Raw genomic sequence first — 111,988 nt, 5'->3', positions numbered from 1 at the left:
ACCACCGAAATGGGCAAGCCGGTCAAGGCGGCCCGTGCGGAGGCCGCCAAATGCGCCAAGGCGATGCGCTGGTACGCGGCCAACGCCGAGCGCCTCCTCGCCGACGAACACCCCGAGGATGCCGACGTCAAGGATTCCGGGGCATCGCGGGCCCATGTGCACTACCGCCCGCTGGGCGTCGTCCTCGCGGTGATGCCGTGGAACTTCCCGCTCTGGCAGGTCATGCGCTTTGCCGCGCCCGCCCTCATGGCGGGCAACACCGGGCTGCTCAAGCACGCCTCGAACGTGCCGCAGACCGCCCTGTACCTCGAGGACCTGTTCACCAGGGCCGGATTCCCCGCCGGCTGTTTCCAGACACTGCTCGTCGGTTCGGGTGCCGTCGAGGCGATCCTGCGCGACCCCCGGGTCGCGGCGGCGACCCTCACCGGCAGCGAACCGGCCGGCCGGGCGGTCGCCTCCGTCGCGGGTGACGAGGTGAAGAAGACCGTGCTGGAACTGGGCGGCAGCGACCCGTTCATCGTCCTGCCGTCGGCGGACATCCGGAAGGCCGCCGATACCGCGGTCACCGCTCGCGTACAGAACAACGGGCAGTCCTGCATCGCGGCGAAGCGCTTCATCGTCCATGCCGACGTCTACGACGAGTTCGCCGAGCGGTTCACCGCCGGGATGCGTGCCCTGGCGGTCGGAGACCCGCTGGAGGAGTCCACCGATGTGGGACCGCTCGCCAGCGAACAGGGCCGCGCCGACCTGGAGGAGCTCGTGGACGACGCCGTACGTGTGGGCGCCACCGTACTGTGCGGCGGTGGCCGGCCCGAGGGGTTGGGCGGTGGCCTCGACCGGGGCTGGTTCTACTCCCCGACCGTTCTGGCCGGGATCACTCCCGGCATGCGCATCCACCGGGAGGAGACCTTCGGTCCGGTGGCGACGCTCTACCGGGTCGCGGACGTGGACGAGGCCGTGGATCTCGCCAACGACACCCCCTTCGGGCTCAGCTCCAACGTCTGGACGAGCGACCCGGGGGAGACGAGCCGCTGTGTGCGCGACCTGGAGGCGGGCGGTGTCTTCTTCAACGGCATGACCGCGTCGCATCCCGCACTGCCGTTCGGCGGAGTGAAGCGCTCCGGCTACGGGCGGGAGCTGGCCGGGCACGGTATCCGTGAGTTCTGCAACGTCACGACCGTCTGGTACGGCCCCGAGCCGGATGCCCGTTAGGGGGCGGTCATAACTGGTGGCAGCACCCCGGCCCGCTGAGAGGCGGGCCGGCCGGGGTGCGTCGGCCCGACAGGTGGTGTGCTCGGCGCCGGGCTGTCTGCGCGGAGGCTCGTGTGCTCGGCGCACCGTTGTGCGGACGAAGGGCGAGACCGCGCCGCTGCCGATGATCCGGAGCGCGTTCTCGCCCTTGGTGCCGAGCTGCATTCGCAGGCTGAAGCCGTTGCTGCCGGTGGTCCTCGTCGTGGCGGGGAAGGGACCCAGCGGGTGCCCTGCTTCTGCCGGAGGGCGACCGGGGTGCCGGAGTGGATGTCCTGGGCGGAACCGTGGATGCGGAACTCCTGCCAGGTGCCGACGCTGTCCCCGCACCGCCGCCGTCAGAAACGCAGAATTGCCGAGATCCGGCCGTGGTCGGCGAGGGAGTCGTCCGCGACGAACGCCACCTCGCAGCCGCTGTCCAGTGCCGCCTCGATGAGCTCGTCGACGATGTCCTCGCGGACCTGGCCGTCCGCCGTCCGGGCCACCGTCGCGTCCACCGGCTCCAGGTGCTCGTCCGTGACCCTGACCGTCTGCTGGAAGTGCTCCTCCACCGCGACCAGTCCGGCGCGGCCCTCCCGGACCGCGGCCCACACCTCGTCGAGGCCGCCGGCGAAGGAGCGGCTGCCGCGAGCGTTGTCGAGCCTGCCCTGGATCTCGGAGGCGGCCTGCTTCCGCCGGTCCTCGAGTGCGGGGCGCAGATCCTTGAACAGCTCGGCCGCGGTCGTCTCCGCGGTCGTCCCCTTGGCGACCCTGCCGACCGCCGACTTGGAGCCCTCGCCGACCCCGTCGAGCAGTGCGAGTGCGGGGGCGAGGCCGACCAGGAAGAGCGGCCGCGGGTCCGCCGCGAGCACCCCGCGCAGCTTCTCGTCGACGGAGCGCAGGAAGTTGCGCGCATCCTCGCTGCTGTAGGTGCTCGGGGTGTCGCCGATCCGTTCCTCGCGCTGGGGGTTGGGTGCCTCGTGCGGAGCCGTGAGAGGGAATCCGCCGGTTTGCTCGGTGCGCAGGTCGTCGTTCGTGCCGGACCACAGCGTGGCGTGCTCGGCGGAGACGGCGAGTACCCAGAACAGCTGGGCCCGGGCCTTTGCCGCGACCAGGTTGCGGGTGAGGTAGGTGTCGCTCAGGACCACCCGTTCGGGTGCGGTGCGCGGCAGTTGCCAGATCTGGTACTCGTCGGCGTCGGCGAGGATGACCAGACCCTCCAGGGCGCGACGCTGGTCCACCTCGCCGACTGCTCGCTCGAGCTGGGCCTTCACGGCGGACCTGGCCTCGCGGGTCACCTGGGGGTCGCCCTCCAGCCGGTTGCCCGCCTCGGCCACCAGATTGCGCAGCCGCACGGAGTCCTGGGCGTTCTCGGGCGCCCGGCGGTGGGTCGGCATCGTCAGGGACAGGGCCGGATAGGGCCTGGTCGCTCTCAGTTCCTGCAGCAGACCGGCGGTCAGGGCGTCCGTATCCATCGTTCCCTCCCGGAGGGTTCGGGGTGCTGGTGCCCGCCCCCACAGTGAGGTGCGGGTCGTTCGACCGGTGCGGGGTCGTTCGGCGAGTCAATTAATACCTTTTGATCCTAATATGAGCGAGTTATTCCGTTTCTCTCCGGAGGTATGCGATGTCCACGCTCACCGTGTGGAAGTTCCAGTCGGCCGAGGGCGCCGAGAACGTGGAGACGGCCCTGAAGTCCCTCCAGAAGGAAGGGCTGCTCAAGATCCTGGACGCCGCCGTCGTGACATGGCCGGCCGAGAGCTCGAAGCCGAAGACGAAGCAGCTGATCAACCTCGTCGGCGCGGGTGCGCTGAGCGGCACCTTCTGGGGGATGCTGTTCGGGCTCATCTTCCTGATGCCGCTGCTCGGCGCAGCCATCGGAGCCGCCGCCGGGGCGCTCGGCGGGAAGCTCGCCGATGTCGGCATCGACGACGACTTCATCGCCGAGGTCAAGCAGAAGGTGACCCCCGGGACTTCCGCGCTCTTCCTGCTCACCATGAACGAGGTGCCCAGCCGGATCGGCGAGTCGCTCCCGGGGGGCGGCGCCGAGCTGCTGCACAGCAACCTCGACACCGAGCGCGAGGCCAAGCTCCGCCAGATCTTCGGTGACGACGCGGAATGACCTACGGGAGGCCGGTCTTCTCCGCCCGGACGGATCCGGGATGACCGCGTCCGACGCCGTCACGGACGCCCTGCGCGAGCTGCACGCCCGGTTCGTCGGCGTGCGCGGTGGAGAACGTGCTGACTACATTCCGCAGCTGACGAGAGCTGACCCGGATGACTTCGGGCTGGCGCTCGTCAGCATGGACGGCCACTGCTACAGCGCAGGGGAGGCGGACGTTCCCTTCACCATGCAGTCGGTCTCCAAACCGTTCGTCTACGCGCTCGCTCTGTCCTCGCTCGGCCTCGAGGAGGTGGGCCGGTGGGTGGGCGCGGAACCCAGCGGCGAGGCCTTCAACGCCATCAGCCTGGAACCCCGTACCGGGCGGCCGGCCAACGCCATGGTCAACGCCGGAGCCATCGTCACCACCGCGCTGGTGCCCGGCACCCCGGACGCCCCCGCCTTCGACCGCATCCTGATCTGTCTCAGCCGGTTCGCCGGACGCCGACTGGACGTCGACGAGGAGGTGTACGTCTCCGAGGCCGAGACCGGGGACCGCAACCGGGCGCTCGCCTATCTGATCCGCAGCACGGGCACCCTGCGCGTCGACCCCGTGGCCGCTGTGGACACGTACTTCCGGCAGTGCGCGGTGCGGGTCACCGCCGTAGACCTCGCCGTGATGGCCGCCACGCTCGCGCACGGCGGCGTCAACCCGATCACCAGCGAATGCGTCGTCTCCCCAGCGGTCGCTGCGCAGGTCCTTGCGGTCATGGCCACCTGCGGGATGTACAACGCCTCCGGCGACTGGCTGCTGCGGGTCGGGCTGCCGGCCAAGAGCGGCGTGTCGGGCGGGCTGATCGCCGCAGGCCCGGCACGCTTCGGCCTCGCCACCTACAGCCCGCTGCTGGACGCGGCCGGTACCTCGGTACGCGGACATGCCGCGCTCGGCGCCCTGTCGGAGCGGCTCGGGCTCCACCTCATGAGGAACCCGGCGCTCCCCGGGTCCACCGTCACGCTGGCCACCACCGCCGATGTGCTGCCCTCGGCCCCCGCAAGCGGGCGCGAGCGTGCCCTGCACGAACGGGTCGGGATCGTCGCGGCGCAGGGCGCCCTCGACTTCACCGCCGCGGAGCGTGTGCTCTTCGCCCTGGACGAGTCGGGTCCGGAACAGACCGGTTCCGTCGTGCTCGATCTGTGCGAAGTGACCGGTGCCGACACCGTGGCCCTCACCCTGCTCCACGCCGGTCTGGCCCGTCTGGTCGAGGACGGGCGGCGCGCTGCCGTGGTCGACCCGGGCAACCGGCTGGGCCCGCCCGACCTCGTCCGGGAGCGGACCGGCCAGGACCTGCCGCGCTACGGCACCCGCGAGGAGGCCGTCGAACGCTGCGCACAGGCCCTGGCCGGCCCCGGCTGAGCTCCTACCAGATGGCCTCGACCCATTCAGGGTGGTCGATGAACGGGTTCCGGTTGTGCTGGTACGCGTCGAATATGACGTCGTTGCGGTGCTGCTCGAAGCTGTCCGGCGGGTCCTCCTGACTCCACTGCTTGAGCACGGAGAGCCGTCCGATGTTCGGGGCCGAGCCGTTGCTCACGCTGTCGTTCGGCTCGAGGTCGGCGAAGGCGTCGTCACCTTCGTACCGCACGGCCATGTAGAGGATCATCCGGGCGACGTCCCCCTTGATCGCGTCGCGCGGTTCGAAGGAGTCGCCGTCGGTGTAGTTGCCGGGCGCTCCCGACACGGCGCTGCCTCCGTTGTCGAAGTCCTTGTTGCCGCGGATGGAGTTGACCTGGACGTCCTCAGGACGCAGGTGGTGGATGTCGGTGCCGGGCCCCGTCGCCGTGCCGAAGTCGCCGTGCGACTTGGCCCAGACGTGCTCGCGGTTCCAGTCGCCGGTGCTGCCCCCGTTGTCGCTCTTGGACTGGGAGCGGCCGGTGTAGAGGAGGATGACGTTGGAGGAGTTGGACGGGTCCTCGTCGGTGGCTTTGAGCGCGTCCCAGACCTGGCTGTAGGAGAGCTTGGTCTGGTCGCTGATGATGGTGTGCAGAGAGCTCTTGAGCGCGGCGCCGGTCTTGCCGAGGGCGTCCTGGTAGTAGGTGTCGTCGAGGGCGGTGAGCGACGCCGGGGCGGCTGTCACGTCCTTGGGGGTTGCGGCGGGTGCGGTGGCCGCGACGCCGGTGATCGCGGCGATCGCGGCAGCTGTTGCCAACAGTGGACGCGCGTAGAAACGGCGACGACTGGACATGTGGGGTGTCCTCTCCGAAGCTGCGGGAACCGCGCCGCCGCCATGAGGGCAGGCGGAGAAGCGGTGCCACGGCGGCCATGTGATGTCTGGTCAGCCGGGAGCCTTCCACACGTACCGTGCCGGTCGTGTGAACGTTGCGTATTCATCATGTGCAAGTCAAGTGACGTTGTGCTGTCCCGGCCGGCCCGGCATCGGATGCGGCGACGCCGCCCCGGCGCGAGAATTACCGCAAGGACGAGGAGGCGGTATGAGCGAAGAGTCCGAATCCGTATCCGTACCCGTGCCGGAGGTCCGGGGGGTGACCCCCGACCGTCTGCTGCACACCGGTGGGAGCGATCAGCCCGCGGCGGAGGATCTGGTGCTCGCCTCCGGGCGGGATCTGACCCCCGAGACCCTGCAATGGGCGCAGCGCAGGCTGGCCGAGGAGGGCCGGTCGGCCATCGACAAGCAGCTTCCGTAGGATCCCCGGGCGGGGAGCGTGCGGGGTGCTTCCCGCCACTCGGTTAGCCTGAACGCAATATGAATCGTTTGACTACGTCACAGGGTGGACTCGATCTCGCCCGATTCCCCGAGGACCCGCGCGATCCGTTCCGAGCCTGGGACGCCGCCGACGAGTATCTGCTGCGCAGGCTGGAGGGCCCGGAGGGAGACGAACCGGTCGATCTGACCGGCGAGGTCGCCGTGGTCGGCGACCGCTGGGGCGCTCTCGCGACCGCGCTGGCCGGACACCGTCCCGTGCAGATCACCGACTCGTACCTTGCCCAGCGGGCGACCCTGGCCAATCTGGCACGCAACGGTGCCGCACCCGACTCCGTACGGATGCTGTCGGCGCGCGACACCCCGCCGGAGCGTATCGATGTCCTGCTCGTCCGGGTGCCGAAGAGTCTCGCGCTCCTCGAGGACCAGCTGCGCAGACTCGCGCCCGCCGTCCACGCCGGCACTGTCGTCATCGCCACCGGCATGGTCAAGGAGATCCACACCTCCACCCTCAAACTGTTCGAGCGGATCATCGGACCGACCCGCACGTCGCTCGCGGTGAAGAAGGCCCGGCTCATCTTCTGCACGCCGGATCCGGCGCTGCCCCGGACCCCCAGCCCCTGGCCGTACCACTACGACCTGCCCGACGACGTCGGCGCGGTCTCCGGCCTGACCGTCACCAATCACGCCGGGATCTTCTGTGCCGAGCGCCTGGACATCGGCACCCGCTTCTTCCTGAAGCATCTGCCCGGACGTACGGGCCCGGACCATGTCGTCGATCTCGGCTGCGGGAACGGTGTCGTGGGTACGTCCGCCGCGCTCGCCAACCCCGACGCGTCCGTCACCTTCATCGATGAGTCGTACCAAGCGGTCGCCTCCGCCGAGGCGACCTTCCGGGCCAACACGGGAGCGGACGCCAAGGCGGACTTCCTGGTCGGCGACGGGCTGGCGGACGTGCCCCCGGGAAGCGTGGACCTCGTCCTCACCAACCCGCCGTTCCACTCCCACCAGGCGGTCACGGACGCGACGGCCCGCACCATGTTCCACGGAGCGCGTGCCGCGCTGCGCCCGGGCGGCGAGCTGTGGGTCGTCGGCAACCGGCATCTCGGCTACCACACCCAGCTGCGCCGGACGTTCGGCAACTGCTCCACGGTGGCCGGCGATCCGAAGTTCGTGGTCCTGCGGGCCGTCAAACGCTGAGTGCCTCAGGACAACGCTGAGCGCCTCAGGACAGGTCGTCACGGCCCAGCCAGGACGGCACCTCGGGTACGTCGGCGTCCCAGGGGCGCGGCGGTCCGGGCTCGGGTGCAGGCTCCGGGGCGCGGCGCTCCGGAGCGGGTGCCGGGTCCGGTACCGCTTCGGGGTCCGGCTCGTCCCGGGTCTCCGGGGCGGCGCTGTCAAACAACTGCTCGACCACTGTGAAGCGGCAGTGGAGGGCTGCCAGACGCCCTCCACGACCAGGAGGAAACCGTCCGCCTCCCGGTAGAGCGCACGGCTCCTCGGATCGGCCGGATGGACGGGCTCGAACCGCTCGGCCCGCTGCCGGAGCACGGCGAGCGCCTCCGCACGGGTTCCCTCCACGTGATCCATCACCCCGGCCGACCACATCCGCCCCTGCCGGCCGTACCCGAGGTTCTGCTCCACGACCAGTCCCCATCTCGCCATGGCTCCGCACCCCTCCCCGGAACGTGCGCAGTTGCGGTATGCATGTATGGGGTGCCGGGGCGTCATACTACGTTTCACGACTATCCGAGGACGCTCGCACCCCGGCACGACGAACCCGGCCGCCAGGCCTCCCCGTTCCACCGCCGAGGGGAAGGTACGAGCCGATGAGCGACGCAGACCCGGGCCTGTTCGGTCCCTCTTCCGTGACCTGGCAGATGCACGGGGACCCCATGATGTGGGTCGCCGGCGTACGCGCCCTCTACTTCCAGGCGCTGCACCCGCGCGCCGTACGCGGCGTCATGCAGAATTCCGACTTCCGCAAGGACGCCTGGGGGCGCCTGATGCGCACCGCCGACTTCGTCGGCACCCTCACCTACGACACCATTCCGGCCGCGGAGAGGTACGGCGCCCGGGTCCGTAAGATCCACCGCCTGCTGAAGGCCGTCGACCCGGCGACCGGCGAGAGCTACGGCATCGACGAACCCGGACTTCTGCTCTGGGTGCACTGCGCCGAGGTCGACTCCTACCTCCAGGTGCAGCGCCGCTCCGGTTTCCCGCTCACCGACGCCCAGGCCGACCGGTACATCGACGAACAGCGCGAGAGCGCCCGCCTCGTCGGCCTCGACGCCTCCGGCGTCCCTGCCACGACCGCCGCACTCGCCGCCTACTTCGAGCGTGTCCGCCCCGAACTCGCCGCCGGTCCTGAAGCGCTGGACGTCGACGACTTCCTGCGCAACCCGCCGGTCCACGCCCTGCTGACCCCGGCGCGTGCACTTCTGTGGCGGCGCGTGGCGGCACTCGCCTACGACTCCCTGCCCCCCTACGCCCACGAGCTGTACGGCAGGCCGGCGCCGCCCCCAGAAGCCGTCGACCGTCGCCTGCGCACCACCGGCACCTCCCTGCGCTGCATCCCCGCACGCCTCCGCTGGTGCCTGCCACCCGGACACATGGTGAAGGCGATGGCACGACTCGGCCCCGGCAGCCGCCCTGCCCCGTACAAACTCCGCAGACAGGCCGCCATACTGGACGGGCCGGGGAGGGCGCAGCAGTAGGCGACGCGACGGGGGCGACAGCAGGCGATGGCGGACACCAGGCTGATCCAGAGCCGGTACCGGCTGCTCGATCTGATCGGGCGCGGCGGCATGGGCGAGGTGTGGCGTGCCCGCGACGAATCCCTGGGCCGCCAGGTGGCAGTCAAGTGCCTCAAACCGATGGGGCCCCAGCACGACCCGTCCTTCACCCGCATCCTGCGCGAACGCTTCCGCCGCGAGGCACGGGTCGCCGCGGCGCTCCAGCACCGAGGTGTCACCGTCGTCCACGACTTCGGTGAGTGGGAGGGCGTCCTCTACCTCGTCATGGAGCTCCTGGAGGGACGCAACCTGAGCCAGCTCCTCGACGACAACAAACAGCACCCGCTGCCGGTGCCCGACGTCGTCGACATCGCGGAACAGGTCGCCGACGCCCTCGGCTACACCCACCAGCAGGGCATCGTGCACCGCGACCTCAAGCCCGCCAACATCATGCGTCTCGCCGACGGTACGGTGAAGATCTGCGACTTCGGCATCGCCCGGCTCGGCCACGACATCGGCTTCACCTCACGCCTCACCGGTACCGGCATCGCCATGGGCACACCGCACTACATGTCACCCGAGCAGATCAGCGGCGGTGAGGTCGACCACCGCAGCGATCTCTACTCGCTGGGCTGTGTGCTGTACGAGATCGCCACGGGCGTACCGCCGTTCGACCTGGACGACGCCTGGGCGGTCCTCGTCGGACATCGGGACACCCAGCCCGAACCCCTGCGCACCCACCGTGCCGAACTTCCCGGGTTCTTCGAGCGGGTCGTCCTGGACCTGCTGGCGAAGACTCCCGAGGAGCGGCCCGTCGACGCCGGCGACCTGCGCAGGCGCATCGCGCTCGGACGCACCGGCGAGCAGATGCAGGGACAGGACACCGGGAGGGTCCGGCTCGCCCCGCCCGCCCCCGTCCTGCACCCCGCTCACCGGCCCGCGGGCCGCGGACAGGGACTGCCTTCCTGGACCCGCAACATGACCACCGGTCACAAGGCGACCGGCGCAATACCGCCGGGAACAGCGCCCATCGACCCCTCCATGGGCCTGACCGGTTCCTGGACGACCGGAACCGACCTGCGGGTTCTCCCCGGCAGTCTTCCCGCGGCCAGGCCCGATCGGCCCACCCCGTCGCCGGAGCTGCTCGCCACCCTTGCCAGCCGGCACAGCGCGGGCCTCAACCTGGGGCGCCTCGGCCACTGGGAGGAGGCGGGCGAGGTGCACCGCGCGGTCGCCGCCGAACGCGAGCACGCGCTCGGCCCCGACCACCCCGACACCCTCTCCAGCCGGTACGAGGTCGGATTCACCCTCAGCCGTACCGGTCGTGCCACGGATGCTCTGCGTGAATTCGGCCGGGTTGCCGACGGACGTGAACGCACCCTGGGGCCCGACCACCCGGAGACCCTTGCGGCCCGGCAGGAGACGGCGTACGTCCTGGGCCAGCTCGGCCGGCACTTCGAAGCCCATCAGGTGTACGCGGCGGTGCTCGCCTCCCGGGAGCGTTCGATGGGCCCGGACCACCCGGACACCCTGCGCTGCCGCCACAACCTGGCCTTCAACCTCAGCAGGCTGGGCCGCCTGGAGGACTCGTACCGCATGGCCCGCGACGTGGCGAACGCCCGTAGCCGCCTCCTCGGCGCGGCCCACCCGGACACCCTGGTCACGCTGTACGAAGTGGCGTACACACTCGGTCAGCTGGGCCGGTGGCCGGAGGCACTGCAGACCTACCGCGATGTCGCGCAGGCCCGTGCCGTGGCGCTCGGTGCCGACCACCCGGACACCCTTTCCGCCCGCTACGAGGTCGGTATCAGCCTCGGCAGACTGGGCCGCAGCGCCGAGGCGCTCGAGCTGTACCGCGCACTGGTCGACGACCGAACCAGGGTCGACGGAGCCGCCGACGCGGAGACCCTGCGCGCCCGGCACGGACTCGGCGTCAACCTGGGGCGGATGGCGCGCTGGGAGGAGGCACTCGTCGAATCGCGTGAGGTGTGCGCGATCCGGGAACGCACTCTGGGCCCCGACCACCCCGACACGCTCGTCAGCCGCCGGGAGGTCGCCGTCGGCCTGGGCTGGCTCGGCCGATGGGCCGACGCCCTCACGGACTACCGGATGGTGGCCGAGGCCCGTGAACGCGTCCTCGGCGCCGACCACCCCGACGCGCTCGCCAGCCGCAACGACGAGGCGCACTGCCTGGAACAGCTCGGGCGCAGCACCGAAGCGGTGGACCTGTACCGGCGGGTCGCGGCCCTGCGCCAGCAGCGCGCGGTACCGCCGCACTGAGCGGGCGTCAGGTGCTCCGCCAGCGGTCCAGGTAGCGGAGCAGCGCGATCTCGGCCCGTGATGCAGCAGTTCGCCACGCGGTGGTGGTGAAGGGCGGCGAGGGAAGGACGTTGTGTCGCGTCCCCGGCCCCTCGTGCAGGCCGGAGCGGTCGCGCGCGGTCCGGACCCGCGTACCGCAGGCGGACCTACCAGGGTCCGGCACCGGCTCCCCCAGGTACTCCTCGTCGGTCATCACCGGGATCTCGACGTCCGTGCCGTTGCCGCTGTCCACGACCGGCCCCGCCGGCCGGTTGACGGCTGCACCCCTGCCGGCCCCTCCGGCCCCGGGACGCCGACACTTTCCGGCCCTCTGGCCAGGGATGATCGTTCCGTGTTACGAAGGGTCCATGCCCACAGACCAGACGCAGACACCCGGCACACCCGCGCACGACAGCTACGACACGGTGATCGTCGGCGGCGGCCACAACGGTCTGGTCGCCGCTGCTTACCTCGCCCGTGCCGGGCAGTCCGTCCTCGTCCTGGAGCGCCTCGGCAGCACCGGGGGAGCGGCTGTATCGACCCGCCCCTTCGACGGGATCGACGCCAGGCTCTCCCGCTACTCGTACCTCGTCTCGCTGCTCCCGCAGAAGATCGTCCGCGATCTCGGCCTCGACTTCGCCGTCCGCAAGCGCACGGTTTCCTCGTACACCCCGGCCGTGCGCGGCGGGCGGGCCACCGGACTGCTCGTCGGCGGCGACAGCACCCGGGCGTCCTTCGCGGAACTCACCGGCGACGACCGCGAGTACGACGCCTGGCAGCGCTTCTACGCGACGATGCAGCGGGTCGCCGAGCGTGTCTTCCCGACGCTCACGGAGCCTCTGCCGACCCGCGACGGACTGCGGGCGCGGATCGACGACGCGGACGCCTGGCGCACGCTGTTCGAGGAGCCCATCGGGGTCGCCGTCGAGGAGCGGTTCACCGACGACCTCGTACGCGGCGTCGTGCTGACGGATGCCCTGATCGGCACCTTCGCCGACGCCCACGACCCGTCCCTGCTCCAGAACCGCTGCTTCCTCTACCACGTGATCGGCGGCGGCACCGGCGACTGGGACGTCCCGGTCGGTGGCATGGGCGCGCTCACCGATGCCCTGGCCGGAGCGGCCCGCGCGGCGGGCGCCGAGATCCGGGTGCTGCACGAGGCCACCCGTATCGAGACCGACGGGACCCACGCCGAGGTCACCGTCCGCTCGCCCGCCGGAGAACGGGTCCTAGGCGCCCGCCGGGTCCTGGTCAACGCATCGCCGCAGGCGCTGGCGGCTCTCCTCGGTGACGAGCCGCCGGCCCCGGCCGAGGGGGCGCAACTGAAGGTGAACATGCTGCTCACGCGGCTGCCGAAGCTGCGTGACCACTCCGTCGACCCGCACCGGGCGTTCGCCGGAACGTTCCATATCGCCGAGGGCTACGGGCAACTGGCCGACGCCTACCGCGACGCGGCGGCGGGACGGCTGCCCGCCGCCCCGCCGTCCGAGATCTACTGCCACTCGCTGACCGACCCGTCGATCCTGGGCCCCGACCTCGCGGCCCGCGGCTACCAGACCCTCACCCTCTTCGGGCTCCACACCCCCGCCCGGCTCTTCACCGCGGACAACGAGGCGACGCGCGCGGCCCTGCTCAAGGCGACCCTCGCGGAACTCGACGCCCATCTGGAGGAGCCGATCACCGACTGTCTGGCCCTCGACGGCAACGGTGAGCCGTGCATCGAGGCGAAGACGCCGCTCGACCTGGAGGAGGACCTGAGGCTGCCCGGCGGCCACATCTTCCACCGGGACCTGTCCTTCCCGTACGCCACCGAGGGCACCGGCCGCTGGGGCGTCGAGACTGCACACGCCAACGTCCTGCTGTGCGGGGCGGGCGCGGTGCGCGGCGGCGGGGTCAGCGGGGTCCCCGGCCACAACGCCGCGATGGCGGCGCTGGGCCGGTGACGAACTGCCGGTGCCGTCAGTGGTCCCCGCTCACCGTCGCCTGACCGAACACGCCGCGCAGGGCGGCGAGCTTGCGCGGCAGGTCGTACTCCGCGCCTCCCTCGTGGCCGTTGTACGGGAACACCTCGATCTCGGCCGGACCGGCGTACGCGTGGTAGGCGGCGAACACGGTCGAGGACGGGCAGATCCGGTCCATCAGTCCCACCGAGAACCACGCCGGCGCGGTCGCCCGCGCCGCGAAGTTGACCCCGTCGAAGTACGACAGGGTCTCCATCGCCTCCTCGACGCGGAACCGGTGCCCGGACAGCCAGCGGGCGATCTCCGCGTACGGTCCCGCGTCCGTGATCTGCGACCCGCGCCGGAAGTGGCACAGGAACGGCACATCGGCGACCGCCGCCGCCACGTCCTCGCGCAGCCCGGCCACGGCGAGGGCGAGGCCGCCGCCCTGGCTCCCGCCGAGGACCGCGACGCGGGAGGGGTCCACGGACTCGTGGGCCCTCACCGCGTCGACGGCCCGTACCGCGTCGGTGATGAGCCGCCGGTAGTAGTGGCGGCCGGGATCCTCGATGCCACGGGTGAGGAACCCGGGGGAGGACGATCCGTGCCCGTCCGGGCCGAAGTCCGGGGTGTCCGAGGTGTTCTTGCCGCCGCCGCCCTGGCCCCGGTTGTCCATGACGAGGTGGGCGTAGCCGAGCGCGCTCCAGGTCAGCCAGGAGTACGGGATGCCGCGGCCACCGTTGTAGCCGATGTACTGCACCACGGCCGGCAGTGGTCCCGAGCGGACGCGCGGCAGCATCAGCCAGGCCTTCACCGGCTGGCCGCCCCAGCCGCTGAACGTCACGTCGAACACGTCCACGGTCGTGAATCCCGCGTCGTACGGCACGAACGTGACGTCCAGGCCGTGCCGGGCCGTCTCGGTGAGCGTCTTCTCCCAGAAGGCGTCGAAGTCGGCCGGTTCCTCCGGCTGCGGCCGGTACTCGCGCAACCGCTCCAGGGGCATGTCGAACAGCAACGGTCTAGCTCCTCTTCAGGGTGAGGTTGAGGGTTGCGCCGTGCCGGTTCGCCGTGTCGGCGCTGATCCGGATGCCCCGGCCGGTAGAGGTGGCGCGTACGCCCGGGTCCGCTGCGACGACCGTCAGGCCGCGCCGGGCCAGGTCCACGACCACCGAGGACCGCAGCTGCGTCGGATCCGAGAGCGCCACCGTTACCGTCCGGCCGTCCGCCCGCACCAGCACCGAGGCGGGTCCGTCGGCAGTCAGTTCCTGCGCCGTGCCCGCGGCCCAGAAGTTCGCGGCGAGCAGACCGTCCGCGCGACGGCGTACGGCGTGTACCGCCGTCGAGTCGGAGACGAGCTCCACCGGGGGCGCCGCCGCCCACTGCCTGGTGCGGGAGGCGGAGGCGGCCGGGGCCTGCAGCCAGAAGTAGCCCGCGCCGGCCGGAGCCGCCCCGTGGTCCTGCCACAGCGTCAGATACGGGCGGGTCACGGGAGTGTCCGTGCCGTACTTGAGGTTGATCTCCCGCCAGGTCGCGGTGCGTTCCTCACGCAGGCCGCGCAGCGTGGCGGGCTTCGGAAAGACGTAGCCTCCGGTCCCTTCGGCATGCAGCCAGCGCACCCCGTCGAGCTGCGCCGACCAGCCGGCGTCGGTCGGGGCGGCCTTTCCGTTGACGAGGAGCGCGGCGTGCGGGTCCCGCAGCTTGCGGTTCTCCACGACGGTTTCCACCGGCCCCGCATCCGCCGTGATGCCGGAGCCGACGCACGCGATCACGTCATCCAGACAGAACCAGCTCTTGAGACCGTGCAGCGAACTTCCGTACGCCCGCAGTTCCATGCCGTAGGCGCCGAGCGTCGTCCCCGGCAGCGCGGTGCCGCCCGCCCAGTCCGCCGCGCTCGTCGTGCGCTGCCCCGCCGCGTCCGCCGGCCGGCCCGCGACGACCGTGGTGCCCGGCAGCCGGGCAGGGTCGACGGTGGGCCAGTAGTCCTCGCTGTAGTGCCCGAGGTCGTCGGTGTACAGCAGCACCATGCCGTCGGAGAGATGCCAGCTGTGCAGATTCTCGTTCTGGATCGACTCGTAGTTGTAGATCCGGCTCGAGTACGCCGAGATGCCCAGCGCGAACGACGGCCTGTGGTGGGCCGCCTTGTCCATCCTCGGGTGCTGCTTGTGTGCGACCAGTGGGCCGCGCGCGGGGACGGGCGAGTCGAGGATCCGACGGGCGGCGACGAGGGAGGCCAGATCGGTGGCGGTGAGGAAGTCCCGGTAGGTGTCCTCGGCGATCCACTGCTTGACCAGCGCGGTGAACCGGTCGGCCGTCTCGCCCGGGAAGCTCGGGATCAGCCGGAGCACCGCCTCGATGACAGTCTGCGCCGAGGCGTGGCCCTGCTTGCTGGGACGCGCGATCTCCCGGCCGCACACCGACGCCATCACATCGCCCCGGGCCAGCAGGGGGTCGAAGCCGTCGTCGACCCAGCCGCGAACGTTGTCGAGCTCGGGGTCGGTGACCGTCCAGTCGGTGCCCGCGAGCAGGTTCAGCAGCCGGGAGAGGTTGTTGAGCAGCTCCTTGCCGTAGCCGCCGTTGTACGGGTGCTCGTAGTGCTGGAGGAACGAGCCGTCCGAGTAGAAGCCCTCACCCGTGCCCGCGGAGCCGTCCGCGCGGTCGTTGAAGGCCAGGACGCTGTTGGCACCTGAACCCTCGACGTCCGAAAGAGCGTCGCGGACCCGGGCGAGGGCGTCCCCGTCGTTCCGCAGGACGGCGTTGACCGCGACGACGGTGGAGATCCACACCCGGTTCGCACCGGTCGCGATCTGCCGGTCCGCCCGCCATAGGTTCGGATCGGGTGTGTAGTGCCGCACGGCCTCGGTGATCCGGGTGAGACGCTCCGTGCCGAGCACGTCGTACAACAGCACGGACGCGTCGTTGAGCGCGAGCGCCGAGCCGATCTCCCAGTCCCAGTCGTTGTCGAACCGGGTGTGCTCGGGGCCGTAACGGTGTGTCAGCATCCAGTCGATGCCGGAGAGCAGCAGGTCTCCGAGGGCCGCGTCCCCGTACTGCGGGGTGCCGGGCACCGCCCACGCGGTGGCGATCGTGGCGAGACGTTTGAACGACGTGGTGACGTGGTTGGAGAGCGTGGTGCTGGTCAGGTCGGCGAACAGGCCGTCGGCGCGGGCCGGGTCCAGACCCTGTGCGGCCGTGGTCGCAGCCCGGCCGGTCCGGGCGACGGCCGCCGCGATCTGCTGGTCCGTCAGGTCGAGACCGGTGCCCCCGGTGAGCAGGGTGTGCCAGCGGGCGCGCAGTGCGGCCGCGTCGCCGGCAGCCGCGTGCGCGGCCCCGGAGGTAAGGGTGAGGGGAAGGGTGACGGCTGCGCCGAGCGCCGCCGCTCCGGCCAGGACGGTGCGTCGTGTGGTGCCTCTGCCGGTGCCTGGATTCATGGTTCGGGCCCTCACAGGAGGTGTCGGCGGCCGACGGCCGCGGCGAGCGCGGCGTGACCGGAAGGATTGGGGTGCAGGCCGTCGCCGCTGTCGAACGCGGGCAGCAGGCGCGACGGCTGTGCGGGATCGTGCAGCGCGCTGTCGAAGTCGGCGACCGCGTCGAACAGTCGGCCGGTGCGCACCGCGCGGTTGATCTGCTGCCGGACCGCGTCGAGCTGCGGCGTCCAGCGGGTCCACCCCTCGAACGGGGTGATGGTCGAGCCGACGATCCGCAGCCCCGAGTTCCGGGCCCGCAGCACCAGCTGGCGGTAGCCGGCCAGGACGAGCGCGGGGTCCGTCTGGGCGGGCGGCTGCTGGAGGTCGTTGATGCCGAGATGGACGAGTACGGTGCGCAGCCCGGGCAGTGGGAGGACGTCGCGGTCGAACCGTGCCTGCCCGCCGGGCCCGAACCGGGCGTCGTCCAGCAGCAGCCGGTTGCCGCTGATGCCGAGGTTGGCGACGGCCGATCCGGGGAGCCGTCGGGCCAGCTGGTCCGGCCAGCGCAGGTCCGCGTCGTCGGGTGTGCCGACGCCCTCCGCGATGGAGTCGCCGAGCACGGCGACGACGGGACCGTGGGCGCCGGTCACTTCGACGCCGGTCAGCAGGAACACGGAGGTGGTGCGCACCCCGTCGACGGTGTGCGAGGCATGCGTGTTGCGGTGGAAGGACAGCGGCCCGGTGGGGCCGGGCAGCCGGGTCTCCACCGTCAGTCGCGAGGCCGCCGGGACGCGCAGCCCGTCGACCGGATCACTGGTCAGGGAGGCGCCTGCGGCCAGCCAGGCCTGCCGCCTCCCGCCGAACGTCACCGTGCGCCCGCCGGCCGTTGCCGGACCGATCAGAACCGGTACTGCTCCGAAGGCGTTCCCGTACCGCAGACGCACCTGCCCACCGGCCGACAGCCGCAGGACGGCCGTGAACACACCGTCGGTGAGCCCGCGGGCGGCCACGGTATCGGTCTCGGTCGGCGCGGTCTGCGCCGTCGCCCAGGACGTGGCCCAGCGCGATCCTCCGACGCCGCTGTCACTGTCCCGGGCAGCCGGTGCGGCCTGGGCTCCTGGCGCGGCGACCGCCACCGCGGCCACTCCCGCGGCCGCCGCCGTCAGTACCCCGCGTCTCGCGGGCCCCCGGCCGGTCACTGCGGGCACGCACCGGTCGGCTCGTACGCGCTCGCGTAGGTGCCGACCGCGTTGCCGCCGGTGTTGCCGCTCATGGTGTTGGTGCACACCGGGCCCTGCGGGGTGCGCATGAACTTGATGCCGCCGCCCGCGTTGCCGGTGACGGTGTTGCCGTACACGCTCGTGTCGATGCCGTCGGTCGCGGTGTCACCACCGAGCCGGATACCGGCCCCGACGTTGTCGTGCACGGTGTTGTAGCGGAAGATGTTGCCGCTGCCGCGTGCGTCGAGACCGCCGGAGCTGGAGTCCTTCTGGCCGCTGCAGTCGTTGTACTCGACGTAGTTGATGGTCGAGTTCTCCTTCACATCGACGCACTCGTTGCCCTGGGTGGCGATGGTGTTGTGATGGATGCGGTTGTTCCTGCTGATGTCCGCCGCGGCGTCCGGGGCGCCGTTCGCGCCCTGCTGCTCGGGGGCCGTGCCGAGGTAGATGCCTTCGCCGTTCTTGCCGCCCCCGCCGAACCTGAAGTCGGCGACTCCGCAGTTGGTGATCGTGTTGTCGTTCACCTCCGCGCCGGTGACGAGATAGCGCAGCCGCAGGCATTCGTCGGCGGCGTTCCTGAGCGTCATTCCGGTGATGTGCAGGGCGCCCACCCCGTTGCCCGGAGTCGTGCTCATGACATAAATAAGCTTCAGGCGGTAGCCGCCCACCTCGGTGGACGAGCCGTGCAGCCCGTCGACGGTGAAGCCGCTCAGCGTCGTCGAGTCGTGCTGCACCTGGATGATCCGGGTGTCGCCCGCCCCCTTCACCACGGCGCTCGACGGGCCGGTGAGCGTGACGCCGGGGCGCTTGGTCACCGCGTCCTGCCGGTACGTGCCCGCCGCGAGGTTCACCACCGCGCCCGTGGGGGCCAGGTCGAGTGCCTTCTGGATCGTGGCGAGCGGCGCCCCCGCCGACGTACCGGCGTTGGCGTCGCTGCCGGACGGCGAGACGTAGTACGCCGTCGCCGCCTCGGCGGCCGCGGCCGGCGCCGGGAGGAGAAGCGAGGTGCCTGCGGCGAGCGCGGCGGCCAGAGTGGTGCGCAGTGCATGGCTCATGAGGTGTGCCTCCTGGGATCAGCGAAGGACAGAGCGAGCAGTACGGGGATGCTGGGGCCCAGCAGCAGCGGGCCGAGCGGTACGACGAGGGAGAGCAGTACGGCGGAGATCACCGCGCCGAGCAGTGCGGTGCCCCGGGCCGGAGACCCGAAGCCGAGCGCCAGCGCCCCGGCCGACCAGGTGCGGACCGAGCCCTGCGGAGTCCGTCCGGCCTCGGCGGCGAGTGCGATGTGATGGATGACGAGCGCGGCGGCGATGCCTGCCTGCGCGGCGAGGACGACGAAGGTCCAGGGCTCCGAACGGGACAGCAGGTACACGATGTTCGTGCCGAGGACGACCGCCGCCGCCGTCGACAGCAATCCGTGCCGCCACAGCGCGCTCCAGTAACGGGGGAACGCGGCGAACGCGTTGACGAACACGCGGCTGTCCCCTTCCGCACGCCACAACTGCAACGCGTGCCCCATGGCCGCGAGTGCGGGCAGCCAGGTCACGACACCCAGGGACAGCACGGTGCACGCGGCCCCGGCGACGGCCGGGTACGCGATGAACTCCAGACGCCGCAACAGTGTCGGCCAGCCGGACGAGAGGGTTGCCTGCATGATCAGCCGACCTTTCCTGTGTACGGCTCCGGCACATCGAGGAGCACGTGCCCGTCCAGCTCCAGACGCGTGCACCGCACGACACACGGCGCAGCGTCGGCGCAGATCAGCACGGCGGCGGCGTCGGCGCTCACCCGTGAGGTACGGATCCGTCGGGCGACGGGAGACAGAAGGACGGTCTCCCCGGCCTCCGTGAACGTGACGCCCCGCCCGTCGAGGCACGCGATCTGCTCGTCGGCCGATGCCCCTTTGGGCGTGATGGCGGTGAGGAAGAGACCGTCCGACGACCGCGGGGCCGTCGAACGCAGTGTGTGCAGTGTCCGCGTGAGACGCAGCTCAGGCGTACTGGACGTCGGATTGGCCTCCACCTCGGTGACCTCGCAGGTGACCGAGGCGTCGTGGGGCGCGAACTGCCGCACGAGGGCGGTGGCCGCGCCCGACCTGATCAGCCGGCTGCCGTCCGGCTGCGGCTCGGTCGGGCGGTCGGTCTGCAGCAGGAACGTCCACCGGCGCTCCTCCTCCGCCTCGGCCAGGTCGAGCAGCACGAGCCGCCCCGACGGGGTGAACACCAAGGTGCGGTCCAGGCGCCGGACGCCGAGCGACGGGTCGTACATCGCGGCAATCTCCGCCGTGGCGTGCGCCCAGCCGGCCTCGGTGTCCACCAGCACATCGCGCTGCCTGGCTTGTCGCTCGTACGGAATGTCCTGGTAGACGTGGTAGCGGCCCTCGTCCGCGTACCCCTGTCCGTCCACCAGCAGCAGATTGTGGTGCGCCGCCCGCTTGCGGTTGCTGTAGCCCTCGTCCACGGCGAGGAACGCCCCTTGCGAGATCAGCACGAAGGACCCCGAATCCGGGTGATGGTGCCCCTGGTTCAGGGTCTCCCAGCCCAGCTCGGCCCGGTGCTTCGCCGAGGTCTCCCATGCGGTGCGGCCACCGCCCGGACTCGCCTTGAACGACACCAGCGTGGCGTCGTCGTCCCATCCGGTGCGGGCCGCGAGCAGGCCGAGATCAGGGAAGTACGCACGGGTCTCGGTGGGCCGGGCAGCCGTTACGGACGGGTCGTACCAGAGGTACTCCAGGGAGGCCTCCGGCAGGATTCCCGGCCGCACCCCGCTCTCCGCCGCCTCCTGCCACAGCAGTTCGCCCGAGGCCAGATCGCCCATCCACTGGGCCTCCGCGATGCCGTACTGGGCGGCGAGCCGGTAGTACAGCCCCGCGCTGTGGCCGCTGCGCCGGTCGTGGCAGTCGCCGTGATCGACGTTGAACGCGAAACCGGGCGCCGTCTGATGGAGCCGGTAGCGGAATGTGTTCGCGAGGAATCCGCCGCGCTCCCACCAGTCGACACCCTCCGCCTCCTTCAGGAGATCCAGATGGATCGCCAGGAAAGGCACCCCGTAGCGCCAGTACACGACGCCTTCGGCATGGGAACCGTCGGCCGGCAGCAGGTCCAGGACCGTGCCGAGGTTGTCCTTGGCGCGTTCGGTCCACTCCTCCTTGCCCAGGACGTAGCCGGCGGTCGCCAGGCCCGCGTAGCAGATCCAGTTGTGGTTCTGCCAGTACGACGACGACCACCAGCGGCCCTCGCTCGCCACCGCGAACTCGTACATCCGGCGGCCCTGCAGCAGCAGCTTGTACCGCAGCAGCGCCCTTACACCGTCCGGCAGTTCGTCGCCCACCCACCGGTAGGCGAGCGACAGATGATGCAGCAGCCAGCCCGCATCCAGGTCGTGGTCCGGCATATGGGCCCGGCCCCAGTGCGGCAGCCGCACCGCCGCCTCGATCCAGCGCCGGCTCTCCTCCAGATGCGCGCTGTCGCCGGTGGTGCGGTACGCCAGAGCCGGGTTGGAGGCGGCGGGGCCCAGCCAGGTGATGCTGGCCAGGGGATGGGTGCGGGGCGGGGTGAGGCCGCGATGACGCGCGGCCTCCTCCCGCAGCCGGACCTCCTGCGCGGGGCGCGGGCCCGGCGGCGGCGTGGCGGAGAGCAGCAAGGCTCAGCCCTCCGTCCGGAAGCGCGCGGTGGAGCCGTCCGCCAGTTCCACCGTCAGCTCCTCGCCGTCGAGTCGCACATCGGTCACTGCAGGACCCGCGGATGCCGCCTGGTACACCGAGGCGAAAGTGACCTGCTGCGCCTCGGCGGTGAAGTCGACCCGGGTGCGCATGCGCTGCGGATCGTCGGCAGGACCGGGGCCCGGCCGGGTCACGGGACGAACCGGCACCCCAGCGGTGTGGGTGTGCCAGCCGTGCAGGGTCTCGTCGCCGTACCAGGTGGTGCGCACGGGACCGGCAGCCTGCAGCTGGATGTCGAGCGCCGTTCCCGGGCGCAGCTGGGCCGTGACCCGGTGCGCCTCCCGGCCCGTCACCGTCAGCAGATCCACCAGGTAGCAGCCGCCGACCGCCACCCGCCGTACCGCGCGCACCCCTTCGTACGCGCTGGTGACCTCGGCCGTCACCGAGGCGGTGTCCGAATCCAGGAGCACCCCGGTGCACTCCGCCTGCTCTTCGCCGTCCACCCGGAACGCCGGATGGGCCTCGGTCGACGCGTACAGATCACGGAACTCGGCGTGCGCGTAAGGCACCTGGCCGGGGTCCGGCTGCCACGGGGTGGTTTCCCCGTACAGGTACAGCGACAGCTTGTCGCGATGTCCGTGCGAGCCGCCGTGCGGGCCGAAGTCCAGCAGCGTGTGGATGCCCGCCGCTCGTACCACTCCGTAACCCGCCGACGGGAACACGGTGACCGCACCGGGCGCCGCCCGGCGGGGGAGCGGTGGTCCGGCGAACCAGCCGCCGAGCTCCCGGTCCAGCCCGTCGTCGTGGTCGCCGAGCTCGGCCCGTGCCCGTACCGCCACCGCTCCCAGCGCCTCGGACGGCACCAACTGTTGTGCGAGCGCAGCCAGTTCGAGCCACTCCAGAGCCAGTGGGCGGCGCAGATACGGGCCGTCGTGCAGTGCGGGAAGAATGCCGCCGTCCGTCGCGATCGCTGCCAGCACGTCCGTCATCCCGGCCAGCACGCCCACCACATCGGACGGGATCGCCGCCGGATCGGTGGAGCGCAGTGCCAGCAGGGCCGCACGCAGGACGAACCCGTGGTAGTAAGTGCTGCCCTCCCACTCCCAGCCGTCCCCGGCGACCGCCACCCGCAGATGTGCGTACAGCCCGTGGTCGCCCTCCAGCCACTCCTTCGCACCGTCCCACTCCCGGCCGCGGACCGCAGCGGCCGCCCGGCTCGTGGCGACGCCTGCCGCGTTCAGCCACGCGGTGTAGTTGGACGCGAGGTGTCCCTGACCGGTCAGCACGTCGCGGGCGTCGAGCGCCGCCTGCGCCAGGTCGTCGAGCAACGGCAGGACCGCCGCCAGCTCCTCGGCGCCCGTCCCGGCGAGCGTGCTCACGGTGTGCCCGATGGTGACGGCCCAGATGGCGTCGGTCAGCGCCTGGTGGAAGAGCCGGCCGCGCAGCATCCACGTCTGCGCCTCGCCGTGCCGCTCCGTGGCGAGACCGGCGTACACGGCGGAGTATTCGACGAGCCGCGCCACCGCCTCTGTCCGCTCGCCGCGATGCGCGAGCACCCGCAGATGCCGCGCCCACGCCTGGTGCGACAGCACCAGCCAGGCGCCGCGCACCGCCTCCGTGTCCACCCGGCAGCCGTGCGCGCAGCGCGCGCCGTCCTCGGGGAAGACCCCGCCGAGGAGATCACCGTGGTCGAGTTCCACCCCGTGCGCCGGGCAGACGTACGCGTGCCACCATCCGCCCCGCTCCCGGGCGATCCGCCTCAACGCGGCCACACGCCACCGTCGATGTCCACCGTGGAGGCGGTGAGGAAACCCGAGGCGGGCGAGGCCAGGTGGACGACGGCGTGGGCGACGTCCTCCGGCGTGCCGGCCCGGCCGACCGGGATGCCGGCCTCCATCGCACGCTGGGCCTCGGGAGCGGTGAACGTCTCGTGGAAGGCGGTGCCCTTGATGAAGCCGGGTGCGACGGTGTTGACCGTGATGCCCGTACCCGCGAGCTCCTTCGCCAGGCCCTTGGTGAAGCCGCGGATGCCTGCCTTGGCGGCCGCGTAGGCGACCGAGCCGGGGCCGCCGCCGTTGTGCGCGGCCAGGGACGACATCGTGATGACACGCCCGGCAGGGGACTGCGTCAGATACGGCAGCGCTGCCCGCACCGTGCGGAACGTCGACGTCAGATTGACGGAGATGACCTGGTCGAAGTGGTCGTCCGACATGTCCGCGATCTTCTCGCGGCCGATCAGATGTCCCGCGTTGCAGACCAGGACGTCCAGACCGCCGAGGAATCCGGCGGCCTCCTCGACCAGCGTGTCCACCTCGCCGCTCAGGGTCGCGTCGGCCTTGAACGCCTTGGCCCTGCGGCCCAGCGCCTCGATCTCGGAGACCGTCCTCGCGGCCTCCTCGGCGGAGGAGTGGTAGTGGACGGCGACGTCGGCGCCGGCCTCCGCCAGGGCGACGGCGATGGCACGGCCGATGCCGTGGCCCGCTCCCGTCACCAGTGCGCGGGAGCCGTTGAGTTCAGCAGACATGGGTGGAGCCCTTTCGGTGACCGGCCCACGAGGGGCCGGAACCGGTCACTTGAGACCGGCGGTTGCGAAGCCCTGAACGAAGTAGCGCTGGCCGATGAGGAAGAGGACGACCATGGGAAGGGTGGCGAGCGTGGTGCCGGCCATCAGGAAGTGCCACTGGGTGCCGTTCTCCGTCTTGAAGACGGAGAGTCCGACCTGGATCACCCGCATGCTGTCCGTGTGGGTCACCAGCAGCGGCCAGAGGAAGTTGTTCCACGAGGACTCGAAGGTCAGCAGCGCCACCGTGATGAAAGCGGGCTTGACCTGTGGGCTCATGATCCGGGTGTAGATCCGGAACTCGCCGAGCCCGTCGAGCCGGGCCGCCTCCTCCAGCTCCACCGGCAGGTCCAGGTAGAACTGCCGGAAGAGGAAGACCGCGAACGGCGTGACGGCCCCCGGGATGATGAGCGCCCACCAGCTGTCCAGCCAGCCGCTGCCGCCCTGGCCGAGGATGTCGTTCCCGCCGGCCAGCGGCATGAAGCGGACGATCAGGAACTCGGGCAGCACCTTGGTGTACGTGGGGATCATGAGGGCCGCGATGAAGAGATAGAAGATCATCTCGCTGCCGCGGAACCTGATGCGCGCCAGGGCGTATCCCGCCATCGACGCGATCAGCACGTTGAGCACGGTGTGGCTGGTCGCGATGAGGAGACTGTTGCGGGCGTACGTGGCGAACGGCGCGGCCTTCAGCGCGTCGGCGTAGTTCCCGAACTTCCAGTGCTCCGGAAGCAGTCCGGCATCCTGCGACGCGATCTCCACGGGCGTCTTGAGTGAGGTGAGCACCATCCAGACGAACGGCACCACCATCAACAGGGAGACCAGGGACAGCGTCACGTAGAGCGCGATCCGGCTGCCGGAGATCGGCTTCTTCTCGGCCACGACCCTCGGAGCGGGTGCCGGCTTCTGCAGCTCAGCTGTGGCCACGACTGCCTCCCATGATCCGCTTGTTGACCAGGGTGAAGCCCATCAGCAGGACGAAGAGCACCAGTGACTGTGCGCTGGCGTAGCCGACACGGAATTCCCTGAAGGCGGACTTGTAGATCTCGTACGTCATCATCGTGGTGCTGTTGGCGGGGCCGCCGTCGGTCAGGATGTAGATCTGGTCGAAGGACTGGAAAGCGGTGATCATCGAGGTGATCAGCACGAAGAACGTCGCCGGCTTCAGCAGCGGCAGCGTGATCGAGAAGAACTGCCGGACCTTGGACGCCCCGTCCACCGACGCCGCCTCGTACAGCTCCTTCGGCAGGGACTGCAGCGCGGCGAGATAGATGAGCATCTTCATGCCGATGCCCTGCCAGATACCCACCAGGATCACCGAGGGCATCGCCCATGTCGTCGAGGAGAGCCAGGCGGGCCCTTCGATGCCAAGGAACGACAGCAGGGCGTTGAGCAGTCCGTTTCCGGGGTTGTAGATCCACAGCCAGACCAGGGCGATCGCGACGGTCGCGGTGACTTGGGGCAGGAACACAGCGGTACGGAAGATGCCGCGTGCCTTGAGACCGGTATGCAGAGCCAGTGCCACCAGCAGGCCGAGCGCCATGCCGAAGGGCACCGTGAAGAACGTGTAGACAAGCGTGTTGCCGATGGACTTGATGAAGACCGCGTCGTCCAGCATGTCCCGGAAGTTGCCCAGACCCACGAACTCCGGCGCCGTCAGCACGTCGTACTTCGTGAAGGCCAGGGCCACCGAGACCACGACCGGAAGACCGATCCACAGCGACGCGTGCAGCAGCGCCGGCGCCACCATGAGCATGCCCGCACGGCGCCGACGGCGTCCCGGGCCTGTGGGGACCCGGCCGGAACGTTTCGTCCTCGGTGTCTCGGGAGAGGAAGGCGGCCGCGCCGGCCGCGCCTTCACTACGGATGTTGGTGGCACAGTGTCGGGTCCTTACATCCGGCCGATGGCGGCCTCGGCGAGACGGCCGAGCTCCGCGATGGCGTCCTTCGCGGACTGACCGCCCACGATCGCGGGCTCCAGCGTCGGCTTGATCTTTTCGCGGATCTCCATCCAGGCCGCGGTGCCGCCCTCCGAGACGGCGTGCTCCAGGTTCTGCAGGGAGAGATCGACGAACTCGTTCTCCTTGACGTACCCGGACTCGTTGAGATCCCGGAGACCGGGTACCGAGCCACGCTGCTTCGCCGCACCGAGGATCGAGTCGGGTGTCGCGAGGTACTCGACGAGGGCACGGGCCGCGGCCGGGTGCTTGGAACGCGCGGACTGGGTGACGAGCGTGCCGCCCTGGAGCATCGCCGGCCTGCGGTTGGCCAGGACGAACGAGCCGAGCTTGTCGCCCTCGATGAGCTCCGGGTTCTGCTCCTTGGCCTGCACCCACAGGGCGCTCGTCGACATCATCATCGACGCCCTGCCCGTCTGTACGTTGGACGGGGCGCCGGTATCCGTCTTCTTCGCGTAGTCCGCCGAGCCGTCCTTGACCAGGTCCTTGAAGAACTGCAGGGCCTCGACGCCGCGCGCATCGGTGAACAGCACCTTCTTGCCGTCCGAGCTGAACAACTGGCCGCCGTTGGCGAAGAGGAAGGTCTCCCAGCACTGGCGCAGCTCGATGGAGAACGGGTCGAATCCGACGCGGCCGGCCTTCGTCAACTGCTTCGCGACGGCGCGCAGCTCCGCCCAGTTGGCCGGGGTCTTCTTGATCCCGGCCGCCGCGAAGTGGTCCTTGCGGTACACGACGATGCGGGTGTCGAGGACGACGGGGAGCGCGTAGAGCTTGCCGTCGTAGCGCGACGGTTCCAGCACGCGCTTCTCGTAGTCGTGTGCGGTGGCGAGCGCCTCCGGAAGCTCGGCGATCGCCTTCTTCGCGGCGAACGGAGGGATCCAGCCGACGCCCATCATCAGCACGTCGGGCAACAGCCCGCCCGCGAGACCGGTGGTGATCTTCTCGTTGAGCTGGGTGTACGTGGTGTAGTCCACGTTCACCTTGACGTCCGGATACTTCTTCCGGAACCCGCCGAGGATCTCCTGCTCCAGCAGGATCTTGCCTTTCGCACCTTCGTAGATCGGGGTGAGCAGCGTGATCTCGCCCTCGGCGGGGCCGTCGGCCGAACCGGCAGCCGTGGAGCCGCCGCCACAGCCGGCGAGGGCGGCAGCGGCGGTACCCGCGCCGATGGCAGCGAGCACAGATCGTCTGTTGAGTTCCATGGGACACCCCTTTTGAGGTGGAGTCAGTGGATCGATCCAGCGACTACTCCCCGGACATGGCTGGGAAGTACTGGTAAATCGATGCACTGATGCTAAGAACGTCTCGAGAGTGGCGTCAACAGCTGATGCGCAAGAATTTTCAGGGATGTTAACGGGTGTACCGGTGGAGCTCGTTCAGTAAATCGGTACACTAAGCGCAGCAGTGCGTTCCGAACCGGAGGTGGCATGAGCGGGGTAACGATCCATCAGGTCGCGGAGGCAGCAGGAGTCTCCGCGAGCACGGTCTCCAACGTTCTCAACGGACGTACGGACCGTATGCAGGCGGCCACCCTGGCTCGTGTGGAGCAGGTGATAGAGCAGCTCAGCTACCGGCCCAACCGGGCGGCACGCATGCTGCGCACCGGCCGTATCAAGGTCATCGGCCTGATCGTGCCCTCGGTCGCCAACCCCTTCTGGGGGGCGCTCGCGAGAGAGCTGGAGGCCATCGCGCTGGCCGAGGGCTACCACGTACTGCTGTGCAACAGTGAGCGTGATCCCGCCCGTGAGCTCAAGTACGGGGAGGAGTTGCTCGCCGACGGGGTCAGCGGGGTGGTCCTGTGCTCCTCCCTGCCCTCGCTCGACCACGTTGCCCCGCTGCTCAGCAGGGGACTGAAGATGGTCGCCTTCGACCGCACCGCGCAGGCGGGCGATCCGGCGTCGCTGTCCAGCATCAGTGTGGACAACGCCATGGGCGCCGAGCTCGCCACCCGCCATCTGATCGAACTGGGCCACCGAAGACTGGCGTTCGTCTCCGGGTCGGTCAACAGCGTCAACCGCCGCGAGCGACTGCGCGGCTTCCGGGCCGCGCTCGAATCCGCGGGCCTCGACCCGGCAGACGCGATCGTGTGGCCCGGCGCGGACACCACCGAATTCGGGGACAAGGACGCCGCCGAGCTGGGCCGGAACGCGGCCCGGGAACTGCTGTCGCGGCCCTGCCCGCCCACCGGCTTCGTCGCGATCAACGACATGTGTGCGATCGGCATCTGCCGTGGCGCCAAGGATGCCGGGCTCCGCGCGGGGCGGGACGTCTCGGTGGTCGGGTTCGACGACATCCTGCTCGCCGATCTCTTCGAACCACCGCTGACCACGGTCCGCCAGCCGCTTCCGGAGATGGCGGCCGAGACCTTCCAGCAGCTGCGGGCCCGGATCGACTCGGCCCCGGCCGCCGGACGGTCGCTGCTGATCAGGCCCCGGCTGGTGATACGGGAATCGACGGCACCGGCGCCGGCGACGCCCACTGTGCCGGCACCGTCCACCGCTCCCGCCCTCGCCGAGGCCCAGGTGTATTGATCAAGTAGCGGCGACGGCGAACCGCCCCGCCAGGTCTCGGGACCGGGCGGGGCGGTGATGAGGAACGGGACGGGTGGGTGCGGGTTTCACGCGCCCCGTTCCGGCCGGTGGCCGACTCCGGTCAGGAGGCGGTGCAGGAACCGACTGTGGGCGCAGAGGTGTTGCCGTTCGTCGCGACGGTGAACCCGAAGCTCGTCGAGGCACCCGCGGCGAGGTTCCCGTTGTTGCTCGGCTTCACGGTCATGACGTTTCCGCTCGTGTCCCAGGTGGGCGAGCCGTTCCAGGTGGCGTTGACCTTCTGCGGCGAGGCCACGGTCACCGGCACCGACCACGTACTGATGGCCGAACTGCCGGCCTTGATGGTCACCTGTCCGTTGTACCCGCCGTTCCACGTGGCGGTCTGGGTGTATGTGGCGGTGCAGCTGCCGGAGCCGCCACCACCGTCGTCGCCACCGGTGGATCCGCCGAGCGCGGCGAGCACCGCGTCGTACGCCGGCTTCTTGTTGTAGCTGCCGTCGAACAGGAGCGGGGTACCGCTGCTGCGCCACGAGTACTTGTCCGTGACACCCCAGACGGTGATACCGGTGCAGCGCGACACGGCCAGGCAGGCGTTCACCACCTTGGTGTAGTTGGCTGCCTGGGCCGAGCCGGAGCCCTCGATGTCCAGCTCGGTGATCTGCACGTCGACGCCGAGGGCGGCGAAGCGCTGAAGGTTGGCCTGGAAGTCGCTGGGTACGGGGGAATTAGGGTTGAAATGCGACTGGAAGCCCACGCAGTCGATCGGCACACCGCGCGCTTTGAAGTCCTTGACCATGTCGTAGACCGCGTTGCTCTTCGCGTTCTGGCCGTCGGTGTTGTAGTCGTTGTAACAGAGCTTGGCATTGGCGTCCACCGTGCGGGCGGTGCGGAACGCCTCCTCGATGAAGCCGCTGCCGAGCTTGTCCTGGAACGGCGAGCTGCGCCGCGCCCCGCTGCTGCCGTCCTGGTAGGCCTCGTTCACCACGTCCCAGGAGTGGATCTTGCCCTTGTAGTGCGTCATCACCTGGGTGATGTGGTTGTTCATCGCTGTACGCAGATCGGCGGTGCCGAGGCCCCCGACCCAGCTCGGAAGCTGGGAGTGCCACACGAGTGTGTGGCCGCGGACCTTCATGCCCTTGCTCTGGGCGTGGCTGACGATCTGGTCGGCGTTCGAGAAGTTGAACGAGTTGCGGGTGCTTTCGAGCGCATCCCACTTCATCTCGTTCTCGGGCGTCACCGAGTCGAACTGGGCATCCAGCGTGGACGCGTACTGCGCCTCGCTGAGATGATTGGCGGCCACCGCGGTGCCGAAGTACCGGCCCTTCGCTGCCGCGGCGTTGCCGAGCGTGCCGACCGCCTCGGCCGTACCGGCGAGCGATACCACGCCTGCCGCGGCGAGGACGCCCGCAGTGATGAGCGAGACCGCCCGTCTGGCACGGGCCGGCAGGTGTGGACGGGCGGGAGTGTCGCCTGGGGAATTCTTGGCCATCACGTTTTCCAGCCTCTTCTTCCGGTTGCCGGGCGGATCGAACAGGGCGCCCGGACAAGGTGGTTCGGACACTTCGAGGTGCTGTGCAGCCGTCGTGGGTGCGCCCGGTGGGTGCACCCACGGCGGGAAGGCGAGCGTTGGAACTGGGGCGCGAAGGAGAGTATGCGCTCAACGTGACGGGCCGTCAACGCTACATTTCCGAAATATTTCCGAGCGAATAGCCGCTCATTTGATAGCGGGTGGTGATGCGACCTGCACAGACGGTGTGACTCCGGTGCGTATCGGATCTCATCCGACACGGGCTCTCGTAATCACGCTCGAGCATTACGAAAGACGTTCATGGATGGTTACGAAAGTTTCGACACCCCAATGACGGAGCGCGGACCGCCCCTCCGGGCGGCCCGCGCTCGCTGTTCGTTTCTCTCGCGCCGTAGCGCGCACTCAACCGCTGCTGAGGGAAAGCCCGATCATGACGCCCGCCGATACGGATACCCTGCCGGGCGTCAGGTCGCCCTCGCCGCCGCCGCTCTGCTGGCTGTGGCCGCGGTAGTTCTGCATCTGCTCGGAGTCCACATCCTTGATGTGGATGACGGGCCCGAGCCGCACACCGGCCGCCTCGGCATACAGGGCGGCCTTCTCCCGTGCCGCGGCCACGGCCGCGGTACGCGCCCGGGCGCGCAGCTCCTTCTTCGTGCTCACATCGAACTCGACGCCCTTGACCTGGTTGGCACCCGCGTCGACGACATCGATGAGAACGGTCTCCAGGATGTCCAGTTCCCGCAGCTCGATCACGAACGAGGCGGTGCACTCGTAGCCGAGGAACTTGCGCTCGTTGCCGTAACTCCACTGGGAGGACAGGTTGAGCCGTGATGTCGACACGGCGGCCGCGGGCACTCCGTGCCCGCGCAGGACCTCCCGAATGCGGTTCACACCGCTGCGGGTCGCGGCGAACGCCTCACCCGGCTTGTTCCTGGTCTGCTCGATCGCGACGCGGAGGCGTGCCAGGTCGGGTGCGGCGTCCACGCTCGCCGCCCCGAACACCGACACGCCCCACGGGGCATCTATGGACTGGGTTCCGTTCATGCCGTCATCCAACCAGCCCCAGCGCTCAGTCGGCGGAAGGAGCCCAGCCCGTCGCCTCTATGCGGCCGGAGTCGCCGGGCCTGTCCCCGTCGAAGAGCGTGCGGCTGCCGTCCCGGACGTGTACGCCGTCGACGTACGCACCGCGCCCGACGTACAACTGGTCGGTGGTGTAGCGCCATCGAAGCAGGACCTCCGTGCCGCGCCAGGCGGCCAGGTCCGCCTCGAGACGATGCCAGACCCGGCCCGACCAGCCGGACACCGAGCCCTCCGGGTGCGGCTGGGGCTGCGGGGGCCGCGCTCCGTGCGCCGGTACGGTCGTGAACGGCACGGGCTGCCACGTCGCCCCGGAATCCGACGACGCCTCCAGGCGCAGGGAGTCCGAGGCCGGTTCGGTGTCCCACCAGAGCGCACAGCTCAGCACCGCGTGCGCGGACGCCGTACGCAGCGCGGGCAGCGTGAGCGTGGCAGTCGAGGCGCTCTCCATGCCGGAGAACCAGGCGGTACGGCCATGTGCGGGACGGACCGGCACGGCGCGCGCCATCCGATTGGCCGCGGCGACCCGTGGCGCACTGCCCGAGCGCCAACTGCGCACGGGGTGCACCGAGTTGCCGAGGACGATCAGGAACGAGTCCGTCGTCGGATCGAGGACCAGGCTGGTGCCGGTGAACCCGGTGTGGCCCGCGGTGCGCGGCGTGGCCATCGCACCCATGTACCAGTGCTGGTAGAGCTCGAAGCCCAGACCGTGCTCATCGCCCGGGAACGAGGTGTTGAAGTCGGTGAAGAGCAGCTCCACCGAGTCCTCGGACAGGATCCGGGACCTGCCGTAGACACCCCCGTTGAGCAGCGTACGGGCCAGGACCGCCAGATCCCAGGCACAGGAGAAGACCCCGGCGTGCCCGGCGACCCCGTCCAGGCTGTAGGCGTTCTCGTCGTGGACCTCGCCCCAGACCAGCCCGCGCTCCAGACCCGACCAGGGCAGCCTGGCGTCCTCGGTGGCGGCGATCTTAGGCTTCCAGGAGGCGGGCGGGTTGTAGCGAGTGCGCTGCATCCCGAGCGGAGCGGTGATCTCCTCGCGGAGCAGCACATCCTGGGCGCGGCCGGTGATCTTCTCCAGGACCAGCTGCAGCGAGATCAGATTGAGGTCGGAGTAGAGGTACTTCGTGCCGGGAGCGGAGGCCGGCACTTCGTTCCACAGCAGCTGGAGCTTTCCCTCCCGGGTCGGCTCCTTGAAGAGGGGGATCCAGGCCCGGAAACCGGACGTGTGTGTGAGGAGCTGACGGATCGTGACGTCCTGCTTGCCGCCACCGGCGAAGTCCGGCAGATACGAGGCGACCGTTGCCTCCAGCTCCAGCGGACCCCGCTCGATCTGCTGCACGGCCAGGATCGAGGTGAACAGCTTCGACACCGAGGCCAGATCGAAGACCGTGTCCTCGGCCATCGCGATCTGCTGTTCCGCGGGGAACTCCACCCCGGTGTCGGTCTTCTCGTCGTACGCCGCGTAGCGCACCGCCTTGCCGATGGGCCGGTGCAGGGCCACGGTGCCGCCACGCCCGGCGAGCAGCACGGCCCCCGCATACCAGGGATGCTTGGGGGAGTCGGCGAGGTACGTTTCCGCGTCGGCGACGAGCCGGTCGAGCGGCTCGGACAACAGCCCGGCGCGCGCAGCCGAACCGCGGCGCAGTGTGGGTCTGCCCTGCCCCGGCCTCATATCCGTACCAGCTCCCGGCTGTGTGCCCCGCGCTCCGTCCCCGCGCCCGGCGGCCACCGCTGCTCCCGCGAAGGGCATCGGTGCGAGCGCGAGGGCTCCGCCCAGTGCCAGTATCCCGCCGCCCAGCCTCCGACGGCTCATTCCCCTGCCCGACACGTCCCCAGCCATCCGGAACCCCTTCCCCTGATATGGAAAGCACTTGCGCGAAAGTAACTTTCGAAATCTCGTCCGAGCGTGAAACTTCCTGCCGAAGCAGAGATTACTGTCACGCCTGCCGTCCCGTACGCCTCTGACGGACAGAAGAATCTGACGTGACATCAGGAATTCTGGGTGTACGGATGGTGATGCATTGGCGATCGCGAAGCCTGCGGCCCCTGCGTCCTGCCCGCACGCTGCGCCGTCCCACCGAGCGCCCCGGTGCCACCTCTGGCAGCCTGTGGCCATGAACGCGAGCGCAACGGTCCGGGCCCTGGTCACCCAGTGGACCGTTGCGGTACCGGTGATCGCGTCGGTCGCGCTGGTGCTCAGCTGGGGCCGCGAACTACCCCCGACCGCCGTAGCCGTGGTCGCCCTGTGCCTCGCGGGCGCGGTGCTCGCCGCCGTCCACCACGCGGAGGTGATCGCGCACCGGGTCGGTGACCCCTACGGCTCGCTCATCCTGGCCGTCGCCGTGACCGTCATCGAAGTGGCCCTGGTCGTCACTCTCATGGTCGACGGCGGGCCCGAGGCTTCGTCCCTCGCCCGCGACACGGTCTTCGCCGCCGTCATGATCACCTGCAACGGTATCGTCGGCCTCTCCCTCCTGGTCGGGGCCGTCCGTACCCGGGTGGCCGTCTTCAACGCCGAAGGCACCGGCGCCGCGCTGGCGACCGTGGCGACACTGGCCACCCTGAGCATGGTCCTGCCCACGTTCACGATCGGAAAGCCCGGCCCCGAATTCTCCTCCGCCCAGCTCGGCTTCGCCGCCGTCGCCTCGCTCCTGCTCTACGGACTGTTCGTCGCCGTACAGACCGTTCGGCACCGCGAGTACTTCCTGCCGCTCACCCAGGACGGCCGGCCACGCACGGACCTGGACGACCCCGCGCTGCTGCCCGGGCGGGGCGCAACCGTGCTCAGCGTGGTCATGCTGCTGGTGGCGCTCGTCGCGGTCGTCGGCGATGCCAAGGCCGTATCACCGACCGTCGAGTCGGGTGTCGAGGCCGCCGGGATGCCGCAATCGGTGGTGGGCGTCGTCATCGCGTTGCTGGTTCTTCTGCCGGAGACCCTCGCCGCCGTACGGGCGGCGCGGCGCGAGCGGGTGCAGACCAGCCTCAATCTGGCCCTGGGCTCGGCGATGGCCAGCATCGGCCTCACCATCCCGGCCATCGCACTCGCCTCGATCTGGCTGGAGGGACCGCTCCACCTCGGTCTCGGCGCCACCCACATGGTGCTGCTCGCCCTGACCGTCGTCGTGGGCGCACTCACCGTCGTACCGGGGCGCGCCACGCTGCTTCAGGGCGGGGTACACCTCATCATCTTCGCCGCGTTCGTCTTCCTGGCGATCAGCCCCTGACGCGTCCTGCTGATGCGTCAGGGGCTGAGACGAAGGCCCTAGCGCCCCTCGTGGACCCGCACCACCCGCAACGCAGGTGAGCGTGCGATGTCCTTCTCGCAGAACCGCGACGTCACCCAGCGCTCGCCCGAGTACAGCCGGGTCTGGTCGCTGAAGTGCGCTGACGCGGGGTTCGACGACTGGGAGTACGTGAGCAGGGTCCGGGCCACCGGACACGGACTGCCGTCCCAGCCGACCACCTGGATGTAGCTGGAGCCGGCCGATACCTCGGTGTAGCCGCCGCCGGCGGCATTCCACACGGATTCGGTCTTGTTCCAGACGCCGAGCGACTCCGTGCCGCCGCCGACCGGGATGCGCTTCCCGTTGCGTACGACGAACTGATGACGGCCCAGCGGTGCGTCCAGCGGGATTCCCGCCCCCCGTAGCTCCGCCACCGCATCGGCCAGCGCCGCGGCGACACCGGGCGTCGAGGCGTTCAGGGTGTTCGGGGTCCTGACCGGATCGGCAGCGGAGAACGGCACCTTCCACAGCCTGTCGGCGGGGACCGCCGCAGTTGCCTTGCGCCAGAAGCGGTCGAAGAGCAGGGCGCCCGCGCTGCCGGTGTCCATGGTCCGGTCCCAGCGCTCCAGCACGCCGCACGCCGCCGACACGTCGACGGGCGAACCATCGGTGCCGGCCGCTGTGCCCCCCGGCAGCGCCGAGCAGGCACGCGCCAGGTCACCGGCCGCCAAGTCACCGGCGGGAGCCCGGTTCGCGAACTGCTGACGCTGCAGATCACCGACGGTCAGCCGGCCCATCTCCGCCATCGAGGACACGTCCTCGAGCGCACCGCGGGTACGCATGGAGCGCGGTGTGCCGACCGTGCCGAAGACACGCTCGTAGCCGGTCAGCGGGCTGTCCGCATGGGTCAGCCAGGCACTGTCGTTGGAGTTTTCCACGTACGGGGCGTCCTTGAGCACCGGCATCCTGCCCGGCCCGAAGATGCCCGGCTGGAGTGCGTCCGGGTCCGATCCGAGCGTGCACTCGCTCCTCGACCCGTCGAGCACGGCAAGTCCCGAGGAGGGGTAGGTGGCCTTTCCCAGGGCGGTGGAGCAGCGCTGGGCCAGGTCGTCGGTGATCCTCGGCAGCACCTGGGACTGGGAGAAGAAGGAGTGTCCCCTGGAGTCGGCGGCGACGGTGTTCACCCACGGCAGACCCTGGGTGCGGCGCAGCGCCGACTCGATGTCCGCCGTACTGCGCGCCCTGCTGAAACCGAGCGAGGTGTCCGAGGCGCGCAGGTTCGAGGCGTTGGGATCGTTCAGCGCGTACGCGGTCGTCGCCGTCCAGGGCAGGGGCAGCCCCGCCCCGAGTGAGGTGACCACGGGGCCGTAGCGGGTCCACCACTGGCTGCGGGTCACCGGGGCGGCGCCCTTCACCGGCACCGTGACCGTCCGCTTCGTCATCCGCACGCTCCGGCCGTCCACCAGGTAGGCGGTCGGATCGGCGGGATCGAGCGTCAGCTGATGCAGATTGAGCGTGACGCCCGTGGCGACGGTGTGGCTCCAGGCGATGTTCCTGTTGTGCCCGATCGACATCGTCGTCGAGCCGAGCAGGGAGCCGCCCGCCACATCCAGCTCGCCCGGAATGGTCTGCTGGGACTGCCAGAACCGGCGCCCGCCCTGCCACGGGTAGTGCGGGTTGCCGATGAGCAGCCCGCGCCCGCCGGCCGTCGTGGAGCCGTTGAAGGCCACGGCGTTGGAACCCATGTCGGCGTTCTGCGTGGACAGCAGCTGCTGCGCGGCACCGGCGGCCTCCTCGGGCGACACACCCGGGACGGCCGGGACCGAGGACGGCGGTTGCGCTGCCGTGATGCCGTCGATGCCACGGCCCTGTCCGCCGAGCACCGAGATCGCGAATCCCCGCACGGCCACGTCCAGCGCGGTGACGGGCCGCACCCAGGAGGCGCCCCGGCAGGCCGGATCCGTGATCCGGTTCTGCTTGATCCACGCGTTGTACCCGGCGGCCCAGCCGCGCATGGTCTCCTTGACGTCGTGGCTCGGACCGGTCGGCGCCGGGACCTTCAGGAGCTTCTGGACGGTGCCGCTCCCGCGTACCCCGCGGAAGTACAGATCACTGGAGAGATTCTTCGTCGCCGAGGACAACGAGCCGTCCGGGGCGGCATCCTGGCCGAAGTGCGCCGACCGCTCGCCGCGCACCGTGACGAATCCGTCGGCCAGTACGCACACCTGGTCGGCGGCCTGCGCCCAGCCGTTGCCGAAGCCCAGGTCCGCATAGTCCTTCGCCACGATGTGCGGGATGCCGTATTCGGTGTAGCGGATGACGGCGGACAGCCCGCCGCCCGAAGGACGGTGATCGGGCGAGGTCCGGGCCGCGGCATCGGGCAGCGACGCCGCGGCGGTGAACAGTGCGAGTCCGGACACCGCGAGAAGTCTCAGACGGTTACGGAGGGGCAAGGGTCCTCCCAACTGTGCGGGTGGGAAAAGCGGTTGCCAGGGAGTCCCGGGCAGCCAAGCGTCACTCAGTCAGCCCACCCGTGCACCTGTCAACCGTCTGGTCGGTATCCGGGCTCTTGACCCTCGGCGGCCGGCCGCCCAGGATCACGCCATGACAGGTGTACGCAGCAGCACAGTCGACGGTGTCGTGGCGCGCAGCGCCCGGCGCTCCCCCGAGCACATCGCCGTCCGCTACGCCGGGCGGTCCTGGACCTACGCCGCCCTCGACGCGTCCGTCAGCACGGCCGCGGCAGTCCTGACCGGCGCGCACGGACTGCGTCCCGGTGACCGGGTCGCCTCCTTCGCCCACAACTCCGATGTCTACCTGATCGCCTATCTGGCCTGCGCCCGGGCAGGGCTGGTCCATGTGCCGGTCAATCAGAACCTCACCGGTGACGACCTGACGTACATCCTCGAACAGTCCGGCAGCTCCCTCGTCCTCACCGATCCCGACCTGGCCCCGCGCATCCCCGACGGACACGCCGTACGCGCACTGCGCGACGCACCGGACTCGCTCCTCGGTGAACTGGACACCCCGCGCCCCTTCACCCCTGAACGCGCGCCCGGCGCCGACGACCTGGTCCAGCTGCTGTACACCTCAGGTACCACGGACCGGCCCAAGGGCGCGATGATGACGCACGGCGCCCTGGTCCACGAGTACGTCAGCGCTGTCACCGCGCTCGACCTGCGCGCCACCGACCGGCCCGTGCACTCGCTGCCGCTCTACCACTCCGCGCAGATGCACGTGTTCCTGCTGCCGTATCTCGCGGTGGGCGCCGAGAACACCATTCTCGATGGCCCGGACGCGGGACGGATCTTCGACCTCATCGAGGCAGGGCAGGCGGACAGCCTGTTCGCCCCGCCCACCGTCTGGATCGGGCTCGCCAACCACCCGGACTTCGGCGTGCGGGAGCTCGGTGCCCTGCGCAAGGCGTACTACGGCGCCTCGATCATGCCGGTACCCGTCCTCGAGCGCTTGCGCGAGCGGCTCCCCGGGCTGGCCTTCTACAACTGCTTCGGGCAGAGCGAGATCGGCCCGCTCGCCACCGTGCTCGGCCCCGACGAGCACGAGGGCCGGATGGAATCGTGCGGGCGGCCCGTGCTCTTCGTCGAGGCGAAGGTGGTCGACGAGCACGGCAAGGAGGTACCCGACGGTACGGCGGGCGAAGTGGTCTACCGCTCCCCGCAGCTGTGCCAGGGCTACTGGGACAAGCCGGAGGAGAGCGCCGAGGCGTTCCGTGACGGCTGGTTCCACTCCGGCGACCTCGCGGTCCGCGACGCGCAGGGCTACTTCACGGTCGTCGACAGGGTGAAGGACGTCATCAACTCCGGAGGCGTGCTCATCGCCTCGCGACAGGTGGAGGATGCCCTCTACACCCATCCCTCAGTGGCCGAGACGGCCGTCGTGGGGCTGCCCGACGAGCGTTGGATCGAGGCCGTCACCGCGATCGTCGTACTGCGTGGCGAGGCCACGGAGCCCGAACTGATCGCGTACGCCCGCGAGAAGCTCCCCCACTTCAAGGCCCCGAAGAAGGTCCTCTTCGTGGACGGGCTGCCGCGCAACGCCAGCGGGAAGATCCTCAAGAGGGAGCTGAGGGACCGGTTTTCCGGCACGGGACCCTGAGGCCGGGGGAGTAGGCGCCGCCGCTTTTCGGGGCGATCGGTCACCGGCCGCGCTTAGCCCGTTCGCCGTCCGCACGTCGGTTCCTCCGCCGTTCCTGCCTTCGCATCGGTGACCTGCGCAAACGATCACGCAGGGGCGGCGTCCTACGCCTGCCCGGGTGACGTATACGGCGACATGTCATGTTGCGGATGTGACGGACTGTCGGTTGCCTCGGGAGGGGAGCACAGCAGAGGCGCCGCGCAGCCAGGCCGGACCCTGCTCCCGTAGGAGGATCCTCATGCGCAACACACGCGTCGGTGCCGGTATCTGTCTGATCGTCGCTGCCCTCGGACTCTCGGCCCCGGCCGCGGTTGCCGCCCTCGGCCCCGCCGCGGAGCCGAGCATTCGCATCAGCCCACGCAGGGCGACGCCCGGCTCCGAGGTCACGGTCAGTACCAGGTCCTGCGGCAAGGAGACCTACGGCAAGGGCACATCGGAGGCCGGAGGGGCGTTTCACCTCTTCGCGGGTAAGCGCGAGGGCACGCTCGTCGGTGTGTTCAAGATCCCGGAGGGAACCGAACCCGGCACGGACACCGTGACCGTGAAGTGTCCGCCACGGATCTTGATCACGGATACGTACAAGATCACCCACCGCGCCCCCAGCGGCGGTGTCGATGCCGGCTTCGGGGCCCCCACGGACAAGGGCACCCAGCTCGCCGCAGGAAGTGTGCTGCTGGCCGGAGCGCTTGGCGGAGGTGTGGTCAGGATGCGCCGCCGAATGAGCGTCGGCGTCTGACGGCGCTTCGGCCCCGACCGTGTTCCGGCCCTGACCGCGGGCCCCCGGATGCCGTACCGGCCCGGGCGCCCGCGGGCTCCCCCAGCAACCCACCCGCTGCGAAGCAGAGGCACACGAGATGGAAACCGGGCGCAGGTCCAGCACGTCACCGCAGTCGTTCCCCGCGGTCAAGCATCTTGTCTGGGCCCTGGTCGCGGGCACCGCGCTCGTGATGAGCGGAACGCGTGACGACGAACCGCCGCAGCCGTCGACCGCCCAGGCCATCGTGGCTCCCGCACCCCGCCGCAGCGCTCCGGCGGCGCCGGCCGTCTCCCCTCCCGCGCGGCCGGCGATCTCCCAGGCCTACACGGCCCCGGTAGGTGTCACCCGCGCAACGCCTGCCTACGTGAGCCCCGCCCCCGTACCACCGGAGCTCGCACCCCGGCCACCCGTACGTCCGGCCCCCCTGCGCCCCGTGCCGGCCACGCCCGCCGCGGCGACTCGCGCCCCCGCGACTCCCGCCCCGGCGCCGCCCGTTCCCAGCCGCACCGCCCCGGCCGCGCTGCCCGCCGTCGACCCGCTCCCGCCGTCGGATCCGATCCGGCTGCGGATCCCCGACGCCGGCGTGGACGCCCCGATGGCCCGGCTGGCCCTCGACGCGGCGGGGGCACTGCAGCCTCCGCCGGACGACAACCCCTTCCTTGCCGGCTGGTACGCCGACGGCACCGTTCCCGGCTCCGTGGGCACCGCCGTCACCGCCGGGCATGTGGACACCCGTGTCGGACCTGGTGTCTTCAACCGTCTGGGATCCGTCCGCAGGGGCGCCGCGATCGAGATCATCCGGGCGGACCTGCGCACCGCCGTGTTCACGGTCTATGCAGTCGAGTCCTACGACAAGAAGAGCTTCCCGGACAAGAAGGTCTACGGCCCGTCCGCCCGGCCCGAACTCCGGGTGATCACCTGTGGCGGGGTCTACACCAAGAAGTCGGGGTACCGGAGCAACGTCGTGGTCTTCGCCGCCCTGACGGCGACCCGCTGACCGGTCGGGCCCGCTGACCGGTCGGGCCCGCCGACCGGTCGGGTCCGTGCCTCAGGTGGCGTCCCTGAGGTCGATGATCCGCTTGATCTTTCCGACCGATCGCTCGAGTGTCTCCGGATCGACGATCTCGACCCCGACCGTCACACCGACCCCGTCCTTCACGGCCGCCGCGATCGACTGCGCAGCGGCGGTACGTTCGTCCGTCGTCGCACCGGCGCGCGCCTCGGCGCGTACCGTCAGCGCGTCCAGGCGGCCCTCGCGGGTCAGCCGCAACTGGAAGTGCGGCGCCACCCCCGGTGTCCGCAGCACGATCTCTTCGATCTGTGTCGGAAAGAGGTTCACCCCGCGCAGGATCACCATGTCGTCGCTGCGCCCGGTGACCTTCTCCATCCGGCGGAAGACCCGCGCCGTACCGGGGAGCAGCCGCGTCAGATCACGGGTCCGGTAACGGATCACCGGCATGGCCTCTTTGGTGAGCGAGGTGAAGACCAGTTCACCCTCCTCCCCGTCCGGCAGCACCTCACCGGTGAACGGATCGACGACCTCCGGATAGAAGTGGTCCTCCCAGATGTGCAGGCCGTCCTTGGTCTCCACGCACTCCTGCGCGACACCCGGGCCCATCACCTCGGACAGCCCGTATATGTCGACCGCGTCGATGGCGAACCGCTCCTCGATCTCCCGGCGCATCTGCTCGGTCCACGGCTCGGCGCCGAAGATGCCGACCTTCAGCGACGTCGTACGGGGATCGACACCCTGGCGCTCGAACTCGTCCAGCAGGGTCAGCATGTACGAGGGCGTGATCATGATGATCTCGGGACGGAAGTCCTGGATCAGCTGAACCTGGCGTGCCGTCATGCCGCCGGAGGCGGGAATGACGGTGCAGCCGAGGCGCTCCGCGCCGTAGTGCGCCCCGAGCCCGCCGGTGAACAGCCCGTATCCGTAGGCCACATGGACCTTGTGGCCCGGACGTCCGCCCGCGGCCCTGATCGACCGGGCGACCACATCAGCCCAGGTGTCCAGGTCCCGCTCGGTGTACCCCACCACGGTCGGCCGGCCGGTGGTCCCGCTGGACGCGTGGATGCGCCGCACCCGGTCCTCGGGGACGGCGAACATCCCGAAGGGGTAGTTGTCGCGCAGGTCGGCCTTGACGGTGAACGGGAAACGGGCGAGATCGGCGAGCGAACGGCAGTCCTCGGGCCGCAGACCTGCCTTGTCGAAGGCCGCCCGGTAGAAACCGACGTTGTCGTACGCGTGCCGCAGCGTGGCCCGGAGCCGCTCGAGCTGCAGCGCCTCCAGCTCGTCGCGGCCGAGCCGCTCGGCCGCGTCCAGCAGAGCCGTCATGCGGATGATCCTCTCGCCGATACGGGCGACCGATCGTTCGGTCGCTGTCTCTGGGAGTAGTAATTCAGGATGCCGGGCCCCTGGCAAGAGGGGTGACGTCCCTCAGGAGACGTGCCCGGTCAGAAGCCCAGGGCGGTGAGTCCGGGGTGATCGTCGGGCCTGCGGCCCAGCGGCCAGTGGTAGCGCCGTTCGGACTCCTCGATCGGCACGTCGTTGATCGACGCGTGCCGCGCGCGCATGAGTCCGCTGCTGTCGAACTCCCAGTTCTCGTTGCCGAAAGAGCGGTACCACCGGCCCGCGTCGTCGTGCCACTCGTAGGCGAAGCGCACAGCGATCCGGTCGCCGTCGTGCGCCCACAGCTCCTTGACGAGGCGGTAGTCCAGCTCCCGGGCCCACTTGCGGGTGAGGAAGGCGACGATCTCCTTGCGGCCGGTGACCCACTCGGAGCGATTGCGCCAGCGGGATTCGGGGGTGTAGGCGAGGGCGACCGTCTCCGGCTCGCGGGTGTTCCAGCCGTCCTCTGCGCGACGGACCTTCTGGACTGCGGAATCCCGTGTGAACGGCGGGACCAGCGGCTGTGTGGTCATGGAGGCTCCTCCGGCACAAGGCGAGAACGTTCGTTCTCCCGGTGTGCAGCCGTACTGTAGGAGAACGCACGTTCTCACGCAAGGGGAGTCACGGTGGATCTCGCACAGGCACGGGCCGCGGCACTGGACGCTGCGGAGGACCTGTTCTACGAGCGGGGCATCCAGGCGGTCGGCATGGACGACATCCGAGCCGCCTCGGGTGTGTCGCTCAAGCGCCTGTACGGACTCTTCCCCTCCAAGTCGGCTCTCGTCCGCGCCTGCCTGGAAGCCCGGGACATCCGCTGGCGCGCGCGGCTGGCCGCGTACGTCGACGGCCGCTCCGCACCGCAGGACAGGGTCCTCGCCGTGTACGACTGGCTCCACCAGTGGTTCTCCGAGCCGGGCTTCCGCGGCTGCGCCTTCATCAACGGTTTCGGTGAACTCGGAGCCGTCGACTCCTCCGTCGCCGACATCGCACGCAGCCACAAGGACGCCTTTCGCACCTACGTCACCGGACTGGTCGTGGCCGCGGGACGGCCGGAGGAATCCGCGGCCGCGTACGTGCTGCTCGCCGAGGGTGCGATCGTCACCGCGGCCATCTCCGGAACGCCCGATCCCGCACACCAGGCAGGGCAGGCGGCCGCCCGGCTCCTCGCCGGCAGCGTGACCGGCTGATCTCCGGGGCGCCGGTCTGATCGCTGTGGGCGTATGCGCCCGCAGCCGCCCGCCCGCCCTGTTTGGATGGCAGTCATGCCGACCTTCCGCACATACGACGGGACCGAACTGGCCTACCACCTCGTGGGTGAGGGCCGGCTGCTGATCTGCCTGCCCGGCGGCCCGATGCGGGCGGCCCGCTACCTCGGGGACCTCGGAGGGCTCTCCCGCGTGTGCCGGCTGGTCCTTCTCGATCTGCGGGGCACCGGAGACTCCGCGGTCCCGGACGACCCGTCGACGTACCGCTGCGACCGGCTCGTCGACGACGTCGAGGCACTGCGCGAGCACCTCGGCCTCGAACGCGTCGATCTGCTCGGTCACTCCGCGTCCGGGAGCCTGGCGGCGCTCTACGCCGCGAAGTACCCGCAGCGACTGCGTACTCTCACCCTCGTCACTCCCAGCACACGCGCCATAGGCATTCCCGTCACCGATGAGGACTGGCGCCAGGCCTCCGAGCTGCGCAGCCATGAACCCTGGTACCCCGAGGCGAGGGCCGCGCTGGACGATATCCGGGCCGGGCGCGACACGGCCGGGTCCTGGGCCGACACCCTGCCGTTCACGTACGGGCGCTGGGACGCCGAGGCCCGGGCACACGCCGCCGAGGCCGCCGCCCAGACCAACGCCGAGGCACGAGCGCTCCACTACCCCAAGGACGGCTTCGAAACCGCCGCAGTCGTCGCGGCCCTGCGGGAGCTGCAGGCACCGGTGCTCGTCCTCGCCGGGGAGTACGACGGCGGCCCCAGCCCCGACCGGGCTGCCGAACTCGCCGCACTCTTCCCGCACAGCGAGTTCGTCGTCCAGCGAGGCGCCGGACACTACCCGTGGATGGACGACCCCGGCTCCTTCGTCCGCACCGTCACCGCCTTCCTCGACCCCGGGGTCAGTAGTGTGCAGGCAGGCGGGAACCGGCTCGCGTACCGCGTCTGGGGCCATCCCGCGGCCCCGCCCGTCGTGCTCGCCCACGGACGGGGCGGCAACAGTCTGGACTGGACGGAGATCGCCGAACAACTCGCCGTACGGCACCGGGTGTACGCACTCGACTTCCGGGGCCACGGACTCAGTGACTGGCCGGGCCGCTACTCCTTCGAGTTCTTCCGCGACGACCTGCACGCATTCCTGGAGGTCCGCAATCTGTCCGGCGCCATCGTGATCGGGCACTCGATGGGCGGCGCGGCGGCCCTGATGCTCGCCGAGCAGCACCCGGGGCTGATCGGCGGACTCGTCATCGAGGACGCCCCGCCCCTGCTCCCGCTCGACCCGCCCCGCCCGCCGGCCGAGCGGCCCGCCGGAGAACTCGGCTTCGACTGGCCGGTGGTGGCTTCCATCGACGCCCAGCTGAACGCCCCCGACCCGGCGGTACGGGGGCGTCTGGCCGAGATCACCGCCCCCACGCTCGTGGTCGGCGGATCCCGCAGCCACATCGACCAGGAACAACTGGTGTGGATAGCCCGCCGGATACCCGGCGGGCAGTACGTCTGCGTCGACGCCGGGCATCTCGTGCACAGCGACAACCCGGAGGCCTTCCTCACCGAGCTGAGGTCGTTCGGCGTCGGGTGAGGTGCGTCGATGAGGTGCGCCGGGTGAGTGTCAGTCGCGGTGGAGCAGAGTCGACAGCACCTCGTACAGAGTCGCCTCGGCGTCGGCCACGGCGCCCTCGGACCGCCAGGCCACGAAGCCGTCGGGGCGCACGAGCACGGCACCTTCGGGGCTCGTGCCGTGCGCAGCGGTCCAGTCCGCCCCGTTCGCAGGTTCCAGATCGGCACCCGCATCCGAACCGATCGCGAAGGCCTCCAGACGGACCTTCAGGCGCTCCGAGACCCGAACCGCCGCCGCCCGCCAGTCAGGGTGCCCGGCGTCGCACAGGAGCACGAACGACTGCTCGTACAGATCCAGGGTCGACATGCGCTCCCCGCCCCGCTCGACCCACAAGTGCGGTGCGCGGGTACCGGGTTCGCCCGCCAGACCCATTCCCTCGGGTACCACCGGCAGGCTGGGGTCCGTGCCGAGCACCGCGCCCCGGAGATAGCGGTATCCGAGTGCGACCGTGAGCATGCCGCCCTTGCGCCCGCCGCCCGGACCGGGTGCGCCGGCGTAGCCCGGGTGGCTGTGCTCTCCCGAGCGTGCCGACGCACGGGCGCTCGTGGCCTTCGCCACCGGCAGACGTTCTTCCTCGTACGTCCGAAGGAGTCCTGGCCCCGCCTCGCCGGCGATCACGGCAGCCAGTTTCCACGCCAGGTTGTGCGCGTCCTGGATGCCGGTGTTGGAGCCGAACGCCCCGGTGGGGGACATCTCGTGGGCCGAGTCACCGGCGAGGAAGACCCTGCCCGCCCCGTAGTGCTCGGCAACCCGCTCTGCGGCGTGCCACGGTGCCTTGCCCGTGATCTCGACGTCGAGACCGGGCGCTCCGACCGCCCTGCGGATGTGCTCCGCGCACCGCTCGTCGCTGAAGTCCTCCAGCGTCTCGCCCCGGTCCGGCTGCCACGGTGCGTGGAAGACCCACTGCTCCTCGTTGTCCACCGGGAGCAGCGCCCCGTCCGCCTCCGGGTTGGTCAGATAGCAGACGATGAAGCGCCGGTCACCCACCACCGGGGCGAGCTGCCGGGACCGGAAGGTGATGCTCACGTTGTGGAACAGATCGCCCGGCCCCGACTGGCCGATGCGCAGCTGCTCCCGGATCGGGCTTCGCGGTCCGTCGGCGGCGACGAGGTAGTCCGCGCGCACCGTGGTGTGCTCCCCGGTCTCCCGGTTCTTCACCACCGCGGTCACGCCCTCCGCGTCCTGCTCGAACGTGAGCAGCTCGGTGGAGAACCGCAGCTCGCTGCCCTGGTCACGGGCATGGGTGACCAGCACGGGTTCCAGGTCGTTCTGGCTGCACAGGCACCAGCCGCTCGGACTGAACCGGGCGAGCCCGCCACCCGGGTCGATCTCCTTGAACAGCCACTCCTGGTCGTCGCCGGTGAGCGACCCCGCCTGAAGAATGCCGTGGTTGTCCGCGAGCACCGAAGCGGCGTCCCGGATCAGCTGCTCGGCACCGGCGGTGCGGAACAGCTCCATGGTGCGGACGTTGTTGCCGCGCCCTCGGGGGTGGGTCGAGGTGCTCGCGTGCTTCTCGATCAGCAGGTGGCGGACACCGAGCCGGCTCAGGAAGACGGAGGCGGACAGGCCCACCAGAGAGCCGCCCACGATGAGGACGGGTACGCGGAGGTCGGGGTTCTCGTTCATCAGTTGCTCCAGCTCGGACGCACGACGGATGCAGTGTCCATGCCCTCGTGCGGAGTCTTCGGTCACCGCCTCACCTGAACGGTTCATAAATCTCGCGCCGCCCGTACCAGCGTTCCACGATCAGTCGCGGGAGCGAACTCGCGATGCGGGGCGGACCACACGCATCAGCGGGGAGGGACCCGCTCCGCTTCCACCGAAACCGACGGATGACGAGAGGCCACGGGACGTGGCCGCCGCTCCGTCTCGAAGGAGAGCGAAAGATGACAACCCTCTCGGAACGCATATCGCAGTCCGCGTTCGACGGCTCACGGCTCCGCGTCGTCCTGCTGCTCGACCTGCACGACGGTGCCCAGAAGCAGTTCCTGGAAGCGTACGAGCACCTGCGCAACCAGGTGGCATCCGTCCCCGGCCACATCAGCGATCAGCTGTGCCAGTCCATCGAGAACCCCTCGCAGTGGCTCATCACCAGCGAGTGGGAGAGCGCACCGCCCTTCCTCGCCTGGGTGAACAGCGAGGAGCACGTCAAGACGGTCCAGCCGCTGCACGGCTGCGTACGTGACACCCGGTCACTGCGCTTCAGCGTCCTGCGCGAGACCGGGACCTCGTTCGAGAGCGCACCCGAGCCCGTCAAGGGCCGCCTCCAGTCCGCCCCGCGCCTGGGTGACGGCGTGGTGCGCCACGCACTCACCTTCACGGTGAAGCCGGGGACGGAGGAGATGGTCGCGAAGATCCTCGCCGACTACGACTCCCCGCAGGCACGGGTCGACGAGAACACCCGGCTGCGCCGCACCTCGCTCTTCATGCATGGAAACCGTGTCGTACGAGCGGTGGAGGTCGAGGGCGACCTGATGGCTGCGCTGCGCCACGTATCGCGGCAGCCCGAGGTCAGGGCCGTCGAGGAGGCCATCAACCCGTACCTGGAGCAGGACCGGGACCTCTCCGATCCGGACTCCGCCCGGATGTTCTTCACCCGGGCAGCACTCCCGACCGTCCACCATGTGACGGCCGGCCGGCACGCGCCCGCGGACGTTCAGCGGCACGCGCTGTTCTACCAGGCCAAGGAGGGCTGCGGCATGGCGCTGGCCCGGCTGCTCGCCGGCCAGGACGAGGAAGCGGCGGACGACGTCGCGAGCCCCATCGACAGCAGCACCATCTTCCAGCGCGACGACATCGTGGTGCGGCTCCTCGAAGTGAGCGGCCCGCTCGGCGCGCAGCCCGCACAGGCGCTCGGTATCGGCGGCCACCGAAAGGCGGCCATGCTCGGCCGGCTGCTCGACGGCGGTGCCAACGGCATGCCGACGACCGACCAGGAGACCGCGCGCTTCCTCGCCCGGGCAGAGATGAGCCTGATCACCGACCGTCGGGCCAGCGAGTCCTGAACCGCGTCACCGGCATCACCGGGTACCGCCCCCATTGCTGCCGCACATCGAACAACGCGCCTGGAGGAGAGCAGTCATGACCACGCACCGGCCTCGCATCGTCGACCTCAGCGAGACTCAGCCCAACCGCAGGCGCGGAGGCGACCTGCGCGCCATGCTCACACCGACCGCGGTGGGCGCCACCAGCGGCTTCATGGGGCTGGCCATCGTCCGCCCGGGTGAGCGCATCGGCGAGCACTACCACCCGTACTCCGAGGAATTCGTGTACGTCGTGGACGGACTCCTCGAAGTGGATCTGGACGGCGAACCGCACGCGATGCGGCCCGACCAGGGGCTGCTGATCCCTCCGCACGTCCGCCACCGCTTCCGCAACGTGGGCGACGTGGAAGCGCGCATGGTCTTCCACCTCGGTCCGCTCGCCCCGCGCCCGGAGCTGGGCCACGTGGACACCGAGCAGACGGACGTCGCCGAGCGCGGAGCCCCGCCGGAACGAACGGAGGCGGCGTCATGACCCGTCGTGTGGCCGTCACCGGAGTCGGCGTCGTCGCACCCGGCGGCATCGGAGTCCCGGCGTTCTGGGACCTCCTCTCCAGCGGTCGTACCGCGACCCGCGGCATCACCCTGTTCGACCCGGCGGCCTTCCGCTCGCGCATCGCCGCCGAGTGCGACTTCGATGCCGCGGCCCACGGCCTGGACGAGGACCTGATCGCTCGGTCGGACCGGTATGTCCAGTTCGCGCTGGTGGCCGCCCGGGAGGCGCTGAGCGACGCCGGACTCGACCCCGAGAAGGAGGACCCCTGGCGTATCGGGGTGTCCCTCGGCACCGCTGTGGGGGGCACCACCCGCCTCGAGCACGACTACGTCGCCGTCAGCGGGAGCGGTGCGCGCTGGGACGTCGACCACCGGCCGGCGGGCGCCCACCTGGAGCGGGCCTTCTCACCCAGTACCCTCGCCTCCGCGGTGGCCGAGGAGGTCGGTGCCCACGGCCCCGTCCAGACCGTCTCCACCGGCTGCACCTCGGGCCTCGACGCGATCGGATACGCCTTTCACTCCATCGAGGAGGGCCGGGTCGACGTCTGCATCGCCGGCGCGTCCGACACACCGATCACCCCCATCACGGTGGCGTGCTTCGACGCGATCAAGGCGACCTCGGCGAACAACGACGACCCGGAGCACGCGTCCCGGCCGTTCGACGCCCGCCGGGACGGATTCGTCATGGGCGAGGGCGGAGCCGTCCTCGTACTGGAGGAGCTCGAACACGCCCGCGCCCGCGGGGCGACCATCTACTGCGAGATATCGGGCTACGCCACCTTCGGCAACGCCTACCACATGACCGGGCTCACCGGCGAAGGCCTGGAGATGGCCGAGGCCATCAACGCTGCCCTCGCGCATGCCCGGGTCGACGGCTCGCAGGTCGACTACGTCAACGCGCACGGCTCGGGCACCAAGCAGAACGACCGGCACGAGACGGCAGCGGTGAAACGGGCCCTGGGCGCACACGCCTACAAGGTGCCGATGAGCTCCATCAAGTCCATGGTCGGCCACTCGCTCGGCGCCATCGGAGCGATCGAGATCGCCGCGTGCGTGCTGGCCCTCGAACACCAGACGGTGCCGCCGACGGCCAACTACGAGACCGCGGACCCCGAGTGCGACCTCGACTACGTGCCGCGCACCGCACGGCCACTGAAGCTGCGCAGCGTGCTTTCGGTCGGCAGCGGGTTCGGCGGATTCCAGTCCGCCGTCGCCCTGACCCGATCAGGCGGGAGGACCCCATGAGTACCCGGACACACCGGCGATCCGTCATTACGGGGATCGGTGTCGTCGCCCCCAACGGCATCGGCGCCGGTGCCTTCTGGAAGCAGACGCAGGAAGGCGTCAGCGTCCTCGACCTGGTCTCCCGCGAGGGCTGCGAGAACCTGCCGCTGCGCGTCGCCGGAGAAGTCAGGGACTTCGACCCGGTCGCGTTCATCGAGGAGCGCTACCTCGTCCAGACCGACCGGTTCACGCACTACGCGATGGCTGCCGCCGATCTGGCCCTGGACGACGCACGGCTCGGCCGCGCCGACTACGAGAACTCCCCGTTCAGCGTGGGCGTGGTGACCGCCGCCGGATCCGGCGGCGGCGAGTTCGGCCAGCGCGAACTTCAGCGGCTGTGGGGGCAGGGCGCCCGCTACGTCGGCCCGTACCAGTCCATCGCCTGGTTCTACGCCGCCAGCACCGGCCAGATCTCGATCCGCGGCGGCTTCAAGGGGCCGTGCGCCGTCGTGGCCAGCGACGAGGCCGGTGGCCTGGACGCACTCATGCATGCCGCACGTTCCATCCGGCGCGGCACGGACGCCGTCGTCGTCGGCGCGGCCGAGGCACCCCTGGCGCCGTACTCGGTCGTCTGCCAGCTCGGATACGAGGACCTCAGCACCTGCGAGGACCCCACCCGTGCCTACCGCCCGTTCACCTCGGACGCCTGCGGATTCGTACCGGCCGAGGGCGGCGCGATGCTGGTGGTCGAGGAGGAGACGGCGGCCCGCAGCCGCGGGGCCCGGATCCGTGCCGAACTGGCCGGCCACGCCGCCACCTTCACCGGTGCGTCCCGGTGGGAACAGTCCCGCGAGGGACTGGCGCACGCCATCGAGGGGGCGTTGCAGGAGGCCGGCTGCGCGCCGGAGGAGATCGACGTCGTCTTCGCGGACGCGCTCGGTGTGCCCTCGGCCGACCGTGCCGAGGCGCTGGCCATCGCCGACGCGCTGGGCCCGCACGGACGGCGCGTACCGGTGACGGCGCCCAAGACAGGCACCGGCCGTGCCTACTGCGGAGCGCCCGTACTGGACACGTCCGCCGCGGTACTCGCGATGGAACACGGTCTGATCCCGCCGACGCCCAACGTCTTCGAGGTGTGCCACGACCTCGACGTCGTCACCGGCCGCGCGCGCCCCGCGGAACTGCGGACGGCGCTGGTGCTGAGCCGCGGGCTCATGGGCTCGAACGCAGCCCTCGTGCTGCGCTACCCCACCGACACCCCTCAGTGAGAAGGAGTCCCTCATGACCGCTCAACTGACCTACGAAGAACTGGCCACGCTCATGAAGAACGGCGCAGGTCTCACGGTCGACCCGCTGGCGATGGAGAGCCGTCCCGGCTCGGCCTTCGACGAATACGGCCTCGACTCGCTCGGCCTGCTCGGCATCGTGGCCGTGCTCGAGAACCGGTTCGGCCGCCCGCTGCCGGCAGACGCCGACCGGTGCAAGACCCCCGGCGAGTTCCTCGACCTCGTCAACAACACCCTCGTGACAGGAGCCTGACGTGTCCGGACACACGGAGAACGAGATCACCATCGCCGCCCCCCTCGACCTCGTCTGGGACATGACGAACGACCTCGAGCGCTGGCCGCAGCTGTTCAGCGAGTACGCGTCCGTCGAGGTGATCGAGCGGGAGGGCCAGACGACAACCTTCCGGCTCACCATGCACCCGGACGACAACGGCAAGGTCTGGAGCTGGGTGTCGGAGCGCACCACCGACCGGCCGGGGCGCGCCGTCAGCGCCCGCCGCGTCGAGACCGGTCCGTTCCAGCACATGGACATCCGGTGGGAGTACTCGGAGGTTCCCGGCGGTACGCGGATGCACTGGCGGCAGGACTTCGCGATGCGTCCGGACGCACCGGTCGACGACGCGTGGATGACCGACAACATCAACCGCAACTCCCGCGTCCAGCTGGAACTCATCCGCGACAAGATCGAACAGCGCGACCGGGAACGCCGCTCCGCCTCGGTCCCGGCCAACTGACGCCGTGCCCGCCGACGGCCGGCCCGCGACGCCGGTTCCGGCCGTACCGGTACCAGAAAGGCAGCCCGATGCACCACGCTCTGATCGTCGCCCGGATGGCGCCTGAATCCGCCCCGGACATCGCCGAGTTGTTCGCCGAATCCGACAACACCGAGCTTCCCCACCTCGTCGGCGTCAACAGGCGCACCCTGTTCCAGTTCGGCGACGTGTATCTGCACCTGATCGAATCCGACCGGCCCCCCGGCCCGGAGATCGCCAAGGTGACGCAGCATCCCGAGTTCAAGGCCATCAGCGACCGGCTCACCGCCTTCGTGAGCCCCTACGACCCGCAGACCTGGCGGGGTCCGAAGGACGCGATGGCGCAGCAGTTCTACCGGTGGCAGCGCGACAGCGCCTGACGCACCGAGGATCGCCCCGGGTCCGGCACGCGTGTGCCGGACCCGGGGCGATCTCTGTGTGTGCCACGGACCGCCCTGGACCTCAGTCCGGTACGACGCACTCGAACGCGTGGAGATAGGAGTTGACCGGGCGGACCTCGCCGACCCGCAGGCCGGCGTCGGACATCCGGCCCAGCAGACTCTCCCTGGTGTGCTTCGCGCCGCCGACGTTGAGGAGGAGCAGCAGATCCATGGCGGTGGTGAACCGCATCGATGGAGTGTCGTCGACGAGGTTCTCGATGATCACCACGCGGGCGCCCGGACGGGCCGTCCTGACCACGTTGCGCAGGGTCCTGCGCGTGCTCTCGTCGTCCCATTCGAGGATGTTCTTGATGATGTAGAGATCCGCCTCGACCGGGATGTCCTCACGGCAGTCCCCGGGAACGATCGATACGCGGGCCGCGAGTTCACCGCCGTCCCGGAGCCGCGGGTCCGCCTTCGCGACGACACCGGGCAGGTCCAGGAGCGTTCCATGGACCGAGGGGTGCTTCTCCAGCAGGCTCGCGAGCACATGCCCCTGACCGCCGCCGATATCGACGACCGAGGACACCCCGGTGAGGTCCAGGAGCTCGGCGACATCCCGCGCCGACTGCATGCTGGACGTGGTCATGGCCCGGTTGAACACGTGGGCGGACTCGCCCGCGTCCTGGTGGAGGTAGTCGAAGAAGCCCTTGCCGAACGTCTCCGGGAAGACGCTCGTCCCGGAGCGCACGGCGTCGTCGAGCCGCGGCCAGACCTCCCAGGTCCAGGGCTCCGTGCACCACAGTGAGATGTACCGCAGGCTGTTCGGATCGTCCTCGCGCAGCAGCCGGGACATCTCCGTGTGGACGAACTCTCCGTCCCCGGTCTCGCTGAAGATTCCGTAGCAGCACAGCGCGCGCAACAGCCGCTGCAGCGGTACGGGCTCGGTGTGCACGACCTGGGCGAGCTCCGCAGCCGAGGTGGGCGTGTCTCCCAGTGCATCGGCAACGCCCAGCCTGGCCGCCGCCCGTACGGCTGCGGCACAGGCCGCTCCGAACGCCAGCTCCCTCAGCCGCATGGCCGGCGGCGGGGACTGAGCGGCGGCGGGGGCGACGGGTGCGGCGAGGGGGGATGCCACAGGGGTGGTGTCGGGGGTGGGACTCACGGTGGTCATGCCGTCTCGTTTCTCCTGGTGCGTAGGTGGGCCATCACTCGGCACACATTCCGGCCGGTACGGATGTCCCGCACTCGTTGCTGACGAAGGTGTTGCCCGTTCCTGAGGTGTCCCCGTTGGCCAGGTCGGCGGGCTTGTTGTCCTGCACGACGTTGCGGGTGATCGTGTTGTCGGTGTTGAGGGCGCCGACGAAGCTCTTGAACAGCAGGATTCCGCCGGAGAGCGGGGTGGAACCCACGTTGTCCCGGATGACGTTGGAACGTACGACCGTGGCCTCGCTGCCGGTGAGGACGATGCCGGACCCCTGGATGGCCGACAGCCGTGGGGTCGCCGCGCAGAACTTGTTGTTCCCGAGGATCCGGTTGCCGCTGATGGTCATCGCGCCGGCCGCAGGCTTGGACTCGTCGCCCACGACGAAGACCCCGCTGCAGTTGCCGCTGATGCGGTTGCCGTCGATCAGGAGGTTCCTGACCCGCCGGGCGGTGACGCCGATGCGGTTCCCGCTCAGGGTGTTGTTCCGGATCTCGGTCCCCCGGGTGTCGGTGGCGCCGCCCTCCTCGCTGACCGAGTTCGCGATGAAGATCCCCGCGTCGCCGTTGCCGGTGACGGTGTTGCGCCGGAAGTCCCCACGCGTCGAGCGCTCCTGGGCGATGCCCCAGGTGCCGTTGTTCCTGGAGGTCACCCGGCGGACGGTGAGTCCGTCGGTCCAGGAGGCCCAGATCCCGCTCTTCTTGAAGCCGGAAAGGGTCAGGGACCGGATGTGGACATCGTTGACGGTCTTGGTCTTGGTGCCCACGACGCAGATGCCGTTGCCGTCCGCCGCGCACGTGTTGGCGGCCTTGGGCTTGGTGGTCGCCGGCACGATGACGGTCCGGCCACCGATGCCGACCAGGGTCAGGCCCGGCTTCGTGATCAGGACGCTCTCGCGGTAGGTGCCCGGCAGGATGAAGATGGTGTCGCCGGGACCGGCGGCGTTCACCGCCTTCTGGATCGAGCCGCCGGGGCGGACCACCTGGGGGTCTCCCGGTGCGGCCGCCGAGGACGGAACCACTGCCGCGCCCCATGCTGTAGCCGTGGTGACGGTGATGCCGACCAGGCATTTGATGTGTCTTTTCCTCATGAGCTGAAGCTATGGGCGATGACCCGCTGCTGCCACGCAAGGTGAGCGTATGGATACATGGTGTGCCCGAATGGCTTACTCGCCCCGTCGCCCACCGGGGTCCGGCGCATGACGCAGGGCTCTGCCGCGCCCTGTTCCGGGCCGTCGGCGGTGGCTAGGCTTTGGCCGGGACGACGAGCGGGAGGAGAAGTCGTGACGGAGAGCACCACCGGCCAGCAGCACTTCGCTGGCTGGGACAAGCCGGAGCTCGACCTCAGCACAGCGGACTGGCGGTCGGGCAGCCAGGGCGCGGGCGATGTCCAGATCGCTTTCGTGGAGGGATTCATAGCGATGCGCAACGCCGGTAAACCCGGCAGCCCCTCGCTGATCTTCACCCCGGCCGAGTGGCGGGCCTTCGTGATCAACGCGCGGGACGGCGAATTCGACCTCGTGTGAGTCGCGCTGCGGGTCGTGCGCGGGTGCCGCCATCACGAGCGGCACCGCACACCGGAGCCGTAACCTGGCTCCCATGACCGGCGAGCGCGATCTTCGAAAACTGCTGCACCGCATGCGACCGGAGCTGAATCCCGGTCGCTACGTCTTCACGACGGTGCCGGGCGGTGAGGTGCCCGGCGGTGTCACCCCGGTGGTCGTCGTCACCGAGCGCGAAGGGCTGACGCTCGTGATTCCCGAGGCGCAGGCGCTGGAGGCCGGACTGGTCCACGACTTCGTCGCGGGCTGGATCACGCTCCGTGTGCACTCCTCGCTGGATGCCGTCGGCCTGACCGCCGCGGTTTCGCTGGCCCTCACCGACGCGGGGGTGAGCTGCAACGTGGTCGCGGGATTCCACCACGACCACCTGTTCGTTCCGTACGTGCGTGCGACCGAGGCCGTCGAGCTGCTGGAAGCGCTGGCCGCGGAGTCCGGCTAGAGTTTTCGTGGATCAGGCCCCGCGAGCCCGGCATGATCCAAACGAGAGTCCCTAGGAGTGCCCGGCTCCGCAACGTGAGCCGGGACACGTAACATGGCTGCATGTCCTTCCTCCGCCGCCGTAGCGCCGCCACACCCGCGGGCCCGGACTTCGATGTCCTGGCCATGGATCCGGGGGACTGGCCCGGCAACCTCGGCGCCGGTCTGCTCCCTGCCCCCGACGGGAGCTGTCAGGGCGTTTTTCTGCGCTACGACCTGTTCGGCGGCCGCGGCCCGGCGATGATCATCGGTAATCTGCCGGAGGGTTCGCCCGCCCGCGAGACCGAGGAGGGGCAGGTACCGTTCGAGGTCGCCCAGCTCCTCCTCGCGCTCGAGAACGACGAGCCGGTCGAGGTGACCGGCACCGAGGACGTCCCCGTCATGCAGGGGGACGGGCTCCTGATCGTGCGCAGGGTCAAGCTTTCGGAGAGCCGCATCTCCTGTGTTCAGTTCGACCGGAGCGACGGTGTGCTGGTCACCATCGCCAGCTGGGACCGGCCGATCACGGACGATCTCTACGCCCTGCTGAAGCCATTGCCTGCGGAGCTCTTCCAGCAGGGCTGAAACGTCCCTGCGCCGTCAGCAGCTGTGTCACCCGGGCCGCAGACGTACCGAACCCCGTGGGGCCACTGAGATGCCACGGGGCGCCGGTGCCCCGCCGTAGGTCCTCCTCACGATAGCGCCGGCAGTCCCGGTGCCAGATCAGGATGCCCGCCATCCAGTGCTGGAGCTCCACGACATAGCCCGCGAGAACCTCGCGAGCCTCCGCGTCCAGGCCGAAGTCGTCGTACAGCACAGGAAGTTCCCGTTCGGCGACGTGCTGGAACTGGCGCATCCGCGAATGCATCAGATCGTCCACGATCGCCACTCCCGTCGGATAGTCCACCCCGAAGAAGTTCTGCACGACCAGGACGCCGTTGTGCACCTCGCCCTCGTACTCGATCTCCTTCTGGTACGAGAACAGGTCGTTGAGCAGACAGGCGTAGTCCGCCGCCGCGTTCTCCAGGGAGCGCAGCGGACCGCTGCGATAGACCGCGTCCGGCACCTTCCTGCCGTGACCCAGCCTGCACAGGCTCATCGTCAGATCCGAACCGAAGGTCGCCCGGCGCATCTCCATGTAGTCCACCGGATCGGGGATCCGGTTCTGCGCCTGGTTCGCCAGCTCCCACAGCCAGCTCGCGGTCATCGACTCCACCGCCTCGCGGAAGACCCGGCGCCCGCTCTCCTCCATCGGGCCCGCGGTCCGCTCCCAGAGGTCGGCCAGGCCCCGCTCCAGCGCGTTGACCGGCTCCGGCGCGGACGCGCCGTCCAGCGGCATGAAGAGCGACAGCCGCTCGTTGGCCAGCCGGGCCCCGGCCAGGTCACGCGTCCGGCCGTGCACCACCGGGAACCAGTCGTCGCCGTACGTTCCCCAGGTCAGCCATCCCGAGGACAGATCGAGCTCGTCCGGCGTGGCGTCGGGGTGCAACCCCGCAGCGCAGAGCGGCAGATCGGTCGCGATGAGCCGCTCCTCGTCCCAGATGTGCGAACCCGGCACACCAGGCTGCGCCGCCAACAGCCCCATCCGGTGCGACCAGTCCACGATCCGTACCCGTGCACCGTCCAGGTGCGGACTCAGCGTCGTAGTGAACGGCATGTCGAAGTCGGGCAGCAAGGACGGGCCGACGTGCTGGTACGGCACATGGGTGTGGCTGCGCAGTCGGGCCGACTCCGAACGGGGCGTGAGACGGATGGAGACGGCTGCCATCCCGAAGCCGGGCACGGTCTCACCCGTACCGCCGCCGTTCATGTAGCGACTGGAGCGCATGTGCCACTCGTGGCCGCCGGACTGCCAGTCCTGAAGCCCCTTGACGTACGCGAGTACGGCGACCGTCTCGTCCGGCGTGAGCCCCTTCTCCGCACAGAGCGGCCCCAGTTCGGTGAGGGCCGTGTTCTCGAACTGCTGGAGCCGCGACGTCAGCAGGTCGTTGACCGCCTCAGCGGCCTCCTGGGTGGAGCAGCCCAGGAACGTCTCCAGGACCAGCACACCATTGCTGTTCTCGCCCTCGTCCTCGACCTCACGTTGATACGAGAACAGATCGTTGCGCAGGTGGACTCCGTCGGAGAACGCGTCCCGCAGCACCCGCAGCGGCCGCGCATCGGCCAGTGACGCCGGAACCTCGGCGTTCGCCGCGTACTCCACGAGCCCCGCCGACCACGGTGCGCCGCCCACCTTGCGCCGCATCTCGATGTACTCGACGGGGTTCGCGATCCGGCCCTCGTTGATGTTCGCGAGCTCCCACAAGGACTCGTTGAGCAAATTCTTTGTCGACTCGGAGAACCGGGCCCGCCAGGCATCGGACATGCCGGGCACGGTCCTGGCCCAGAGGTCGGCCAGTCCCGCCTCGACCGGATTGGTGGGCTCCGGCGTCGCCGCCCCCCTCTCCATCGGCATGAAGGCGGGCAACCGGTCCAGGTACTGCTTCCCGCCCTCGCGGTCCGGAGTGCGTTTGAACAGTTCCAGGAAGTGGTCGTCGAAGAAGAAGACCCACACATACCAGTCGGTGACCAGGGACAGGGCCTGGGACGAGCAGTCGGGGTGGGTGTACGCGCACAGCAGCGCGTAGTCATGGGACTCGAGGTCCTTCTCCTCCCAGATTCCGGACCCCTCGAGCATCCCCATCCCGCGCGCCCACTCCCGGGTATGGCTCCTGGCAGCCTCCACATGAGGGTTGAGGCGTGCCGGATACGGCACATAGAAGTCCGGCAATGAGAAGGGCTGTGCCATGTGTGCTTCGGCCTTTCGAGAACTCCGCCGGGTCCGGTGGGACCGGTCCTGTCGGCGGCAGAGCTACCCCTCGGCCATCCGGGGCACGCACCGCCCGAAATAGTCACACAAGCTCAGACCGGTCGAAGCGCTGTGCTCTTGACTCACCATCACCTCACGTCACAGAGTGTCCGCCGACGACGGAACGCTGAGATCGCCCCGGGAACGGCTCCGTCAAGCCAGGCCAAGGAAGGGTTGTCATGACGTCCAAGCAGAGGACCAGGCTCGCACTCGCACTGACCACCGCAGGGGCGCTGAGTGTCGCACTTCTCGCCCCCGCGACGCAGGCCGGCGCGGACGCGGTACGGCCGGAATGCCCGCGCAGCCTCGTGTGCGACTGGGTACCGGCGGCCTACCAGCAGACCGGCGATCCGGCCGACAAGGATACGTACGGAAATTACGACACCGCGGACCGGCCGCACAGCAACGCGGTCAAGTTCATCGTGCTGCACGACACCGAGGTCGACTTCGACACCACCCTGAAGATCTTCCAGAATCCGCTCAACCAGACCTCCGCCCACTACGTGGTGCGCTCGTCCGACGGTCATGTCACCCAGATGGTGAAGAACAAGGACGTGGCCTGGCAGGCCGGCAACTGGTACCTCAACACCCACTCCATCGGCATCGAGCAGGAGGGCGTCGCTGCCGAGGGCGCCAAGTGGTACACCCCGGAGATGTACCGGTCGACGGCCAGGCTCGTGCGTCACCTGGCCGCGAAGTACGACATTCCGCTCGACCGGCAGCACATCATCGGCCACGACGGTGTTCCGCCGACCAGCGCCGCCGGTACGAAGAACATGCACTGGGACCCGGGCCCGTACTGGGACTGGAACCGCTTCATGGCGCTGCTCGGCAGACCGACCGTGCCCAGTGCCCCCAAGGACAGTGAACTGGTCACGGTCAGCCCCGACTTCGCCAGGAACAAGCAGGCATTCCGCGACTGCGAGAAGGGCGTCGACCTGCCACTTCAGGGCAGCAGCGCGGTCCCGCTGCACACCGGTCCCTCTGATGACGCGCCCCTCTTCTCCGACCCGGGGCTGCACCCGGACGGTGTGGCGGGCACCAACTGCGCCGCCGACTGGGGCAGCAAGATCAGCGCCACCCAGCAGGCCGTCGTCGCGGAACGAGCCCCGGGCTGGACGGCGATCTGGTGGTACGGACAGAAGGCGTGGTTCCGCACCCCGAGCGGTACCCGGGTCACCACCCCCACCTTCGGCCACGTCGTCCGGCCGAAGGAGGGCAAGGCCGAGGTGCCGGTGTACGGGGTGGCGTACCCGGAAAAGGGGGAGTACCCCTCGGACTTCGTCAAGCCGTCCGTGGGCACACCTCTCGTGTACACGATCAAGGCGGGGCAGGCATTCCCCGGTGGGGGTGAAGCGCCCACCGGGTACTACTACGCGCCGACGATCGACGCGTCGAAGCCGTACGACCACACCTACTTCACTGGCGCGCAAAAGTACCTGACGGTCCAGATCGGGCACCGCATCGCGTTCGTGAAGGCGTCCGACGTGGATGTGGAGCGGGTGCGCTGAGCGCAATCTGTTCTGCGCGCTGCGGGACCGGTGTGTCGGCACCGGTCCCGCAGCATACGTCCCCCGTCGGTCAGGCTCTCCGGCTCGGCGCGGTCAGCGTGTGCCCACTGCGGCACGCACGGCGCGCCGTGCCATGGCGCAGTCGTCGTGCAACCGGCGCAGCAGCAGTCGCTGTTCCTCGCTCGACGAGAGCGCGCCCTGCCGGGCCTGCCCGCCACCCGAAGGAGCCCCTTCCTTCATGGCGCGCTGGACAGCCGTCTCGTACGTCCGGATCTCCCGGGTCAGTACGAGCATGAGGTTCACCAGGAACGCATCCCGTGCCGCGGCACCCGTTGCCTGAGCCAGCTGGCTGATCTGGCGGCGCGCCGCCGGTGCGTCACCGAGTACGGTCCAGAGCGTCGCCAGGTCGTAGCCCGGCAAATACCAGCCCGCGTGCTCCCAGTCGACCAGCACCGGGCCGGTGGGAGGCAGGAGAATGTTGGAGAGCAGCGCGTCACCGTGACAGAACTGGCCCATGCCTCCTCGGCCGCCGGCATGGGCCAGACCGTGCAGCAACTTCTGCAGGTCGCCCAGATCGCGGTCGGTGAAGAGCCCCAACTCGTGATACCTGGCGATGCGTGAGGCGTAGTCCAGCGGTGCGTCGAACAGACCCGCCGGAGGCCGCCAGGCATTGATCCGGCTGACTGCTCCGAGGGCCGCCCGCACATCCGCGCGGGGCGGTGCCTCTGCGGGGTGCCTCGTCAGCGCCGCGACCCGGCCGGGCATCCGCTCAATCACCAGCGTGCAGTTCTCGGGGTCGGCTGCGATGAGCCGGGGGACCCGAACCGGTGGGCGATGCCTGACGAAGGCGCGGTATGCCGCTATTTCGTGCCGGAACCGCTCGGTCCACACGGGGGAGTGGTCCAGTAAACACTTGGCCACCGCGGTGGCACGGCCGGTGGTGCCGACGATGAGCACCGAGCGCCCGCTGCGACGCAGCACCTGGACCGGATTGAACTCCGGACAGATGCGGTGCACCGAGGCGATGGCCATCCTCAGCTGTGCGCCCTGAGGGCCGGACAAGTCGAGTCTTCCGCTGAGCGGTTGGGCGCCGGGGCCCGCTGTCCGCCGGGTCCGACCCATGCCGGACGCCGGCGATGCGGCGTTGGGGTCGAGATACGGCCCGCCGCCCGCCCCCATGGGACGAAACGGGCGGGGTGGGGCGGACACGGAGGACGATGCTGTGTACATGGGCGAGACAGATCCCTTCGTGCGCCGACAAGTTACGTGCGCCGCCCCGGCCGGCGGCCGTTCGGCACCCTGGGGAGTACCTAGGGCTGCCGGGCGGGGTGGCGCTTTCCTACCTGACACTGAGTAATGGGTAGTGGACCATCTGGCGGACCCTGGCGAACGGTGGCGAATAGTCACTCAGCAACTGACAGCGGGTTAGTGTCAAGTCAGCCGAGAACCTGGGGGCTTGACGTGACCGGAGAACCCAACACCCGCCTTTCTGACCTGTTCGGCCTTGCCGGCTGGTCCAAGGGGGAGCTAGCGAGAATGGTGAACCGGCAGGCGGCGGCCATGGGCCACCTCCAGCTGGCCACCGATACCTCGCGGGTCAGGCGCTGGATCGACATGGGGGAGTCCCCCCGCGATCCCGTGCCCGAAGTGCTGGCAGCTCTGTTCACCGAGCGGCTCGGCCGTGTCGTGACCATCGAGGACCTCGGGTTCGGCCGGCGCGGGCGTGTGGGGAAACGGCGAGACTCCGGGACGGAGAAGAATCCCGATGGATTGCCGTGGGCGCCCGAACGGACGGCAGCGGTCCTCACCGAATTCACGGGAATGGACCTCATGCTCAACCGACGCGGCTTGGTGAGCGCGGGCGCCGCGCTCGCCGCTGGCTCAGCCATCACTGGCGCCATGTACGACTGGCTGCATTCCGACCCCGCCCCGGCGGCCGTGGCATCCGGCCTGAACGACCCCCTGTACGCCGACGCCGCCGGTTTCGACCGGTACGAGGCCGCCCCTATCGGATCGGAGGAGATCGAGGCCCTGGAGCGCTCGGTCGAGGTGTTCCGTGCCTGGGACGCGTCCCGCGGCGGAGGACTCCAGCGCAAGGCCGTGGTGGGCCAGCTCAACGAGGTGGGCGGCATGCTCGCCTACCATCACCCCGACCATCTGCAGCGCCGCCTGTGGGGCGTCGCCGCCAACCTCGCCGTCCTCGCAGGGTGGATGTCCCACGACGTGGGCCTCGAACCCACCGCCCAGAAGTACTTCGTCATCGCCGCTCACGCGGCGCGCGAGGGCGGAGACCGGCCGAGGGCCGGCGAGGCGCTCTCCCGTGCGGCACGCCAGATGGTTCATCTCGGCCGCCCGGACGACGCCCTGGACCTGATGAAGCTCGCCAAGTCCGGTTCGGGGGAGGAGACTCTGCCGCGCACGCAGGCGATGCTGCACACCATCGAGGCCTGGGCCCAGGCGTCCATGGGGCGCGGACAGGCCATGCGGCGCACTCTCGGTGAGGCCGAGGAGCTCTTCGTTTCGGACAAGGGCGATGTACCGCCCCCGAGCTGGATGCAGATGTTCGACGAGGCGGACATGCACGGCATGCAGGCCCTGGCGTTCCGCACGCTCGCGGAGCACGATCCGGCTGCGGCCACCACCGCCCAGCGCCACGCCAAGCAGGCGCTCGAGCTCCGTATAAACGGTCGTCAGCGGTCCAAGATCTTCGACTACATCTCGCTGGCGTCGGCGTGCTTCATCGCCGACGACCCCGAGCAGGCCGACCGGTACGCACGGCTCGCCCTGGTGTCGATGGGGGAGACCTCCTCGCACCGCACCTGGGACCGCCTGCGCGAGATGTACCGGCTCACCGGCCAGTTCGCGGGGTACGCCAAGATCGAGGATCTGCGCGAGGAGATCGAACTCGCCCTGCCGCACAGTGCGTTCACCAAGAGGCCGAAGGGCTCACAGATCTGATCCGAGGCGCCGTCGACCGGCGCAATGCCGTCGCTCGGCCCCTGTCGGAGCAGTCGAATCAGCACATCCGCAGGCTGTATGCCGTCCTGCGATTCCTCATGCCCCGACGCGGGCCACCAGCACGCATGCGTCGTCAAGCCGTTCGGTCCTGCCGAACTCCTCGACGACAGCCCTTACGCAGTCCTGCGCCGTACGGGCCTGTGCGAACCGAGGTGCAAGGCCCAGCAGCGCATCCGGGCCGGCACTCCGGTCGGTCCGGCGCGTCAGCCCGTCGGTGTGCAGCATCAGCACATCGCCGGGCAGTAGGGCGACTTGGTCCTGCTCGTAGGAGACACGGGATGCCGCACCGAGCAGCACCCCGTCCGGGGTGGGAAGTGGGCACCCCACTCCCTTGCGGAAGAGCAGCGGCGCGGGGTGACCTGCCTGCGCCCAGGCGAGCGTGCCTGTCGCCGGGTCGAATCGACAGCACACGGCGCTGCCCAGAGCGGGTTGAACCGAGGATTCGATCAGTTGGTTCAGATGGCCCATCACGGCCCCCGGCTCGATGCCGGCCATCGCCATACCGCGCAGCGCGCCCAACAGCATCGCCATCGCCGAGGTGGCCGGGATTCCGTGGCCGGTCAGGTCACCGACAGTGAGCAGCGTCCTGCCGTCCGGGAGCTGCAGTGCGTCGTACCAGTCGCCGCCGATCAGGTCGCTCGACTCCGACGGCAGGTAGTGGGCGGCGATGTCCAGGGCACCGGGTCCCTGGCCGGGGGAGAAGAGCGATCCGCGCCAGGGCGGCAGTACGGCCTCCTGCAGTTCCACGGCCATCCGGTGCTCGGTCTGTGCCATCTGCTGTCCACGCCGCAGCGAGTCCCGGGTCCGGCTCATGAGGTGCTGACTGCGCCGGAGCTTGCTGACATCGCGCAGCACCGCCCACATCGAAGCGGTGCAGCCGTCGGCGTCGAGAACGGGTTCGCCCATCATGTGAACCGTGCGCATCCGGCCGTCGGGCAGCAGAATCCGGAATTCGCCGTCTATCGGCCTGCCGTCGACCAGGCAGTCGGTGACCATCGACATCAGCAGGGGCTGGTCCTCGGCAAGGAGCAGGGACGGCAGTTCGTCCAGGGACAGCGGCCCCGCCTCCGGTGACCTGCCGAAGATCTGATACAGCTCGTCGGACCAGCTGACCTCGTCGGTGAGCAGATTCCACTCGGCACTGCCCACCTTGCTGAGGAGCGAGCCCGGCCGAGGTGCGTCCGCTGTGTTCCCGGTGGTCTCCCCTGCCGGTTCATCGTCCGCCCGCGCCGGAATGCCGTCCTTGAGCTGTCCCAGATGCTCGCCGAGGTCGTCGAGTTGGTGTACGGCCAGATCGCAGAGCGCGCGCTGCCAGCGCAGCTGGGGGTCGTCCTCCTCGATGACCGAGGTGTCCCGACGCACGGCGTCCACGTCTCCGCGCAGCCGTCGAGTGCGGTTGATCAACGCCTCGACGGCATCTCGCTCGGGCGGCTGGGGGGCGGGGCGGTCCGCGAACGTATGGGACGGCATCTCGTACTCCGATACAGGCATGGCACGGCCGGTTCATGGGGGTGGACCGAACACGACTGTTGCACAGGCCGAGGGAGCCCGTAAGGGATTTGGCAACACTCGATACGTTGTTGCTTCTGGCATATGCCGTGGGCCGGGTGGGGCGGGGGGTCGCCGAACACCCTTGCCTTTATACGGGTGTTGACGCAAGTCGCCGGGCGTGAGCGGCCTTGCGTACGCCCGCGTGCGGGGCTTTGCGCGGCGCATCTCTGCGGGGATCAGGGCATATGCGTGCTCCGGGAGCCGGTGGATCAGTGACTGCCACACCTGTCCGGGGGTCTGTCCGATGCGGCGCCCGGGGCGGCAATGGAGGTAGGGGGCAGGTGCGCGTCGGTCACCTGTTCCCTTACTGGGCCTGTGTGGCGGGATCGACCTGGGTGAGGTGGACGTTCCGGTGCATTTCATCAGCCCTGAGTGCGGCGGTGCGGTTCTGAGGCGAAGCGAGGAAAGAGGCCGCCAGGGGTGCGATCCTCATCGGTCCGCGTGGGACAGGCATACCCGGGAATGCCGGTGGACCCTTCCGCGTTACCCCATCAGATCGAAAACGATACCCATTCCCATTATGGGGAAGGGGTCGGTGTTCTCGTCTGGAGGTGCCCATGGCACGCAGTGAGGCCAGGCCCGTCGTCACCCTCCGGTCCACAGCCGGAACCGGCCACAGCTATGTGACGCGCAAGAATCGCCGCAACAGCCCCGACCGGCTCGAGCTGCGCAAGTACGACCCGGCCGCAGGAGCGCACGTCCTCTTCCGAGAGGTTCGCTGACCGCACCCGCCGCCCCGTAGGACCCTCGCCACCCCTGAGGAAGGAACGCACATGAAGTCCAGCATTCATCCCGCCTCCCGTCCCGTGGTCTTCCGCGACCTTGCCGCCGGAACGGCCTTCCTGACGCGCTCGACCGCGGATTCCGAGCGGCGCGTGGAGTGGGAGGACGGCAACACGTATCCGGTCATCGACGTGGAGACCTCGTCGGTCAGTCACCCGTTCTACACCGGCACGCACCGGGTGCTGGACACGGCCGGTCGCATTGAGCAGTTCCGGCGCCGCTACGGCACCGCCGGAGTCACCGGGAACTGACGTCGTGCCTGGTGAGCATGGTGTGGATCACACGCACGGGTACCGGTTCCCGGGAACAACCTCGGGTGGTTTATCGTTCATCTATACGTGGGACCGAGCGGCGGCGCCCGCCCGAGAGCGACTGAGCTTCACACCCGCACACAAGCCGCCCCGGCTGGATTCCCCCGATCCGGTCGGGGCTCCTTTTTGCGCCCTGACACTTCGATCGGGCAGCCGGCCGCGCGGGACGGGCTCACATGGTCTCGTTGAGATCCGTCGCGTAGTGCTCGATGGCGGGTCGGTACCTCTGCACGCGGGGGCTGTCACTCGTCTCCGCGACGAGGCGCAGCAGAATCTGCATGGCTTCGTGGTGCTCGCCGGTGTTGAAGAGCGCCATGGAGAGAAACGTCCGGAGCGCGCCGTCGTCCGGGAATTCCGACACGCCGCGGCGCAGCGTCTCGACGGCCTGCCCGAACCTGCCCAGCACCCGGTAGGTGCTGCCGAGCCCGAGCAGTGCTCCCCGGCGGTCCTCCTCACGGAGACCGTCACCCTGGAGGCAGCGCTCGTAGTACGGAACGGCCTCGGCCTCCAGGCCGAGCACATCGTGGACCCAGGCGGTGTGGTAGGCCACGTCCGCGGCATCGGGGTAGGCGGCGGTGAGGGAGAGCAGGCGTTCCCTGGCCTGCTCGGGGTGGCCTTGTTCGCGCAGCCGCGCGGCCTGCGCCAGGAGCTCGTTCTTGTCCGGTGCGCTCATGCGTACATCGTCGCACCCGGTTCCGGGTGTGGCGGCCAGGGATGGGGGCATCCGTTCCGCCATGACTGCAGAGGCGGATAGTAGTGCACAACACAGAAGCTGGGGCCGTCTTGCGCTGCGCGTGCTGGTGCTCGCCGTGGCGTTTTTGAGCCTTGTGGCGTTCTCCGTCGTGCTGGCCCAGGTGACGCTGACGCCGTCACCGGCGTCCGAGGGCATCGTGACATCGAACCTGCAGCCGGGTCGGTCACTGCGGCAGTACGCGCAGGACTACACCTTCCTGGCCGCCTGCAAGCAGGCGGGAGGCAACCTGCTGCTCGGTGCGCCGTTCGGTGTTCTGCTGCCGATTCTGGTGCCACGCCGGCTGCGGATGATCCGGATGGTCCTGCTGACCGTGCTGGTCATGGCGGTCGTCGAACTCACGCAGGGGGCGCTCGTCGCAGGGCGGGCCTTCGACATCGACGACGTGATCCTCAATACGTCCGGCGCGCTGCTCGGTTACGCGCTGGTGGGGCGGCGGATCAGCCACCGTTACCACGCCCTTTCCGACGCGCCGCCCGCAAGGGACACGGCGACGACGAAACCCACGAGGAAGACCGCGGCCCGGACCGGCGCCAAGAGCAGGGCCGGTGCCAGGACCGGGGGCGGTACGGGGAGCAAGGCCGGCATCAGGACGTCGGCCGGCGCCAGGGCGAAGACGGGTACCAAGAGCAGGGCCGGCGCCAAGGCCGGGTCCGCCAAGGCCCTTTCCCGCCGGAGCGCGTCCGCGTCGGCTGCCCGCGGACGCGCCCTCATCGACCGGTTGTGGAGCCGTCGGCCGGGCCGGGGCGGGGGAGCGCCCGGAGCCGGCCGACGTGGAACCTAGAGCGCCGGGTAGGCGTTCTTCATGAGCTCCTGGAACTGGGCCGAGAACCACTTGCCGGAGAGCGGGGCGTCGGGCAGCGCCCCGGACAGGTTGTTGCCGTTGCGGACGTTACCGGTGTAGGTCGGGTCGCACATCCGGTCGAAGCCCTTGCCCTCGTTGTTCGGGATCTCCTTGCTGGCGCCGTCGGACTCCCCCGGGGGCTTGATCCAGACGTACGCGTCGATGCCCGCCGCGGGCGCCGCCTGCGGCCGTTCGCCGAGACCGGCTCCGGACTGGTTGCACCAGTTCCCCAGGTGGATGCGCCGGTCGTACCGGCCGCCGTTCACGTAGGTGTCGACGCTGGTGGTCGCGCCCGGTCCGGTCGGCCGGTTCGCGCCGCCCCAGCCGTTCCGGGACGTGTCGATCAGCATGCCGATGTCGGAGTTGAAGCCGACCGAGACCAGCTTGTTGCGGAAGGCCTGAGCGTAGGACTGCTCGTCCGTGTACCGGTTCCAGTCGACCCACTTCGACTGACGTACGGACGTGCCGTTGACGGAGTCGTCGATGGAGAAGTGGTCCTCCGTCGTCGCGCCGTAGTTGGCCGTGTTGGTGATGAAGCCGTGCACGTCGTTGACGGTCGCACCCTCGGTCGTCGCCGCCTCCTTGAAGAGGTCGGCGGACGGGCCGAAGTTGTCGTCCCAGCCGATCCAGCCGTGGTGCCCCGCGTCGATGTAGTTGTAGACGTTGGGCGCGTCGCCGAGCTTGTTGAGCGCGTAGCCGACGCCCTTCTGGTAGTTGCCGTTGGCCTTCATCACGTCGCAGGCCGGGGTGGCGGTGGGCCGGCTGCCGGCGTTGGTGACAAGGTTCGGCAGCGAGTCGATCTCGACGGTGGTGACGATGCGCAGGCCCGCGTACTTCGAGTCGGCGAGGATGGCCGCGATCGGGTCGATGTACTCGGTCTTGTAACGGCCGATCTCCGTGGGGCCGAGCTCACCGTTGGAGGCGAGAGCCGAGCAGTCACGCCCGGGCAGGTTGTAGATGACGAGCTGGACGACGAGTTCGCCGGAGCCCTTCTGGGTGAGGGCTTCGTCCAGGTGGTCACGCAGGCCCATTCCGCCGTTGGCGCCTTCGATGGCGGCGATGCGGTCGAGCCAGACACCCGTCGGCTGGTTGGAGATCCGGCTGCCGCCCGGTTCGGCGGCGGCGTTGGCCGACCACTCCGGGTTCACATAGACCTTGGCGCCCTGGTACGGGTTGTTGGCACGGCTGCCCGCGGGCGGATCGGTGGGCGGGTCCGTCGGGTCCGGCGGGTCGGTGGGCGTTGTGCCACCGTTGCAGGTGACACCGTTCAGCTTGAAGGTCGCGGGAACGACACTGTTTCCGCTGCCGGTGGCGTTGAACCCGAAGGAGGTGGAGGCTCCGGTGGCGAGTGCGCCGTTGTAGGAGAGGTTCTTGGCTGTGACTGCAGTGCCGCTCTGCGACACGGTGGCGTTCCAGCCCTGGCTGACGCGCTCACCGTTGGCGAAGGACCATTCGAGCTGCCAGGTGGAGATGGCGTCACCCGTGTTGGTCACGCTCACGGCGGCCGTGAGTCCGCCGTTCCACTGGTTCTGGATCTTGTAGTCGACGGTGCATCCCGCCGCGGCGGCGGCAGAGGCCCCGAAGGGTACTGCCGCGGCGGCGGTGCCGGCAGCTGCGGCGACGAGTGCGCCCGCCGCTATGAGTGCCGTTCGTGATCGGTGCAGGGTGGTGCGGCTCGTGCGGCTCATACGAATTCCGTTTCCTCAACTGTCGAGGGCGCGCAGATGATCGCGCAGCCCGATTCCGTACGGGGTGGGGGTACCGTCGTAGTCGCTGATCAAGGACGGACCCGTGGAGCAGTCCCAGGCGTTCCAGGTCCATCCGAGGTAGGAGAGTCCGCGGTCGTCGAACCACTGCATGACCCGGTCGGCAAAGCCGTGGGAGCAGGTGTTCTCGCCGATCTCGCCTGCGACGAGGGGGACTTCGGCGGCGACCGGTGCGAGCGTGGACTTCCAGCAGTCCTCGTTCGCGCAGACGTTGACGTTGTAGACATGCCGTGCGGCGGCGAGATTGCCCGCCGGGTCCTGGGGCCGGTGCTGGAGCCATTGGCCCAGGTCGTTGGAGTAGGCGAGTCCGCCGGCCAGGACAAGATTCCGGGCGCCGGTCTCCCGTACCGCGTCGACGAGGTCCTGCATTCCGGCGACCTCGTCACTGGTGCCGGGACAGTTGCCGCCGTCCCGCCAGCAGGTCCAGGCCTGCTCGACGGAGGGGGTGGCGCGGTCGGGGTAGGGCTCGTCGAAGGGGTCGAACACCACGGTCGGATCGTCCTTGAGGACCGAGGCGACAGAGGACCAGAAGTCCGGTGTGTACTGCGAGTTGGGCATCGGCTTCTGGCAACTGGCGTGCAGATCGGAGCAGCCGGCCAAGTTTCCGGTGTACTGCCCCCAGGTCCGGTGCAGTTCGATCATGGGTGTCATGCCGTGCTCCCTGACCCGTCGGACCAGGCTCTTCACGGCGCTGATGTAGTTCTCGCCCGCATACCGCGGGTCTATGGTGTCCAGGCCCAGCCAGCACTCCTCGTTCAAAGGGATACGGACGGTGTTGGCGTTCCAGTCGGCGATCGCCTGTATGGAGGCATCGTCGACCGGGCCGTCGAAGATGCCACGGCCCTGCACGCACATGACTTCGCCGCCGGAGCGGTTGACGCCGAGCATGCGGCGGGTCGCGCCGTTCTCGTCGACGAGCTTGTTGCCGGAGACCGTCAGTAGGGGAGGTTCTCCGGCAGGGGTGGGCGGTTCGGCCGGATCGGTGGGATCGGTCGGATCCGGGTCGGGATCCGCGTTGCAGAGCGTGCCGTTGAGCCTGAACGCACCGGGCGTCGAGCCGGACCCCGCACCGGAGGCCAGGAAGCCGGCGGTGATGCTCGCGCCGTTCGCGAGCGTTCCGTTCCAGCTCTCGCTCGCCGCGGTGACGGCACTGCCCGACTGCGACCACCGGGCGTTCCAGCCCTGAGTCACTGTCCGGTTCCCGGGCAGGTCGAAGCCGAGGCTCCAACCACTGCTTGCTGCACCCAGGTCGGTGAGCGTGACGGAACCCTGGAAGCCGCCGTCCCACTGACTCACAGTGCTGTATTCCACCGTGCACGCAGGGGCGGATCCGGAAGCCGTCACCATGGGTGCGGCAACTGTGCCGGCCGTGGCGAGCACTGCTCCGAGGAGCAGCCTGTACAGGTGCGATAAGTGCGGGGGGTGTCGCATGAGCGACTCCTTGCAGATCGGGCGTGCCCCCTACGGCACGTCGACTGAATGGAACCGCTCCCACTGGTGTGGCTTGACGTTAGAGCGTCAAGTGGTGTCGGTCAACACACGCGTTCTCATCTCTCGCTATCGAAATAATTCGACTCTTCAAGTCTCTTGACTCCCTTTTTCCTCGTCTCCATGCTGGGAGCGCTCCCACTGGTTCAAGGCTTGTGTTCAACCCCGCTTGCCCCCCATATTGCCGAGCCGCGAGGAGGAACCCGCGCATGCCATCGGGAAGCGCACGAAGCAGATGGTTACCAAGAAGATCCGCCAGAACCGGAGGCGGATCCAGACGGTTGTGGACGGCAATCGTCGCCGCACTCGCTCTCCCACTGGGCATGACCGCCGCTGCCGGCACCCCGGCCCAGGCCGCAGCCGTTCAGTGCAGCGTCGACTACAAGGCCAATGACTGGGGATCCGGCTTCAGTGCCGAACTCACCGTCACCAACCGGGGCTCCGCCGCGATCGACGGCTGGACCCTGACCTACGCCTACACGGGCAACCAGCAGCTCACCAACGGCTGGAACGGCACCTGGTCCCAGTCCGGGAAGAACGTCACGGTCAAGAACGCCGCCTGGAACGGTGGCATCGCTGCCGGGGCCGCGGTCACGACGGGCGCACAGTTCAGTTACAGCGGCACCAACGCCGCCCCGACCTCCTTCGCCGTCAACGGCACGGTCTGCGCGGGCGCCCATCAGGCGCCGATCACTGTTCTCACCTCTCCGGCGGCGGGCGCCGTCTTCACCGCCGGCAATCCCGTACCACTGGCTGCCACCGCGGCGGCAGCGGACGGGGCTGGGATCAGCAAGGTCGAGTTCTACGACAACACGACGCTGCTCGGCACCGATACCACGTCCCCCTACACCTACAGCGCCCAGGGGCTCGCGGCCGGCAGCCACTCCGTGTACGCCAGGGCCTACGACAGCCTCGGCGCCTCCTCGGAGTCGACCCCGGCGGGCATCACCGTCACGGCCGGCCCCGTCGTCGTCGCGACACCGGCCCAACTGGGGGTCCAGCAGGGCAAGTCCGGTACTTTCGACGTGAAGTTGTCCACCCAGCCGGCGGCCAACGTCACCGTCACGGTGGCCCGGTCCGCAGGCAACTCCGGGCTGAGCGTCAGCAGCGGAGCGAGCCTCACCTTCACTCCGTCGAACTGGTCCACGGCCCAGAAGGTGACCGTCTCGGCCGACGCCTCCGGCACCGGAGCCGCGACGTTCACCGTGACGGCGGCCGGCCACGGCAAGGCCGAGGTCACCGTCACCCAGCTGGCAGCGGCGAAGGAGTACGACGCCCGCTTCCTCGACCTGTACGGGAAGATCACCGACCCGGCGAACGGCTACTTCTCCTCGGAGGGCATCCCCTACCACTCCGTCGAGACGCTGATCGTCGAGGCCCCCGACCAGGGGCACGAGACGACGTCGGAGGCCTACAGCTATCTGATCTGGCTGCAGGCGATGTACGGGAAACTGACCGGGGACTGGACGAAGTTCAACGGTGCGTGGGCCACCATGGAGAAGTACATGATCCCCACGCACGCCGACCAGTCCACGAACTCCTTCTACAACGCCTCGAAGCCCGCCACCTACGCGCCCGAGCACGACACCCCGAACGAGTACCCGGCGGTCCTCGACGGGTCGGCGGCCTCCGGATCGGACCCGATCGCGGCCGAGCTGAAGAGCGCGTACGGCACCGACGACATCTACGGCATGCACTGGATCCAGGACGTCGACAACGTCTACGGATACGGCAACACGCCCGGGAAGTGCTCGGCCGGTCCCAGCGAGACCGGACCGTCGTACATCAACACCTTCCAGCGCGGACCGCAGGAGTCGGTCTGGGAGACCGTCACCCACCCGACCTGTGACAACTTCACCTACGGCGGCGACAACGGCTATCTGGACCTGTTCACCGGAGACGCCTCGTACGCCAAGCAGTGGAAGTTCACCAACGCCCCGGACGCGGACGCCCGTGCCGTGCAGGCCGCCTACTGGGCCGATGTCTGGGCCAAGGAGCAGGGCAAGTCGAGCGAGGTCGCGGCGACCGTCGGCAAGGCGGCGAAGATGGGTGACTATCTGCGCTACTCGATGTTCGACAAGTACTTCAAGAAGGTCGGCAACTGCGTCGGCCCGACGACCTGCCCGGCCGGCAGCGGCAAGGACAGCGCGCACTACCTGATGTCCTGGTACTACGCCTGGGGCGGTGCCACCGACACCTCGGCGGGCTGGGCCTGGCGTATCGGCTCCAGCCATGCCCACGGCGGATACCAGAACCCCATGGCCGCCTACGCACTGAGTGCGTCGGCCGACCTCAAGCCCAAGTCGGCCACGGGGCAGCAGGACTGGGCCAAGAGCCTGGACCGGCAGCTGGACTTCTACCAGTGGCTCCAGTCCGACGAGGGCGCCATCGCGGGCGGTGCGACCAACAGCTGGAAGGGCAGTTACGCTCAGCCGCCGGCCGGTACACCGACCTTCTACGGCATGTACTACGACGAGAAGCCCGTCTACCACGACCCGCCGTCCAACCAGTGGTTCGGCTTCCAGGCGTGGTCGATGGAACGCGTCGCCGAGTACTACCACGAGTCGGGCGACGCCCAGGCCAAGGCCGTGCTCGACAAGTGGGTCGACTGGGCCCTGTCCGAGACGACCATCAACCCGGACGGCACCTACCTCATGCCGTCCACCCTCAAGTGGTCGGGCGCGCCCGACACCTGGAACGCGTCAAGTCCCGGTGCCAATGACAGCCTTCATGTCACCGTCGCCGACTACACCAATGACGTCGGAGTGGCAGGTGCCTACGCCAGGACCCTGACCTACTACGCCGCCAAGTCCGGTGACACCGAGGCGAAGACCACGGCCGAGGCGCTGCTCGACGGCATGTGGGGCCACTACCAGGACGACGCCGGTGTGGCGGTGCCGGAGACCCGCGCCGACTACAACCGGTTCGACGACCCGGTGTACGTCCCCAGTGGCTGGACGGGCGCCATGCCCAACGGCGACACCGTCAACAACGACTCGACCTTCCTCTCCATCCGCTCCTTCTACAAGGACGACCCGAACTGGCCCAAGGTGCAGGCCTATCTGAACGGCGGAGCCGCACCGGTCTTCACCTACCACCGGTTCTGGGCGCAGGCCGACATCGCACTGGCTCTGGGGGCGTATGCCGATCTTCTGGAGTGAGTGACCCGGCACCGTGAGGTCCCGGCCGTCGGCCGCACAGCCGACGGCCGGGATCACGCCCACCCGGGGAAGTGTCCCGTGTAGTTCTCGGCGAACTCCGCCGCCGCATGCGGGGAGCTCGCGATCCTGTGGAGCTGCGCGAGCTGGAGACGGGTCTCGAAGGCGCTCTGTGCCGGATCGGTGTGGAGGGTCGTCGTCATGAAGTACGAGAAGTGCTCGGCCCGCCACACCCGTCGCAAGCACGTCTCGGAGTAGGCGTCGAGCGGCTCGCAGGAGCCGGTCTCCTCCAGATGGGCGAACGCACGGGCGAGCACGACGACATCGGCGGCGGCGAGGTTCAGCCCCTTCGCGCCGGTGGGGGGCACGATATGCGCCGCGTCCCCGGCGAGGAACACCCGTCCGTGACTCATGGGCTCGGTGACCTGACTGCGCATCGGCAGCACGGACTTGGCCGTGATGGGCCCCCGCTGCAGCTTCCGGCTTCCCGCCGAGGCCAGACGGAGGTCGAGCTCGTCCCAGATCCTGTCGTCGGACCAGGCGGCAGGATCCGCTCCGTTGGGCACCTGGAGGTACAGCCGGCTCACGGAAGGCGAGCGCATGCTGGCCAGCGCGAAACCACGTGCCGAGTGCGCATAGATCAACTCGTCGTACACCGGAGGCGCGTCGGCAAGGATGCCCAGCCAGGAGTACGGATAGGTCCGGGCGTACGACTGCAGTACGCCCTCGGGGAGGGACCGCCGGGTCATGCCGTGGAAGCCGTCGCAGCCGACCACGTAGTCGCACGCCAGCGTCTGCTCGGAGCCCCCGTGCCGGTACCTGATCACCGGCCGGTCCGTATCCGCACCTGTCACGGATACCGCCTCGGCCTCGAACAACAGCGGTGGCCCGTCGGCGAGTTGCAGTTCGATCAGATCCTTGACGACCTCCGTCTGTGCGTACACCCACACCCGGCTGCCACCTGTCAGTGCGGGGAAGTCGATGCGATGGGACCGTCCGTCGAAACGCAGCTCGATGCCGTCGTGCGCGATTCCCTCCCGGTCCAGACGTGCGCCCGCCCCGCTCGCACGCAGGGCGTCGACGGCGCTCTGCTCCAGGATTCCGGCCCGCTGACGCTGCTCGGCGTAGGCACGGTCGCGGCTCTCCAGCACCACACAGTCGATGCCGTGCCCGTGCAGCAGCCGGGCCAGGAGCAGGCCTGCCGGCCCCGCCCCCACGATGGCGACACGTGTACGGCGAGGGAGGGGCGACGCAGTGTCCACAGATGTTTTCCCTTCCCGAAGGGGTGCGGTGCGGCTCACGTACGAAGACTGGTCGCTGAGGGGGAGGACGACAAGGGCTCCGGTCGGCACCCGTTCGGTCCCCGGCCGATTGCCGGGGAGGCGCCACGAGCCCAGCGTGGGACCCAGGCTGTACGTGGCGAAGCCGTACGGATCACCGGCCGAGGAGAAGCGACATGGCTGACGGACAGTGGAGCCCGGGGCGGACCGCAGGGCACCCGGAGGAATTCCTGCCCGTCCTGGACGTCATCGAGCCGACGCGCCAGCGCCGGCTCACCGTCCTGCTGCGACTGCTCCTTCTGCTTCCGCACTTCATCGTGCTGTTCTTCCTGCACATCGCCGCTGTGCTCACCGTCATCGTCGGCTGGTTCGCCGCCCTGTTCCTGGGGAGGCTGCCCGAGCCGGTCTTCCGCTTCCTCGCCGAATATCTCGGCTACCGCATGCGGGTGGCCGCATCCGAGATGCTGCTGATCGACCGGTACCCGCCGTTCGCCCTGACCCCGCCGCCGGATTACCCGGTACAGATCGAGGTACGGCCCACCGACCTGAACCGCCTCGCCGTCTTCTTCCGGCTGATCCTGATGATCCCGGCCGCCGTCGTCCAGAGCCTCGCCATGTCCGGCTGGTGGGTGCTGTCCTTCCTCTGGTGGCTGATCACGTTGATCCTGGGCCGGATGCCCCGGCCCCTCATGGAAGCGACAGCGGCGACCCTGCGCTTCCAGATGCGCTTCATCGCCTACGCACTGATGCTCACCCCGGCCTACCCCAAGGGCCTCTTCGGTGACGAGGACCTCTCCGTGGGCCAGCGGCACACGCGCACGCTGACCAGACCCCTGATCGTGAGCGGGGCGGGGAAGGCGCTGCTGGTGCTCTTCCTCGTCCTCGGGATCATCGGCGGCATCACGGCATCGTTCACGACACCGGAGGACGACGGCAGTACCGACTACGGCATGCACCGGCAGTAGGGTCGCCCGCGCCGTTCCCCGACAGGCATGATCACGCGATGAGTCGACTCCCCGTACAGGATCTGGCGTAGTCGCGGAGCCGGGTGGACTGAAAGGGCCGGACCGGGCCACACGTAAAGCATGACGTCCACAGACGTAAGGACAGACAGCGCCGGGGATCCCGACGGCAACAGCGCCCGCCACCCCGCCCGCAGGCGGGGATGCCTGACAGCGGCCGGTCTGTGTGCCGCGGCGATTGTCCTGCTGCTCCTGGGTACCCGGCTCAGCCTTCTGCCGGGGCTGGGTGACATCTTCGGCGAGGAGACCACGGACCGCTCGGGCCCCGCGGTGCTCAAGTCGATCCAGGACATGAGCGCGTACGAGGCGGCCTCCGGCAACTTCCAGGTCGTCGTCGATCTGGAAAAGGACGCCAAGTACCTGCCCGACGCCGTACGCGGCACCCGGACCCTCTACGTGGGCGCGGGCACCGTCGGCGCCTTCGTGGACCTCGGCAAGGTCACCGAGAACGGGGTCGTCGTCAACGAGGACCGCACCACGGCCGAACTCCGGCTGCCGCACGCGGTGCTGGGCAAGCCCGCCCTGGACCCGGACCGCTCCTACGCCGTGTCCAAACAGCGCGGGCTCCTCGACCGGCTCGGTGACTTCTTCTCCGACAACCCCGGAAGCGAACAGGCGGTCAACAAGCTGGCCGCCAAGCACATCGGCGAAGCGGCCAAGGAGAGCGGACTCACCCAGCGAGCAGAGAAGAACACCACCTCCATGCTTCAGGGGCTGCTCGGCTCACTCGGCTTCGACACGGTCACCGTGCGCTACACCGACCCGCCCGCCTGAGGTACCCCCCGCCCGCAACGGCGAACGCGACTGCGGCATACTCAACAAAGTGATCAGTCACATTGTTGACCAAGGATCGGGGAGATGGCCATGACTGCTGCCGAAACCACGGAACGCTTCAGAGCTGCCGTGGAGAAGCGTGATCTCGCTGCACTGGACGGTCTGTTCACCGAGGACGTCCGTTTTTTCAGCCCGGTGAAGTTCACCCCCTTCGAGGGCAAGGCGATGGTGCTCGGTCTCTTCGGCGTGCTCCTGCGGACGTTCGAGGACTTCCGCTACATCGGGCACTTCGAGGGCGAGGCGCTGACCAGTGCGGACGACCTGAAGGTCCCTTCGGAGATTCTGCTCTTCAAAGCGTCCGTGAGCGGCAAGGAGATCCACGGGATCGACCTGCTCCAGTTCGACGGGGAGGGCCGGATCCAGGAGTTCACCGTGATGGTCCGTCCGCTGTCCGCCGTCCAGTCCCTGAGTGCGGCGGTTCTTGCGGGACTGGTGGCCGACGGGCTCGTACCTGATCCGGCCGGCAGCTGAGGGATCAGGGTCCCGGCATCGAATCCTGGTGTCGTGTCCGGGGCCCTGACGGCATGGCGTGATCGCGCAGCGCGATCGGACCGTTACCCTTCGTCAGGCCGCACGGCCGGCCGTCGGCACACGAGGGGACCTCTCAATGAACCGTATCCGCACCGCACTTGCGACTGTCGGCGTCGCCGCAGGACTGCTGTCAGCACCTGCAGCGAGCGCCGCACCCCATGACGAGCGGCCGTCGTCGACGACGGTCCGCCATGAAGCCTGCACCGGCGAATTCCGCGGGGATGCCCGAATGGGGCCCAAGTGGCTGCCGAACAGGGACCAGGCGCCCGTGGGCCCGCTGCTCAAGGGGTACAAGCGGACGGGATCCCTGTCGCCGTCCGCGTTCTTGAAGAAGTACTGGGAAGGCCCCGCCGACACCGGCAGCTGGAAGTACCCGCCCAACGACGGCTTCGCCGAAGTCAACGGCGAGACCGACAAGCAGCCGGCGAAGCTGCGCCCGGGCCAGCGCCTGGACCGTTTCGGCTCCGAGTACGGCAGCTACCTCGCGCCGGCCGGTGATGCGTACGCCGAGCGAGCGCTGCCTCCGCAGAACCTCAACACCCGTGACGCCGCCGTCCCCTGCGACTACCGGGTCTACAAGGTCGCCAAGCCGTTCCGGGTCTGGCAGGGCAGCATCGCCCCGTGGTTCGAACAGCCCGGCGGCGGTCAGCAGATCAAGCTCGACGCGGTCTTCCTCGACCCGGGCGCGGGGGAGCGGCTGAACGTGAAGTGGCTGCTGGACCACGCCTATCTCACCCCCGCGGGCGCGTAACCACCGCCCCATGGAACGCCACGCACTGCGGGCGGCGCTCGCCGGGGCAGGGGTCGCCGACGGCTACTACCGCATCGAGGGCGTCCATGAACCGGTTCCCACACCTTCGGACTTCCTGTATCTGAGGAGGGCGCCCGACGGGGTGTGGGAGACCGGGGCGTACGAACGCGGCACGTACGAGGTCCTCGCCCGGCACCCGGACGAGGAAGCAGCCTGCCGACACCTCCTGCATCTGCTCCTGTGAGGCTCGCCTGCGGGAGGTTTGCCGGAACGGCAAGATCCCTTGCCCGTTGTGCGTCTGCGCCGAATGATCGTGACGCAGGACGACACCGGGATCCAAGGAGGACGTATGCCGCAGCCCACCCCCTCGCCCGAACCCTCCAGGTCCGTTCCCGGGGCTGTCCACCGGCTGGTGGACGTCCCTGGCGGCCGGATCCATCTGATCGAACAGGGCACCGGCCCCCTGGTCCTCCTGGTCCACGGCTTCCCGGAGACTTCGTACTCCTGGCGCCACCAGCTGCCGGCGATCGCCGCGGCGGGCTTCCGCTCGGTCGCCATCGACGTACGCGGCTACGGACGCTCGTCGGCCCCCGCGCCCGTGGACGCCTACCGGATGACGGCCCATGTCGCCGACAACGTCGGAGTCGTACACGCATTGGGCGAGGAGACGGCGACGGTCATCGGCCACGACTGGGGCTCGCCCATCGCGGCGAACAGCGCGCTGCTGCGCCCCGACGTGTTCACCGCCGCGGGGCTGCTCAGCGTTCCCTACGCCCCGCGGAGCGGAGTACGGCCGACCGACGGCTTCGCCCGCATCGGCGGCGGCGACGAGTTCTACGTCAGCTACTTTCAGGAACCCGGCCGCGCCGAGGCGGAGATCGAGCCCGACGTACGAGGGTGGCTCGCCGGGTTCTATGCCTCGCTCTCGGCGGACACGATGCCACCGCCCGGCAAGGACAGCGTCTTCTTCGTGCCCCCGGGCGCACAACTGCGCGACCGCTTCACGGCCGATCGGCTGCCGTCGTGGCTCACGGAGGCCGACCTCGACGTGTACAGCGGCGATTTCGAGAGGACCGGCCTGACCGGCGCACTCAATCGCTACCGGAACGTCGACCGTGACTGGGAGGACCTGGCGGCCTGGGACGGAGCACGGCTCACCCAGCCCTCGCTCTTCATCGGCGGAGCCCTGGATGCCTCCACCACCTGGATGGCCGAGGCGATCGCGCAATACCCCACCACGCTTCCGGGCCTGGTCTCCTCGCACATCCTTGAGGGGTGCGGACACTGGGTCCAGCAGGAACGCGCCACCGAGGTCAACGCCCTGCTGACGCAATGGCTGCGAACGGTCGACGGAGGGCAGTAGGACGCCGTCAGCAGACCGGGCCGGGCGACGCCGCGGTGGCCGTGAGCAGATCCCGTACGAGATCGAAATCGATGCGCTCCGGTGTACGGAAGCGAAGGCACCCCTTGCCCATGTCCTGACCGGCCAGCCGGGTCTCGAACGCCTCGCGGACGTCGCTGCGCAGCAGATAGAAGGAGACGTACCGCTTCTGGCTCGCGAAGCCGATCTCGAGGGTGCCGTTCCGCTCGTAGCCAGGCATTCCGTACGCCATCACTTCGGTGAACCCCTTGAGCTCGTCCCGGCACAGCTCGCGCAGCCGGGCCAGAGCCGCCCGGCGCTCCGGCTCGAGCTCGGCCAGATACTGATCCACATGCACTGCGTCGCTCTGTGCCATACGGACATGCTAATTCCGCCCCGCTCACCCGGCGGAGCCCGTGAAGGAGCCCCACTCGCTCCGGCCGCGTGTCGAAGGCTGTGCACCGCACGCACACCGGCCATGGTGGTCAAATGAACAGTGCAGGCATTCTCGCCGATGCGTTCGGGCGCATCCATGAAACGGTGCACGCCGCGGTCGAGGGTCTCGCGCCCGGCGAACTCAACGCACGGCTGGACGAGGACGCGAATTCGATCGCCTGGCTCGTGTGGCACCTCACCCGCATCCAGGACGACCACGTCGCCGACGCGGCAGGGACCGAGCAGGTCTGGTTCTCCGAGGCCTGGGCCTCCCGCTTCGAACTGCCCCTCGCCAAAGGGTCGACCGGGTACGGCCACAGCAGCGCGCAGGTGGCGTCCGTGCAGGTGGCTTCGGCGGACCTGCTCCTCGGCTACTACGACGCCGTGCACGAGCGGAGTCTGACCTTCATCCGCGAGCTCGACGACCGGGCCCTGGACCGAGTCGTGGACGAGTCCTGGTCGCCGCCGGTGACCCTCGGCGTGCGGCTGGTCAGCGTCATCGCCGACGATCTGCAGCACGCAGGTCAGGCGGCGTTCGTCCGTGGCTCGCTGGAGCGCGGGTAGGGAACACCGGCCACGGTGCGTGCGTAGTGCCCCGGACTCGTGCCGACCACGCGCTTGAAGTGCCGGGAGAAGTGGGACTGGTCGTAGAAGCCCACCGATGTGGCCACGTCGGGCGAGGGCATCCCCGCGAGCAGCAGGCGCCGGGCCAGATCCACGCGGCGCCCCGTCAGATACTGGTGCGGAGCCATGGCGAACTCCTTGCTGAACGCCCGTACCAGATGGGTGTGGTGGGCGTGCAGCCGATCCGCCGCCTCCCGCAGCGTCATGCCTTCCACGAAGCGAGCGTCGAGCAGATCGCGGAGCTCGTGCGCGATCCGGCGGTCGTGGGGTGACGGCGGCGCCCCGAGCTGTCCGCGCAGATGCTGCGCGAGGCGTTCGGAGACGAGCGCGAGACGGCTCTGGGCCTCCAGCTCGTCACCGGGCCGCTCGAGCGTCCGGTGGAGCTGGTGGATGCGGCGCCGCAGCGGTGGATCGTGCAGCACGGGGCGGTCGACGGCCCTGCCGATGAGGTCTGCTTCGATCTGCGCGGTGCTGAGGTAGATCACGCGCTTGCGGAATCCTGCAGGGGTCGCCGCGCCACCGTTGTGCGGGATGTGGGGAGGCAGCAGCGTCACCACCGAGCTGGGTGCCCCGTGCTCGTGGCGCTCCAGGTCGTAGCGGACCACGCCTTCGTCGACGATGAGCAGCGTCCAGGCGTCGTGCGTGTGCATGGGGTAGGCGTGGTCGGCGAAGTGCGCGTGAAAGACCTCGTCGATTCCCTCGACCTGCGGACGCCATGCGGTGATGTCCGGAGGGGCAGCCATGGAGGAAGCGTACAAGAGCGATCCGGCCGGTCAGCCGTGCAAAGTTCGTACAAGACGGCCGGCGGCCCGGCTTGGCAGGCTGCTCGGCATGACCGATGACAGCGCACCCGTACGCTTCGATACCAAGATCGCCGTTCTCCTCCGTGACGACCTGCAGACCTGGCAGCGCCTCAACGTCACAGCGTTCCTCGTCAGCGGCCTCGGTACGCAGGCACCGGAGGTGATCGGCGAGCCGTACGCCGACGCCGACGACACGCCGTATCTGCCCATGTTCCGACAGCCCGTCGTCGTCCTCTCCGGCTCGAAGGAGTTGCTGACGACTGCGCACACCCGGGCGCTCGGCCGGGGCGCCACCATGGCCGTGTTCACCTCCGACCTTTTTGCGACCGGCCACGACGAGGCCAACCGGGCTGCCGTCCGGGCCGTGCAGCCGGACGCCATGGATCTCGTGGGACTGGCTGTGTACGGGCCGCGCAACGCAGTGGACAAGATCCTCAAGGGTGCCTCGATGCACCCCTGACCGCCGGCAGCATCCCGCTGTCACCGAACGGATACACACGGGCACACCTGTGCGAGTGAGGGTCTCCGGTGTCATACTCGAATCAGTCCGCTTGACAGGCTTGTCACTGTCCCGAAAGGCGACGCGTCATGAACTGGGCATCGTGGACTACCTGCGGTGTCTTCGCGGGATCCGGCGGAGTTCGCACCGAAGAGGTAGGCGTCGTGAGCGGTGATCTGACCGTACACACGACATGGTCCGACGGGCAGGCAGAGGTGGCCGTGCAGTACAGCGGCGCCTCGGACTGGTTCACACTGGCCGGCAGTCCGGTGCCGTGCCCATCCGAAGAAGCCAGCCGCTATTTCCATCAGCAGATCGTCGAGGCGGTACGCGCCGGGGACGGAGCGACAGTTCCGGTTTCGGGCGCCGTGGAGTGATCCACACCGCTCACCGCTCCCCGAAGCGACGTACGAACCGCCGCTGCCAGGGAGTCTCCACAGCCCCCGGGTGATAGTGCCGGCGGACGTAGGCGACCGCCTCGTCCGCCGGAACTCCGTCCAGGACTGCCAGACAGGCCAGGGCGGTACCGGTCCGGCCCCGCCCTCCTCCGCAGGCGACTTCGACCCTGTCCACCGCCGCGCGCCTCCATGCCTCTGCAAGCACGCTCCGAGCCTCCTGCCCGTCGGCGGGGAGCCGGAAGTCGGGCCAGCGCAGCCACTGTGACTCCCAGGGGACGGCCGGCGGCCGTCGGCCCAGGAGATGCACCGCGAAGGTCGGCTCCGGGCCCTCGGGCAGAGGGCGTCGCAGACCGCGGCCGCGGACCATTCGGCCCGACGGAAACCGGACCACGCCGTCGGCGTCAGCACTCCATGTCCCGGATGCCACAGTCATCAGGTCAGTCCTTTGCGTCGAGGTCCTGGGCGAGCAGGGCGGCCAGCTCTTCCACGGCCTCCTGCGCGCCGTCGCCGACGGCGGACAGCTCCATCCGGTCGCCGTGCTGAGCTGCGAGGGCGAGCACCGAGAGCATGCTCCGCGCGTCGACCGGATCGCGGCCGTCCCGCGCGACGGTCACCTTGACCGGCAGTCGCGTGGCCGCCTGCACGAACAGCGAGGCCGGACGGGCGTGCAGCCCGCTGCGGGAGCCGACGGCGACAGTGCGCTGGTACATGGGTTCACTCCTGAGGGGTGGGAAGAGAGTTACGGGGCCGTGCGGTTCAGACGGCGACGGGGGTCTTGGGCTCGTCGGCCACCGGCGCCGCCGCCTCCCCGCTCCGGCGCAGGCCCTTGAGGGTGACGACCAGAGCAGCGGCCACCGCTGTGCCTGCTGCGATCGCCAGCAGGTAGAGGAACGGCCGGCCGATCAACGGGACGACGAAGGCACCGCCGTGCGGGGCGCGGAGCGTGCAGCCGAACGCCATCGACAGCGCACCGGTGACCGCCCCGCCGGCCATCACCGACGGGATCACCCGCAAGGGATCGGCCGCGGCGAACGGGATCGCCCCCTCGCTGATGAACGAGGCGCCGAGTACCCATGCGGCCCTGCCGTTCTCCTGCTCGGCCCGGGTGAACAGCCTGCTGCGTACGGTGGTGGCGAGTGCCATCGCCAGCGGCGGGACCATGCCGGCCGCCATCACCGCGGCCATCACCTTGAGACTGCCGGGCGTCGGATCGGCCAGGCCACCGACCGCGAAGGCGTACGCCACCTTGTTCAGCGGGCCCCCCATGTCGAAGCACATCATCAGGCCGAGGACGACGCCCAGGATGACCGCGTTGGAGCCCGAGAGTCCGTTCAGCCAGTCGGTGAGGGCCTGCTGGAGCGAGGCGATCGGTTTTCCGACCACGATGAACATCAGGAACCCGACCGCCACGGAGGCGATCAGGGGGATCACCAGCACGGGCATGATGCCCCGCAGGGTGCGGTGGACCTTCACCCGTTGGATCGCCATCACGACGGCACCGGCGAGCAACCCGGCGACCAGGCCGCCCAGGAATCCCGCGTTGACGGTGAGGGCGATGGCGCCGCCGACGAAACCGGGGACGAGCGCGGGCCGGTCCGCCATCCCGTACGCGATGTAGCCGGCCAGCACCGGAACGAGGAAGCCGAAGGCGGCACTGCCGATCTGGTTGAGCAGGGCGGCCCAGCTGTCGGCCTCGCCCCAGACGAAGTGGTCGGCGACCGAAGCGGCGTTCGCGATCCCGTAGCCGCCGATCGCGAACGACAGGGCGATGAGGAGCCCGCCGGCCGCGACGAACGGAACCATGTAACTGACACCGGACATCAGGTAGGTCCGCAGCCGGACACCGACGTGAGCCGAAGCACCGTGGGAGGTGCCGGTGTTGTCCGCGGCGGCGGTGTCCTCGGCTGCGTCGGACATCCCGCCGGTCCCGCCGCGGCCGGCCTTGCGCCGGGCCTCGGCGATGAGTTCGGCGGGCCGGTTGATCCCGGCCTTCACCCCGACATCGACAACCGGCTTGCCGCCGAACCGGGCCTTCTCACGCACTTCGACATCGTGAGCCCAGATGACCGCGTCCGCCGAGGCGATAACGGCCGGGTCCAGCCGCTCGAACCCGGCAGAGCCCTGTGTCTCGACACTGAGCACGCAACCGTCGGCGAGCGCCGCTGCCTCCAGCGACTCGGCGGCCATGTAGGTGTGCGCGATACCGGTGGGGCAGGACGTGACGGCGACGATCCGGAACGGCTCATCCGGTACGGCACCGGCCGTCGTTCCCCCGCCGGACGGTTCCGTGACGTCCGGAGCGTTCCCGGTGTCCGGGGCGTCCGGGGCGGGCGCGGGGAGCCGCTCGCCCCGGATCAGGGCCGCGGCCGCGGCAGGATCCCGCTCCGCACGCAGCGCGCCGGTGAATGCGGGGTCCATCAGCCGTCGTGCCAGGCTCGACAGGATGGTGAGGTGGTCCTCGTCCGCGCCGGTCGGCGCCGCTATGAGAAAGACCAGATCCGCAGGACCGTCCGCAGCGCCGAAGTCGATGCCCTGCTCGCTGCGGCCGAAGGCCAGAGAGGGCTCGGCAACGTGCTCACTGCGGCAGTGCGGAATGCCGATGCCACCGTCCAGGCCGGTCGGCATCTGGGCCTCACGGGCCGCCACGTCGGCGAGAAAGCCGTCGAGGTCGCTCACGCGGCCGGCTGCCACCATCCGTTCGGCCAGTGAACGGGCGGCGGCGCTCTTCGTCTCGGCGGACAGATCGAGGTCGACCAGTTCCGCGGTGATCAGCTCACTCATCGCGGGGCTCCTTGCTCGGGGACCGTCCTGTGGACGGTTCGGGGGACGTGGGGCGGGGCGTCGTACGGGTGGGCAGGTCTGCGGCCGTCATGGGGCCGGCTCCGTCAGGGCGAGGTCCATGGGGATGTCCGCGGTCGTGACGACCGCGGAAAGATCGAGATCGGCCGGAGTGGGCATGACGCTTCCCGGTAGTTGCACGGCCGCTGCGCCGTGCGCCACCGCGGCGGCGAGCGCCGACGGGCCTGATCCGTCCGCGGCCAGGAAGCCCGCGAGGGAGGCGTCTCCCGCGCCGACGTTGCTGCGGACGGCAGCCACCGGCGCGAAGCCGAAGTACGCACCGGAGCTGCCCACCAGCAGCTGTCCGTCGGCGCCCAGACTGGCCAGGACCGACCGTGCCCCGAGCTCGCACAGCTCCTGCGCAGCCTTGAGGGCATCGCCGACCGTCGCCAGCGGACGGCCGACAGCCTCGGCGAGTTCCTCAGCGTTCGGCTTGATCACGTCAGGCCGTTCCGCCAGCGCCGCGACCAGCGCCGCGCCGGAGGTGTCGAGGGCGATCCGGGTACCGGCGCGGTGGCTGCGGGCGACCAGTTCGGCGTACCACTCGTGCGGCAGTCCCCGCGGCAGACTGCCGCAGCAGGCGATCCAGTCCGCGTCCGCGGACCGCGTCCGTACCGTGTCCAGCAGGTTCTCCGCCTCGGCCGCGGTGATCTCGGGTCCCGCCGCATTGACCTTGGTGAGCGTGCCGTCGGGCTCGACGAGCGTGATGTTGATACGGGTGCTGCCGGCGATCGGCACGCCGACGGCCTCGATGCCGTGCTCGCCGAGAAGCTGGGCCAGCACGGCACCCTCCGGCCCGCCCAGCGGCGCGACGGCAGCCGTGCGGTGTCCGGCGGCAGCGACCGCACGGGAGACGTTGACTCCCTTGCCGCCAGGATCGACGCGGTCGGAAGTGGCCCGCAGGACGGCTCCGCGGGTGAGTCCCGTCAGCTCGTAGGTGCGATCCAGGCTCGGATTCGGGGTGACGGTGAGGATCATGCGCGTACTACTTCCGTGCCCCGGCTCTCGATGGCCCGGGCGTCCTCAGGGCTGAGCCCCGTATCGGTGATGAGCAGGTCGACATGGGCGAGGTCGCCGAAGCGCGCGAAGTGCTCCTGGCCGAACTTGCCCGAGTCGGCGAGGAGTACCACCCGGCGGGCCGCAGCGATCACCGCGCGCTTCACCGCGGCCTCGGCCAGATCCGGGGTCGTCAGGCTGCCCCTGGCAGAGAAGCCGTTGGTGGCGAGGAAGACGACATCGGCGTTGATCTCGCTGTACGCGCTCAGCGCCCAGGCATCGACGGCGGCTCGGGTGCGGTGCCGCACCCGGCCACCGACAAGGTGCAGCGAGATTCCGGGATGGTCGGCGAGGCGGGCTGCCACGGGCAGCGCGTGGGTGACCACGGTGAGGGCGGAGTCGAGCGGAACCGCGGCGGCCAGCCTGACCGTCGTCGTCCCCGCGTCGATGATCACGTTGCCGTCGGCGGGGAGTTCTCCCAGTGCGGCTGCGGCGATGCGGTCCTTTTCGTCGGCGGCCACGGTGTCGCGCTCCGCGAGGCCGGGCTCGAAGCCGAGCCGCCCGGCAGGAATGGCACCGCCGTGCACCCTGCGCAGGAGTCCCGCCCTGTCGAGAGCCTTGAGGTCACGCCGGACGGTCTCGGCGGTGACCTGGAACTCCTCGGCCAGGGAGAGCACATCGACCCGGCCGCTCTCGCTCGCCAGGCGGAGGATCTCTTGCTGCCGCTCCGGTGCGTACATGTGGTTTCGTATCCGTTTCATGCCCGAGTCTGTTGTTTCACCGGCAGACTACGACTGCACCTCGGGAAAGTAAACACATTCGGACGAGATGTGGGCATGAACGGACTTCGAGGCGAACGAGCGCGGGGAGGGGGTCGCTCAGTCGGCGCGACGGGCCCCATGGGTCAGGGGGCGCGCGAGCAGCGGCACCCCGAGAACCTGATGTCCGCCACTTGCGACCATGCGTACTTCGCCCCGCTCGCTGATCTCGGCGCGCACAATTCCCGTCTCGTCCTCGTAGACCGGGTAACCGCCCGCTCCCGAGCGCGCGGTGATGCGCACGACGACGACATCGTCCGTGGCGCCGGTCGCCTGGAAAATCAGCTCGTAACTCTCCGGGTAATCCATGAGGAGCCTCCCGACCGGGAACCGGCAGAGACCGGCCGCCCGTCACATCCATTGTTTCCCACCGGCGCGCCCGGCGCTTCAGGAGCCGAGGGCGGAGTGACCCTCTGTTATTCGGGATGCGGATTCGGTGAGCCGGGGTGACCATCATCTGCAAGGGACCGGATGCGTGCTGACACCCTCGCACGGCCGCCCGTGTCGCCAGGCTTACTGCCGGCGCGATCGGACTTCGTCGGCGCGGGGCCGTGTGCTCCCGGCCGCCCTGTGGAGAGGAACTGCCGTGCTGATGGCCAATCCCGCAACGCTGCGGAATCTCGTCGAGCGCTACGAGACATTGCAACGCGCCCACGCACGGCTGGGGACCTCCGAGAGCAGCCGCCATCTCGAGGACATCTCCTACACCCTCTGCGTCACCACCGGAACCCGGACCGTGGCGGACGCGCTGGCCGCAGCGGAGGCCCGGTTGCGTGCTGTCCCGTCCACAGGTTCGGTGCTCTCGGTGGCGGAACCGTCCGAGGTTCAGCTGACGGCCTGACGCCTGCACAGAGTCCGCACGGATGACGTCGGTTCCCGTGAACCGGCGTCATCCGCGTGTTCCGCTGCGTGGAGAGCTTTACGCTGGCCGGCCGCCGGGCTCCTGGGTCCCGGTCACGACCCGTGTACCCGGGTGGCAGAGGGCACACAGGAACGCAACGGCCAGGGCGGCGGCCATGCAGTAGAACACCCACTGATTCGCCTGCGCGAAGTCCATGCGGATGGCGCCCATGGAGTCCCGCATGACCTCGGCGACCTTTCCCTCGCCGGACGGCTGCCGCGCGTCACCGTTGCCCGTGACGGCCTCGGCGACACTGCGGGCAGCGTCCTGTGCCGCCGCGTCCGACAGTCCCGCGGAGCGCAGCGTCGTATCCACACGGTTGGTGGTGACATGGGTGAGTACGGTGCCGAACACTGCCAGGCCGACACTCGCCGCGAAGTTCCGGACCGTCTGCGTGATCCCGGTGACCTCGCCGTACGAGGCACCGATCGCCCGGTTGACCGCGTCGGTCGAGGCGGGTGCCAGCAGCAGGCCGATGCCCGCGCCGGCCATGGCCGCGTACGGCCACTGGTCGTGCATCGACAGCGTGGTCAGCTTTCCCGCCCACAGGGCGAAACCGACGGCACCCAGCGCCGTGCCGAGCTTCAGCGCCGGCCGGGCACCGCGGCGGTCGAGGATGCGGCCGCCCCACTGCGACGCGATGCCGAAGCCGATGAAGAAGTACAGAAGGTAGAGCGCCGCCTGATTGGGTGACGCGCTGAGCGAGACCTGTGCGTAGACGGAGGCGAAGAAGAACACCGGAACGAAAGCCAGCATGGAGAAGAACAGCACGGCGGCATCCACGGCGAACGCGCGGTCCCGGAAGACCTGGAGCCTGATGAGCGGATACCGCGTACGCAGTTCCAGCCGGCAGAACAGTGCGAGCACGAGAAGGCCGCCGATGATGCACACCCACGTGACGGCGCTGCTCCAGCCCCAGCCGGCCGCCTGCTGGAAGCCGAGCACCGTCAGACCCATACCGGCTGCCATCAGGACGGCCCCGGGCACATCGAGGGGTTCGCGATGCGACCGGTCAGGGATGCGGGCCAGGAGCGTCAGCACGATGGCGATCACGGCTACCGGCACGTTGATCCAGAAGATCGAGCGCCAGGTCCAGGAGGTGAGCCAGCCGCCCAGTACGGGGCCGACGGCGGTGAGCGCTCCGGAGAGGCCGAAGAACAGGGCCAGGGCCCGGCCGCGCCGTTCCACCGGGAACACCGCGATGACCACCGCGAGAGCGGCAGGGAACATCAGGGCCGCTCCGAAGCCTTGGGTGGCGCGGAAGGCGATGAGCCACGTCTGGGCAAGGTCCCCCGAGGGGACCGCTCCGCACAGTGCGGAGGAGATCACGAAGATGAGCGTGCCGGCCAGCATGACCCGGCGGTGCCCGAGGACATCGGCGAGCCGTCCGCCGAGGGCGAAGAACGCGGCCAGGGCCAGCAGGTAGGCATTGACGACCCACTGCATCCCGGAGGCCGACAGCCCGAGCTCATGGACGATGTCGGGGGCCGCGATGGAGACGACGGTCTGATCGATGAACGTCATCGAGACGGCGAAGAGCATCGCGGTGAGGGTCAGCGTTTGGTTCGGCGACGGGTTCCCCGGCGCTGCGGGAGCCGGATCGGATGCGTCCCCCGGGCGACGTGTTCTCATACGCGGAATTCTGGCTGCGACGGATCACCGGCGCATTCCGCTCGGGACCGCCCGCAGTAACTTGCCGGGGCGGCGGCCACGGGGCGGCCTGCCCCGCGGCCACGGCGAATGGGCGGAGGCGCACGGTCGATCGGGTGACAGGCGCCGGTCGGACAACATGACTGATCGTCGGGGCGGCTAGGCATGCGGTATGAGATTTGAGTCCCGACGTAACAAGACCGTTTCCGCGCGCACCCTCCGGCTCCGTGTCGTCGGCGCGCTGTGCGCCGTCCTTGCCTCCTCCTTGGTGACGGGTTGCGGGCAGGACAACGGTGACGAAACAGCCGCGGCGACCTCAGAGGCTGCCAAGGTGATTCCGAAGCAGACGACCACCCCGTACAAGAGCCCCTCCGGTACCGCGGCGCAGCTGACCGAGGAGCAGACCGGGCGCAAGGAACTGCTCTCGACCGTCAAGGTCACCTTCGACACCGCCGCCACGACGGCCGTGGGTGAGGTTTCCGGCGGCAAGCTGACCGACCTCGACCTCGAGGGTCTGGACGACGACAGCGACGAGAGCGCCAGCCCCACTGCGAGCGAAAGCGGCAGCCCCAGCCCGACCGGCAGCCCCAGCCCGACCGGCAGCCCGAGCCCGACCGGCAGCCCGAGCCCGAGCGGCAGCTCCGCGGGTCCGAAGTGGATCGCGGAAGTCGTGGAAGAGGACGGAACCGCACACACCGTAAGCATCGACGCGGTGTCGGGAGACGTGATCGACTCCGTCCCGGATGCCGACCAGAGCGACGCCGACAAGCAGGAGCTTGCCGACTGGGTCACCAAGGCGCAGCAGACGCCGCAGCAGGCGGCCAAGGTCGCCACGGACAAGCAGAAGGGCACGGTCACCTCGGTCAACCTGGATGAGAACGACAGCCAGACACTTGTCTGGCAGGTCGACGTTGTCACCGAGGACTGGAAGAGGACCACCTTCGACGTGGACGCGGCGAACGGCAAGATCCTCGACGAGGAAATCGACAACGACTGATCCCGACACGGCTGAGCCCGGCTAGGGGCTGTCCCGTAGGTGGCGGACCGCAATGCGGTCCGCCACCTATGTGCTTGTCCCTCAAGAGGGCATCGGAGGATCAGGGAGAGCCGTCAGCCAGAAATCGGGTGAAGCGAAGCCCTGGACGGCTGTCCAGGGTGATCCCACCGGCGAAGGCGAATCCGTTACGGGCCGGCACGGCCTGCGAACCCGCGTTGTCTCCGCCCTCAGGACGCTCAGGCCGTACTCGGCGAGTGCGAGCGCGCACACCTGCCGGACGGCCGAGGTGGCCAGGCCCCGGCCGGCTGCCCGCTCGGCGATCCGGTATCCGAGTTCGGCCGAACCGTCCGCGACACCGACGAGATTGACGCGGCCGAGCACGACGCCGTCGCTGTCCGCCACGATGTGGAAGTGATGCAGTCCTGCAGCCTGTTCGTCGAGCAGCTCGCCGTGACGTGTGTCGAACCCGGCGAAGCAGTCGTCGCCACGGTCCGGAACCGAGGCAGCGAAGTACGTGCGGTTCTCCTGCTCGAAGGCGAGCAGGCCCGGCGCGTGATCGGGACGAAGACGCTCAAGGACCGTCATGCGAGGACGCTATCGGGGCGTCGCCCCGCTCGCTGTTCCGGTCTTCTCGGCGCGGGGACGGGAACACGACGATATCCGTCACCCAGCACGGCTGAGGCTCGGATTCACGGGCACGGGCACCGAGTTCGGCCCGTCTCCACCCCCTACGCGACGTGCTGCCCGGCCAGGACCGTCTCGCGGAACGAAGAGACAACGGGCCGGAGGTCGACCCGGTGCCATGCAGCCCACAGGCCAACGGAGCGCTCGTACCAGGGAAGTTCGCGCACCACGACTCCGTCGGTACTGCCGCGCACCATGCTCTTCTGTACGAGGGCGAGGCCCAGGCTCGACGCGACCAGGCCCAGTGCGGTGAGCGGGTCGGCTGCGTCGAGGCGGATATCCGGAGTGAAGCCGGAGGCGACGCACGAGGCGAGGAACGAGTCGCGCCAGGCCGCGTCCTGGGAGTCGCCCACCGCGATCCAGGGTTGCCCGGCCAGGTCGTCGGGCGTCAACTCGTCCTTCCGCGCGAGGGGATGATCCGCGGGCACCGCAAGCAGCAAGGGGTCCTTCAGCAGCGCGGCGGTGTTCAGGTCCGGGTCGTCCTCCGGCGGGGGAGTGCGCACCAGCGCGATGTCGAGGCTTCGCTGCCGCAGGCCCTCGAACTGCTCGGCGGACTCCTGGTCGTACAGCGCAACGTGAATACCCGGGCGTTCCTCGCGCAGCGTCCGAAGGGCGGCGGGCAGGATGCCCGTGTGCATGGCGTCGGCAACGTATCCGATGCACAGCCCGCCCTCCTCGCCGCGGCCGAGACGCCGGCCGAGGTTCTCCAGCCGGTCCGCATGACGCAGCAGGGCGCGGGCCTCGGTCAGGAAGACGCGGCCGTCGGACGTCAGGCGGATCCGTTGCTGGCTGCGTTCGAAGAGGGCAAGGCCCAGATTCTTCTCCAGCAGTGCGATCTGTCGGCTGAGCGGTGACTGGGAGATGTGCAGCCGATCGGCGGCGCGACCGACGTGCTCTTCCTCGGCGACAGCCACGAAGTAGTGAAGAAGGCGCAGGTCAAGCATGTGGGACCTCGGGGGACTCAAGTGAGTCGAGGTAAGTCTTGGACAGTCTCATACCTGGATCCTAACCTCGAGAGCACAAGACGGATGGATGACGCATTCACGTGCTGATCAGCATTTGTCACCATCGATCATCGACATCGCAAGGACCCCCATGACGATCAAGACCCTCCTGCCCGGCGCGCTCGGATTCGGTACCGCACCGCTCGGCAACATGTTCCGGGCCATCCCCGAAGAAGAGGCGGCGGCCACCGTCGAAGCCGCCTGGGACCAGGGCATCCGCTACTTCGACACCGCGCCCTTCTACGGCGCGGGCCTGTCCGAGATCCGGCTCGGAGGCGTACTGGCCCAGCACCCGCGCGACGCGTACGTCCTGAGTACGAAGGTCGGCCGTATCATCCTCGACGAGACGGAGGACCCCGCCGCACGCGACCTCGGCGAGAAGGGGGGACTGTTCGAGCACGGCCGTCCGAACAGGATGGTCAACGACTACACCGCCGATGCCACCCTGCGCTCCATCGAGGGCAGTCTCAAGCGCCTCGGGACCGACCGTCTGGACGTCGTCTGGGTGCACGACGTCGCCCAGGACTTCTACGGGGACGAGTGGCTCGCCACCTACGAAACGGCACGCACCGGCGCTTTCCGTGTCCTGCAGCAGCTGCGTGACGAGGGGGTCATCAAGGCCTGGGGCCTGGGGGTCAACCGGGTCGAGCCCCTGGAGCTCACCCTCGACCTGGACGAGCCGAAGCCCGACGCCTTCCTCCTCGCCGGCCGCTACACCCTCCTCGACCACGAGCGGGCTCTGCAGCGTCTGCTGCCCGCCGCTGCCGCCCAGGGCGTCGACATCGTGGTCGGTGGCCCGTACAGCTCGGGAGTCCTTGCCGGAGGAACGCACTTCGAGTACCAGAAGGCGCCCGCGGAGATCGTCGACAGGGTCGGGCGCATCAAGGCGCTCGCCGAACGCCACGGGGTCGGCATCAAGGCCGCCGCGCTGCAGTTCTCCCTCGCTCATCCCGCGACCGCTGCCGCGATCCCCGGCGCGACGAAGCCCAGCCGTATCGCCGAGGACACCGCCGCTCTGGACGAGGCGATCCCGGCGGCGTTCTGGACGGACCTGCGCGAGGAGAAGCTCATAGCGCAGGACGCGCCCGTACCCACCGTCTGAAACCCCGACCGCCCCACACCCTCAGGAGGTTCACATGGCCACAACCACCGCATCCATCGAGATTTCCGTGTCGCCCGAACGTATCTGGCGGCTCATCGGCGGCTTCGGCTCGCTTCCGGACTGGCTGCCCTACATCCCCTCCAGCGAACTCAGCGAGGGCGGACGCGTGCGGACGCTCGGAAACGAGGACGGCGGGGTCATCGTCGAGCAGCTCGAAGCCTTCGACAACGAGGCCCGCACCTACAGTTACTCCATCCTGCGGGCCCCGTTCCCCGTGACCGGCTACCGCTCGACCCTCACGGTGCACGGTGTCCCCGGACAGGACGCCGCCCGGGTGGAATGGTCCGGCGTCTTCACCCCGGACGCCGTCGGTGAGGACGAGGCCGTCGCACTGTTCCAGGAGATCTACACGGACGGCCTCGCCGCACTGAACCGGACGCTCACCACGCGAACCGGCTGACAGCCGGCACGAGCGGGTTCAGCGCGCGGTGCCGACGCCTTCGAGCCGGGTACACTCCTCTCCCGGGCCGCGGACAGCGCAGGCCGAAGCTGTCCGCCGGGCCGCGGAAGGACACGCGACGAGTAGTCGGCAGGGACATGGCCGGGCTGCAGGAAGCATCCGGTGCCGTGGACGGGTCGAAGTCGTTCCCGGATGAGCGCCCGACCGCCTCCTCGATGCCCGAACTCGTACGGCAGTACGAGGTAGTGACCTCGGCGCTGTCAGCGCGTTGTACATGTCGTGCCCAAGCCCTCTCCCAGCTCGCCCCACGCCTCGGCCGCGCCGGTGGTGACGAGCACTCCGAAGCCTTTCCTCCTGTCAGCTGTACAGGGAGAGGCCGCCCGCAGTCTCCTGACCTATGTGGGTTCACTCCCCCTGAGCAGCAGTGATGCGCAGCTCCTCGCGGTGGTCGTCGCCATCCGGGCCGCCCGGGGCGGCGTCGGCAATCTCACCGGCCAGGATCTGAAGTCACTGCGCCTGGCCGACGCGGAGAGCGCCGTCACCGCCGTTGCCGCTCTGGGATGGCAGGTGGAGGGCGACCTGATCGGGGGCAACCCGGATACGCCCGTGGCCATCTCGGTGCCCGCTCTTGCCGGGACCTCGGATCGGCGGCTGCCCTTCGGCAAGGAGAAGAGGTCCCGGGTATCCGGGTGGACCACCCGCACCCTGGCCGCCAAGCCGGTCAGGAAGACGTCGTCCGCTGCGCGCCTGGCTGCACTGTTCCTGGCTGCCCACGGCCCCGCCGAACGCCATGGGATCCTGCCCGCCGACCTTCCCGACCTCTCCCGCGCGGCGCTGCCCGAGCTGCTCGCCAAGGGCTTCCTGCTGGAGCTGGACGGAAGCCGGTACCTTCTGGCCGACGCCGTGCGACACCTCTCGGGAATGCACGCTCCGTCAAACCCACCGCCCCCGCGCGACAGGGCCGCTGCGGAACCACTCAGCTGGGACGGGTGGAAGGCGCAGGCGAGCGTGGCGTTGCGCCGGCATGCCGAGGCTGTCGAGCACTGCCCGCGCTGCCACATGGCCACCGTGAGGGTGGCGGAGGCATTCATGCGCAAGGCCGTTCCCGCCCAGATCTCGGAGAGCGTGCGCGCCGCCTACGGCGTGTGGACGGATGCCCAGCCCGACCGCGGTCCCGGCGCAGCACAGTTCGCCGCGGCCTTCCGCGCGGAACACGGCCACGGCCCGTCCGTGAAGCAGCTGTGCGTGGGGATGGGCTGGGGGAAGCAGCCACGTGATCTGCGGATTCTCATCATCAGGCAGCTGATCGCCGATGAGTGGCTGACGAATACCGAGCCCGTGCCGTGGACCCTGCGCCCGGGCAGAGCAGCCCAGGCCTCTCGGGTGGGCACGGCGGGGCCGGACGCCACCGGGGCGCGCCGGACGTAGCGCCGCCCCCCGAGAGGTCCCTGCGCGCGGGTCACCCCGCGCCCCTTCGGTCACCCGAATCCGCAGGTCAGTCAGAAGGCCTCGGCAAGGACCCGCCCGGGACGGCTCGCCGACACGGATACCGCCGGACGCAGGACACGGTCCCCACGGTGACCGCCACCGGGCCGCCGGGCTGTTACCGTCCTCGCCCACCGAACCGGCACGGGCGCCCCCATTGCCGGCAGCACGACGAAGGAGTGGTGCACCCATGCGTGTCCTCTTGGTCGGAGCAGGAGGCGTGGGCACGGCGATCACCAGGATCGCGGCCCGTCGGCCGTTCTTCGAGCACATGACGGTCGCCGACTACGACCGCGAGAGGGCGGAAACCGCCGTCGCGGCGCTGGGGGAGAGCGGACACCGGTTCACCGCCGTCCGGCTGGACGCCGCGGACCCGGCAGCGGTGCGCGCCGCCCTCGGCGAACACCGCTGCGATGTGCTGCTCAACGCCACCGACCCCCGATTCGTGCTGCCCCTGTTCGAGGCGGCGCTCGCTCACGGGGCGCACTACCTCGACATGGCGATGTCCCTTTCCCGGCCGCACCCGGACCGTCCGTACGAGATGTGCGGCGTCAAGCTCGGTGACGCCCAGTTCGAACGGGCTGCGGCGTGGGAGAAGTCCGGCCGCCTCGCCCTGGTGGGTATGGGTGTGGAGCCCGGTCTCTCGGACGTGTTCGCCCGGTACGCCTCCGACGAACTCTTCGACGAGATCGAGGAGATCGGCATCCGCGACGGAGCCGATCTGGTGGTGGAGGGTTACGACTTCGCCCCGTCGTTCAGCATCTGGACGACCATCGAGGAGTGCCTGAACCCTCCGGTCGTGTACGAGGAGGGGCGCGGCTGGTTCACCACCGCGCCCTTCAGCGAGCCGGAACTCTTCGACTTCCCCGAAGGTATCGGGCCGGTCGAGTGCGTCAATGTCGAGCACGAGGAGGTGCTTCTCGTACCGCGCTGGCTGAAGGCCCGGCGGGTCACGTTCAAATACGGCCTGGGCAACGAGTTCATCGGGGTGCTCCGGGCGCTCCACCAGCTGGGCCTCGACCGTACGGACCCTGTTCGCGTGAACAGCGACAAGGGCGAGGTGCAGGTGTCCCCCCGTGACGTCGTTGCCGCCTGTCTTCCCGACCCGGCCGGCCTCGGCGAGCGGATGCACGGAAAGACGTGTGCGGGCACGTGGGTGAAGGGCACCAAGGACGGGCGGCCCAGAGAGGTCTACCTGTACCACGTGGTCGACAACCAGTGGTCCATGCGGGAGTACGACTCGCAGGCAGTGGTCTGGCAGACCGCTATCAACCCCGTCGCCGCCCTCGAGCTCATCGCGCGCGGCACCTGGCGCGGAAGCGGGGTGCTCGGCCCGGAGGCCATGCCTCCCCGGCCGTTCCTCGATCTGCTGACGGAGTACGGCGCACCGTGGGGCATGCGCGAACAGTGACAGCCGTGCCCGCTGTGCCCCCGTACGGCGGTGTCATGCCCCGCCTGGCATGCGCACCCGACGGTGCCCAAATAGCATGAAGGGGGCATATTCGCCCTTCTCTTCAGGTCGTGACGGAGCGAGGGAGCATGGCAGAGGACCTGGCCGAACCAGCACCGCAGGCGACCTTGAAGCCGAACGCGATCGGCTTCGTCGACGCGCTGGTCATCGGTCTGAACGCCACCTCCCCGGCGTACTCCGTGGCGGCCGTCATCGGGCCGATCGTGGCACTCGTCGGTATCTACGCCCCCGGAGTCCTCTTCGCCTCATTCGTGCCGATGCTGTTGATCGCTTCGGCGTTCTACTACCTCAACAAGGTGGACCAGGACTGCGGTACCACGTTCTCGTGGGTGACCCGCGCGATGGGGCCGTGGACCGGGTGGCTCGGTGGCTGGGCCATCGCGATGACCGGGGTTCTGGTGGTCGGGTCGCTGGCGGACGTCGCCGTCAGCTTCGCGCTGCTGGCCTTCGGCCTCGACAGCTGGGTCGAGAACGATTTCGTGCGCCAGCTTCTCACCGTGCTTCTGATCCTGGTCATGACGGGCCTGTGCGTCATCGGCACAGAGCTCTCGGCCAAGGTCCAGAACGTTCTCATCCTGGCGCAGGTGGCCTTCCTGCTGGTCTTCGTGATCGTGGCGCTCTATCGCGTCTACGCGGGTACGACGTCGTTCGATTCCATCAAACCCTCGGCCGAGTGGCTCAACCCCTTCGGGGCGGGCGGCGCGGCGCTCACAAGTGGTCTGCTGCTGGGCGTCTTCATCTACTGGGGCTGGGAGTCGGCCGTCAATCTGACCGAAGAAGTCGAGGACTCCGCCACTGCTCCCGGCAAGGCCGGTGTGTGGTCGACCGTCATTCTGCTGGTGACCTACCTGTCCGTCGGGTTCGCTGTCGTCGGCTTCGCCGGAACGGCATACCTCGCCGACAACGCGGACGAGGAGGAGTTCATCTTCGCTCTGCTCGCCGGTGAAGTGATGGGCGGCTGGGACTGGATCGTGCTGCTCGCGGTCGCGACGTCCGCACTGGCCTCGACCCAGACCACCATCATTCCCGCGTCGCGTACGGCGCTGTCGATGGCCCGCCGCCACGCGCTGCCGGCGCACTTCGCGCGTATCCACCCCCGGTTCCGGACCCCCGATGTGAGCACCTGGTGGGTGGCCGGCATCGCCATCGCCTGGTACCTCGTCGTCAACCGGATCAGTGAGAACGCCCTCTTCGACTCACTGACTGCCCTGTCCCTGCTGATCGCCTTCTACTACGCGCTCACGGGTGTGGCCTGCGTGATCTACTACCGCCGCCAGCTGACCAAGAGCGTCCGCAACTTCCTGCTCATCGGCCTCGGCCCGCTGATCGGCGCGGGCCTGCTGACCTGGCTGCTCGTGCGCTCGGTGATCGACATGGCGGACCCGGCGAACTCCTACACCGGAGCCTCCTGGTTCGGGCTCGGCCCGCCGCTGGTCATCGGCATCGGTATCAGCGTCGTGGGTGTGTTGATCATGGTCGTGTGGCGACTCAGGTCGGCCGCCTTCTGGGCCGAGCGGCGGAGTGTGGTCGACCCGGACCTTGTGCACGGTAAGGAGTCCTGAGATGTCGGTGGTCCTCGGGTACGACGAGTCACCCGGTGCCGCACGCGCTCTGCGCATCGCGATCGAGGTGGCCTCGGCGTTCGGCGAGCGGCTCATCCTGGTCTACGGAGCCGCGCCCCCGGGTCCGACCGGCGAGGAGTACAGGGCCCACTACGAAGCCATCCGTCAGGCGGGGCGCGCAGGACTGGAGCATGCCGTCACAGCCGCCGACGAGGCCGGCGTACCTGCCGCCGTCGAGGTCATCGACAAGAACCCGGCCCAGGCGCTGATCGACGCCGCCTCACGCCACGGCGCGCGCGTCATCGTCGTGGGCAGCTGGGGCGAGAGCCCCATGCGAGGCGCTCTGCTCGGCTCGACCCCGCACAAGCTCCTGCACCTGTCGACCGTACCGGTGCTCTGTGTGCCGACCGAGGGATGAGCCGTTTTTGGCGGGGAGCGTCCTGCGACGTCCCTCCGCCTTGCGATGCACCGCATCTGACGCCGTGCGCTGATCCACCAGGGATTACGGGACAGCCCTCAGGGAAGGGTGGGATCGGCAGCGCCATCGGTGCGCTGACGTCTGTAGTGGCGTGCCGCGCGGGCACGGTTCCCGCAGGACGGCTTGCACCATTCCTGCCGCCCGTGGCTCTTGACGAAGTAGCGCACGCAACGGGGTGCGGTACAGGCCCGGAGCTCCAGGTGCTGGGGGCCGCTCAGGAAGTCGATGGCGGCACGGGCGAGTTCCGCCACAAGCCGGACGTGCGGATCGTTCTCCGCCGACAGCAGCCGGACCGCGGGGGCTCCTTCGAGCGGCCAGTCGAGCTGCGGGGTGACCGGTTCCCGGGCGGCGGCCGCATTGAGGCGGGCGATTGCTTCGTCGGCAGGCATCAGTCGATGTGCATCCGCCGGGCTGGGGGGAGCCGGGCTGACCACGCGGGCGAACAGGGCTCGGACTGCCCGTCGCAGCTCGATGATCGCGAGCCTGAGGTTCTCATCCGCCACGTGTTCGCCGGACGGGGCGGGGTCGCCGAGCCGGTCGCCCTGGTGGTGAATCCAGAGGGTTGTCTCCCGGGCCGTGGCGAGGTCGTCGGCGACGCCGCCGTCTCCGTCGTGGCGAATCGTGCTCGCCAGTTCCAATGCCAGCCAGCGCTCCATGAGGTGCCCCTCCCTTTCTGCGACCGGTCGACAACCACTTGATCACATCTCTGTGTGCCCCCTAGAGTACCTAACGGCAAAACGAAATTAGCCGTTAGGTGTGAGGGTGACGACACCGCTCCCGGCACAGGTCGACGGCCCGTGAACACCCCCGGAGAAGAAAGAGGAACGATGACGCTGCTTGCCCACATCAGTGACCTGCACCTGGACGGCAGCGAGAGGGCGACCCGACGTGCCACCCGCGTCATGGACTACCTGCGCGCCCTGCCGCACCCGGTCGACGCTCTCCTGGTCACCGGGGACATCGCCGATCACGGCGATGAGGCCGAATACGAGGAGGCGAAGGGCATCCTGACCGCCTCCTTCCCGGTACTCACCTGCCCCGGCAACCACGACGCGCGCCCGGCCTACCGCAAGGCCCTGCTCGGAGAGGCGCCCGAGCGCGGCCCCGTCAACCAGGTCCACCACATCAGCGGTACCACGATCCTGATGTGCGACTCCACCATCCCGGGCCGTGACGAGGGACGCCTCGACGCCCAAACGCTGGCCTGGATCGACGCCACTCTCCATGCGCTGCCGCAGGGGGCCCCGGCGCTGATCGCCTTCCACCAGCCGCCGGTCGACCTCCATCACCCGCTCCCCGACTCCGCCAAGCTCGAACAGCCCGGGGAACTGGCCGACTTGCTCAGCCGGCACCCGCAGGTCGCCGCTGTTCTCACCGGCCATGCGCACACCGCGGCTGCCTCGACCTTCGCCGGGCGTCCTTTGATCGTCGGCCCGGCGGTCACCTGGACCCTGCGCATGCCCTGGGAAGGAAGCGCACCCGCGGACCGCGAGCAGCCACCCGGACTCGCCTTCCATGTCCTCGACGACCAGGCACGGCTGACCACGCACTTCCGCGTTGTGCTCCGAGGCCTTGGCGGGACGTGATCGGCGGGCGGGGTGGTGGGCAGGGCTCGACCGGCGGTCACCGCGGGCCTGAGGATCAGTTCGGCCCGGCTTGCCTACCTCTCGGCCCCGTACGTCCCGTACTCCGGAAGCCCTGTCGACTCGTACACGTGAATCGCCAGTCCGCCCGGTGTTGTCTCATTGCTCAGGAGCCGCAGGCCGGCCGGGGCACCGCCGTCCGGGAACAGTCGGCGACCCCTGCCCACGACCACCGGGGCAATCACGAGGCGCAGTTCGTCGATCAGCCCGGCGGCCAGCAGGGACTGGGCCAGATGGGCGCTGCCGTGGATCTGCAGCTCGCGGCCGGACTGCCGTTTCAGCTCGGCGACCTGGGCGGGGATGTCGCCGGACAGGATCGTGGTCGGGTCCCACCCGGCCTTGGCCAGGCTGTGGGAGGCGACGTACTTCGGCAGGCCGTTCAAGATGCCGGCGAACGGGTGCTCGGTCATCTTCGGCCAGTCCCGTGCGAAGTTCAGGTAGGTACGGCGGCCGAACAGGAACGCGTCCGCCGTGCCGAGCCAGGTACCGGCCTGTCGTTCGAACTCCTCGTCCATGTGCGGCACGAACCAGCCGCCCTGGGTGAACCCGTCACTGGTGTCCTCGTCCGGGGACCCCGGGCCCTGGGAGACGCCGTCCAGCGACAGGAACTCCTGCAGTACCAATCTCATCGCGCACCACTCTCTCTTGGGTACCGGACGCGTCTGTCCCGTCCCCCTGAGACACCGTGCCGTCCGAAAACTCATCGGTCCGAGCACCTGCGATTCCGGGCTCCCCCTTACGGAACCAGAGGACGGAGGTTTTCGCTGTCGTGCAGGCGGTCGGCCGTCCCGTGCCGGTACGGGACGACGGTCTCTTCGTTGCTGCGCCGGCCCCTGGTGTCCGGACGCATGGACAGCCGGCCCGGACGCTGAGCCATGGCCGCTCGGGCCCCACCGGGACACGCTGTCGTCATGACACAGAACGAGAAGAAGACGCCCGTCGACGTGCTGGTGACCGGTGGCACCGGCAAGACCGGCCGCAGGGTCGTGGCCCGCCTCCGCGAACAGGGCGTGCGGACACGCGAGGCCTCGCGCTCCGGGAAGATCCGGTTCGACTGGGCGGACCGGAATACCTGGAAGGCCGCTCTGGAGGGGGTCACCGCCGCCTATATCGTTCCGCTGGACGCATCGCCCTCTCCGACGCCCGCCTTCGTCGAGCAGGCAGTCGCGTGCGGGGTGGAGCGTCTGGTGCTGCTCTCCGCCCGGGGTGTCGACGTGCCCGGCTACTTCGGCGCCTCCTACGAGGGCGAAGGGCCGCACACGGAGGGCGAGGCGGCCGTGCGGGCCTCCGGGGTGGACTGGACGGTCCTGCGGCCCGGCTGGTTCGCCCAGAACTTCAGTGAGGGAGTCTTCCTCGACGGCGTGACAGGCGGCGAACTCGCGCTGCCCGTCGGCGACGGAGCCGCCGCGTTCGTCGACGCGGACGACATCGCGGCGGTGGCCGTCGCAGCTCTCACCGAAGACGGCCACAAGGGCGAGGTGTACGAGCTGTCGGGGCCCCGGGCACTCGGCATCGCCGATGTGCTCGACGACATCGCACGGGCGACGGGTCGACGTGCCTCCTACGTCGATGTGGACGATTCGGCGTTCAGGGCAGGGCTGGTGGCCCAAGGAATGCCGGAGGCCGAGGCCGCGCTCTGGGCCGATGCACTGATGCCGATCCGCACAGGCAGGGAGGCCCAGGTCGCCGACGGGGTGCGGCGGGCGCTCGGCCGGGCACCCCGTGACTTCGCCGACTTCGTCCGGGACGCGGCAGCCGAGGGGGCCTGGCGTTGAGCCACGGAGTTCGAGGGGGCGTACGGGTGAAGCGATGCCCGTACGTCCTTCACCGGTTCAGCCTGTCCGGGCGGCTGCCTCCAGACGGTACGTGCTCGGACTCTCGCCCCGAAGCCGTTTGAACGCCGCGCTGAAGCCGAACGCGTCCGCGTACCCGACCCGGCGTGCGATCGCCGCCACCGTCAGCTCCGGGCGGCTCAGCAGATCGGCGGCGAGGGTCATCCGCCACTCCGTCAGATACGCAACCGGGGCCTCTCCGACGAGCTCGGTGAACCGTTTGGCAAGAGTCGTGCGCGAGACTCCGGACCGGGCGGCCAGGCCCGCCGTCGTCCAGGGGTGCGCCCGGTCCTCGTGTATCGCCTGCAGCGCGGGGCCCGCCACCTCGTCCCCGAGCGCCCGGTACCACCCCGGCGGCTCGGCCTCGGGGCGGTCGAACCAGTCCCGGAGGGTGCACACCAGCAGCCAGTCCAACAACCGGTCGAGCACGATCTGGCGGCCCGGACGCGCCCCGGCTATCTGCACCTCCAAGTAGTCCCGCATCGCCGTGCAGTCATGGTCGTCCGGTACGACGAGAGCCGGGGGCAGGACCCGGAGCAGCCGTCGCGGCACCTGGGCCTGCACGTCTTATGCGGCGGCCAACAGGACGGTGGGCCCGGTGAGTTCGTGATCCGGGTCGTGCCCCTCTCCCGTCCCTTCGCTCCAGCGAACCTCCCGTACGTCCGCTCCCGAATCCGTGGCGATGTCGTCGGTGAAGGAGAACGGCGCGGGTCCCCGGACGATTGCGGCCTCACCGAGTCCCACATGTCGCGGCTCACCGCTCTCCGGCACGATCCACCCGGCACCCCGCAGCGGCACACAGAGAGTCAGATACGCCCCGTCGGTGAACCGTAACGACCATGGTGGCCACAGCATCGACCGGCCGAACATCGCACCCCGGCCCCGCACACTCCGCAACAACTCGTCGAACACATCCATGGCGCAACGATATGCAGCCTGCCGCACCGGCACGGACGATCGCCTATGGGCCGCGGACGGGTGGCTATGGTCCGGCCGCCGCAGCCGCGATGGACTTGCCCCATGACGCATACGAAGAATGCTCATCCAGTGCAGCGGCCGGCAACCGGCACGCACACGGTCCCCGCCGACATCCTCGTCCTCGGGGCCACCGGCAAGACCGGCCGTCGTGTCGCAGCCCGTCTGCGCGAGGCCGGTACGAGGCGGGTGCGGGCAGCCTCCCGTAGCGGCGAGGTCAGGTTCGACTGGTCCCTGCCCAACACCTGGGAGCCTGTGCTGGCAGGGGCGGAGGGCGTCTATCTCGTGGCGCCCGACGACCCGGGCCCGGTGCGGCCGTTCGTGACGCAGGCCGCTGCGGCGGGAGTGCGTCGCTTTGTGGCCCTGTCGGGCCACGGCATCGACAAGGGGCCCGGGGGCGACTTCGGCGCGGGCATGCTGGCGGGAGAGGCGGCGGTCCGGTCATCAGGCGCGGAGTGGACGGTCCTCAGGCCGAACAACTTCTTCCAGAACTTCGACGAGGACCTGTGGCTGGGTCCGCTGCGTGCCGGTCGGCTGGGCCTGCCCATCGGGGACGTGCTCGAACCGTTCGTCGACGCCGACGACGTGGCCGAAGTGGCGGCAGCCGTCCTCACCCGCGGTGGCCACGCGGGCCGCGTCTACGAATTGTCCGGCCCCCGCGCGCTCACCTTCGCCGACGCCACGGAGACGATCGCCCGCGCGGCCGGCCGCGTCATCCGCTACGTGGAACTGACCCCTGCCGCCTATCGTGCCGAACTCCTCGCGGAGGGCTGGCCGGAGGCGGCAGCGGACGCGCTCGGCGCCATGTTCGCCCTGCACCGTGCCGGCCATGCGGCGGACGTCGGCGACGGCGTCCAGCAGGTACTGCACCGTGCTCCGGCGGACCTCGAGCCCTGGGCGCGTCGTATCGCGGCCAGGACGACGTGGGCGGCGGTCTGAGTTCGGGACGGTCGGCCCGGGCGCGCTCGATGGCATGCGCCTCCTCCCGCAAGCCTGCGGGCCGGCCTCCTCGGCCCTCGTCGTGACGGCTTCCTTCCCGACGGCCTCCGCGCCCCGCCGCAGACGTCGCTCAGGCGGCAGGCACCGAGAACAGCAGACAGCTGCTGGTCGCATGGGCGAGCAGACGGTCCCCGGCGTCGAGCAGCTGTGCCTCGGCGAGCGCCGTGCGCCGGCCGCTGCTCACGACTCGGCCCACGGCCCGGACTCTGCCGGTCTCGACGGTGATCGGGCGAAGGAACTTCACGGTCAGATCCAGGGAGGTGTATCCGGTGCCGCGCGGCAGCGTGGACTGGACGGCGCATCCGGCCGCGGAGTCGAGCAAGGTCGCGAAGATGCCGCCGTGCACGCTGCCGATGGGGTTGTAGTGCTCTTCTCCCGGAAGCAGTGAGAACACGGCGCGTCCGTGCTCGACCTCGTCGAGGGTGAAGTCCACGGTCGCCCCGACCGGGGGTCCGGGGAGGTGGCCGGCCGCAATGTCACGGAGGAACTCCAGGCCGGTGCCCCGGCCGACGGCGGCTGCCGTGACGGCCGGATCCTGCCATTCGTATGTGCGCGATCGCCCCACGATGCTGCTCCCCATTCGCTGACTTTGTCAGATGAAGCTAGCTAGGTCCGCAGCTGACTGTCAATAATGAAGTCAGCGGTCTATCATCGCCGGATGGAGTGGCTGGAGACGAGTACGGAGAACTGCCCGGTCCAGCGCACGCTCGACGCTGTCGGCGAGAAGTGGACGCTGCTGATCCTGCGTGACGCAGCCAACGGCGTCCGGCGCTTCGACGACTTCCGCCGTCATGTGGGGTTGTCGGAGGCAGTCCTCGCGGACCGGCTGCGCAAACTGACGGCTGCCGGGATCATGCGCACGGTCCCGTATCAGGAACCGGGCCGGCGCACCCGGCAGGAGTACCGCCTGACCCGGAAGGGCTGGGATCTGTGGCCCGTCCTGGTGGCCCTGCGGCAGTGGGGTGAGACGTACGCCGGGGACCCCGAGGGGCCGGTGCTGGACCTTCGCCACGCCGCGTGCGGTGCCCCGGTGCGTGCGGTGGTCGAGTGCTCTGCCGAGCACCTGGTCCTTGCCCCGTCCGAAGTCGAGGCCACATCAGGCCCCGCCGCGAGGCCTTCGCCGCCGGGCGCAGCGACGAGCGCCCAGCGGGAAGGGGGGAGGCAACACGGTGAGACGGCGTATGGCGTGTCATCGATCGTTGTCTAGTGGTGTGACCACATAGGTTCGCCGGTTTGGATGACGTTCGTCCAACGCGCGGGCATCGGTGGTCTGCTAACTCAGTCTTCGCAGGGTTCGACGGGGCCAGTTGCTTGAGCGCGTGAATCCTTGCGTTCGGCAACCATGAAGAGAACCGCAGTGGCGGCGATGAAGCCGAAGCCGACGTTCATGCAGACCACGACGGTCTCGTAGGAGGCGTCAGCGATCCGCGGGATGCCGTTGAGGAGCATCAGGGCGTAACCGCACAGGAGTCCGTAGGCGCGAAGCCGCATCCCGGCCCGCCGCTTGCGACTCCACCGCGGTGTCCACCCTGCCAGCATCGCCACCGACACCGGCAGCACGAATGCCGCCGACACGGCCAAGGCGATCCAGTGGTACAGCGGATTGCCGTTCACAGCGCCCCCTTTCATAGCGGTCGTCAGCCTGGAGAGCGTTGACGACGCCCGTCGATGCCGGACGCCGCGAGCTTCCGGTAAACCTCTCCGATCAGAGCGCTAGGTGATGCTTCGCAGCCGCCGGACGCGCAGCACGCCGGTCAGCATCGGGAGAGTGAACTCGCCGCGAGCGGTCTCCGGACTACTCGCGAGAAATGCGCGGATCCGGCCCAGCGTGGCCTCTTGTTCCTGTTCCGGCATGACCAGCACCCCCGCGCGCGTCGCGATGGTCGCGACAAGAGAGTCGGCGGTGCGGCGCTGCCCGTGCGGGAACTCGGCCTGCTCCGGCGACCCGAACCGGGCGGTCGCACCAGTCTTTGGAAGGTGCATGTTGGCCGTCTCGGCGCGCCAGCTGGTGGGCGTGTCGCGCGGGCCGATGGCCGCGCTCCCGCTGACCCGCGCGAGCCCGGCAACCCACTCGAGCCGGTCGTCCATGACGTTCCACAGGCCGGCCAGGATGCCGCTGGGTGCGAGGACCCGGGCGATCTCGGGTCCCGCGAGGTCCATGTCGAACCAATGCATGGCGTTGCCGGCCAGCACGGCATCGACGGACGCGTCCGGCAGCGGTATCGCCTCGGCACTTGCCGACAGGGCACGGACGGTGGGCAGTGCGCGGCGCAACTCGGTCAGCATCGCCGGGTCGGGCTCGACTGCAATGACTTCGGTACCCAGCGCGACCAGCGTGGCGGTGAGCTTGCCGGTCCCGGCGCCGAGGTCGAGCACGCGCGGGCCGGGCGCGGGCTCGAGCGCCCACCGCACCGCGGTCTGCGCGTAGTCCGGTCGGTGCTCGGCGTACGAGGCTGCCGCTGCGCCGAACGACGAGGCGTGCAGCAGCCGTTCATCCTGGTCCACACGGTGACGCTATCGGTGCTGCCGGAGGTCGGCTACCCCGCCCTCGCCACTTCGGCGACGGCCACCGTGTGGGCACGGCTGCGGCCACCGTGTGGGCACCGTGAGTTGTGTGGACGTACCAGAGGTGGACGCGCGTCCCGTGTCGGATCTCGACTGGGTGGGGAGCGCCCGAAGGCGTTCTGACCTGCCCCGATCACCGCATCCTCGGCCTCCCCCGAAGGTGGAAGGCGACTGGTCACTCCCTACGCGTACCACCCGCCACGGACACTGCCTGCAGAGGCGAGGTGTCGTTCCGAAACGGGCAGTTGGGGAAGTCGCACGTGAGCATTGGCTGAGCAGGGTCACCTTCTCGTACCGGGCGGTGTGCATCCCGACGGCTGTGCCCTGTCCGCTGAACTTGTCCGTGCAGGGCTTCGACTCGATGTCCCCCCGCCGTGCCGACCGGCCCATGGTCTCGGAGCCGTACAGCGTTGGGTTCTTCCTCTGACGGAGCCTCAACTACCGTGAACTGTATGGAGAATGTGCACCCACACCTGATCGAATGTTCCGCCGAAGCCGCCGTAGTCGCCCGAGGAGTCGGCGCCCAGCAGTTGACCGGCACCACCCCCTGTGGTGCGTGGGACGTCCGCTCCCTGGCCAATCACCTCGTCGCCTACACCTCTCACGGGTTCGAATACCGGGCACGGCGCGAGCCGTTCCCGGACGAACTCGCAGCACGGGACTTCACCGCGGAGCCTGACTGGGCGGCCGACTACGCCGTCCAGCTCGACAGCGCCGTCGCTGCATGGGCCGAACCCGCCGTGTGGGAGGGCGAGGTCGACCTGGGCTTCGCCGGTATGCCGGCGCGCGCGATGGCCGCAGTGACCCTCATGGAGCTGGCTGTCCACGGCTGGGACCTTGCCACCGCCACCGGCCAGCAGTTCCGGATGTCCGATGCCGCCGCCCGGCTGGTACTCGACACTGTCGAAAACCATGTGGTGGTCTACCGCCTGCACGATGCCTTCGGCGACGCGGTGGTGCCGGACGCCGGTGCGAACATCTTCCATCGCGCGCTGATGCTCAGCGGACGGGATCCGAACTGGGCGGCCTGAGAGAGCGCCGAGCCCCGCTCGCACCGCCGGTGCACATGGAGGCGGGACTCCCGCTCAGCATCGGCGCCTTGCGGGCGGCTTCCGATCACTTGACGCGGCAGGTCCGCACACAACTGCTCCAGCAATGCCTGCGGGCTTTCCTCACTCTGCAGGGCAACCCGCGCTGTCGACGGATGGAAGCGTCCTGGACGGTCACGGGCTTCGGCGGCCTGTCAGTGGTGGCCAGTAGGTTCAGTCGTGTCCCGCCGCCGCGGCGCGGACTCCCCTCGGTGCATAGGAGATGGTGCGTTGTCTGACTGGGAGAGGTCGAGCACGGCACGAGTGGCAGCGCCTGCACGGCCGCGCAAGCTCGCGAAGGTTCCGTTCGTCGAGCTGGCCGACGGACGTTTGCAGGGCGTGGTGTCCAGTGGCTCGGACATCGAGCGGGTCTACGTCTCGTCGGTCATGGCGGGCACCTACGCGTTCGCTTGCAGCACCAACAACAACCGGCCCTGCGGCGGTGCACGGGGCTCGTTCTGCAATCACATCCGGGCGCTGATCGACGAAGCGGTGCTTCAGTACGGCGTTGAGCGCGTCGCCCGCTACCTGAAGGTCGACGCCGTGGACGGGGAGCCGAGCGCGCAGACCATCGCCGTCGGCATGAGCAGCACCCGTCCGGCACAGGGGGACACCAAGGCGGCCGCGCCCGTCTTCAGCCGGTTCCTGCGCCACCTGGCCTACCTTGAACTCGCGCCGACCACAGCACCGGTGCCGGAGATGCAGTGGTTCCCGTCCACCAGGGCGGTGGCGTGATGCGCGCCGACCTGCTCGCCGAAACCATGGCCGGGCTCGATGAAGCCCTGTCGGCCGTCGACGCCTTCGACCGGGCCCTGGTTGCCGGCCTGCTCCGTCCTCGACCCGCCCAGGCCGCCGGTCTGACACAGCTCGCCCAGGCCGTCGCGGGGACGCCGCTGGCCGACAGAGTCGCAGAGGCGGCCGGTAAGGCGGTGGCCGGAGCGGCGGGCGAAGACCACTTCGTCGCCCTCGCCGCCGCCCGCACCGCACTGCTCGGCTCGGTCCACGACGCCCTCATGGCCCGCGTCGCGGAGGCGACCGGCCGGACCCTCGGCGAAGAGGCCACCCCGGCGCCGGGCCGGCAGCAAGCGGTGAACGTGCTCGCAGCCGCCCGCTCCTGGCTGTCCGACCTGGCCCGTTCCGGATGGCAGGGCATCGATCACGACGTGGTCGCCGGCGCGGCGCCCGTAGTCTCCGCGATGCTTTCGGACCCCGCGCTGCGCCGCCTGGCGACACTCCTCGACGGATTCGCCGCCGAACTCGCCGCATCCTGCCCGGGTGCGTCGCTTGATCGCATCCCGGCACGCCGCTGGGCGGATCTGTGGTCGCGTGCGATGCTCCTGACGCTGCCAGGCGCGGCCGACGTGCCGCCGGCCGGTACTGCCACCGGCCGCCTCCTGCCCCTCGGCATCGACCTGCACGAACACGCGACCGCGGTACAGGCTCAGGTCCACGCCGTGCTCGAACCTGCGGACGGGGCCGCGCCCCGCCTGGTGCGCGCAAGCGTGTCGGTGCCGAAGCCCGACACGGTTGTCGGCGCCGGTCTCTGGCAACTGCTCCGGCCGCACATGTCGCTCCTGGCAGCCGTCGGCGAAGGCCGATCGATGGACCTTGCCGGCATGCCGGTCACCGCCGAGGGCGACCTGATCTGGAGCGACGAGTACGCCCGCCCGAGCGAGCCCGCCGATGCCTTCGCAACCGCCCGCGTCGCCCTGCCCACCGCCATCGGCTCGGCGACCGCACCTCTGGACCGGCACCCGGCGCGCATAGCCGTGCCCGTATTCCTGGACGGTTACACCGCACAGAAGGACGACGACGCTCTGAGTTTCGCCGTCGCCGGACAGTCTCTCGCTGTCGACACCGACCGCATTCCGACGGCCGGACCGCTCACCCTCGAAGCCGTCGCGGCGTCCGGCGCGTGTATCGGTCTGCTCCGCTGGGACGCCGGGACCTATCGCGTCCAGCCGCTGGCCGTCGAGACGACCGTACGGAAGAAGGCTGTCGCGATCCACGCCGGGGGGTGGGCCGGGGGCACGACGGACAAGGCCGGCGTCAGGGCCGAGAAGGCCGCCACCGACGCTGTGAACGTACTGCGGGAGCGTGCGGGGAGGCTGCTGCGGAAATGACGGAGCACACGACTGGACAATCAGCCCGGTACACGAGCCCGCAGAACCCCGAGGCAGACCCCCACGACAACCGCCGCCAGGTTCTCTACTGGCGGCTCCTCGCCCGCCTGTTCGACCCCGAGGAGCAGGCCACTCTGGAATCGGCGAGCCTCGCCGTCGTCGAGGACATCGGTCTGCCGTCCGCGTTGCTGGACCCGCAGGCTTCCGTCGACTCGGTCGTGCAGCGCCACCCGGAGCTGGCCACGGAGTTCGACGGTCTGATGGCTCCCGCGCCCGACGGCCAGGACGTATCCGACCGGGCCGCCGAGGTGCGGCGTGCGGCGCTGGTGTCGAAGGTGCTGCTCAACGTCTTCGCCTCAGGCTCCGGCACGGTCACTGCCGGGCAGTTGGCGCGCTGGCAGTCGGATGCGGGCTGGCTGGAGCGCACCCTCGGCTGCGAGCCCGGCGAGCTGCGTGGTGGACGCGCCGGGGGAGGGGCCGCAGGACAGGGTGTCAGCGGGACCGGCGGCCGGGGCACGACCCCTGATCTCAGTCGGCTCATCCCGGCCATCGGCCCGGAACTCGGCGCCCTCGAGGCCGACCTCGTCAAGCGGATGCGTCTGCGCGAGGTGCTGGCCGACCCCGAGCTCGCCGCGCAGCTGACCCCGAGCATGTCGCTGATCGAGCAGCTGCTGCGGGACAAGAGCAACCTCTCCGGCGTGGCCCTGGCCAACGCCAAGGCTCTGATCCGCCGTTTCGTCGACGAGGTCGCCGAAGTGCTGCGTACCCAGGTGCAGAAGGCCACGGTGGGTGACCTGGACCGCTCCGTCCCGCCCAAGCGGATATTCCGCAACCTCGACCTGGACCGCACGATCTGGAAGAACCTCACGAACTGGAGCCCGGAGGAGGAGAGGCTGTACGTCGACCGCCTCTACTACCGGCACACGGCACGCAAGACGACGCCCCAACGGCTGATCGTCGTTGTGGACCAGTCGGGCTCGATGGTCAACTCGATGGTCAACTGCACCATTCTGGCGTCGATCTTCGCCGGGCTGCCGAAGGTGGACGTCCACCTGATCGCGTACGACACGCAGGCAATCGACCTCACGCCCTGGGTGCACGATCCCTTCGAAACCCTGCTGCGCACCAAGCTCGGCGGTGGCAACGACGGTCCCGTCGCGATGGCCATGGCGCGCCCGAAGATCTCCGACCCCAAGGACACCGTGATGGTGTGGATCTCCGACTTCTACGAGTTCCACCGCTCCCAGCCGCTTTTCGAGGGCATCGAGGCCGTCCACCGTTCCGGAGTGAAGTTCATCCCCGTCGGATCGGTCACCAGCTCCGGCCGCCAGGAGGTCAACCCCTGGTTCCGTGAGCGCTTCAAGGCTCTCGGTACGCCGGTCGTCTCCGGCCACATTCGCAAGCTTGTCCACGAACTCAAGACGTTTCTGGCTTAGAAAGGCCCTGATATGTCCGATCTGTTGCGCGCCCCCGCCGAGATCAAGTACGCCGAGGAACTGGACTGGCTGGAGTCCATCGACGACAACCCCAAGCCCTTCTCCTGGCGCCTGTCCCCGAAGATGGTCCGTCTCTTCATCCTGGGATCCGAACGCTCCGACGGCCTGGACCGGGAGATCTCGCAGAAGTGGTTCGGCGACCGCAGCTTCGTCGAGCGCTCCATTGTCACGCTGGCCTCCGACCGCGGCCTGCTGCTCATCGGCGACCCCGGCACCGGCAAGAGCTGGCTGGCCGAGCTGCTGTCCACCGCGATATGCCGCAACTCCACACTGGTCGTGCAGGGCACCGCCGGCACCACCGAGGACCACATCAAGTACTCCTGGAACGTCTCCATGGTCATCGCCAAGGGCCAGTCGAGGGAGTCGATGATCCCCTCCCCGATCATGACCGCGATGGAGACGGGAGCGATCGGCCGTTTCGAGGAACTCACCCGTTCCACGAGCGATGTCCAGGACGCACTTATCTCGATCCTTTCCGAGAAGTACATCTCTGTTCCCGAACTGGACAGCGACGGCATCGTCTTCGCCAAGCCCGGCTTCTCCATCATCGCCACCGCCAACAGCCGGGACCGCGGCGTCAACGACCTTTCCTCGGCGCTCAAGCGTCGGTTCAACTTCGTCCGCATCCCGGTGATGACGAACAGGAGGAGTGAGGCGGAGATCGTCCGCTTCCGCACCGAGGAACTGCTGCGTCGCCACCAGCTCGAGCTGGATGTGCCTCCGACGCTGCTCGACGTGCTGCTGCAGAGCTTCGCCGACCTGCGCGCCTCGGCGGCCGCGGCCGGGAGCGACGACGAGAAGCTGGAGTCGGCGCTGTCCACCGCCGAACAGATCGGCGTACTCGAGGACGCGATCCTGCACAGCAACTTCTTCGGTGAGCGCGCCCTGACCGCCCACACACTTGCCTCCTCGCTCGTCGGGTCACTGGCCCGCCGTGAGCCCGAGGACCTGGCCATCCTCAGCAAGTACCTGCACGGCGTCGTCGAGCCGCGCAGCAAGGAAGAGGGCGGGGCCTGGCCGGAGTTCTTCGAGGGCGGGCGCGACGCGATCGCCACGCTGTCATGAGTGACACGCCCGCGGGGACCTTCGAAGAGCTGCGCACGCAGTTGCAGGAGGCCGCCACGACGTTCGCCGACGGGCCCGACGCACTGGAGGGAATTCTCCTCGGCATCGTCGATGACGTCGACCGCGCGGTGCGCGAGCCGCTCGAGATCTTCCCCGTCTGCCACCACTCGCCCGCGTCGGCGGTCGCGATGGCACGCCGCCTGCGCCAGAAGCAGCCGAAGGTCGTGTACCTGGAGCTGTGCGAGGACATGGCCCCGCTGCTCACCGAACTGCGCAACTGCAAGCTCCCCGTGGCGGTCCAGGCCTTCGCGGCCGAGGTCGACGGCTTCCCTGCCGAGTGGTCCCCGCTGTCGGTCGTCGCACCGATCACCGAGGCCTCGGCCGAGTACCAGGCGATCGCCTACGCGCTGGACACACCAGGCGTTGAACTGGTCCTCGTCGACCGTTCCTCGGACCACGTCTT

The 111,988-nt window shown here is 69.5% G+C and carries 103 protein-coding genes and 3 pseudogenes (2 of these 106 running past the window's edge); 58 read left to right on the top strand and 48 right to left on the bottom strand.

What is annotated here, in order from left to right; genetic code table 11:
- On the top strand, window positions 1-1,212 hold the 3' portion of the coding sequence (locus ACFWBQ_RS12590; RefSeq protein WP_385486983.1) for an NADP-dependent succinic semialdehyde dehydrogenase. Its footprint begins 207 nt before the window's first position; only the last 1,212 of its 1,419 coding nucleotides appear in the window; its start codon lies beyond the left edge, outside the window; its stop codon occupies window positions 1,210-1,212.
- Window positions 1,213-1,586: 374 nt separating this feature from the next.
- Here the strand turns inward: ACFWBQ_RS12590 and ACFWBQ_RS12585 are convergent, their stop codons facing one another.
- Window positions 1,587-2,702 carry a chemotaxis protein gene (locus tag ACFWBQ_RS12585; RefSeq protein WP_385486981.1) on the bottom strand — a complete coding sequence of 372 codons (1,116 nt, stop codon included), beginning with the start codon at window positions 2,700-2,702 and terminating at the stop codon, window positions 1,587-1,589.
- 149 nt (window positions 2,703-2,851) lie between these two features.
- Here ACFWBQ_RS12585 and ACFWBQ_RS12580 point away from each other — a divergent pair, with 149 nt between their 5' ends.
- Window positions 2,852-3,346, top strand: coding sequence for a DUF1269 domain-containing protein (locus ACFWBQ_RS12580; protein ID WP_385486979.1), 495 nt, complete (start codon window positions 2,852-2,854; stop codon window positions 3,344-3,346).
- 40 nt (window positions 3,347-3,386) lie between these two features.
- Complete coding sequence (gene glsA / locus ACFWBQ_RS12575) at window positions 3,387-4,739, top strand: glutaminase A (protein WP_385486977.1); 1,353 nt, start codon at window positions 3,387-3,389, stop codon at window positions 4,737-4,739.
- Window positions 4,740-4,743: 4 nt separating this feature from the next.
- On the opposite strand, the gene ACFWBQ_RS12570 is transcribed toward glsA, so the two are convergent.
- On the bottom strand, window positions 4,744-5,568 hold the full coding sequence (locus ACFWBQ_RS12570) for an endonuclease I family protein (protein WP_385486975.1): 825 nt from the start codon (window positions 5,566-5,568) through the stop codon (window positions 4,744-4,746).
- Between the two features lie 247 nt (window positions 5,569-5,815).
- Between ACFWBQ_RS12570 and ACFWBQ_RS12565 the strand changes: the two genes are divergently transcribed.
- Window positions 5,816-6,028: a hypothetical protein gene (locus ACFWBQ_RS12565; RefSeq protein WP_385486973.1), complete on the top strand. Its 213-nt coding sequence runs from the start codon at window positions 5,816-5,818 to the stop codon at window positions 6,026-6,028.
- A 59-nt stretch (window positions 6,029-6,087) separates the two neighbouring features.
- Window positions 6,088-7,245 carry a methyltransferase gene (locus tag ACFWBQ_RS12560; protein ID WP_385486971.1) on the top strand — a complete coding sequence of 386 codons (1,158 nt, stop codon included), beginning with the start codon at window positions 6,088-6,090 and terminating at the stop codon, window positions 7,243-7,245.
- 25 nt (window positions 7,246-7,270) lie between these two features.
- Here the strand turns inward: ACFWBQ_RS12560 and ACFWBQ_RS12555 are convergent, their stop codons facing one another.
- On the bottom strand, window positions 7,271-7,450 hold the full coding sequence (locus ACFWBQ_RS12555; protein ID WP_385486969.1) for a hypothetical protein: 180 nt from the start codon (window positions 7,448-7,450) through the stop codon (window positions 7,271-7,273).
- Between the two features lie 424 nt (window positions 7,451-7,874).
- Between ACFWBQ_RS12555 and ACFWBQ_RS12550 the strand changes: the two genes are divergently transcribed.
- Entirely contained in the window at window positions 7,875-8,762 is an 888-nt protein-coding gene (locus tag ACFWBQ_RS12550) for an oxygenase MpaB family protein (protein WP_385486967.1), read from the top strand.
- 27 nt (window positions 8,763-8,789) lie between these two features.
- On the top strand, window positions 8,790-11,060 hold the full coding sequence (locus tag ACFWBQ_RS12545; protein WP_385486965.1) for a tetratricopeptide repeat protein: 2,271 nt from the start codon (window positions 8,790-8,792) through the stop codon (window positions 11,058-11,060).
- Between the two features lie 7 nt (window positions 11,061-11,067).
- On the opposite strand, the gene ACFWBQ_RS12540 is transcribed toward ACFWBQ_RS12545, so the two are convergent.
- Complete coding sequence (locus ACFWBQ_RS12540) at window positions 11,068-11,331, bottom strand: hypothetical protein (RefSeq protein ID WP_385486963.1); 264 nt, start codon at window positions 11,329-11,331, stop codon at window positions 11,068-11,070.
- Between the two features lie 115 nt (window positions 11,332-11,446).
- On the opposite strand from ACFWBQ_RS12540, the gene ACFWBQ_RS12535 reads away from it, so the two are divergent.
- Complete coding sequence (locus tag ACFWBQ_RS12535) at window positions 11,447-13,021, top strand: phytoene desaturase family protein (RefSeq protein WP_385486961.1); 1,575 nt, start codon at window positions 11,447-11,449, stop codon at window positions 13,019-13,021.
- Between the two features lie 16 nt (window positions 13,022-13,037).
- On the opposite strand, the gene ACFWBQ_RS12530 is transcribed toward ACFWBQ_RS12535, so the two are convergent.
- From ACFWBQ_RS12530 to ACFWBQ_RS12480, 11 genes are all read right to left on the bottom strand, one after another.
- Window positions 13,038-14,033: an acetylxylan esterase gene (locus ACFWBQ_RS12530; protein WP_385486959.1), complete on the bottom strand. Its 996-nt coding sequence runs from the start codon at window positions 14,031-14,033 to the stop codon at window positions 13,038-13,040.
- Between the two features lie 4 nt (window positions 14,034-14,037).
- Window positions 14,038-16,446, bottom strand: coding sequence for a polysaccharide lyase 8 family protein (locus ACFWBQ_RS12525; RefSeq protein ID WP_385486957.1), 2,409 nt, complete (start codon window positions 16,444-16,446; stop codon window positions 14,038-14,040).
- Window positions 16,447-16,457: 11 nt separating this feature from the next.
- The gene (locus ACFWBQ_RS12520; RefSeq protein WP_385486955.1) at window positions 16,458-17,630 is read right to left on the bottom strand and encodes an SGNH/GDSL hydrolase family protein; all 1,173 of its coding nucleotides are present in this window, start codon (window positions 17,628-17,630) and stop codon (window positions 16,458-16,460) included.
- The gene (locus ACFWBQ_RS12515; protein WP_385486953.1) at window positions 17,618-18,697 is read right to left on the bottom strand and encodes a DUF1565 domain-containing protein; all 1,080 of its coding nucleotides are present in this window, start codon (window positions 18,695-18,697) and stop codon (window positions 17,618-17,620) included. Before ACFWBQ_RS12515 ends, ACFWBQ_RS12520 begins: the two co-directional genes overlap by 13 nt.
- On the bottom strand, window positions 18,694-19,296 hold the full coding sequence (locus ACFWBQ_RS12510; RefSeq protein WP_385486951.1) for a hypothetical protein: 603 nt from the start codon (window positions 19,294-19,296) through the stop codon (window positions 18,694-18,696). Before ACFWBQ_RS12510 ends, ACFWBQ_RS12515 begins: the two co-directional genes overlap by 4 nt.
- Before the next feature lie 2 nt (window positions 19,297-19,298).
- Entirely contained in the window at window positions 19,299-21,284 is a 1,986-nt protein-coding gene (locus ACFWBQ_RS12505) for a hypothetical protein (protein WP_385486949.1), read from the bottom strand.
- Between the two features lie 3 nt (window positions 21,285-21,287).
- The gene (locus ACFWBQ_RS12500; protein WP_385486947.1) at window positions 21,288-23,075 is read right to left on the bottom strand and encodes a heparinase II/III family protein; all 1,788 of its coding nucleotides are present in this window, start codon (window positions 23,073-23,075) and stop codon (window positions 21,288-21,290) included.
- A complete protein-coding gene (locus ACFWBQ_RS12495) occupies window positions 23,063-23,827 on the bottom strand; it encodes an SDR family NAD(P)-dependent oxidoreductase (RefSeq protein ID WP_385486945.1) in 765 nt (254 codons plus the stop codon). The genes ACFWBQ_RS12500 and ACFWBQ_RS12495 overlap by 13 nt, the downstream gene beginning before the upstream one ends.
- Before the next feature lie 45 nt (window positions 23,828-23,872).
- Window positions 23,873-24,790 carry a carbohydrate ABC transporter permease gene (locus tag ACFWBQ_RS12490; RefSeq protein ID WP_385486943.1) on the bottom strand — a complete coding sequence of 306 codons (918 nt, stop codon included), beginning with the start codon at window positions 24,788-24,790 and terminating at the stop codon, window positions 23,873-23,875.
- Window positions 24,777-25,619 (bottom strand): carbohydrate ABC transporter permease, encoded by an 843-nt coding sequence (locus tag ACFWBQ_RS12485; RefSeq protein ID WP_385486941.1) that lies wholly within the window; start codon window positions 25,617-25,619, stop codon window positions 24,777-24,779. The genes ACFWBQ_RS12490 and ACFWBQ_RS12485 overlap by 14 nt, the downstream gene beginning before the upstream one ends.
- A 135-nt stretch (window positions 25,620-25,754) precedes the next feature.
- Window positions 25,755-27,023: an ABC transporter substrate-binding protein gene (locus tag ACFWBQ_RS12480; RefSeq protein WP_385486939.1), complete on the bottom strand. Its 1,269-nt coding sequence runs from the start codon at window positions 27,021-27,023 to the stop codon at window positions 25,755-25,757.
- Window positions 27,024-27,248: 225 nt separating this feature from the next.
- Here ACFWBQ_RS12480 and ACFWBQ_RS12475 point away from each other — a divergent pair, with 225 nt between their 5' ends.
- Window positions 27,249-28,352 carry a LacI family DNA-binding transcriptional regulator gene (locus ACFWBQ_RS12475; protein ID WP_385486937.1) on the top strand — a complete coding sequence of 368 codons (1,104 nt, stop codon included), beginning with the start codon at window positions 27,249-27,251 and terminating at the stop codon, window positions 28,350-28,352.
- Window positions 28,353-28,473: 121 nt separating this feature from the next.
- On the opposite strand, the gene ACFWBQ_RS12470 is transcribed toward ACFWBQ_RS12475, so the two are convergent.
- The 3 genes from ACFWBQ_RS12470 to ACFWBQ_RS12460 all read right to left on the bottom strand — a co-directional run bounded on the left by ACFWBQ_RS12470 (window position 28,474) and on the right by ACFWBQ_RS12460 (window position 32,818).
- On the bottom strand, window positions 28,474-29,859 hold the full coding sequence (locus ACFWBQ_RS12470; protein ID WP_385486935.1) for an endo-1,4-beta-xylanase: 1,386 nt from the start codon (window positions 29,857-29,859) through the stop codon (window positions 28,474-28,476).
- A gap of 441 nt (window positions 29,860-30,300) precedes the next feature.
- Entirely contained in the window at window positions 30,301-30,942 is a 642-nt protein-coding gene (locus tag ACFWBQ_RS12465) for an SIMPL domain-containing protein (protein WP_385486933.1), read from the bottom strand.
- Window positions 30,943-30,967: 25 nt separating this feature from the next.
- The gene (locus ACFWBQ_RS12460) at window positions 30,968-32,818 is read right to left on the bottom strand and encodes a serine hydrolase (protein WP_385486931.1); all 1,851 of its coding nucleotides are present in this window, start codon (window positions 32,816-32,818) and stop codon (window positions 30,968-30,970) included.
- A gap of 274 nt (window positions 32,819-33,092) precedes the next feature.
- On the opposite strand from ACFWBQ_RS12460, the gene ACFWBQ_RS12455 reads away from it, so the two are divergent.
- Complete coding sequence (locus ACFWBQ_RS12455; protein ID WP_385486929.1) at window positions 33,093-34,202, top strand: calcium:proton antiporter; 1,110 nt, start codon at window positions 33,093-33,095, stop codon at window positions 34,200-34,202.
- A 38-nt stretch (window positions 34,203-34,240) separates the two neighbouring features.
- Here the strand turns inward: ACFWBQ_RS12455 and ACFWBQ_RS12450 are convergent, their stop codons facing one another.
- The gene (locus ACFWBQ_RS12450) at window positions 34,241-36,655 is read right to left on the bottom strand and encodes a penicillin acylase family protein (protein ID WP_385486927.1); all 2,415 of its coding nucleotides are present in this window, start codon (window positions 36,653-36,655) and stop codon (window positions 34,241-34,243) included.
- 151 nt (window positions 36,656-36,806) lie between these two features.
- On the opposite strand from ACFWBQ_RS12450, the gene ACFWBQ_RS12445 reads away from it, so the two are divergent.
- From ACFWBQ_RS12445 to ACFWBQ_RS12435, 3 genes are all read left to right on the top strand, one after another.
- Window positions 36,807-38,318 carry an acyl-CoA synthetase gene (locus tag ACFWBQ_RS12445; protein ID WP_385486925.1) on the top strand — a complete coding sequence of 504 codons (1,512 nt, stop codon included), beginning with the start codon at window positions 36,807-36,809 and terminating at the stop codon, window positions 38,316-38,318.
- Window positions 38,319-38,595: 277 nt separating this feature from the next.
- Window positions 38,596-39,093 (top strand): sortase, encoded by a 498-nt coding sequence (locus tag ACFWBQ_RS12440; RefSeq protein WP_385486923.1) that lies wholly within the window; start codon window positions 38,596-38,598, stop codon window positions 39,091-39,093.
- 118 nt (window positions 39,094-39,211) lie between these two features.
- Complete coding sequence (locus ACFWBQ_RS12435) at window positions 39,212-40,111, top strand: class F sortase (RefSeq protein WP_385486921.1); 900 nt, start codon at window positions 39,212-39,214, stop codon at window positions 40,109-40,111.
- A 51-nt stretch (window positions 40,112-40,162) separates the two neighbouring features.
- Here ACFWBQ_RS12435 and paaK read toward each other — a convergent pair whose 3' ends face one another.
- Both paaK and ACFWBQ_RS12425 read right to left on the bottom strand, forming a co-directional pair.
- Window positions 40,163-41,452: a phenylacetate--CoA ligase PaaK gene (gene paaK / locus ACFWBQ_RS12430; RefSeq protein ID WP_385486919.1), complete on the bottom strand. Its 1,290-nt coding sequence runs from the start codon at window positions 41,450-41,452 to the stop codon at window positions 40,163-40,165.
- 119 nt (window positions 41,453-41,571) lie between these two features.
- Entirely contained in the window at window positions 41,572-42,039 is a 468-nt protein-coding gene (locus ACFWBQ_RS12425) for a DUF1348 family protein (RefSeq protein ID WP_385486917.1), read from the bottom strand.
- A gap of 93 nt (window positions 42,040-42,132) precedes the next feature.
- On the opposite strand from ACFWBQ_RS12425, the gene ACFWBQ_RS12420 reads away from it, so the two are divergent.
- Together ACFWBQ_RS12420 and ACFWBQ_RS12415 are read left to right on the top strand one after the other, a co-directional pair.
- Complete coding sequence (locus tag ACFWBQ_RS12420; RefSeq protein WP_385486915.1) at window positions 42,133-42,693, top strand: TetR/AcrR family transcriptional regulator; 561 nt, start codon at window positions 42,133-42,135, stop codon at window positions 42,691-42,693.
- Between the two features lie 75 nt (window positions 42,694-42,768).
- Entirely contained in the window at window positions 42,769-44,289 is a 1,521-nt protein-coding gene (locus ACFWBQ_RS12415; protein WP_385486913.1) for an alpha/beta fold hydrolase, read from the top strand.
- A 30-nt stretch (window positions 44,290-44,319) separates the two neighbouring features.
- Here the strand turns inward: ACFWBQ_RS12415 and ACFWBQ_RS12410 are convergent, their stop codons facing one another.
- Entirely contained in the window at window positions 44,320-45,954 is a 1,635-nt protein-coding gene (locus tag ACFWBQ_RS12410; RefSeq protein WP_385486911.1) for an FAD-dependent oxidoreductase, read from the bottom strand.
- A 260-nt stretch (window positions 45,955-46,214) separates the two neighbouring features.
- Between ACFWBQ_RS12410 and ACFWBQ_RS12405 the strand changes: the two genes are divergently transcribed.
- The 7 genes from ACFWBQ_RS12405 (at window position 46,215) to ACFWBQ_RS12375 (ending at window position 51,506) form a co-directional block, all read left to right on the top strand.
- Window positions 46,215-47,333, top strand: a complete 1,119-nt coding sequence (locus ACFWBQ_RS12405; RefSeq protein WP_385486909.1) for a TcmI family type II polyketide cyclase — start codon at window positions 46,215-46,217, stop codon at window positions 47,331-47,333.
- Between the two features lie 76 nt (window positions 47,334-47,409).
- Entirely contained in the window at window positions 47,410-47,844 is a 435-nt protein-coding gene (locus ACFWBQ_RS12400) for a cupin domain-containing protein (RefSeq protein ID WP_385486907.1), read from the top strand.
- Window positions 47,841-49,109 (top strand): beta-ketoacyl-[acyl-carrier-protein] synthase family protein, encoded by a 1,269-nt coding sequence (locus ACFWBQ_RS12395; RefSeq protein ID WP_385486905.1) that lies wholly within the window; start codon window positions 47,841-47,843, stop codon window positions 49,107-49,109. The genes ACFWBQ_RS12400 and ACFWBQ_RS12395 overlap by 4 nt, the downstream gene beginning before the upstream one ends.
- A complete protein-coding gene (locus tag ACFWBQ_RS12390; RefSeq protein WP_385486903.1) occupies window positions 49,106-50,356 on the top strand; it encodes a ketosynthase chain-length factor in 1,251 nt (416 codons plus the stop codon). The genes ACFWBQ_RS12395 and ACFWBQ_RS12390 overlap by 4 nt, the downstream gene beginning before the upstream one ends.
- Window positions 50,357-50,369: 13 nt before the next feature.
- On the top strand, window positions 50,370-50,627 hold the full coding sequence (locus ACFWBQ_RS12385; RefSeq protein ID WP_385486901.1) for an acyl carrier protein: 258 nt from the start codon (window positions 50,370-50,372) through the stop codon (window positions 50,625-50,627).
- Between the two features lies 1 nt (window position 50,628).
- Window positions 50,629-51,108 (top strand): SRPBCC family protein, encoded by a 480-nt coding sequence (locus ACFWBQ_RS12380; RefSeq protein WP_385486900.1) that lies wholly within the window; start codon window positions 50,629-50,631, stop codon window positions 51,106-51,108.
- A gap of 68 nt (window positions 51,109-51,176) precedes the next feature.
- A complete protein-coding gene (locus ACFWBQ_RS12375) occupies window positions 51,177-51,506 on the top strand; it encodes a TcmI family type II polyketide cyclase (protein WP_385486898.1) in 330 nt (109 codons plus the stop codon).
- Between the two features lie 82 nt (window positions 51,507-51,588).
- Here the strand turns inward: ACFWBQ_RS12375 and ACFWBQ_RS12370 are convergent, their stop codons facing one another.
- Both ACFWBQ_RS12370 and ACFWBQ_RS12365 read right to left on the bottom strand, forming a co-directional pair.
- Window positions 51,589-52,680 (bottom strand): methyltransferase, encoded by a 1,092-nt coding sequence (locus ACFWBQ_RS12370; protein WP_385486896.1) that lies wholly within the window; start codon window positions 52,678-52,680, stop codon window positions 51,589-51,591.
- Between the two features lie 34 nt (window positions 52,681-52,714).
- Window positions 52,715-53,800 (bottom strand): nitrous oxide reductase family maturation protein NosD, encoded by a 1,086-nt coding sequence (locus ACFWBQ_RS12365; RefSeq protein ID WP_385486895.1) that lies wholly within the window; start codon window positions 53,798-53,800, stop codon window positions 52,715-52,717.
- A gap of 192 nt (window positions 53,801-53,992) precedes the next feature.
- On the opposite strand from ACFWBQ_RS12365, the gene ACFWBQ_RS12360 reads away from it, so the two are divergent.
- From ACFWBQ_RS12360 to ACFWBQ_RS12350, 3 genes are all read left to right on the top strand, one after another.
- Window positions 53,993-54,235, top strand: a complete 243-nt coding sequence (locus ACFWBQ_RS12360) for a DUF397 domain-containing protein (protein ID WP_385486893.1) — start codon at window positions 53,993-53,995, stop codon at window positions 54,233-54,235.
- Window positions 54,236-54,308: 73 nt separating this feature from the next.
- Window positions 54,309-54,710 (top strand): ACT domain-containing protein, encoded by a 402-nt coding sequence (locus tag ACFWBQ_RS12355; RefSeq protein WP_385486891.1) that lies wholly within the window; start codon window positions 54,309-54,311, stop codon window positions 54,708-54,710.
- Window positions 54,711-54,811: 101 nt separating this feature from the next.
- Entirely contained in the window at window positions 54,812-55,312 is a 501-nt protein-coding gene (locus tag ACFWBQ_RS12350) for a hypothetical protein (RefSeq protein WP_329214424.1), read from the top strand.
- Here the strand turns inward: ACFWBQ_RS12350 and ACFWBQ_RS12345 are convergent.
- Entirely contained in the window at window positions 55,251-57,515 is a 2,265-nt protein-coding gene (locus tag ACFWBQ_RS12345; protein ID WP_385486889.1) for a germacradienol/geosmin synthase, read from the bottom strand. The two genes, ACFWBQ_RS12350 and ACFWBQ_RS12345, sit on opposite strands and share 62 nt — an antisense overlap.
- Before the next feature lie 239 nt (window positions 57,516-57,754).
- On the opposite strand from ACFWBQ_RS12345, the gene ACFWBQ_RS12340 reads away from it, so the two are divergent.
- Window positions 57,755-59,086, top strand: coding sequence for an N-acetylmuramoyl-L-alanine amidase (locus ACFWBQ_RS12340; protein ID WP_385486887.1), 1,332 nt, complete (start codon window positions 57,755-57,757; stop codon window positions 59,084-59,086).
- A gap of 93 nt (window positions 59,087-59,179) precedes the next feature.
- Here the strand turns inward: ACFWBQ_RS12340 and ACFWBQ_RS12335 are convergent, their stop codons facing one another.
- Window positions 59,180-60,316, bottom strand: coding sequence for an aminoglycoside phosphotransferase family protein (locus ACFWBQ_RS12335; protein WP_385486885.1), 1,137 nt, complete (start codon window positions 60,314-60,316; stop codon window positions 59,180-59,182).
- A 231-nt stretch (window positions 60,317-60,547) separates the two neighbouring features.
- On the opposite strand from ACFWBQ_RS12335, the gene ACFWBQ_RS12330 reads away from it, so the two are divergent.
- Window positions 60,548-62,044 (top strand): hypothetical protein, encoded by a 1,497-nt coding sequence (locus tag ACFWBQ_RS12330; protein WP_385486883.1) that lies wholly within the window; start codon window positions 60,548-60,550, stop codon window positions 62,042-62,044.
- Between the two features lie 96 nt (window positions 62,045-62,140).
- Here the strand turns inward: ACFWBQ_RS12330 and ACFWBQ_RS12325 are convergent, their stop codons facing one another.
- Window positions 62,141-63,574, bottom strand: a complete 1,434-nt coding sequence (locus tag ACFWBQ_RS12325; protein WP_385487187.1) for a PP2C family protein-serine/threonine phosphatase — start codon at window positions 63,572-63,574, stop codon at window positions 62,141-62,143.
- 638 nt (window positions 63,575-64,212) lie between these two features.
- On the opposite strand from ACFWBQ_RS12325, the gene rpmG reads away from it, so the two are divergent.
- Both rpmG and ACFWBQ_RS12315 read left to right on the top strand, forming a co-directional pair.
- Window positions 64,213-64,377 carry a 50S ribosomal protein L33 gene (gene rpmG / locus ACFWBQ_RS12320; RefSeq protein ID WP_385486881.1) on the top strand — a complete coding sequence of 55 codons (165 nt, stop codon included), beginning with the start codon at window positions 64,213-64,215 and terminating at the stop codon, window positions 64,375-64,377.
- A 51-nt stretch (window positions 64,378-64,428) separates the two neighbouring features.
- Window positions 64,429-64,689 carry a type B 50S ribosomal protein L31 gene (locus tag ACFWBQ_RS12315; protein ID WP_385486879.1) on the top strand — a complete coding sequence of 87 codons (261 nt, stop codon included), beginning with the start codon at window positions 64,429-64,431 and terminating at the stop codon, window positions 64,687-64,689.
- Window positions 64,690-64,921: 232 nt separating this feature from the next.
- On the opposite strand, the gene ACFWBQ_RS12310 is transcribed toward ACFWBQ_RS12315, so the two are convergent.
- The gene (locus ACFWBQ_RS12310) at window positions 64,922-65,422 is read right to left on the bottom strand and encodes a tetratricopeptide repeat protein (RefSeq protein WP_385486877.1); all 501 of its coding nucleotides are present in this window, start codon (window positions 65,420-65,422) and stop codon (window positions 64,922-64,924) included.
- Between the two features lie 61 nt (window positions 65,423-65,483).
- On the opposite strand from ACFWBQ_RS12310, the gene ACFWBQ_RS12305 reads away from it, so the two are divergent.
- Window positions 65,484-66,284, top strand: a complete 801-nt coding sequence (locus ACFWBQ_RS12305) for a VanZ family protein (RefSeq protein ID WP_385486875.1) — start codon at window positions 65,484-65,486, stop codon at window positions 66,282-66,284.
- Here ACFWBQ_RS12305 and ACFWBQ_RS12300 read toward each other — a convergent pair.
- Both ACFWBQ_RS12300 and ACFWBQ_RS12295 read right to left on the bottom strand, forming a co-directional pair.
- On the bottom strand, window positions 66,281-68,032 hold the full coding sequence (locus ACFWBQ_RS12300) for a glycoside hydrolase family 6 protein (RefSeq protein WP_385486873.1): 1,752 nt from the start codon (window positions 68,030-68,032) through the stop codon (window positions 66,281-66,283). The two genes, ACFWBQ_RS12305 and ACFWBQ_RS12300, sit on opposite strands and share 4 nt — an antisense overlap.
- 15 nt (window positions 68,033-68,047) lie before the next feature.
- On the bottom strand, window positions 68,048-69,541 hold the full coding sequence (locus ACFWBQ_RS12295; RefSeq protein WP_385486871.1) for a cellulase family glycosylhydrolase: 1,494 nt from the start codon (window positions 69,539-69,541) through the stop codon (window positions 68,048-68,050).
- Window positions 69,542-69,921: 380 nt separating this feature from the next.
- On the opposite strand from ACFWBQ_RS12295, the gene ACFWBQ_RS12290 reads away from it, so the two are divergent.
- Window positions 69,922-72,759 carry a glycoside hydrolase family 48 protein gene (locus tag ACFWBQ_RS12290; RefSeq protein WP_385486869.1) on the top strand — a complete coding sequence of 946 codons (2,838 nt, stop codon included), beginning with the start codon at window positions 69,922-69,924 and terminating at the stop codon, window positions 72,757-72,759.
- Between the two features lie 53 nt (window positions 72,760-72,812).
- On the opposite strand, the gene ACFWBQ_RS12285 is transcribed toward ACFWBQ_RS12290, so the two are convergent.
- Complete coding sequence (locus tag ACFWBQ_RS12285; RefSeq protein WP_385486867.1) at window positions 72,813-74,018, bottom strand: 4-hydroxybenzoate 3-monooxygenase; 1,206 nt, start codon at window positions 74,016-74,018, stop codon at window positions 72,813-72,815.
- Between the two features lie 194 nt (window positions 74,019-74,212).
- Here ACFWBQ_RS12285 and ACFWBQ_RS12280 point away from each other — a divergent pair, with 194 nt between their 5' ends.
- The 6 genes from ACFWBQ_RS12280 to ACFWBQ_RS12255 all read left to right on the top strand — a co-directional run bounded on the left by ACFWBQ_RS12280 (window position 74,213) and on the right by ACFWBQ_RS12255 (window position 78,537).
- Window positions 74,213-75,001: a DUF4389 domain-containing protein gene (locus ACFWBQ_RS12280; RefSeq protein ID WP_385486866.1), complete on the top strand. Its 789-nt coding sequence runs from the start codon at window positions 74,213-74,215 to the stop codon at window positions 74,999-75,001.
- Between the two features lie 120 nt (window positions 75,002-75,121).
- Entirely contained in the window at window positions 75,122-75,832 is a 711-nt protein-coding gene (locus ACFWBQ_RS12275) for a DUF4230 domain-containing protein (RefSeq protein WP_385486864.1), read from the top strand.
- 90 nt (window positions 75,833-75,922) lie between these two features.
- The gene (locus ACFWBQ_RS12270) at window positions 75,923-76,363 is read left to right on the top strand and encodes a nuclear transport factor 2 family protein (RefSeq protein WP_385486862.1); all 441 of its coding nucleotides are present in this window, start codon (window positions 75,923-75,925) and stop codon (window positions 76,361-76,363) included.
- Window positions 76,364-76,499: 136 nt separating this feature from the next.
- Window positions 76,500-77,174, top strand: a complete 675-nt coding sequence (locus tag ACFWBQ_RS12265) for a TNT domain-containing protein (RefSeq protein WP_385486860.1) — start codon at window positions 76,500-76,502, stop codon at window positions 77,172-77,174.
- Window positions 77,175-77,184: 10 nt separating this feature from the next.
- Window positions 77,185-77,418, top strand: a complete 234-nt coding sequence (locus ACFWBQ_RS12260; protein ID WP_385486858.1) for a hypothetical protein — start codon at window positions 77,185-77,187, stop codon at window positions 77,416-77,418.
- A gap of 105 nt (window positions 77,419-77,523) precedes the next feature.
- Window positions 77,524-78,537 carry an alpha/beta fold hydrolase gene (locus tag ACFWBQ_RS12255; RefSeq protein ID WP_385486856.1) on the top strand — a complete coding sequence of 338 codons (1,014 nt, stop codon included), beginning with the start codon at window positions 77,524-77,526 and terminating at the stop codon, window positions 78,535-78,537.
- A 7-nt stretch (window positions 78,538-78,544) separates the two neighbouring features.
- Here ACFWBQ_RS12255 and ACFWBQ_RS12250 read toward each other — a convergent pair whose 3' ends face one another.
- Entirely contained in the window at window positions 78,545-78,910 is a 366-nt protein-coding gene (locus ACFWBQ_RS12250; RefSeq protein WP_385486854.1) for an iron chaperone, read from the bottom strand.
- 113 nt (window positions 78,911-79,023) lie between these two features.
- On the opposite strand from ACFWBQ_RS12250, the gene ACFWBQ_RS12245 reads away from it, so the two are divergent.
- Window positions 79,024-79,533 carry a DUF664 domain-containing protein gene (locus tag ACFWBQ_RS12245; RefSeq protein ID WP_385486852.1) on the top strand — a complete coding sequence of 170 codons (510 nt, stop codon included), beginning with the start codon at window positions 79,024-79,026 and terminating at the stop codon, window positions 79,531-79,533.
- Here the strand turns inward: ACFWBQ_RS12245 and ACFWBQ_RS12240 are convergent.
- Window positions 79,494-80,336 carry an AraC family ligand binding domain-containing protein gene (locus ACFWBQ_RS12240; RefSeq protein ID WP_385486850.1) on the bottom strand — a complete coding sequence of 281 codons (843 nt, stop codon included), beginning with the start codon at window positions 80,334-80,336 and terminating at the stop codon, window positions 79,494-79,496. The genes ACFWBQ_RS12245 and ACFWBQ_RS12240 overlap by 40 nt on opposite strands.
- An 88-nt stretch (window positions 80,337-80,424) precedes the next feature.
- On the opposite strand from ACFWBQ_RS12240, the gene ACFWBQ_RS12235 reads away from it, so the two are divergent.
- Together ACFWBQ_RS12235 and ACFWBQ_RS12230 are read left to right on the top strand one after the other, a co-directional pair.
- Complete coding sequence (locus ACFWBQ_RS12235) at window positions 80,425-80,856, top strand: DUF2000 family protein (protein ID WP_385486848.1); 432 nt, start codon at window positions 80,425-80,427, stop codon at window positions 80,854-80,856.
- A gap of 128 nt (window positions 80,857-80,984) precedes the next feature.
- The gene (locus ACFWBQ_RS12230; RefSeq protein WP_385486846.1) at window positions 80,985-81,272 is read left to right on the top strand and encodes a hypothetical protein; all 288 of its coding nucleotides are present in this window, start codon (window positions 80,985-80,987) and stop codon (window positions 81,270-81,272) included.
- Between the two features lie 10 nt (window positions 81,273-81,282).
- On the opposite strand, the gene ACFWBQ_RS12225 is transcribed toward ACFWBQ_RS12230, so the two are convergent.
- The 6 genes from ACFWBQ_RS12225 to ACFWBQ_RS12200 all read right to left on the bottom strand — a co-directional run bounded on the left by ACFWBQ_RS12225 (window position 81,283) and on the right by ACFWBQ_RS12200 (window position 86,254).
- Window positions 81,283-81,726, bottom strand: a complete 444-nt coding sequence (locus ACFWBQ_RS12225) for a protein-tyrosine phosphatase family protein (RefSeq protein WP_385486844.1) — start codon at window positions 81,724-81,726, stop codon at window positions 81,283-81,285.
- 4 nt (window positions 81,727-81,730) lie between these two features.
- Entirely contained in the window at window positions 81,731-82,003 is a 273-nt protein-coding gene (locus tag ACFWBQ_RS12220; protein WP_385486842.1) for an HPr family phosphocarrier protein, read from the bottom strand.
- 46 nt (window positions 82,004-82,049) lie between these two features.
- The gene (locus ACFWBQ_RS12215; RefSeq protein WP_385486840.1) at window positions 82,050-84,074 is read right to left on the bottom strand and encodes a fructose-specific PTS transporter subunit EIIC; all 2,025 of its coding nucleotides are present in this window, start codon (window positions 84,072-84,074) and stop codon (window positions 82,050-82,052) included.
- Between the two features lie 87 nt (window positions 84,075-84,161).
- Entirely contained in the window at window positions 84,162-85,109 is a 948-nt protein-coding gene (pfkB, locus tag ACFWBQ_RS12210) for a 1-phosphofructokinase (RefSeq protein ID WP_385486838.1), read from the bottom strand.
- Window positions 85,106-85,867 (bottom strand): DeoR/GlpR family DNA-binding transcription regulator, encoded by a 762-nt coding sequence (locus tag ACFWBQ_RS12205; protein ID WP_385487185.1) that lies wholly within the window; start codon window positions 85,865-85,867, stop codon window positions 85,106-85,108. The genes pfkB and ACFWBQ_RS12205 overlap by 4 nt, the downstream gene beginning before the upstream one ends.
- A 138-nt stretch (window positions 85,868-86,005) precedes the next feature.
- Window positions 86,006-86,254: a DUF6296 family protein gene (locus ACFWBQ_RS12200; RefSeq protein WP_385486836.1), complete on the bottom strand. Its 249-nt coding sequence runs from the start codon at window positions 86,252-86,254 to the stop codon at window positions 86,006-86,008.
- Window positions 86,255-86,531: 277 nt separating this feature from the next.
- On the opposite strand from ACFWBQ_RS12200, the gene ACFWBQ_RS12195 reads away from it, so the two are divergent.
- Window positions 86,532-86,786, top strand: a complete 255-nt coding sequence (locus tag ACFWBQ_RS12195) for a DUF5133 domain-containing protein (RefSeq protein ID WP_385486834.1) — start codon at window positions 86,532-86,534, stop codon at window positions 86,784-86,786.
- Between the two features lie 78 nt (window positions 86,787-86,864).
- Here the strand turns inward: ACFWBQ_RS12195 and ACFWBQ_RS12190 are convergent, their stop codons facing one another.
- Entirely contained in the window at window positions 86,865-88,478 is a 1,614-nt protein-coding gene (locus ACFWBQ_RS12190; RefSeq protein WP_385486832.1) for an MFS transporter, read from the bottom strand.
- A 190-nt stretch (window positions 88,479-88,668) separates the two neighbouring features.
- Here ACFWBQ_RS12190 and ACFWBQ_RS12185 point away from each other — a divergent pair, with 190 nt between their 5' ends.
- Entirely contained in the window at window positions 88,669-89,493 is an 825-nt protein-coding gene (locus tag ACFWBQ_RS12185) for a PepSY domain-containing protein (protein ID WP_385486830.1), read from the top strand.
- 100 nt (window positions 89,494-89,593) lie between these two features.
- Here the strand turns inward: ACFWBQ_RS12185 and ACFWBQ_RS12180 are convergent.
- Window positions 89,594-90,078: pseudogene (locus ACFWBQ_RS12180) on the bottom strand (GNAT family N-acetyltransferase).
- A 143-nt stretch (window positions 90,079-90,221) separates the two neighbouring features.
- A complete protein-coding gene (locus ACFWBQ_RS12175) occupies window positions 90,222-91,121 on the bottom strand; it encodes a LysR substrate-binding domain-containing protein (protein WP_385486828.1) in 900 nt (299 codons plus the stop codon).
- A gap of 151 nt (window positions 91,122-91,272) precedes the next feature.
- Here ACFWBQ_RS12175 and ACFWBQ_RS12170 point away from each other — a divergent pair, with 151 nt between their 5' ends.
- The 6 genes from ACFWBQ_RS12170 to ACFWBQ_RS12145 all read left to right on the top strand — a co-directional run bounded on the left by ACFWBQ_RS12170 (window position 91,273) and on the right by ACFWBQ_RS12145 (window position 97,679).
- On the top strand, window positions 91,273-92,283 hold the full coding sequence (locus ACFWBQ_RS12170; RefSeq protein WP_385486826.1) for an aldo/keto reductase: 1,011 nt from the start codon (window positions 91,273-91,275) through the stop codon (window positions 92,281-92,283).
- Between the two features lie 34 nt (window positions 92,284-92,317).
- On the top strand, window positions 92,318-92,743 hold the full coding sequence (locus ACFWBQ_RS12165) for an SRPBCC family protein (RefSeq protein ID WP_385486824.1): 426 nt from the start codon (window positions 92,318-92,320) through the stop codon (window positions 92,741-92,743).
- A gap of 399 nt (window positions 92,744-93,142) precedes the next feature.
- Window positions 93,143-94,171, top strand: a complete 1,029-nt coding sequence (locus ACFWBQ_RS12160; protein WP_385486822.1) for a hypothetical protein — start codon at window positions 93,143-93,145, stop codon at window positions 94,169-94,171.
- 247 nt (window positions 94,172-94,418) lie between these two features.
- Window positions 94,419-95,639: a saccharopine dehydrogenase family protein gene (locus ACFWBQ_RS12155; RefSeq protein ID WP_385486820.1), complete on the top strand. Its 1,221-nt coding sequence runs from the start codon at window positions 94,419-94,421 to the stop codon at window positions 95,637-95,639.
- A gap of 128 nt (window positions 95,640-95,767) precedes the next feature.
- Entirely contained in the window at window positions 95,768-97,261 is a 1,494-nt protein-coding gene (locus ACFWBQ_RS12150) for an APC family permease (RefSeq protein WP_385486818.1), read from the top strand.
- A 1-nt stretch (window position 97,262) separates the two neighbouring features.
- Window positions 97,263-97,679: a universal stress protein gene (locus tag ACFWBQ_RS12145; protein ID WP_385486816.1), complete on the top strand. Its 417-nt coding sequence runs from the start codon at window positions 97,263-97,265 to the stop codon at window positions 97,677-97,679.
- A 98-nt stretch (window positions 97,680-97,777) separates the two neighbouring features.
- Here the strand turns inward: ACFWBQ_RS12145 and ACFWBQ_RS12140 are convergent, their stop codons facing one another.
- Window positions 97,778-98,395, bottom strand: a complete 618-nt coding sequence (locus ACFWBQ_RS12140) for a CGNR zinc finger domain-containing protein (RefSeq protein ID WP_385486814.1) — start codon at window positions 98,393-98,395, stop codon at window positions 97,778-97,780.
- 171 nt (window positions 98,396-98,566) lie between these two features.
- On the opposite strand from ACFWBQ_RS12140, the gene ACFWBQ_RS12135 reads away from it, so the two are divergent.
- Window positions 98,567-99,325 (top strand): metallophosphoesterase, encoded by a 759-nt coding sequence (locus ACFWBQ_RS12135; protein ID WP_385486812.1) that lies wholly within the window; start codon window positions 98,567-98,569, stop codon window positions 99,323-99,325.
- Between the two features lie 74 nt (window positions 99,326-99,399).
- On the opposite strand, the gene ACFWBQ_RS12130 is transcribed toward ACFWBQ_RS12135, so the two are convergent.
- Entirely contained in the window at window positions 99,400-100,011 is a 612-nt protein-coding gene (locus ACFWBQ_RS12130) for a dihydrofolate reductase family protein (protein WP_385486810.1), read from the bottom strand.
- Between the two features lie 282 nt (window positions 100,012-100,293).
- On the opposite strand from ACFWBQ_RS12130, the gene ACFWBQ_RS12125 reads away from it, so the two are divergent.
- Window positions 100,294-101,157 carry an NAD(P)H-binding protein gene (locus tag ACFWBQ_RS12125; RefSeq protein WP_385486808.1) on the top strand — a complete coding sequence of 288 codons (864 nt, stop codon included), beginning with the start codon at window positions 100,294-100,296 and terminating at the stop codon, window positions 101,155-101,157.
- A 57-nt stretch (window positions 101,158-101,214) separates the two neighbouring features.
- On the opposite strand, the pseudogene ACFWBQ_RS12120 reads toward ACFWBQ_RS12125, so the two are convergent.
- A pseudogene (locus ACFWBQ_RS12120) lies at window positions 101,215-102,132 on the bottom strand (AraC family transcriptional regulator).
- Window positions 102,133-102,234: 102 nt separating this feature from the next.
- On the opposite strand from ACFWBQ_RS12120, the gene ACFWBQ_RS12115 reads away from it, so the two are divergent.
- The gene (locus tag ACFWBQ_RS12115) at window positions 102,235-103,128 is read left to right on the top strand and encodes an NAD(P)H-binding protein (RefSeq protein WP_385486806.1); all 894 of its coding nucleotides are present in this window, start codon (window positions 102,235-102,237) and stop codon (window positions 103,126-103,128) included.
- A 130-nt stretch (window positions 103,129-103,258) separates the two neighbouring features.
- On the opposite strand, the gene ACFWBQ_RS12110 is transcribed toward ACFWBQ_RS12115, so the two are convergent.
- Entirely contained in the window at window positions 103,259-103,753 is a 495-nt protein-coding gene (locus tag ACFWBQ_RS12110; protein ID WP_385487183.1) for a PaaI family thioesterase, read from the bottom strand.
- Window positions 103,754-103,846: 93 nt separating this feature from the next.
- Between ACFWBQ_RS12110 and ACFWBQ_RS12105 the strand changes: the two are divergent.
- Window positions 103,847-104,305: pseudogene (locus tag ACFWBQ_RS12105) on the top strand (winged helix-turn-helix transcriptional regulator); the annotation flags it as partial.
- Window positions 104,306-104,466: 161 nt separating this feature from the next.
- Here the strand turns inward: ACFWBQ_RS12105 and ACFWBQ_RS12100 are convergent.
- Entirely contained in the window at window positions 104,467-104,802 is a 336-nt protein-coding gene (locus ACFWBQ_RS12100) for a hypothetical protein (protein WP_385486804.1), read from the bottom strand.
- Between the two features lie 99 nt (window positions 104,803-104,901).
- Window positions 104,902-105,693 (bottom strand): class I SAM-dependent methyltransferase, encoded by a 792-nt coding sequence (locus ACFWBQ_RS12095; RefSeq protein ID WP_385486802.1) that lies wholly within the window; start codon window positions 105,691-105,693, stop codon window positions 104,902-104,904.
- Window positions 105,694-106,205: 512 nt separating this feature from the next.
- Here ACFWBQ_RS12095 and ACFWBQ_RS12090 point away from each other — a divergent pair.
- From ACFWBQ_RS12090 to ACFWBQ_RS12065, 6 genes are all read left to right on the top strand, one after another.
- The gene (locus ACFWBQ_RS12090; RefSeq protein WP_385486800.1) at window positions 106,206-106,784 is read left to right on the top strand and encodes a TIGR03086 family metal-binding protein; all 579 of its coding nucleotides are present in this window, start codon (window positions 106,206-106,208) and stop codon (window positions 106,782-106,784) included.
- Window positions 106,785-107,105: 321 nt separating this feature from the next.
- Window positions 107,106-107,576, top strand: a complete 471-nt coding sequence (locus ACFWBQ_RS12085) for a hypothetical protein (protein ID WP_385486798.1) — start codon at window positions 107,106-107,108, stop codon at window positions 107,574-107,576.
- Window positions 107,546-108,964, top strand: coding sequence for a hypothetical protein (locus ACFWBQ_RS12080; RefSeq protein WP_385486796.1), 1,419 nt, complete (start codon window positions 107,546-107,548; stop codon window positions 108,962-108,964). The genes ACFWBQ_RS12085 and ACFWBQ_RS12080 overlap by 31 nt, the downstream gene beginning before the upstream one ends.
- Window positions 108,961-110,400 carry a VWA domain-containing protein gene (locus ACFWBQ_RS12075; protein ID WP_385486794.1) on the top strand — a complete coding sequence of 480 codons (1,440 nt, stop codon included), beginning with the start codon at window positions 108,961-108,963 and terminating at the stop codon, window positions 110,398-110,400. Before ACFWBQ_RS12080 ends, ACFWBQ_RS12075 begins: the two co-directional genes overlap by 4 nt.
- 12 nt (window positions 110,401-110,412) lie before the next feature.
- The gene (locus ACFWBQ_RS12070; protein WP_385486792.1) at window positions 110,413-111,525 is read left to right on the top strand and encodes an AAA family ATPase; all 1,113 of its coding nucleotides are present in this window, start codon (window positions 110,413-110,415) and stop codon (window positions 111,523-111,525) included.
- A protein-coding gene (locus ACFWBQ_RS12065; protein WP_385486790.1) for a hypothetical protein crosses the window boundary here: on the top strand, window positions 111,522-111,988 show its 5' portion. 2,338 nt of this gene lie beyond the right edge of the window; the window shows 467 of its 2,805 coding nt (coding positions 1-467); the start codon lies at window positions 111,522-111,524; the stop codon falls past the right edge of the window. Before ACFWBQ_RS12070 ends, ACFWBQ_RS12065 begins: the two co-directional genes overlap by 4 nt.

This window comes from Streptomyces sp. NPDC060035 (genome assembly GCF_042736635.1).
In the GTDB taxonomy this organism is placed as follows: Bacteria; Actinomycetota; Actinomycetes; order Streptomycetales; family Streptomycetaceae; genus Streptomyces.
The sequence above is the reverse complement of the archived record's forward strand: the minus strand, read 5'-3'. Positions and strand labels throughout refer to the sequence as shown.

Excerpts from the sequence above, each read along its gene's own strand:
- ACFWBQ_RS12585 (WP_385486981.1), bottom strand. The coding sequence starts at position 2,702 with ATGGATACGGACGCCCTGACCGCCGGTCTGCTGCAGGAACTGAGAGCG.
- ACFWBQ_RS12580 (WP_385486979.1), top strand. The coding sequence starts at position 2,852 with ATGTCCACGCTCACCGTGTGGAAGTTCCAGTCGGCCGAGGGCGCCGAG.
- glsA (WP_385486977.1), top strand. The coding sequence starts at position 3,387 with ATGACCGCGTCCGACGCCGTCACGGACGCCCTGCGCGAGCTGCACGCC.
- ACFWBQ_RS12570 (WP_385486975.1), bottom strand. The coding sequence starts at position 5,568 with ATGTCCAGTCGTCGCCGTTTCTACGCGCGTCCACTGTTGGCAACAGCT.
- ACFWBQ_RS12565 (WP_385486973.1), top strand. The coding sequence starts at position 5,816 with ATGAGCGAAGAGTCCGAATCCGTATCCGTACCCGTGCCGGAGGTCCGG.
- ACFWBQ_RS12560 (WP_385486971.1), top strand. The coding sequence starts at position 6,088 with ATGAATCGTTTGACTACGTCACAGGGTGGACTCGATCTCGCCCGATTC.
- ACFWBQ_RS12550 (WP_385486967.1), top strand. The coding sequence starts at position 7,875 with ATGAGCGACGCAGACCCGGGCCTGTTCGGTCCCTCTTCCGTGACCTGG.
- ACFWBQ_RS12545 (WP_385486965.1), top strand. The coding sequence starts at position 8,790 with ATGGCGGACACCAGGCTGATCCAGAGCCGGTACCGGCTGCTCGATCTG.
- ACFWBQ_RS12535 (WP_385486961.1), top strand. The coding sequence starts at position 11,447 with ATGCCCACAGACCAGACGCAGACACCCGGCACACCCGCGCACGACAGC.
- ACFWBQ_RS12525 (WP_385486957.1), bottom strand. The coding sequence starts at position 16,446 with ATGAATCCAGGCACCGGCAGAGGCACCACACGACGCACCGTCCTGGCC.
- ACFWBQ_RS12515 (WP_385486953.1), bottom strand. The coding sequence starts at position 18,697 with ATGAGCCATGCACTGCGCACCACTCTGGCCGCCGCGCTCGCCGCAGGC.
- ACFWBQ_RS12510 (WP_385486951.1), bottom strand. The coding sequence starts at position 19,296 with ATGCAGGCAACCCTCTCGTCCGGCTGGCCGACACTGTTGCGGCGTCTG.
- ACFWBQ_RS12495 (WP_385486945.1), bottom strand. The coding sequence starts at position 23,827 with ATGTCTGCTGAACTCAACGGCTCCCGCGCACTGGTGACGGGAGCGGGC.
- ACFWBQ_RS12485 (WP_385486941.1), bottom strand. The coding sequence starts at position 25,619 with ATGCTCATGGTGGCGCCGGCGCTGCTGCACGCGTCGCTGTGGATCGGT.
- ACFWBQ_RS12480 (WP_385486939.1), bottom strand. The coding sequence starts at position 27,023 with ATGGAACTCAACAGACGATCTGTGCTCGCTGCCATCGGCGCGGGTACC.
- ACFWBQ_RS12475 (WP_385486937.1), top strand. The coding sequence starts at position 27,249 with ATGAGCGGGGTAACGATCCATCAGGTCGCGGAGGCAGCAGGAGTCTCC.
- ACFWBQ_RS12470 (WP_385486935.1), bottom strand. The coding sequence starts at position 29,859 with ATGGCCAAGAATTCCCCAGGCGACACTCCCGCCCGTCCACACCTGCCG.
- ACFWBQ_RS12465 (WP_385486933.1), bottom strand. The coding sequence starts at position 30,942 with ATGAACGGAACCCAGTCCATAGATGCCCCGTGGGGCGTGTCGGTGTTC.
- ACFWBQ_RS12460 (WP_385486931.1), bottom strand. The coding sequence starts at position 32,818 with ATGGCTGGGGACGTGTCGGGCAGGGGAATGAGCCGTCGGAGGCTGGGC.
- ACFWBQ_RS12455 (WP_385486929.1), top strand. The coding sequence starts at position 33,093 with ATGAACGCGAGCGCAACGGTCCGGGCCCTGGTCACCCAGTGGACCGTT.
- ACFWBQ_RS12445 (WP_385486925.1), top strand. The coding sequence starts at position 36,807 with ATGACAGGTGTACGCAGCAGCACAGTCGACGGTGTCGTGGCGCGCAGC.
- ACFWBQ_RS12440 (WP_385486923.1), top strand. The coding sequence starts at position 38,596 with ATGCGCAACACACGCGTCGGTGCCGGTATCTGTCTGATCGTCGCTGCC.
- ACFWBQ_RS12435 (WP_385486921.1), top strand. The coding sequence starts at position 39,212 with ATGGAAACCGGGCGCAGGTCCAGCACGTCACCGCAGTCGTTCCCCGCG.
- paaK (WP_385486919.1), bottom strand. The coding sequence starts at position 41,452 with ATGACGGCTCTGCTGGACGCGGCCGAGCGGCTCGGCCGCGACGAGCTG.
- ACFWBQ_RS12425 (WP_385486917.1), bottom strand. The coding sequence starts at position 42,039 with ATGACCACACAGCCGCTGGTCCCGCCGTTCACACGGGATTCCGCAGTC.
- ACFWBQ_RS12415 (WP_385486913.1), top strand. The coding sequence starts at position 42,769 with ATGCCGACCTTCCGCACATACGACGGGACCGAACTGGCCTACCACCTC.
- ACFWBQ_RS12410 (WP_385486911.1), bottom strand. The coding sequence starts at position 45,954 with ATGAACGAGAACCCCGACCTCCGCGTACCCGTCCTCATCGTGGGCGGC.
- ACFWBQ_RS12405 (WP_385486909.1), top strand. The coding sequence starts at position 46,215 with ATGACAACCCTCTCGGAACGCATATCGCAGTCCGCGTTCGACGGCTCA.
- ACFWBQ_RS12400 (WP_385486907.1), top strand. The coding sequence starts at position 47,410 with ATGACCACGCACCGGCCTCGCATCGTCGACCTCAGCGAGACTCAGCCC.
- ACFWBQ_RS12395 (WP_385486905.1), top strand. The coding sequence starts at position 47,841 with ATGACCCGTCGTGTGGCCGTCACCGGAGTCGGCGTCGTCGCACCCGGC.
- ACFWBQ_RS12390 (WP_385486903.1), top strand. The coding sequence starts at position 49,106 with ATGAGTACCCGGACACACCGGCGATCCGTCATTACGGGGATCGGTGTC.
- ACFWBQ_RS12385 (WP_385486901.1), top strand. The coding sequence starts at position 50,370 with ATGACCGCTCAACTGACCTACGAAGAACTGGCCACGCTCATGAAGAAC.
- ACFWBQ_RS12375 (WP_385486898.1), top strand. The coding sequence starts at position 51,177 with ATGCACCACGCTCTGATCGTCGCCCGGATGGCGCCTGAATCCGCCCCG.
- ACFWBQ_RS12370 (WP_385486896.1), bottom strand. The coding sequence starts at position 52,680 with ATGACCACCGTGAGTCCCACCCCCGACACCACCCCTGTGGCATCCCCC.
- ACFWBQ_RS12365 (WP_385486895.1), bottom strand. The coding sequence starts at position 53,800 with ATGAGGAAAAGACACATCAAATGCCTGGTCGGCATCACCGTCACCACG.
- ACFWBQ_RS12355 (WP_385486891.1), top strand. The coding sequence starts at position 54,309 with ATGACCGGCGAGCGCGATCTTCGAAAACTGCTGCACCGCATGCGACCG.
- ACFWBQ_RS12350 (WP_329214424.1), top strand. The coding sequence starts at position 54,812 with ATGTCCTTCCTCCGCCGCCGTAGCGCCGCCACACCCGCGGGCCCGGAC.
- ACFWBQ_RS12345 (WP_385486889.1), bottom strand. The coding sequence starts at position 57,515 with ATGGCACAGCCCTTCTCATTGCCGGACTTCTATGTGCCGTATCCGGCA.
- ACFWBQ_RS12340 (WP_385486887.1), top strand. The coding sequence starts at position 57,755 with ATGACGTCCAAGCAGAGGACCAGGCTCGCACTCGCACTGACCACCGCA.
- ACFWBQ_RS12335 (WP_385486885.1), bottom strand. The coding sequence starts at position 60,316 with ATGTACACAGCATCGTCCTCCGTGTCCGCCCCACCCCGCCCGTTTCGT.
- ACFWBQ_RS12325 (WP_385487187.1), bottom strand. The coding sequence starts at position 63,574 with ATGCCGTCCCATACGTTCGCGGACCGCCCCGCCCCCCAGCCGCCCGAG.
- rpmG (WP_385486881.1), top strand. The coding sequence starts at position 64,213 with ATGGCACGCAGTGAGGCCAGGCCCGTCGTCACCCTCCGGTCCACAGCC.
- ACFWBQ_RS12315 (WP_385486879.1), top strand. The coding sequence starts at position 64,429 with ATGAAGTCCAGCATTCATCCCGCCTCCCGTCCCGTGGTCTTCCGCGAC.
- ACFWBQ_RS12310 (WP_385486877.1), bottom strand. The coding sequence starts at position 65,422 with ATGAGCGCACCGGACAAGAACGAGCTCCTGGCGCAGGCCGCGCGGCTG.
- ACFWBQ_RS12305 (WP_385486875.1), top strand. The coding sequence starts at position 65,484 with ATGACTGCAGAGGCGGATAGTAGTGCACAACACAGAAGCTGGGGCCGT.
- ACFWBQ_RS12300 (WP_385486873.1), bottom strand. The coding sequence starts at position 68,032 with ATGAGCCGCACGAGCCGCACCACCCTGCACCGATCACGAACGGCACTC.
- ACFWBQ_RS12295 (WP_385486871.1), bottom strand. The coding sequence starts at position 69,541 with ATGCGACACCCCCCGCACTTATCGCACCTGTACAGGCTGCTCCTCGGA.
- ACFWBQ_RS12290 (WP_385486869.1), top strand. The coding sequence starts at position 69,922 with ATGACCGCCGCTGCCGGCACCCCGGCCCAGGCCGCAGCCGTTCAGTGC.
- ACFWBQ_RS12280 (WP_385486866.1), top strand. The coding sequence starts at position 74,213 with ATGGCTGACGGACAGTGGAGCCCGGGGCGGACCGCAGGGCACCCGGAG.
- ACFWBQ_RS12275 (WP_385486864.1), top strand. The coding sequence starts at position 75,122 with ATGACGTCCACAGACGTAAGGACAGACAGCGCCGGGGATCCCGACGGC.
- ACFWBQ_RS12270 (WP_385486862.1), top strand. The coding sequence starts at position 75,923 with ATGACTGCTGCCGAAACCACGGAACGCTTCAGAGCTGCCGTGGAGAAG.
- ACFWBQ_RS12265 (WP_385486860.1), top strand. The coding sequence starts at position 76,500 with ATGAACCGTATCCGCACCGCACTTGCGACTGTCGGCGTCGCCGCAGGA.
- ACFWBQ_RS12260 (WP_385486858.1), top strand. The coding sequence starts at position 77,185 with ATGGAACGCCACGCACTGCGGGCGGCGCTCGCCGGGGCAGGGGTCGCC.
- ACFWBQ_RS12255 (WP_385486856.1), top strand. The coding sequence starts at position 77,524 with ATGCCGCAGCCCACCCCCTCGCCCGAACCCTCCAGGTCCGTTCCCGGG.
- ACFWBQ_RS12250 (WP_385486854.1), bottom strand. The coding sequence starts at position 78,910 with ATGGCACAGAGCGACGCAGTGCATGTGGATCAGTATCTGGCCGAGCTC.
- ACFWBQ_RS12245 (WP_385486852.1), top strand. The coding sequence starts at position 79,024 with ATGAACAGTGCAGGCATTCTCGCCGATGCGTTCGGGCGCATCCATGAA.
- ACFWBQ_RS12240 (WP_385486850.1), bottom strand. The coding sequence starts at position 80,336 with ATGGCTGCCCCTCCGGACATCACCGCATGGCGTCCGCAGGTCGAGGGA.
- ACFWBQ_RS12235 (WP_385486848.1), top strand. The coding sequence starts at position 80,425 with ATGACCGATGACAGCGCACCCGTACGCTTCGATACCAAGATCGCCGTT.
- ACFWBQ_RS12230 (WP_385486846.1), top strand. The coding sequence starts at position 80,985 with ATGAACTGGGCATCGTGGACTACCTGCGGTGTCTTCGCGGGATCCGGC.
- ACFWBQ_RS12225 (WP_385486844.1), bottom strand. The coding sequence starts at position 81,726 with ATGACTGTGGCATCCGGGACATGGAGTGCTGACGCCGACGGCGTGGTC.
- ACFWBQ_RS12220 (WP_385486842.1), bottom strand. The coding sequence starts at position 82,003 with ATGTACCAGCGCACTGTCGCCGTCGGCTCCCGCAGCGGGCTGCACGCC.
- ACFWBQ_RS12215 (WP_385486840.1), bottom strand. The coding sequence starts at position 84,074 with ATGAGTGAGCTGATCACCGCGGAACTGGTCGACCTCGATCTGTCCGCC.
- pfkB (WP_385486838.1), bottom strand. The coding sequence starts at position 85,109 with ATGATCCTCACCGTCACCCCGAATCCGAGCCTGGATCGCACCTACGAG.
- ACFWBQ_RS12205 (WP_385487185.1), bottom strand. The coding sequence starts at position 85,867 with ATGTACGCACCGGAGCGGCAGCAAGAGATCCTCCGCCTGGCGAGCGAG.
- ACFWBQ_RS12200 (WP_385486836.1), bottom strand. The coding sequence starts at position 86,254 with ATGGATTACCCGGAGAGTTACGAGCTGATTTTCCAGGCGACCGGCGCC.
- ACFWBQ_RS12190 (WP_385486832.1), bottom strand. The coding sequence starts at position 88,478 with ATGAGAACACGTCGCCCGGGGGACGCATCCGATCCGGCTCCCGCAGCG.
- ACFWBQ_RS12185 (WP_385486830.1), top strand. The coding sequence starts at position 88,669 with ATGAGATTTGAGTCCCGACGTAACAAGACCGTTTCCGCGCGCACCCTC.
- ACFWBQ_RS12175 (WP_385486828.1), bottom strand. The coding sequence starts at position 91,121 with ATGCTTGACCTGCGCCTTCTTCACTACTTCGTGGCTGTCGCCGAGGAA.
- ACFWBQ_RS12170 (WP_385486826.1), top strand. The coding sequence starts at position 91,273 with ATGACGATCAAGACCCTCCTGCCCGGCGCGCTCGGATTCGGTACCGCA.
- ACFWBQ_RS12165 (WP_385486824.1), top strand. The coding sequence starts at position 92,318 with ATGGCCACAACCACCGCATCCATCGAGATTTCCGTGTCGCCCGAACGT.
- ACFWBQ_RS12155 (WP_385486820.1), top strand. The coding sequence starts at position 94,419 with ATGCGTGTCCTCTTGGTCGGAGCAGGAGGCGTGGGCACGGCGATCACC.
- ACFWBQ_RS12150 (WP_385486818.1), top strand. The coding sequence starts at position 95,768 with ATGGCAGAGGACCTGGCCGAACCAGCACCGCAGGCGACCTTGAAGCCG.
- ACFWBQ_RS12145 (WP_385486816.1), top strand. The coding sequence starts at position 97,263 with ATGTCGGTGGTCCTCGGGTACGACGAGTCACCCGGTGCCGCACGCGCT.
- ACFWBQ_RS12140 (WP_385486814.1), bottom strand. The coding sequence starts at position 98,395 with ATGGAGCGCTGGCTGGCATTGGAACTGGCGAGCACGATTCGCCACGAC.
- ACFWBQ_RS12135 (WP_385486812.1), top strand. The coding sequence starts at position 98,567 with ATGACGCTGCTTGCCCACATCAGTGACCTGCACCTGGACGGCAGCGAG.
- ACFWBQ_RS12130 (WP_385486810.1), bottom strand. The coding sequence starts at position 100,011 with ATGAGATTGGTACTGCAGGAGTTCCTGTCGCTGGACGGCGTCTCCCAG.
- ACFWBQ_RS12125 (WP_385486808.1), top strand. The coding sequence starts at position 100,294 with ATGACACAGAACGAGAAGAAGACGCCCGTCGACGTGCTGGTGACCGGT.
- ACFWBQ_RS12115 (WP_385486806.1), top strand. The coding sequence starts at position 102,235 with ATGACGCATACGAAGAATGCTCATCCAGTGCAGCGGCCGGCAACCGGC.
- ACFWBQ_RS12090 (WP_385486800.1), top strand. The coding sequence starts at position 106,206 with ATGGAGAATGTGCACCCACACCTGATCGAATGTTCCGCCGAAGCCGCC.
- ACFWBQ_RS12075 (WP_385486794.1), top strand. The coding sequence starts at position 108,961 with ATGACGGAGCACACGACTGGACAATCAGCCCGGTACACGAGCCCGCAG.
- ACFWBQ_RS12070 (WP_385486792.1), top strand. The coding sequence starts at position 110,413 with ATGTCCGATCTGTTGCGCGCCCCCGCCGAGATCAAGTACGCCGAGGAA.